Source organism: Candidatus Persebacteraceae bacterium Df01 (assembly GCA_030386295.1).
Classification (GTDB): Bacteria; Pseudomonadota; Gammaproteobacteria; order Tethybacterales; family Persebacteraceae; genus Doriopsillibacter; species Doriopsillibacter californiensis.
On record JANQAO010000003.1, the window covers coordinates 1 to 114,631 of the forward strand.

Genomic DNA, 114,631 nt, shown 5'->3' on the forward strand with positions numbered 1-114,631 from the left:
GGGAAGAGGTTAGTGCAGTAAACAGCCGTCCCTATACAGCGTTGGGGCAACGATTTTATCCACGGACGAAAATTGTGCCGTACTACGAAAAAGGCGTAGCGTCGTGGTATGGTAAGCGCTATCACGGGCGCAAAACATCATTAGGTGAAGTTTACGATATGCACAAAATGACGGCGGCACATCCGACTTTGCCGTTGCCGAGCTATGTCCGCGTTACTCGTGTAAGCGATGGACGTCGTGTGGTGGTGCGTGTTAACGACCGCGGTCCTTTTCTTGGTGGGCGATTGATTGATCTATCTTATGCGGCGGCGCGTCACCTTGGTATTGTCAATTCCGGTACCGCCGAAGTGGTGGTGGAAGCTATTGTAGTGTCTCCTGATGGTCGTATTCAATCACCTAATGACCTTGCAGGTAATTTGGCCGCTTCGCTGAAACATACTTCGGTGATAGCATCGGTAACAATTTCAACAGAAAACTCGGCGGTTTCTTCTATTGCCTTACCGACAAAGGATATCTTATCTTCAACAGCGCAGCCCTCGGTCACATCACCAAAAACGATTACGGTGTCTTTGCCGGAAACGCTTTCCGATTCGTCGTCAAAAGAAAAGCAGGTGATTTCTTCTACGCCACCAGGCACGTACATTCAAATGGGTTTTTTTTCAGTGTTAGCTAACGCAAATCGATTGATGAAAAATTTTATGACCGCTAATTTTTCTGGTTTGATGGGCAATGTTTTAATTAACAAAGAAAAGAAAGGACGGTATTTCGTTTGGGTAGGTCCTTATGATAGCTCACAAATTGCCAAACGTGACGAAAAAGCATTGTGTGAAGCCGGCTGGTGCGGATTTTTGGTGGAATTTCCGTGATGGTATCCGTGGGCGCAATAGAACGGCAAACAATGGTTTTTGACGAGCCGTTGGAACTGTCTTCTGGTATTAAGCTTCCGCACTGGCAACTGAGTTATGAAACTTATGGTGTTGCTAACTCACAAATGAGTAACGCTGTGTTGGTATGCCACGCGCTATCTGGTTCGCAGCATGCGGCGGGATGGTATGTGGACAATCCCAAAGACGTTGGTTGGTGGGACAATTTCATCGGTCCCGGTAAGCCGCTGGATACTGATCGATTTTTTGTTATTTCATCTAATAATCTTGGTGGTTGTCACGGTTCTACCGGACCTTTGAGTCCACATCCAGATGACGGTGAGCCTTATGGTGGGCGTTTCCCGGTGGTGACGGTGGAAGATTGGGTGCATTCTCAAAAACGATTGGCTGAACGGCTTGGAATTAACCGTTTTGCTGCGGTGGTAGGCGGTAGTTTAGGCGGAATGCAGGCGTTGCGTTGGGCGATGGATTATCCTGATTGCTTGCAAGCGGCAGTAATAATTGCGGCGGCGGCTAAGCTAACTGCACTTAATATCGGCTTTAACGATGTAGCGCGACAGGCGATCATGAGTGATCCTGATTTTTGCGAAGGTAATTACTATGCGTGTGAAAAACAACCGCAAGGTGGGCTGCGATTGGCGCGAATGCTAGCGCATTTGACCTATTTGTCGGATGCTCATATGGCAGCCCGCTTCGGTCGTGAGCGGCGAGAGGCGGAAACGGCGTACAACTACGATATTGAATTTCAAGTGGAATCTTATTTGCGTTATCAAGGGAGTAAATTTTCTGACTGCTTTGACGCTAATACTTATTTGTTAATGACGCGGGCATTGGATTATTTTGACCCTGCAGCCTCTCGTGATAATAATCTGACACACGCACTGGCACCCATAACAGCTAAGCTATTATTATTGTCATTTTCCAGCGATTGGCGCTTTTCTCCTAAATGTTCCGAAGAAATAACGCAGGCGTTGTTGCAGGCCAAAAAACGAGTGTCGTATATTGAAATTGAATCGCAAGAGGGACATGACTCTTTTTTGCTGGAAAATTCTGATTATCATCGCGCGGTGAGCGCATTCATGACGACGTTGGCATGACGAATTTGCGGTTGGATTTTCAGCGCATTGCTGCCGCAGTGCCACAAGGTGCATCGGTGTTGGATCTCGGCTGTGGTGAAGGCGATATGTTGGCTCATCTGCAACAGGCGCGCAATGTGCACGGTGTTGGCGCAGATATCGCGAGGGCTAATTTGATACGCTGTTTTGAGCGAGGAATAGAAGCCGTTTATTGCGATATTAATAAAGGGCTGTCCTTGTTTAGCGATAATGCATACGATGTAGTAATTTTGTCGCAAACATTGCAAAGTGTGCACATTGCGCCGCCGCTGCTGTTGCAAGAAATGTTGCGTATTGGGCGTTTGGCGATTGTTTCCTTTCCCAACTTTGGTTACTGGCGTATGCGGCTACAGTTGTTGGCTGGTGCCATGCCGCGAGATCGTCTATTGCCACATACTTGGGATAGCACGCCCAACGTGCGGTATTGCACTATCAAAGATTTTGAAGCACTGTGTATCCGCGAGTCGTTGCACATTGAACAAAAATTATTTTTGTTAGGAGAACAGCAAATTGAGCGCGCGCCTAATGGTCGTGCACAAATGGCTATTTATTGTCTGCGTCGAGCATCCGTAGCTGCTCGCGTGCTGTGATAACATTAATTTATGCGCCAATTGCTGGATTTTGAGCTTGAAATTGAGCCGTTTGAGGCTGAAATGGAAATGTTGCGGCGCTCCGAAGATACGGGCGAAGGTGATGACATTCTTAAACGGCTGCGGCAGCTAGAAAAAAAGAAAGAGACTTCACTTAAAACAATTTATAGTAAGCTGACCGATTGGCAAGCTTGCCAAGTGGCGCGGCATCCAGCACGACCGCAAATGATGGATTACATTTGCGGACTGTGCGCTGATTTTGTGGAGTTGCATGGTGACCGCTGTTTCGCCGATGACAAAGCTATTATTGCCGGACTGGCAAAATTTGAAGGACGTTCAGTGGCTGTTATCGGCCAGCAAAAAGGACACACCACCAGCGAACGATTGGAGCGCAATTTTGGAATGGCTGGACCTGAGGGTTATCGTAAAGCTTTGCGGGTGATGGGGTTGGCGGAAAAATTTAACTTGCCGCTACTTAATTTTGTAGATACTCCAGGAGCCTATCCGGGTATCGGTGCTGAAGAACGTGGACAATCGGGGGCGATTGGCATGTGTTTGCAGCGAGCTGCAACGTTGCGCACGCCAACTTTGGTCATTGTTATCGGTGAAGGTGGTTCTGGTGGTGCGTTGGCGATTGCTGTGGGCGATTATGTGGCAATGTTGCGCTACGCCGTATATTCTGTAATTTCACCAGAAGGGTGCGCTTCCATTCTTTGGAAAGACGCTTCTCGCACAGCAGAAGCTGCCGCTTTATTGGGTTTGACAGCAGCACAATTAAAAAAAATGAGCTTGATTGACGATATTATTGATGAGCCGGCTGGTGGTGCGCATCGCCATGCTGATGGCGTTATCGCCGCCACCGGCGTGACACTGAATACCGCCTTAGAGCGTCTGCATAATTTGGATATAGAAACGCTATTGGAGGCGCGCCGCCAGCGTTGGCGCAACTATGGGAAATACTTGGAGCGGCGGCAATAAACTAACCACCGTCGCGCGCGATTTGTTTGCAACCTGCTTACCATCGGGTGGCACTGTGGCGGTAGGGCTTTCCGGTGGTATGGATTCGGTGTCGCTATTGGATGCAGTATTGCCGTTGGCCTCTCACTGGTCAATTACTGCATGTCATGTCAATCACGGCCTTAGTCCCAATGCCGATTCGTGGGAGCGTTTTTGTGCGAGGTTATGTCGTGCTCACGGTATCAGGTTTTATACGCATCATGCGGCACTTCCCGCTGGTGCCGGTGAAGAATGGGCACGACAAGCACGTATGCGGGCATTTGCGCAGTTGCCTGTGCAGGCGGTTGTGGCGGCGCATCACGCTGATGACCAAGCTGAAACTGTGTTGTTTCGCGCTTTGCGTGGGACCGGGCCGCACGGTATGGGCGCAATGCGAGCTTGTGCGCCACTGCCGGGTGCAGCGCATATGTTGCTGCTTCGACCTTGGTTGATGTTGTCGCGTTCGGAAATTGCTGCTTATGCTAGCCACCGCCGATTGCGTTGGATTGAAGATGAGGATAATCGCAATATTTCACGGCGGCGTAATTTTTTGCGGCGACGGGCATTGCCGATACTGTATGAGCAATTTCCTGACTGTGGGAGAACTTTGGCTGCGGCGGCTGCGCGTTTTGCAGCGGGTGCCGAATTATTGGCAGTGCTGGCGGCAGATGATGAAAAAGCTGCCAGCACCGTAGATGGCGGTTTCAGTATTGCGCATTTTCATAATATTGGTGCGGCGCGCACTAAAAATTGGCTACACTCTTCGTTGCTCAAGAGTGGTGGGCGTTTTAGCGAACGTAGTATTGCCGAAGCGGTGCGACAAATTATGGCTAACGGTGGCAACCATCTGTCTTTTCGTTTTCGTAATATTACGTTGCGCGCTTGGCGTGGGCGGATTTATTGGGACAGATTGCCCTCAGTACCGAAAAATTTTCAAGTGTCGGTGCGGGCGGTGGATGGTCGCTGTGATTTGCCACAAATTGGGGGCACGTTGGTCATGCGGCAGCAGCGCGGCGGATTATCCGTAGCTAAAGCAGGCGACACGTTCACGGCTAAATTACGCCGCGGTGGCGAGCGACTGCAACTTTCTCCGACACGGGAACGCCCTGTATCGGATTTACTTCGGGAAGCAGGAGTCATGCCGTGGCGTCGTCAGCGCCTACCGTTGCTGTTTGCGGGAGACACGCTGGCGGCACTGCCTGGAATTGCTGTTTCTGAGATGTTTCGTGCATCTCCCGATGAGGAGGGGTTGGATTGTCGTTTTGAGTGGCGCTAACAGCCTGCTAGAAGCACCTAAAAATCGGTGACGGTGATAAAATGAATATCATGCCAGATTTTTTGTTTATTGTTTTTGGAGTATTCGCTACTATTTTGCTGGCTTCTTCTTTGGGAGTGATTTTTGCCCGCAATCCAGTTCATGCGTCACTATTTCTAGTGTTGGCGTTTGTGTCTTCTGCTGGGCTGTGGATGACATTACAGGCCGAATTTTTAGCGCTGGCTATTATTTTAGTTTATGTAGGTGCTGTGATGGTGCTATTTTTGTTTGTGATTATGATGTTAGATATCAATCTGGATGTGCTGCGTGAAGGGTTTTGGCGTTATCTACCGCTGGCTGCATGTGCCGCAGCACTGGTGGTAGGAGAGATTATTTTTGTGTTGTACAGCGAACCGTTTTTTGATACCGTTATGTATGCTGCGCCGTTGCCGCCGGAGGACAACACCAGAGCATTGGCAGCGCTACTGTACACCGACTATTTTTATCCCTTTGAGCTCGCCGCCGTGTTGTTACTGGTAGCTATTGTCGCGGCGATTGCGCTGACGCTTAGGCGGCGCAAAGGAACCAAATATGCTGCGCCTGATTTACAAGTGCAAGCCGGTAAGGCGGGGAGGGTACGACTTGTTTCTCTATCACCGGCTGACAGTATTGCCATCCCCGCAGGAAAACAAAAAGGAGAATAATTATGAATACATTTGAATTTTTTATACGCTTAGCGCTTTCTGTGATTGTGCTCTTCTTCATGGTATTGGGCTGGGCACTTGTCCCGTACATAAATGATGAGCCAATTAACACCGGTTTTATTTCGGTTTTCTTTGGAGCCGAATCGGTGAGCGGTTTTACACGTAATGTGCTGCTTTTATCTCGAGGATGTCTGGGGTTGACTGTACTGTCTTGGATTTTTGTGCCATCGTGGCAATTTTTTTACGATACTGATTTTTCACCACTGGCGCGGGCTTTTGTCATCATTTTTAGTTCATTGACGGTTATTGCGTTTTTTGGAGCGCTTCTGTACCACATTAGTTTTTCCCGCTAATTATTAATAATGGCGCCGCTTTTACCGCATTATTTGATTCTTGCTGCCGCGGTGTTTGTCATTGGGGTGGCTGGCGTCTTTCTCAACCGAAAAAATATTCTTATCATCCTCATGTCGGTGGAGTTAATATTGCTTGCGGTTAATCTCAATTTTATTGCTTTTTCGCGATATTTGGGCGATATTCATGGACAAATTTTTGTGTTTTTTATACTCACTGTGGCAGCAGCAGAATCAGCTATCGGGCTTGCCATTCTTATTGTCGCTTTTCGTAATCGACGTACCATTAACATAGACGACTGGAAGCAATTACGCGAATGAACGCGTTGGTTGTTTCTATCCCGTTGGCGCCGCTTTTTGGTGCACTTATTGCCGGATTATTTGGTGGACGTATTGGCAGGCGAGGAGCTCACAGTGCTGCTATTGCTGCCGTTGGCTGGGCTTTTATTGCTTCGGTGCTGGTTGCTCGTGAAGTTATAGGGCAGGGGGAAATTATTAATTTTGACTGGTATGTGTGGGCACAAGTGGGTGATGTGCGCCTGAGCCTTGGTTTTTTGATAGATAATCTTACGATATTAATGATGCTGGTAGTGACGTTTGTATCGCTTATGGTGCACATTTATACCATTGGTTACATGGCTGATGATCCAGGATATCAGCGTTTTTTCTCTTATATTGCGCTCTTCACGTTTGCCATGCTAATGCTGGTTATGTCCAACAACTTTTTGCAGTTATTTTTTGGTTGGGAAGCGGTGGGGTTGGTGTCTTATTTACTTATCGGTTTTTGGCATTCTCGGCCGGCAGCAATTTACGCCAATCTCAAAGCTTTCCTTGTCAATCGTGTTGGTGATTTGGGTTTTTTGTTAGGTATCGGGTTAGTTCTCGCGGTATTTGGAACGTTGGACTATTCCTCCGTATTTTCCCGCGCGCCGGAGGCAGCGAGCGCAGTATTATCCGCATTGCCTGAACAATGGAGCGCAATTACTGCCATGTGCTTGCTGCTGTTTGTTGGGGCGATGGGTAAGTCTGCACAATTTCCTTTGCACGTGTGGCTACCTGATTCAATGGAGGGACCTACGCCTATTTCAGCGCTGATTCATGCTGCGACTATGGTTACTGCTGGTATCTTTATGGTGGCGCGTATGTCACCGCTGTTTGAATTGTCTACAACGGCATTAACGGTGGTGTTGACGGTGGGAACACTTACGGCGTTTTTTATGGGTTTGTTGGGGTTGGTGCAAAACGACATTAAGCGCGTGGTGGCGTATTCTACTCTTTCGCAGTTGGGCTATATGACGGCTGCACTGGGTGCGTCGGCTTATTCTGCGGCAATTTTTCATTTATTTACACATGCTTTTTTCAAAGCTTTGCTATTTTTAGGCGCGGGCGCGGTTATTATCGCGATGCACCACAAGCAAGACATGCGCGAGATGGGTGGGTTGCGCCGTTATCTGCCGATTACTTACATTACCGGCTTGATTGGTTCATTGGCATTAGCAGGGGTACCGCCATTTTCAGGGTTTTATTCTAAAGATGTAATTATTGAAGCGGTTGGCGCATCAGCGTTGCCCGGTGCTATCGTTGCTTACTGGGCGTTAGTTGCGGGCGCTTTTATTACAGCGCTGTATTCTTTTCGTTTGTTAATACTTACCTTTCATGGTGCGCCTCGCATGGATGCACATGTCCGCGAACATTTACGTGAGCCGCCGTGGGTAGTGACCTTACCGCTTATTTTGTTGGCGGTGCCGTCATTGTTGGTCGGTTTTGTGTTGGTGGAGCCGATGTTACTTGGCGGTTTTTTTGACAGCGCGATTGTTGTCACTGATGGCAATGACACTACGGCGATGGCGCTGGACAAGATGGGTAGTAGCGCTATGGCAATGGCGTCGCACAGCGTGTATTCGCCGGTTTTTTATTGTGCGCTCGCCGGTATTGTCGCCGCTTGGTGGTTATATAGCGGTTGGCCGGCGCGAACTGAAAAATTTGCTCGCGGGACAATCTTTAATATCCTGCAGGCCAAATACGGTTTTGATGATTTTAACGATTGGTTTTTTGCTGGTGGTGCGCGGCGGTTGGGGCGGCTGTTTTGGCAGCGGATAGACATGGCGCTCATTGATGGCTTTTTTGTTAATGGAACGGCTAAGATTATCGGGACGACAGCGCGCATGGTACGGCATTTGCAAACCGGTGCTATTTATCATTACGCTTTTCTTATGCTGTTTGCGGTGGCATTGGCGTTACTGTGGCGACTATGGCTAACGCAATGACAAGGCATACAAATTTTCTGTTGTCGACAATAGCCGCTTTGCCGCATTCTTCTGGCGGTACTGACTGGCGAGTGGTACGTGGCGATTGTTTAGCGACGCTACCGCTGCTACCTAAAAAATCAGTTGATTTGATTTTTGCCGATCCACCGTACAATTTACAACTCAAAGGTGAGCTATATCGCCCCAACATGACGCGAGTCAATGGGGTGGATGATGACTGGGATAAATTTGAATCTTTTGAGGCGTACGATAAATTTTGCCTCCAATGGCTGACAGAATGCCGCCGCATTCTCAAAGACAGTGGCACAATGTGGGTGATTGGCACCTATCACAACATCGGACGGTTGGGGAGGCTGATGCAAGATGCAGGGTACTGGCTACTCAACGACGTAATTTGGCACAAAAGCAATCCAATGCCGAATTTTCGCGGAGTGCGATTTACCAATGCAACAGAAACGCTAATTTGGGCGAAAAAGTCAGAAAAATCTAAATATACTTTTAATCACCATTGCATGAAAACCGAAAACGGTGGCAAGCAAATGACGAATGTATGGAGCTTTTCACTGTGTGGTGGTAAGGAGCGACTTCGAGATGTAGAAGGAAATAAATTACATTCCACGCAAAAACCGGAGGCATTGTTACGGCGCGTCATATTATCTTCTAGTAAAGTTGGTGATGTGGTGTTGGACCCGTTTTTAGGCAGTGGTACAACGCTGGCAGTGGCTCGACAGTTGGGGCGTTTGGGCGTTGGGATTGAAAACAATAAATGTTATTTAGGTGCCGCCATAAAGCGTATTAAGTCAGTTAAGATAAATTTGGTTAATAACGAAATAGGACATAAAAAAATATTGCGTGTAGCTTTTAAAAAATTAATAGAAAAAGGCTATATCAAAAAAGGAAGAAAAGTTTATTGCAAAAAGGAAAAAACAACGGCAACAGTTTTGCAGAGTGGGAAATTGAAACTTAATGGAATTCATAATATATCGGGCTCAATTCATCAAATGGGAGCGAAAGCGGCTAATAGTGAAGAATGTAATGGCTGGAATTATTGGTATTTAAGAGAAGAAAAAAAACTTGTTAGCATAAATGAAATTAGAGAAAAATATAGAAATGCTTTTCCCGAAGAGGTAAGTGATGGCAGGTAAAAGCTTATCCGACTCAGAGGTATCCATGATTAAGGGAATTTTAAAAAATAAGCCTAAAGTAACAAATCAAGAAATTTGCAGAATGCTTTCTTTCCCGAAGCGTATTCTTAACCAAGGACGTATTAGTGAGATTCGCACTGAAAAAAAACACGCAAATATTAAGCCGTGCTCGAAAGAAGATGTTGATAAATTTATGTCAGGGAAAATAAAAAGCAGTGATTTAATGTATAAGCAGTTATGTTTGGGAATTATTCCGAATTGGTGTCAATACTTAGTATTAATAATATGAGAAAAATAAGATGAGGTATTTAATGAGTGAGGGTTTATTATCACTGCTCATCTGGTTACCCATTATCGGTGGTGTCGGCTTGTTGGCGTTGCCGTTGCTCAATCCCTGTCCGCATCGCGCAAAAATGTATGCACTCATCATTTCCGTAGTTGCTTTTTTGTTGTCGTTGCCATTATTTTTTGGTTTTGACAATACTACGGCTGCCATGCAATTTGTAGAAGATGTCCCGTGGATTGATCGTTACGGTATTCGCTATGGGCTCGGTGTAGACGGGCTTTCTGTATTAATGATACTGCTCAATACGTTTACCACGTTACTGGTGGTCGCTGCCGGTTGGGAAGTGATTAAGGAACGTGTTGCCGCTTACATGGGCGCTTTTCTCATCATGTCGGGTTTTACCAACGGCGTATTTGCTGCTACCGACAGCGTACTGTTTTATATGTTTTGGGAGGCGACACTGATCCCACTCTTTATTGTCATCGGCGTATGGGGCGGTGAACGGCGAGTTTATGCGGCGCTTAAGTTTTTCTTGTACACGCTACTCGGATCTTTACTTATGCTGGCGGCGATTTTATATTTATTTAATCAGGCAGATTCTTTTTCTATTGCCGCTTTTCATGAAGTGCCGCTTTCTATGACTGCACAAACGCTGTTGTTTTTTGCATTTCTTGCCGCTTTTGCGGTCAAAGTGCCAATGACACCGGTGCACACGTGGTTACCGGATGCGCACGTTGAAGCGCCAACCGGTGGCTCCATTGTGCTGGCAGCGGTGATGTTGAAACTTGGTGCTTACGGGTTTTTGCGTTTTTCGTTGCCGATAGCGCCTGATGCCAGTGTTGAATACGCATGGTTAATGATTGCTCTGTCGCTTATCGCTATTGTGTATATTGGCCTGGTTGCGCTGGTTCAAGAAGATATGAAAAAGCTTATTGCTTATTCGTCTATTGCTCACATGGGTTTTGTGACGCTGGGATTTTTTCTATTTGATGAGTGGGGGATTGTTGGCGGTATTGCGCAGATGGTATCGCACGGTTTTATATCGGGCGCGATGTTCTTTTGTGTTGGTGTGCTGTATGACCGGCTGCACACGCGCCGAATTGCCGATTATGGCGGCGTGGTTAATGCCATGCCAAAATATTCTGCTTTTTTAATGTTGTTTGCTATGGCTAATGCTGGGCTACCGGGTACTAGCGGCTTTGTCGGTGAATTTATCGTTATTTTAGCGGCGATTAATGCCAATTTTTGGGTAGGACTGGCGGCGGCTTTTACTCTCATTACTGGTGCGGCGTACAGCCTATGGATGTATAAGCGGGTGATTTTTGGCGCTGTGGTTAATGACCAAGTAAGCAATTTGCAAGATGTGAGTCGGCGCGAATTAATCATTCTCATCGCTTTTGCAGCTTTGGTGTTACTGATGGGCTTGTGGCCGCTGCCATTTTTGGATGTCGTGAGTGTATCAGCGGAACACTTGCTAGAACATGTGGAGAGGGGGAAATTATGAGTGTGAAAAAATCATCCAACCAAGGATTGTCAGTACATTTAGCTTATACAGCACTTAAAATATTGAACGACAATGATGGAAAAATGTTGCTGTCTAGATTGTTAGAGGAAATTTACAAGCAAAAAAGTGGAGATATTCCAGAAGCCGAAAAAAGTGTCTATGAAGGGGGTAGAGTTAAGTGGGCAATAAAAATGCAATTTCTCAGCGATATTTTTGTTAAGGCGGGATTTTTGAGGAAAGGAGGAGGTATATGGCGTCTTACTGCTGATGGGCGCAATGTGTTGTTGGAAGGAGAACAAGCTGTTATTGAAAAAGGGAAAAAAATATATGCTGATTTCCTTAAGGAGAGACAGAAAGTAAAAAAACTGGATAGTGCCTTGGCTGATGAAGATAAAACAGATAGTGAAGACGAATCAATTTTTGATGTTGAACAACATGAAAGCAATGCAATGGAAAGCATTCAGAAACATATTCGTTCAATGTTGCCCTATAGGTTTCAAGATTTATGTGCTGCTTTGATGAGAGGTATGAATTATTATGTGCGCGATATAGCGTCTCCGGGACCGGATGGCGGCATAGATATACTTGCTTATACCGACCAACTGGGAGGCAAGCCACCGCGCATTAAGGTTCAAGTCAAGCACGAATCTAAAAAATCAGGGCAGCCAGAGTTAAGGCAATTAGCGGGGATATTAACCGATGGCGATATCGGTGTTTTTATCTCATCCGCCGGTTTTGCTTCGGGTTGTCGCGATTTTGCTCGCAATAATTTAAAGCATTTGGAACTTATTGATATGGATATATTTGTAGATCTATGGCAAAAAAATTATGACAATCTGTCAGAAGAAGATAAATCATTATTGCCATTGCGATCAATTTATTTTTTAGATAAAAAGCGAGTGCAAGACGAATGAAAGCCTCTGATTTAATTATTTCCGCAGCTAGCGTGGAAATTTTTATTTTCATAGCCGCATGTTCAATATTGTGTGCAGATTTGTTTTTGCCTAAAGAGCGGCGTGCGCGGCTGCATTGGGCAGCGGTTGCTGGTTTGCTTATTGCAGCAGCGGCAACGGCAGGTGATTTCTCATCGCCACCGCAGAGTGCCATGAACGGTTTTTTTGTCGCGAGTCCGTTTACTGCTTTGTTGAAAACAACGATTTTGCTGGCAGCGGCAGGTTCATTAGCGTTTTCTCGCCACTATTTACAAAGCACCGGAATGTTGCGCGGAGAGTTTCATTGCTTGTCGCTTTTAGCGGTTTTGGGAATGCTCGTTATGGTGTCAGCTGGACACTTTTTATCTCTGTATATGGGATTGGAATTAATGTCTTTGTGCCTTTATGCTCTGATTGCCATGCGCCGTAATAGTGTGATGGCATCTGAAGCGGCAATAAAATATTTTGTGCTCGGAGCTTTGGCATCAGGGTTGTTTTTGTACGGTGTATCTATCATATACGGAACCACCGGGCAACTCTATATTCGTGATGTGGCGGAAGCGATTGTATCTGGTCATTTTGCTAGCCAAATGGCGCTGACTTTGGGGTTGGTGTTTATGTTGGCGGGATTGGCTTTTAAATTAGGAGCGGCGCCGTTTCATATGTGGTTACCGGATGTCTATCAAGGTGCACCAGCACCGGTGACATTATTTATCGCTGCGGCGCCCAAAGTGGCGGCAATGGCGATGCTTTTGCGGGTGTTGGTAGAGTCTTTGGGTGCGTTAAGTGGTGACTGGCGCGATATGCTCATCGTGCTAGCGGTGGCATCATTGGCTGTCGGTAATCTTACCGCTATTGCTCAAACCAATTTCAAGCGAATGCTGGCATATTCGGCCATTGCGCACAGCGGTTTTATGTTGCTGGGTGTGTTAGCGGGTGGTATTGGCGGAGTGGCGGCGGCGATGTTTTACATTATCGCTTATGCGCTGATGACGGTCGGCGGTTTTGGCGTATTAGTGCTGATGTCTGCTGATGGCGAGGAAAAATCCGAATTAGCCGACATTAAAGGCTTGGCTTCGCGTAACGGGCTGGCTGCCGGTGTATTGTTGTTGCTCATGTTTTCTATGGCCGGAATTCCGCCAGTAGTGGGATTTGCAGCCAAACTGGCGGTTCTGGAAGCTGCTGCTCACGCCGGTTTGATTTGGTTGGTAGTGTTGGCGGTACTGTTTTCTGTGGTGGGAGCGTTTTATTATTTGCGCGTGGTTAAACTAATGTTTTTTGATAAACCAGAAGTTGATGCGGCAACAGTGTCACTAACGCCGGCTGCATCTGTATTGCTGGCATTAATTGGCGTGTTGGTGCTGTTTCTGGGGTTGTTTCCAGGCGGTTTGTTGGCGCTTTGCGAGGCAGCAGCGTGGACATCATTGTGAGCGACAATCGCCCTGATTTTTCTGAAACGCGCCTTGACGGTAAAACCGTATTTTTAGGCAATGTGGTGCGAGTAGAAACTGCTCGAGTGGGCCTGCCCGATGGTGGAGAATCAGCACGAGAGGTGGTCTATCACCCTGGTGCGGCGGTGATTGTTCCTTTATTGGATAATGATACGGTGTTGCTGGAATGGCAGTTTAGATATGCTTTGGGGCGACACATTTGGGAATTTCCAGCGGGCAAGTTGGAGCCTGATGAAGAGCCACGTTTTGCAGCCGAACGCGAACTGCTGGAGGAAACTGGTTATCGTGCTAAACGCTGGGACACTATGCTGTCAATGGAAACCAGCCCCGGGTTTTGTAATGAAATTGCACATTTATTTTTAGCGAGAGGTTTGCATTATGAAGGCCATCCCGGCGAAAAAGACGAATTTGTTGAGGCAGTGCCGGTATCGTTGGAGAAGGCCTTTGCTATGGTACAAGAAAGCGTTATCACTGACGCCAAAACTATAGTTGGACTATACTGGCTGGCGCTCAACAAAGCAAGGCTGTGACTGAGTCGGAAAAAAATCAATCTTGGCATGAATGAAATTATTGCCGATTAACCTTTATTTTTAAATTAAATATTCATAGCGTCACAATTGATATCGGCGGTCGTTTCGGGTAAAACCGCTCAATGGCAAAGAAATATCTTTACCAAAGGCAATACACTTAAATAATTCTCCCATTTCGTGTGGCGCCAGCAATTTTTGTGCTCCCGCCGCAAGTTTTGTCCATGCTACCGCGTCAGTATTATCTGCGGCAGCAAGTAAATCGGTAATGCCGTTATTGATTAAAAAATTCGCTTGTGTGGTGTAACCGGCAAGCGTTGCGCCACCATCTAATCCTGCTTCGGCAATGGCAGTGAAATCCACATGCGTAGTAATGTCTTTTTCTCCGGGGCAGTGTAGCGGTTCGGTGTCGGAATGATGGGCGCGGTGGCACATCATGGTGCCGCGGGCACGTTGTGGATGATAGTATTCATTGCGACCAAATCCGTAATCAATAATAAATATCGCTCCCGCTTTTAGTGTTTGTGCTAGCGTTCTTACTAGTCCTTCGGCACGAGGATTAACTTCAGTTTCATAGTCATCAGGTAAGGCTAAATTTTGCAATCGTTGTCGAACAGCGTCATCATCAGCCGGACGGTTTTGCCAGTGTAAAGTGCTTTTTTTTATCGTTACACCACGTTCCAGCCACTTTCCACTGTGCTTGGCAAATAGGCGAAATGGCACGGCATCCAAGACTTCATTGGCGATGATAACTCCGCAAAATGACTCCGGTAATGATGAAAGCCATTGTACAGACGCCGGCAGTCGGGATGCTTGTCGCGCTCGTAAAGCCGCGCTAGTTTCTAAAATATGATAGCGGTGAGAGATACTTGCCGCCTGCAACATTGGCATGATGTCAATAGCTAGCTGCCCATCGCCAGCACCTAACTCCAGCACATCACCACCGACACAGCGCAACACTTCCGCTATTTGTTGGGCTAAAGATTGTCCAAATAGCGGTGATAAGACGGGAGCGGTGACAAAATCACCGGCGGTGCCAAAGCGAACTTTTCCTCCGCCATAATACCCTACTTGTGGGTGATGTAGTGCGATGTTAAGATATTCATCGAAGCGCAACCAGCCGTTAACATCGGTAATTGCGGTTTGTATAACGTCGGCAGCGGAAGCAGATTCGGGCATAAGGAAATAGTAAAAAGTGAGCAGCTAGGGTATTTTCTCATTGTTATAAGGTGCGGCTTATACCGGCGTTTGATAGAATGTTGCGTTATGGCCGATTTACGTAAGCAAGCGCACCAAGCAGGAATTTTGCAACAACGGTTGCGGCGGGAGATTAGCCGTGCTATTACTGATTATGCTATGGTTGAAGAGGGCGACCGCGTTATGGCGTGTTTGTCGGGTGGCAAAGATAGTCACGCCATGTTAGATGTTTTGCTAGCATTGCGCGCGCGTGCACCTGTGAATTTTGACATTGTAGCAGTGGTGGTAGATCAAGGGCATCCTGGTTTTGATTCCAGTCTGTTGGAGCGCTATTTTGAAAAAATAAAAGTACCTTTTCGTATTGTTTTTCAAGACACATACACGGTTGTTAAACGAGTTATTCCTGACGGTGCGACTACCTGCGGATTGTGTTCGCGATTACGGCGCGGAATTTTGTATCGTGTTGCCGGAGAGGAAGGTGCTACAAAAATTGCGCTTGGTCATCACGCCGATGATATTATGGAAACTTTTTTTATGAATTTGTTTTTTGGTGGTGTTCTTAAGGCTATGCCACCACGCCTGAGTAGCGATAAGGATCGGCACGTGGTGATTCGCCCGCTGGCGTATTGCCGTGAGCGCGATATTGCTGATTATGCAGCGCGGCGTGAATTTCCGATTATTCCGTGTAATTTATGCGGTGCAACTGGTGGCGGAGCCCGCGCTAGCACGAAAAAAATGTTAAATAAATGGGAATCTCAACATCCTGGACGAGTACAAAATATTTTTCGTGCTTTGCAAAACGTTACTCCATCACACTTATTGGATGGTCGGTTATTTGACTTTATCGGTGCCGGCAATGAAGCCGATGCCGTCCCATTGCCCCCCCTACAAGGAGAAATTATTCATGTCTTTTCTTGAACGCCGTAAGGCAGAGTTTGAAGTTTATATGCAGCGTGACCCGGTTGCGCGGAACTGGTGGGAAATCGCTTTTTGTTATCCTGGGTTGCATGCGGTATGGATACACAGGTTTAATCATTTTTTGTGGTCGCATAGCTGGTTTTGGCTGGCGCGTTTTTTCTCGCATATCGGGCGTTTCTTAACCGGTGTGGAAATTCATCCAGGTGCAATGTTGGGGCAGCGTATATTTATAGATCACGGTATGGGTATTGTCATTGGTGGTACTGCCGAAGTGGGAGATGATTGCTCTATTTATCAAGGAGTAACACTGGGTGGCACTACGCAAACATTTAAGGGAAAACGGCATCCGACATTAGAGGCAGGAGTTATCGTTGGTGCCGGTGCTAAAGTGCTGGGTCCGATTGTTATTGGTGAACAGTCGCGTGTTGGTTCTAATGCGGTAGTAGTTAATGAAGTACCGCCGCATCGTACGGTATTGGGCATTCCGGCACGTATTATTGGCGAGTCTGCTAGCGTTGAAGATAATCCGGATGAGAAAAAGCAATTTGCCGCTTATGCGGTTGATGAAGAGAGCAAGTCGTGCGAAGATATGATTGAAACGTTGACTGCACGGGTTCTCCAACTGGAAACGTCTATTGAGGAAATGAAAAAAAAGAAAAAAAGCTAGGCGCATCGGTTTGTGAGCATTTCTATATTTTCTTGCTTTGCCTCCTTCCGAAAAATTCTATGGAAGATAAAATTTATTTTTATAAACGATTGAGTGCTTTGCGACAATTTCAATTCTCGTTATTTTTATAAAATATTTTCACGCCCTTATTAATAAAATTATTCCCAATTTTTTGCGAGGCTGTTCATATAAGGCGTTTGTGATTTTGCGTCTGCTGATTTTTGAACGTCTGCCTAGCCGACTTTGTGGAATTGTCAGTGGTATATGAAATATAGTTTGACTCAAGGTTCGGCATCGCGCCATGTACGCCGGCTGGCTGTGCCGGCAGCGGCGGGGCTGTTTTGCAACACGTTATTTAACATCACCGATGCATTTTATGCCGGTTGGCTAGCTACTGAAGCGCAAGCGGCACTAGCGTTTTCGTTTCCATTATTTTTTATTTTGCTATCTTGTTGTGTGGGGCTTTCGCAGGCAATTACTGCTCGTATTGCCAAAGCGGTAGGTGCTAAACGGCTAATACGTGCGCGTTATCTAGCAGGACAGAGCTTAGTGCTAGGCGTGCTGGTGTGTGTGATGATATGGATTACGTTGCTACCGCTTGCTGATATATTGTTGCGATTAATGGGTGCTTCTGGACAAACTCACGCTTGGGGGCTTTCTTATTCTCTTGTTATTTTTGCAGGAGCACCGGCTTTTATCGGCGCGTTTGTATTCAATGGGATTTTGCATGCAGTGGGCAATACGCGAGCTTATCGCAATAGCATTGCCGTGGCGACGATGGTAAATATTATTCTCGACCCAGCACTCATGTTTGGCTGGTTTGGGTTACCTGCTTTGGGAGTGGCTGGCGTTGCTTGGGCGACAGTTATTGCCCAAGCCGGTTGTGCTTTGTATATGCTGTATACGCTGTCACGTACGATTATTGCAAAACGTTGGCATTGGATGTTTTTGATTCCACGTTGGCGTATCATCTCCGTTTTAGCTGGTCATGCGTCTGCGCCGACGACGAGAATGTTGTGTATTAATTCTGGTTTTTTTATTGTTACAGGGTTTTTAGGATATGTGAGTGATTCGGCAGTGGCTGCTTACGGTATTGCGTTACGTTTGGAGCAGTTGTTTTTATTGCCGACAATCGGTCTGGAAGTGGCGATGCTTACCTATGCAGGGCAAAATTTTGGCGCTGGACAATCGCGGCGAGTGCGTATTGCTTATCATTTTTGTATTAAATGTGGATGGGCTGTCAACATGCTGGGAGCAGTAACAATGGTGTTTTTGGGTGGGCAATTAATTGGATTATTCAATACGGATGCTTCGGTTGTTACTCACGGTCAGCACTATCTTTGGTTGGCTGCAGGACTGGGACCATTTTATGTGTTGATTAGCATAATAACGGCGCTACTATTGGCGGCGGCACATTATAAAGTGTTGCTAGTGATGAATGTGTTGCGGCAATTAATAGTGCCGGCAGCGTTGTTTTATTTGCTAGCGGTTGTGTTAAATATGGGGGTTGCTGGTATTTGGCTAAGTATGTTTATTTGTAATGTTGTTGCTGCAATAGTGATGTTCTGGTATTGCCAAAAAATTTTGGTACATGTGTCACGCTGAAAAGTATATTTCAAGCAGTGTTGGATAGATATTTCGTTGTTGATTGATGGGTTTATGAAGAAAAAGAATAGATATTTATTAGCTCATTTAACAATCCGCTAAATGATAAAAATAAAAGTATATTGCTAATGCCGATTTGATCGGTATATCTATAATGTTTTTGCTTGTTCGCGGAGTTCAAATTTTTTTATTTTTCCAGTGGCAGTTTTTGGAAGTTCAAAAAATATTACGTGCTGTGGGCACATATAGGAAGGTAATTGTTGTTTGCAAAAAGCCTTGATATCATCAACAGTAGGTGTCGCTTCGTCTAATTTTATTTCTACAAAAGCGCATGGTGTTTCTCCCCATTTTTCATCTGGCTTGGCTACTACTGCCGCCATTGCCACCGCAGAGTGTTTGCACAAAGCATTTTCCACGGCAATAGAAGAAATGTTTTCACCACCGGAAATAATAATATCTTTAAGGCGATCTTTAACTTGCAAGTAATCATCTTCGTGCCAGACACCCAAATCGCCAGTTTTGAACCAGCCGCCGGCAAAAACCTCATTGGTGGCGGATGTGTTTTTGAGATAACCGCTCATAAGCACGTTGCCGCGCATTACAATTTCTCCGATTGTCTTGCCGTCTTGGGCGACTGGATTGCGATTGTTGTCAAACACTGCCCAATCTTCTAGTATCGGCAACCCTACGCCTTGGCGAATCATTTTTTTCTCTTGCTCTTCTTGCGGCAGAGTATCCCACAAATCATTTTTCCAAGCACACATAGTGGTGTGACCATAGGTTTCAGTTAACCCATAGACGTGCATAACATTAAAGCCAAGTGCCTGTGCTGCTTGTAAAACGGATGCTGGCGGTGGTGCAGCTGCACTAATAAACTGGACTTTATGCGGCAGCGGTTGTCCTGCAGCAGCATTGACAATCGTGTTCAATACAATCGGTGCGCCTCCCATCAACTGTACTTCGTGTTTGGCAATTAATCGCAAAATATCAGCGCCGTCAATTTTCCGCATGCAAATGCTGACGCCAGCCAGTATAGCTTGCATCCAAGGATGACACCAGCCGTTACAATGAAACATCGGTACTGTACAAAGGTATCGGTTGTGTGCGGGCACATTCCAGCTGACGGCGGTACCCATAGCCATCAAATATGCACCACGATGATGATACACCACACCTTTAGGATTTCCGGTGGTGCCAGAAGTGTAATTGAGCGTTATCGGTGTCCACTCGTCTTTGGGCATGATAAACAGCTTTTTATTTTCCGCCTGTGCCATAAATTCTTCATAGTTACAGGTACCGATGCGCTCGCCCGGTACGGCGGGGTCAATAATGTCCACCAGCAGGGGCGGGTTTTTTATACCGGTGACGGCGGATTTGACAACGGACGCATATTCGCTGTCTACAAAGACGATTTTACTTTCGCCGTGTTCAAAAATATAGCGTAGTGTTGTTGCATCCAAACGCACGTTGCAAGCATTGAGTACTGCGCCAGACATGGGCACGGCAAAGTGTGCTTCAAATAATTCTGGTGTGTTGGCGGCGACAAAAGATACTACATCACCAGGTTCAATGCCGTTTTTTTGTAATGCAGCAGCTAATTGTTGACAGCGTTCACTTACTTCTTTCCAGCTGCGTTTTAAATTGTTGTAAATAAGCGCTGTGCGATGAGGGTAAACCCGAGCCGTGCGCTGTAATAAACTCAATGGCGTTAGAGGTACATAATTAGCTGCATTTTTTTCTAATCCTGTTGTGTCCATTATCGATTTTCCTGTTAAGGTTTTTTTGAAACGATAAAAGGTAGTTCGTGCGCCATTCCTTCGCGTGTGCTGCCGTGTTCGGTGAGCACGCTAAAAGAGCTGTTGGCCACGTCATGTGGTGCATCTAACATTGCCATGCCGATATTTTGCTGTAAAGACGGCGAATATACGGCACTGCGTACCTTGCCAATGCGTTTGCCAGAGGCAAGTACATCCCACCATCGAATTGACGGTGCCGACAATGGCTCGCCGGTCAATACTACACCGGTTAGGCGGCGGGACAGTGGTTTGTCGTACATCGCCAGCAATGCTGCCTTACCAATAAAATCAAAATCTCCATTTACTTGTGCTAGCCGCCCCAGCCCTAAATGAAAGGGCGTATCGTTCATGTCGGCGTCAGCGCCATATGAAAGTAAGCCGCCTTCTAACCGGCGAATAGCAGACGGTGCTGCTGGATGAATGCCATAAGGAGCTCCCAATTCCATGATGCGTTCCCATAGCCAGTCACCGCGCGAGCCATCACACAAGTAAATTTCAAAACCCAGTTCACCGCTCCAGCCTGTGCGAGAGATGACCAATGGCACTCCTTCATATTCAAAGGCCCGCAGATGAAAGTAACGCAAATCGCTGGTCCAATCACCAAATAAAGTGGCAGCGAGCGCAGGTGCGTTGGGACCTTGTAATTGTAGCGGCGAAACGTCAGGGCGCGTTAATTTGACATCAAACCCGCTATTGAGCGCTACGCCTTGACACCATAACAAAATGTCCGCATCCGCTGCCGACAGCCAAAAACGGTTCTCCTTCAGTCGTAACAATACAGGGTCGTTAATGACGCCACCGTGTTGGTTGGTCATCAGCACATAGCGGCATTTTCCCGGTGCGCAAGAAGACAAATCTCGTGGTGTTAAGTATTGCGTGAACGCAAAGGCGTCGGGGCCGCTGATTTCTACTTGTCGCTCACCGGCAACATCCCACAAAGTTACGCCGTTAGTAATGCGTGCATAATCGGCCTCGGCAGAATCGTACACTGTTGGCATCAGGGTGTGGTTATAGACGGTGAAAGCCTTTGCTCCCCAACGGCGTGTGGCTTCGTAGAACGGTGACGGCCGCAGGCGGCTACCTAGTGCGATGTATGGACGATTAGTCATCGCTTAGCCAAGAAACTGTGGCGTATTCGGCGCTCTGTCCAGAAAAATCCCATACGCGGCCAAACGCACGCACGCGGCTTTTGCTGCCAACGGCGACGGTCACATCGGGTGCCACCCAATATTGAGAATTGTGAATCACTACGTCTTCTCCTTCACGTTGACCGGGTAGACGATTGACAGCGCAATCTGATATTTTTCGGTTTGCACTGGTGGTCAGCATATGCCAGCCACCATCGGTGTCGGTAAAATTAATTTTGGCACGTTCAACTCCTAATATATTGGCGATGAGTAAGGACAAAATTCCCAGTGAGCCGCCAGCTTGTCCAGTAAAAATTTTCTGCAATCCGGAAAACGCTGTATTATTAGCTTTGTCGTCAATATATAGAGCAACGGTCCAACCGCCTTCTCCCATGCGACCAGGGACGTCTAGCAAAATACCGACACACAGGTCGTCCAGAGTTTCCTCACCGTAGCTGCCGTGTTTGATTCGCACCCCCCACCAGGAATGACAATAGCCGTGTGAAGGGCGAGCTTTGCCCAGCGATACCACGCACGGACAAAATACGTCGCAGTTGCAACTGAGGATAACATCTCCTCGAATGTGCCATTTCATCTCTGTCTCTCTCCGATTTTTGTTTTTAATTCTGGCAGAATTATGCCACGTTAATTTTTAAAAATATTAACGTGCTACTATATTTTTTAGCTTTCGCATAATATAATGTTAAATAATAGTGCGATAAAACAATGATTTAAAAATAAAAAATGAAATTTAACTTAGCTCAAAATAATTACAGAAAGATAACGGTTGAAGGAGAAAAAGAGGGTGCGGAAATCGGGATATAGGGGTTAATAGCGGGATATAGCGGTTAAAACAATTACTTAATCAATCAATCTGCCCAACTAAGCTTTGTGGAATTAATTACCTGTTAATCGCGTGTTAATCAGGGTTGAGCTATCCCGTAAATGGCGAATAAAATGCTCTAATATCAGTTTTTTTAACCGATTTCGCCGAAAAAAAGTGCTTGACGCGGCTGATTTTCATTTCGGTCGCGATCCCAAATGGGAGCCCCGCTACCGTAAGCGGGTGCCCCGCTCTCGCGGATAGGGATAGTTTGGTAGATATTGATAGCTCTTGAATGTTTCTTTTTTTGCGTGCTAGTGCACTCACGGCTGCGAGCTCTGCGGCATGACGGTTAACATAAACCGTAGCCATCATGTCGGGATTTTTATTGTCTCCGACAACGAGCTGCCGAACCGTCACTCGGTCGTCATCGTAATATTTTACGATGACAGATGACTGTTTGCGGGATGACACTACCCAGTCACAAGTGACGTTTGGGTCTGTTACATCTATATAACTTGCTGCCAAGCTAGAGCCCGACACACTATCCGCCACGTTTTGTGGTAAAAAATAAAAACCACTTTTTTTGATTATGAATTTAGCCCCCGCGGCTGCCGCGAGCCGCCTCAAAAAAGACAAGTCTGTCTCACCCCGCTGCAAAGCTTCGCCTGGAAGTAGTGAGCCGATAGCGTCATGAACCGATGATTTTACACCATATCGATTAGCGATAGTGGTGACTATCTCCCCGATAGCCACATCCTGATAGGACGCATCACGCGGGGTGCGCATATCACTATCACAATCGTATTCCGCGCAATCTATATACATTAATCCACTTGTGTTGCTGCTCGATATTTTATTGACGACAAACTGTCCACCGACAGCGACATGGTCATAATAGATATTAACCTTAACGCCTATTCTAGGTATAGGTATATTCTTATCGCCTACCAAGATAATAATCTCAGCGGTATCGGAATTATCCTCATCCACATCGGTGACGGTGAGTTGGTTTATATTAGAGGTAATAGTATCATTTCTTGTTCCATTAATTAATATATCTAATCCCATAAGGCTACACCTCTAACCGCCGTAGACGGAAAAGCGGGTAATTTTATTGTCACTCCTTTAGGAATAATGACGCCGAAATAAGCCAACCTAGGATTAGCGTCCAGCACAATTCTAAGAGCTGTATTTGCTTTTTCTACCCCATAATAAAACGCGACAATCGCGTCTAAATGTTCATCGGCGGTGGTATGATAATTAGCCATACTGAGAGATGGTCAAAGTAAATTCAATTTTTTTTGGGTTGGCATGCCCATCCAATATACTTTTATTTTCGGTGAAGCTATCTATCACCCAAGTGCCGAGATAATCCCCTGATACCCCGCCGTCCCCACCAATAAAAAAATCAAGCGGCTCACCCTCACGCGAGAGGGTGGCAGTATCACCTCCACCAAATTGATTTTTTAGTTGATTGAAACTTAATAAATGTTGCCTGCTCTCAATAATACTATATCCTCGCAGTGTTATTTTCTGCGGCATTTGCCCTAGGTATTGTCTTTCGGGGAGGGCGCCTAATTTATCCCGTGCCTCCCATCGCCCTTTATATTCATGCGTTATGGAATTAAATTCGGTATCCCCGACCACAAAAACAAAACCACCAATTTGTGCCTGTGCCATTTTTAATAATCGTGCCCTGTCGACAAACCATCATCACCGAGAAACGGACCTGTAGCCTCCTCGACCTGCCGTAACACCATGGTAGGACGACCATAAATTAACTCCCGTACTTCTTCTAGTAAGGTGGGCGTAGTAGCATTAATATGTATCCCCCCGACATTAATATTCTGCGTCTTGTTGTTGGCCATTTTTCTGTTCGCTTTTTCCTCTATCGCTTGCAAACTACCAAGAAGATTAAGCGTATACTGTGAACGTGCGCCTTTGACATCACCATTAGGCCACCCATGCCTAAAAACATCCGCAATCGCGTTCACTCCGCCTGCGGCGCTAGATATTAGACCGGTCTCAAAAAATAGCGCTCTCTTTAGATTGTCAAAGGCATCCCCGAGCTTATTAATATCTGCAGCGGTAGTCGCAGAAAACTCTTTTATTTGTTTTTCATTTGTGCCGATGGCAGTATTAAGTGCCGCTAATCCAGCAATCATACCGTTGTTTCTTTCTAACCACAAAGTGGTGCCATTAACTCCTTCGTCTCCAAAAACCTCAGCAAAAACCTGAGTTGCCGTTGTGAGCCCTTTGCTATCCTTAAGTTTTTGGTAGGCGTCGGCCATTTTTTTAAGGGTAGCTATAACATTAATGGCTTGATTATCGTAACGCACTAACTGATACCCTAATTTTTCCATTGTTTTTTCTTTCCCCATTTGCTGCAACATGGCAGAAAAAGCGGCTCCGCTCTGCTCAGCAAGCGAGGAGTTACTTAATTCACCCAGAATTGCGAGCATGTCTTTTAACGGGACTTTATACGTGCTGGCGGTTGCCGCCGCTGTCTTTAAATTTTGTCCGAGAGCTGTAAAGTCATTAATTTTATATTGAGAATGTGTTTTTGTGAGCAAGTCTGCGATTTGTTTTAGTTTGTCTTCTGCGGAGCCATTGAACTGTGTTCCAAAGTTTTTATAGGCGCTAGCTATTAGGTTTGCGATTTCGTCAGGATTACTGTTTGTGTTTTTTGCGACAATAGCCACGGTTTCTGCGCCCTTGAGCGCGAGACTCTGCTCAAGCCCTGCATAGAGCAGAGCATATTGGTTATCCAATAATTCGTAGATTTTAAAACCCCGAAAATCAGCAACCGCCCGTGCTTTAGCAAGCGACCCCTGCTGGAAAGCTTTACGGTCGTCTGTTCCGGGGTCGTAGCCACTAACGGTTCCAATCCGAAATAACGCTTGGTCTTCACGCGTCTTGGCGTCTATAACATTCTTAACAACCAAAGCGGCGGACTGAACGATGGCGGCTCCGCCGACCAACCTTCCGCCAATGGCTGAACCAAGTGGCCCCCATGCCCCATTATTAATGACAGAGGCCGAAGTTAACTTTTTGGAGTTGCCGGCGGCAACCGCAAGACTTTTGCCATAAGCGCGGGCACCGCTGCGAGCCTTACGCATTGAGTGAACGGTTTTTTCAAGCTGGGCACGTAGTTTTTTATCGCTACGCCCAGTGGCGTCATAAGCAGTCTTTAGTTTTTTGATTTGTCCGCGGTGGCCCTGAACTGCAAGCGCCGCTCGTTGCGACAAGCTTGGGTTGGTCATCTGCAGAAATGTGGAGCCAACCGACTTGCCCGCTTTATCCATCTTGCGCACAAAATCGCCGACTTGCGTTTTCAGCCGTATCTCAAAATCATGGATGGCCATCAGCCCTCCAATTCAGTAGTGATAGCATCAACCCACCCAACGAAGTTTTTAATAGTCATATTAAAAAACACATCTATCCCAGAAGTGGTGTATTTTGACAAACGCACTATGGTGCGGCGGAGTCGGTTGCCGCTATCTGGAGCGAGGAAAAAAAAACGCTAAACTCATTGATTATTTTTTGGTATTGTTTTATGGGGAGCTTTCCGATAAAAGCAGCCCCTTGCCCAGACAAAATCCCAATAAGATAAGCCTCTTGGGCGGCTGGTGAATTAGTTGCGTCAGCGGCCTCTATACTATCCTTAACCAGCGGTTCGCGAAGTGTGATATTGTTATATTCTTTCCCGTCTATAGTAACGGTAACATCAAATTCAATGGTTACAGAGGCGGGCATTACGCCTGCAGAGCGTTGCGTCGCGCGGCGTTAATATCAACCCCGTTAACCTCATGTATGTCCTGCTCTAGGTCAATTTTTCTGACGACACGACCATCTATAGTGTGCGCAAGTGTACGGATATTAATCAGGTAAGTCACTTGGATATTAGTGTCGCCAGCTCCGAGTGCTTCCCTGTTTTGTTCTCGCCACAGCCCACGAAAATCCCACCGCTCACGTCGATCTGCGCTGCCATCTGTATAGGTGGAGACGCAAGACACTTCTGTTCCCATAGAGTGAGGGTTCGCTGCCAGCGCCGCTAAAGCGGGGTGAGTGTCCATAATGCGCAATTCGGCGTCCATTTTTTCTAGTCGTCCTGTTGGAATGTCGAAGGCGCCACCGTGCCCTGGCATCGCGCTTTCTTCTACCGATGCGGCGATATTAGGCGGCGTCCACTCAGCGTTGCCGATGTAAGAAATGCCGCCGACATACACCGCAACACCCGATATTTTTTTTGGTAGCGCTCTAGGCATTATGCTGCACTCCGGCGTGAGGCTTCGGCGATAATTTGTTCATTGTAGATATCAGTCACTCTTTGTTGAATAATTATATGCTCAGCGACATTAGCTATGCCTAAGGCAACGCTAAAAGTTACTCTATTCGCCGCGAGCGAGTCGGCGGTGTTTTGAGCCGGGTCAAAGGTAGCTTCCCCCCCAGTCAAGTTGCCGCGCACGGTTTGGTCGCGCAAAAAATTATTAAATCGCGTCAACACAAAATCAATAAATGGAATATCAACATTCCTATCAATCCAGTCGGCGACATATTCCCCAAGCGCCTTGCCAATTATTCGCTCTACACGGCGGTGCGTGATTAATGTGCCATTAACTAATCTATTCCCCCACAAATACACTCCGCCATCACGCCGCACTACAGTGGTGATGTATTCTTGGTTGAGGATGTTGGCGGTAGAGTTTGGATTATTGATTTCAAAGTCTACCGGAGTGGTAGCGCTCAGCACATCGCTAATTGGTCTATTGCTGGGGCTGTTATGCCAGCCTTCATCCCCGTCAACACGGGCAATATGCCCGGCAACGAGTGCGGACGGGGGGCGAGCGACTACCTCCCCAGCATTAGCATCGTAAACATTGATACTAGGCCAGACCGCATAACAGGAGCCTAATCTACTACCATAACCAATCGCATCATTAAATGTAGCGCCAGAAACATCCACAATAGCAACCCCGCCCAAATCTTCGGCGGTGCTTTGTAGCGCGAAGGCTGCGGCTAGATTATCGGTGTGCCCGGTTGCGGCAATAATGGCAGGTGTTTTGCCGGTTTCGCTACTGGCGTCCAGCAGGGAATAAATCCCTGTGCGCGTAACCTTATCGCCGATAACATTGGCGAGCGTTGTCGCATCGTCCTCCCCGGCGTCAACACGAACGACTATGACGGTAGCGGCATTAAGTCCGCTGGTCCGCCACACATCCCCCACAGCCGCCGGCAAAGTGCCGATGTTACCGAGCGCGGCGGCAGCCGCAGAAGTGTTGATGATGACTGGTGTATTAATCGGATAAGGCTCGTCTCGCCCTCCCGCTAAACTAAAAACCGCAGTATCTCTAACCGTCCCAGTGCCATCCGAACCGGATGCTAAAGAAACAGTCAATAAGGCATTGGCCTCGTTATGTGCGGTGATGCCGGTAATGATTTCGGACGCTTTATTAGTTGGCGCGCCATCATTATCGGTGGAGAGAGTGATTGACACTAATCTGTCAACAACGGTAACGGATAGCGTTGTATTCGGCTTTCCGCCAATTAGGCGGACGCGGATAGAGTTCCCGGCGGCGCCACTGGTTGTGGCGGTATAAGTTAGTGCCGAGTTACCGCTGCCAGCGGTAGCGGCGGCAGGTAGAGCGCCGCCAACATTATTGGCGGTGCCGACCAATCCGATGACGGATGTGTCGGATACGGTGACAAAGTTTGTTCGAGAGCTGTAAAGTCATTAATTTTATATTGAGAATGTGTTTTTGTGAGCAAGTCTGCGATTTGTTTTAGTTTGTCTTCTGCGGAGCCATTGAACTGTGTTCCAAAGTTTTTATAGGCGCTAGCTATTAGGTTTGCGATTTCGTCAGGATTACTGTTTGTGTTTTTTGCGACAATAGCCACGGTTTCTGCGCCCTTGAGCGCGAGACTCTGCTCAAGCCCTGCATAGAGCAGAGCATATTGGTTATCCAATAATTCGTAGATTTTAAAACCCCGAAAATCAGCAACCGCCCGTGCTTTAGCAAGCGACCCCTGCTGGAAAGCTTTACGGTCGTCTGTTCCGGGGTCGTAGCCACTAACGGTTCCAATCCGAAATAACGCTTGGTCTTCACGCGTCTTGGCGTCTATAACATTCTTAACAACCAAAGCGGCGGACTGAACGATGGCGGCTCCGCCGACCAACCTTCCGCCAATGGCTGAACCAAGTGGCCCCCATGCCCCATTATTAATGACAGAGGCCGAAGTTAACTTTTTGGAGTTGCCGGCGGCAACCGCAAGACTTTTGCCATAAGCGCGGGCACCGCTGCGAGCCTTACGCATTGAGTGAACGGTTTTTTCAAGCTGGGCACGTAGTTTTTTATCGCTACGCCCAGTGGCGTCATAAGCAGTCTTTAGTTTTTTGATTTGTCCGCGGTGGCCCTGAACTGCAAGCGCCGCTCGTTGCGACAAGCTTGGGTTGGTCATCTGCAGAAATGTGGAGCCAACCGACTTGCCCGCTTTATCCATCTTGCGCACAAAATCGCCGACTTGCGTTTTCAGCCGTATCTCAAAATCATGGATGGCCATCAGCCCTCCAATTCAGTAGTGATAGCATCAACCCACCCAACGAAGTTTTTAATAGTCATATTAAAAAACACATCTATCCCAGAAGTGGTGTATTTTGACAAACGCACTATGGTGCGGCGGAGTCGGTTGCCGCTATCTGGAGCGAGGAAAAAAAAACGCTAAACTCATTGATTATTTTTTGGTATTGTTTTATGGGGAGCTTTCCGATAAAAGCAGCCCCTTGCCCAGACAAAATCCCAATAAGATAAGCCTCTTGGGCGGCTGGTGAATTAGTTGCGTCAGCGGCCTCTATACTATCCTTAACCAGCGGTTCGCGAAGTGTGATATTGTTATATTCTTTCCCGTCTATAGTAACGGTAACATCAAATTCAATGGTTACAGAGGCGGGCATTACGCCTGCAGAGCGTTGCGTCGCGCGGCGTTAATATCAACCCCGTTAACCTCATGTATGTCCTGCTCTAGGTCAATTTTTCTGACGACACGACCATCTATAGTGTGCGCAAGTGTACGGATATTAATCAGGTAAGTCACTTGGATATTAGTGTCGCCAGCTCCGAGTGCTTCCCTGTTTTGTTCTCGCCACAGCCCACGAAAATCCCACCGCTCACGTCGATCTGCGCTGCCATCTGTATAGGTGGAGACGCAAGACACTTCTGTTCCCATAGAGTGAGGGTTCGCTGCCAGCGCCGCTAAAGCGGGGTGAGTGTCCATAATGCGCAATTCGGCGTCCATTTTTTCTAGTCGTCCTGTTGGAATGTCGAAGGCGCCACCGTGCCCTGGCATCGCGCTTTCTTCTACCGATGCGGCGATATTAGGCGGCGTCCACTCAGCGTTGCCGATGTAAGAAATGCCGCCGACATACACCGCAACACCCGATATTTTTTTTGGTAGCGCTCTAGGCATTATGCTGCACTCCGGCGTGAGGCTTCGGCGATAATTTGTTCATTGTAGATATCAGTCACTCTTTGTTGAATAATTATATGCTCAGCGACATTAGCTATGCCTAAGGCAACGCTAAAAGTTACTCTATTCGCCGCGAGCGAGTCGGCGGTGTTTTGAGCCGGGTCAAAGGTAGCTTCCCCCCCCCAGTCAAGTTGCCGCGCACGGTTTGGTCGCGCAAAAAATTATTAAATCGCGTCAACACAAAATCAATAAATGGAATATCAACATTCCTATCAATCCAGTCGGCGACATATTCCCCAAGCGCCTTGCCAATTATTCGCTCTACACGGCGGTGCGTGATTAATGTGCCATTAACTAATCTATTCCCCCACAAATACACTCCGCCATCACGCCGCACTACAGTGGTGATGTATTCTTGGTTGAGGATGTTGGCGGTAGAGTTTGGATTATTGATTTCAAAGTCTACCGGAGTGGTAGCGCTCAGCACATCGCTAATTGGTCTATTGCTGGGGCTGTTATGCCAGCCTTCATCCCCGTCAACACGGGCAATATGCCCGGCAACGAGTGCGGACGGGGGGCGAGCGACTACCTCCCCAGCATTAGCATCGTAAACATTGATACTAGGCCAGACCGCATAACAGGAGCCTAATCTACTACCATAACCAATCGCATCATTAAATGTAGCGCCAGAAACATCCACAATAGCAACCCCGCCCAAATCTTCGGCGGTGCTTTGTAGCGCGAAGGCTGCGGCTAGATTATCGGTGTGCCCGGTTGCGGCAATAATGGCAGGTGTTTTGCCGGTTTCGCTACTGGCGTCCAGCAGGGAATAAATCCCTGTGCGCGTAACCTTATCGCCGATAACATTGGCGAGCGTTGTCGCATCGTCCTCCCCGGCGTCAACACGAACGACTATGACGGTAGCGGCATTAAGTCCGCTGGTCCGCCACACATCCCCCACAGCCGCCGGCAAAGTGCCGATGTTACCGAGCGCGGCGGCAGCCGCAGAAGTGTTGATGATGACTGGTGTATTAATCGGATAAGGCTCGTCTCGCCCTCCCGCTAAACTAAAAACCGCAGTATCTCTAACCGTCCCAGTGCCATCCGAACCGGATGCTAAAGAAACAGTCAATAAGGCATTGGCCTCGTTATGTGCGGTGATGCCGGTAATGATTTCGGACGCTTTATTAGTTGGCGCGCCATCATTATCGGTGGAGAGAGTGATTGACACTAATCTGTCAACAACGGTAACGGATAGCGTTGTATTCGGCTTTCCGCCAATTAGGCGGACGCGGATAGAGTTCCCGGCGGCGCCACTGGTTGTGGCGGTATAAGTTAGTGCCGAGTTACCGCTGCCAGCGGTAGCGGCGGCAGGTAGAGCGCCGCCAACATTATTGGCGGTGCCGACCAATCCGATGACGGATGTGTCGGATACGGTGACAGGAGTAGTTTGATTGGCGAGGTATTTAACTTCAACCCCATGTAGAGTGATTGACATGCACATATATTATTCCTACTCGCCAAAAAAACTTGCGGTAATTTTTGGTCGGTTTAAAACCGCACCTTGCTTTGCCCCCTCATCCTAACCTTCTCCCCAATGGGGAGAGGCGATTAAAAAAACATCCCCACAAAAGCGGAGTTGGACGGATATTTGCAACAGTAGAAATTAGATGTGTCTATTGCATTTTAGAATAAATTAATCGGTTGGCTCTTTTCCCGCTGCCAAAAATACGGCAGATGCGCTTGGTCGGGGGTTATTTCGAGGCGGGCGGCAATATCCGCACGTAAACTATCCTCATCAAGATACTCCTACCTCATCATAAAGCAGATATTGAGCGCGTAGCTCCCCACAAAATAACAACGGCAATATCTCTGTCAGTAATTTCTCCTCTATACGCATCAGCTTTTATCTTACCGTCTAGGTCATTTCGCCAAAAGGCGATATGGTCGCCATCGGTTTCTTGAGCGCTAGCTTCAAGTTTTGGGTTAACGCTAAGCGCTAACCACAAGATGGAGAGTAACCAATAATTTTTTAGGCAATTGCATCACTGGACATTACAACAAACAAGGTTATGAGGCTGGCCAAATCCTACATGACCAGACGACGCGCCCAATAATCTCCATTGACTTAATATCTAACCCCTTTATTTTTATCGGTGGATATCCTTTTTTTGAGCTGATAAGGTCTATACTGTGGTGGTGTAGATGGACATACTTGATATACATTGTCCCTCGATAAACGAGTGCGCACGGCACATCTGCGGATGGTTCAGTTTGTGAGGTGGTGTCCACCATTATGGCAGCGCCATCTTGTATATATGGCTCCATCGCGTCGCCTTGATTTTTTAACATCACCATATCATCAGGATTTAGGTGGTGTATATCCATAAAACTGCGAGGAAACACCCAAAAGCCATTTTCTTGTGGGTGATATTCTTTAATGTGACACCAGTGTTGGCTGCTTGTCTCTATACTAGGATGTTCTCCCCCCACTAACCAATCTAACGAAACCCCTGCGCCCTGAGCCAACTGGGCTGCACGGTCAACGCCCGGCATACCCCCGCTGATCCACTTCCGAAGTGATTCAGGCGGAACGTCCCATAATTTCGCCGCGCGATGAATACTCATTTCCCCCAATATGAATTTCAGTCGGTCTGTAAAATTTTCCTTATAATGTGTAAAATTATTGTTTTTATCATGTAAAATTGTTTTCATGGTTATTTCCTGTGAAAAAACAGCAAAAAATGGGAAGGCAGAAAAACCGTATTATAGCTATGAAGCGGCTAAAGAACGGTTGAAGAGCGCCGGCGTGACTTACGCTGCTGCAGCCAAAAAAATAGGTGTAGCTGAGCACATAATAAACGACCTGCTCAATGGACGGCTCGCAGGGAACCGTGGAAAATGCCACAAGGCTGCAGTAGCACTCGGCATTAAACGCCACATAAAAATAAATATCAGGAGCGTAGTGTGAGCTCTGACCTACCCATCCTACCCATCCACACGCTAAACCCCACTATAAACGGGCCAGAAAGCGCTAGCGCGGGCAAAACTACCCGCGCACCGACTCTCTCTAACCGGAGTCCGTTTTACGGGCTCCACTTTTTTGATTAACAAAAAAAGGATTGAAAATGACGCCTGACATAAATATAGAGCAACAATTAGACAATTTGGCTGACGTACATAACCTACGAGTTAACGAGCTGTGCGGAGCGTGGAACTCATACATCAACGAGAAAATCCAAGTCAGAGACCGACACGAAAAAAACATTAGAACAGCGCTTCACGCGGAAGCAAAGAGTAGAACTAATCTGTATAACGCGGTTTTGAAAAGTCCCCAACCTCCCCAAGCTTTGTGGGGAAAAGTGAAATCGCGAGTCAAAGACCTCATAAAATACGGGTGGCGCAAAAATCCTGGGCGAATTGTCTGTAAAGACCAAATCAAGGCTTGCGCAGTGCTATGGGAGGAATTGAGTGATGATGAGTACGAGCAAGCCGTACGCACCAAAACAACCCTGAATAAACAAGGGATTAAAGACCTACCCGCCAGGATTTTAGCCAAAGCTGGAATTGAACTCGAAGCCGATACGGACGAACCATTTGTTTCGGATGCAGGCGATGCACATAAGCTCCTCGCCGCGCTCCGCAAAGACGGATGGAAAGACGAATGACCCCCCGCGGCTATTACCTCCGAGAGGCCTTAAAAGAGACGCTTTGCGTTCTGTTTTTTTGTTTTTGGGTGATATCTATTTTTGTTGGTGTATTCTACGTTGGATTAGAAGGCACCGCACAGATGCGCTGCCAAAACGGCGCCACCGAATACTGTGCCCCTCCCCCAAACCCAAAAGGATGAACCAGCAATTCATCAGCAAGAGCGGACAAACGCTTGGCGGCTTATCCGAATTTGCAGCCAAACATAATTCGGTTTTTGTTGTGACAGTGTGCAACGGATTAGGGTTTTTATTATCATTAGGCGGCCTAACAGGCCGCCCTGCAGCCGAAACCATCAAGCTGTCAGCGGCAGCTTGGGTAAGGGCGATTAAAAAACACGGAGTGCCACAATATCCCAGTGGCGCAACACGCGCGTGGCATCCAACAGACGCGGCGAGGCTGCAAGAGGCCTTTGAGGCGGCTGGTGCGGACGCCGAAGGCCAATGGCCTTCACCCAAAAAAGTAATGAGCTACTGCAGTCCTTGCGCGGACTGGGACAACCCATTTATTAAAAAAGATGCGCCCCGCCTAGAGCAGAAAAAAGGCGAACCAGTCACATCAGAATTATGCGCGAAAATTTTGTTGACAGTTGTCCACAAAATTAAGGAACCAACACCGGAAGAAATTGCGGCCTTTATTCTAAAACAAAGATGGAAGCCAACACAATGATTAGCGAAGCAACGCAAAAAGCAATAATCGCCGACGCCTTAATTAAAGGTGAAAGGGTCACCCAAATTAGAGCTCTAAATATGTGCGGAAGCATAAGATTGGCTGCCCACATATTCACTCTAAAAAAAATAGTAGGGGCAAAAATAATTAGCCAAAGAAAAATGATACGACCGGGCTGTTACGTTGCTGAGTACTGGATAACCCAACCAAACAGACAACGAGCAAAAAGAGAATTCCAAGCCAGCGGAATTTTCGAACCCAAAAAGAGGACAACCCAATGACCAACAAACAAACATCTCTCCCTGCTGGGGAGAGTGAGAAGGGAAAAAACCTCCCCGCAACAGCGGCAATAACGCCGGACGCAATAATAAGGGCAATAAAGGCGGCAGTCACCGCCACCAAAAAAATGACGCCTGCCGCCGCTATCGGTGAATTACACAAAATAATACAGCTCAGCAACAGCGCCAACCAAATTTGTGTAGAGGCGAGATTACTTGTAGGGCAAAGGTTAGCGCAACTCAAAGAGGAATGTGAGCACGGCGAACTAATAGAGGCATACAAAAACAATGGATTTACACGACAAAGAGCGGCAGAACTAATTGGAATATACGAGACTTTTTCGCAAATGTCCGCTGCGCGGACATTTGCCACCGAAAACTCATGGCGAACATTATTAGAGTGCCAGAAACTCACCGAAAGCGAGATTAACAGCTTAGTTTCAGGCGGAAAGGTGAGAGGAATAACTAGAGATACGATAGGCGATTATTCATATAGACAGCTCCGCCTCACGTTTGCCGAGGGCGCTAGCCCAGAAGTTATAAAGCTCCAAAGCGAAAATCAAAAGCACAAGGAGGACAAGGGTGTTCTCCGCACTCAGCTCGATTTTGCGCGTCAACAAAACAAAGAGCTAGCCGCCAGCACCGCGGGCGAAAAGCACGCAGTTATAACGTGTGCGCAAGTGAGTAGCGCTATATCGCATTTAGAAACCACGCTATCACTGCTTCGCGACATGGCTTGGTCTATTGAGGAATACGGCACCGGCAACAGCCGACACAGTGGCGCCACCACCGAAGATTGTCATTATGCCCGCGCCAAGGCAAAAGAAAAATACACATTCTGGTGGCGTAAAAATAAAAACAGAATACTCGAAGAACTGAGGCATATCAGTAAGATGGCGGGTGATGAGACGTGAGTAAATTTTTGTCCGCAACGGATATCCAACGCACCGCAGCACTAGAGCGGGCTGCCTTAGCCGAAGCTGGCTGGCGTATTCGCGGCGACAAATTAAAACAAAAAACCCAGAGACTCGGCGCACTTGCCGCACGCCACGGAATAAAAAAGACAGCACTCTATAACTGGATGCAACGAGTGGCACAAGAGCCGCGCGAGCGCTGGGGCAAAGTGCTGGTCAACGCGCAAGCCGGCGGCGGCCAACGCACCGCTATACCGGTAGAAATTTGGACGGAATTTAAGGCACTCTATCTACGGTTAGAGCAGCCCACGCTGGCGGCGTGCTACCGCTCTATATCAGCGACCGCACGGCGAAAAAATATAAATATACCAACAAAGCAGACTTTCCACAATCGGTTAAAAGAAGAGGTATCAGCGCCGGTGACGACTATGTCGCGCAAAGGCGAAATAGCCGCGCTCGCCATGCTTGGCTCCCAGCAACGCGATGTGTCCACGCTCACATCAGCCGAAGCCCTCAATGGCGACGGCTACAAGCATAACGTTTTTGTTGTTGATGAGCGCGGCGAAATATATCGTCCGCATTCATGGTTTTGGCAATGTATCCGCAGCCGCCGAATTATGAGTTGGCGCACCGCCATCGCAGAAAATAAAGATACTCTGAGACTGTCCTTTTTAGATGTATGTAAGGAATGGGGAATACCCCGACACCTAGTGTTAGACAACACCCGCGCCGCCGCTAACAAGTGGTTGGCCGGCCAGCTGCCAGGGCGCAAGCGCTTCAAGAGCACAGATGAAGAGCTGCCAGGTGTCTGGGCGCAACTTGGTATTAAAGTGCATAACACCAGCATCAACCGTGCCGAGAACGGCAGAGCTCGCGGTCATGGCCAAGCCAAACCAATAGAGCGTGCCTTTCGCGATTTTGACGAGTTTGATCGGCAGTTTTCTGGCGCTTACACGGGCAGAAACACAACAAAAAAGCCGGCTAATTATGGCGCTCATACAGTACCTTTAGCGGCCTTTAATGAGGCGTTAAAGACCTATATATCGGAGTTTAATGCCAGAGTTAAACGGCGCACCCACACCGCTAACGGCGAGAGCTACGACCAAGTATTTGCTCAAAACTACGAGGCGGATAGGCTCGCCAAGCTAAGCGGTGCTGACGAGATGTTGATGTTGTTGGCAGCAGAAAGCCGCAAAGTGCGCCCCGATGCAACCATCACCATCGCCGCGGGCGCCGCAGCAGGTTGCCCCAAAAACATATACAGCGCGAGTTTCTTGTACAAACACATCGGCGAACGGCTGATTGTGCGTTTTGACCCGCAGGATTTGCACGGACCGCTGCAAGTTTTTGCGACAAACGGGAGGCACTTAGGCGCGGCTGAATGCGTTCACAAGATTGGCTTTTTTGACACGGATGCCGCTCGAGAATTACAGCGTTTTCGCCGGCGGCACTTGTCCGCACTGCGCGAGCAGATGCGAGCGCACCGCGGAGAAAGGCAAGTGCTCAGGCAGTTGTCTATACCACGCACCAAGTCAAGCGCTAAGCCAAACACTAAGGCAGATACTGCATCAAAGATTATTATCGCACCGCGAGCCGCGCCGCCCAGTGATTTAGGGGCGCAGCTCGCGGCACTTCACCAAAGCAAAAAAGAACGGAGAGACAATGAGCAGCACACAAACCATTAACATTGAAGTGACAACAACAAGAAAAAAAATAATATCAATCAGAGATAGAGAAGGCTTGAGTATTGCAGAAATCTCACGCCAATCAGGCGTCAACAGCGGCGCCTTATCGACATACCTCAACGAAAAATACACCGGAGACAACACGAAAATTGCAGAGAAATTAAAAAGTTGGCTCCGATTGCGCGAAGCAAAAGAAAAAGCGAAAAACATCAATCTGTCCCTTCATGTTGATGGTTTAGTCAATACGCAGCAATTATTGGGAGGATTAGAGTTAGCGCAAGTGTCGGCAGATATGGTTGCGTTTTATGGGGGCGCAGGTGGCGGCAAATCCCATGCCGCCCGCCAATATCAGCGCGACAATTCTAACGTATTTATTGTGACAGCAGAGCCCGCGCTGTGCTCTCTGTCATCGGTGATGCAGGCGCTGTGCCGCGCAGTCGGCGCCGATGAGGGTACTTGCGCGACAATGTCCCACAACATAGTAGAGGCGCTCAAAAACAGAAACGCATTATTAATAATAGACGAAGCCCATCACCTAACCCCCCGCATTCTTGACCAACTCCGCTGTATTTATGACAAGATAAATTTGGGGGGCAACGATTTTGGAGTTGCTTATTTAGGGAACGAGCCCTTACTCAAACAGCTAACATCAGGCTTAGCAATGAAGCAAATCCAGAGCCGTCTAGGCGTGTGCAGCGAACTGTTACCACCGCCGGCCGCAGACGGCCCATTATTATTGAGCGCGATTGTAGAGCGAAAGTTATCTATAGAAACTGAAATAAAAAGCTCTAACTGGGTAGCGGCGATAGGCGGCTACCGCGCCATAATCAAGCGAGTGCGCAGAGCAGCCGCACTCACGCGCAAGCAAATAAAAGACTTATCCGAAAAGGATATCTGCGATGCTAATAGTCACTAAACCAGCCACCGACCGCGCCTGCGGCAGCCACTACATAGCGGCGAACTTCCGTGGTGCATGGTCGTATGTAGCCCCTGAAGAAACAGGCGGTTATGTCCTGCGGGGCAGATACCCCAGCGCCCCCGCCGCGCTAGCCGCCGCCGCCATTCAAAACGCCACACACAAACAAGAGGCGACCAACAGATTAGACCGCACAAGCCAATACCTATGGCCACCGCATCCTCTCCGCCTTGGGGAGAGTGAGGGGGGCTTTATAAAGTTGCCTAAAAATTAACATCCAATGACTAACCCATCCAATCGCCGAAACCTCCTCGCTCGTCTCCATGTTCTAAAAAAAGAGTACGCCCTTGATGACGACACCTATAGAGCTAAGTTATACGTGGCAACCAAAAAAACAACCGCTGCAGACTGCACCAATCCAGAAATCAAAAAAGCAATAAACGCCTTTGATGCGCCTTCCCCACCGCCAGAATTTGACAACAAAAAAATAAAGAGTAAATGCTGGGCGCAAGCATTTGAACTGACCGGTGGCAATGGCACCATCGCCGCTAAGAATTATCTCCAGGGATTAGCCAAAAAAATGACAGCGGGTAAGGATTTTTTTACTGCAACCGGCGGCGAACTGCACGACATGGCCGCCGCCATGGCAATTAGACAAAATAAAAGGAGGTAAAAATGATAACCAAAAATAAAGCACTACAAATATACGAAGCCCCTCCCTTAGCCGAAGCGTTACTCAAACATTTGGCGACATGGAAGGGATCAGAGTTCTATTTAGGCACCAAAAATCTGAACCCAGTATCCATCCGCTTTATTAACGAGTTGGAGCGCGAGCTGCAAAAAGCGGGGGCCCCAAAAGGAGAAAGCAAGAAATTCTTGCTGGAATACGGTGGTGACAGGATATACATTTAACCCCTCATTAGGGAGAGACCGAGTGAGGGGGGCGTACCTTCTCTCTTGCGGGGAGAAGGTTTGTTTTTACCGCAACCGAAAAAAAACAAAAAAGGCACAATACTAAAATGGACTTTGACGCCAACGTTGCTTTCAAGTTTGTGCAAATGGGCAGCATTGCCGCCATCTCCGTATATTTATGGCTTCGCCGCCGCCACGATAGAAACGCCGAACGCATCGGCAGCCACGATCAAAAAATAACGCAACTGGAGACAGTAGTTGAGATTAATAGCCGCGCGGTTAAAAAGCTAGAGGCGGAGAGTATCTCTCACGCCAACAACGATAATAAGATGAACCAATTACTCCATGAGATGAAGGGGAGATTAGAAGGTATAGGAAACGCCGTCGACTTGGTGGTTAAACACTTGGTAGGGGATAAAAAGTGAACACATTCACGGATGTGCTCAACGCTGATCGGTTATTTTTGATTTTGAAATTCGCTTCCGAAGGCAATGGCGGTAGCAATAGCGGAGCAATAAAGGCAATGCTGACATCAATGCAGCACAACATCGCAGGCGACAAAATAAAAGCGGACCTCTCTAAATTAGAGAGAATAGGTTTAGTAGAGATAATTAATGAGGGCAAAATAACAACCTTCAGCATAACGAATCTAGGGGATGATGTAGCGAACGGTAGGGCTAGCGTCCCAGATGTGCGGGCGCCGCGTCCCAGCGAAAAGTGAGCCGTCGTGCCACGGCTCCACACACTCAAAAAAAAACCAAAGGCGGAGGCCATCGCCAATCGCGCGCTTGTCGCCGGCAAGACCATCGCCGAAGCCACCCAAGAAATCAATGAAGCAGGGCACCCAGTCAGCTCTAGTTCGGTAGGGCGTTACCGCCAAAACCACTTTAATAAATGGCTAGAAGCTAAGCGCCGAATAGACGCGCTTGCCGAGGCGTTAGTTAAAGAAGGCGGGGCAACTGAGCCCTCAAAAATGATGCTCATCGCGAGAAATGTCGGAATGAATTTATTGGTTCAAGCGGATGAAGGGGCGGTTAGCGCCGATGATGCGAATAAGCTTGTATCGGCGATGATGAATATAGAGAAAACCGAGGCACTAATTGACCGCCGCGTAGCTCGCGAGCTCGCGGCAACCCAAAAAGAAATGAAAGATGACGCCAGCGACGCTATCTCCGGTGAGAAGAAAAAACTAGAAGCCGCGATTAGTCGGCTATATGGTGGTGCCTAACTTACTCTCCCAAGCACTAGTAGGCCTATATGAATATCAACGTAGATGGTTGGCCGACCAATCACGCTTTAAGGTAGGTTATTTTTCCCGGCAGGCGGGGAAGACATTTCAGTTATCATTAGAAATAGCCATAGAAGCCGCCAAAAAAAGTTCGGCAAAAACCGAAGTAAGGGCGTGATGTTTAGCGTAGCGAGTAAGCTGGATATGGCGACTCGTGGCAAGCAGTTTTTTGATAAAAAAATATGCATCCCTGCCGGCGACACGGCACTGCGAGGCGACCTTCACAGTTTGCGCTGTATCCCCAGCATTGGTGGAGCGCCGCGCTTTGTGGTTGACGGTGACGGCGAGAGTCGCGCCGATAGAACGTGGGCTCTTTTTCTTGCACTTCGTGCGGCAGATTGTGGCCTCGCCACATACGCCCACCACGGCGTTCCGCGTCACCGGAATAATAATAATAAAGACAGACCCAACAATAGCGACGACCTAAAATTAAGCCGGCACACAAAAACGGGCATCAGAAGCGGGGAGGTTAGTTCACCCAGAGGAGTTTATAGGTGATAATACTTAACGGATTTAATGGCGGTTTTAACGGCACTACAAGCGATTTTATTGTTGGGAGTAGAGCCTAAATGTCTAGGATACTAGATCCTGATGGCGAGCCGCTCACCGCCGACCCCAAAAAGCTAACCGAGCAGCTCGCGCGAGCTCGCGCTTTCGGCGTCCGCAATCCATATAACCGAACCGAGCAACTAAGGTGGTTGAACCCATCTAGGTTGGGCAATATATATAGAGGAGTTAACGATAACGGCGACATGCAAGAATTTGCCGAACTCGCGGAAGAAATAGAGGAACACGATGCTCACTATAGAGTATTACTCCAGCAGCGAAAATTAGCAACATCCAGCCGAAGGTGGCAAATAGAACCAGCAGGAATAAGCGCAAGAGATACAGTAGTCGCCACAGTGGTAAGCGATGTATTGAACTCCCCCGAATTCTCAAAATGCGTTCTTGATTTGCTGGATGGGATTGCCAAGGGCTACTCAGTCGTAGAAATAGTGTGGGCAGTACAAGACGGCATTTTATTGCCGGTATCTTATGATTGGGTGGATGCTAGATTAATAGTATTCAGCAGAGAAGACGGCAAGACCCCACTAATAATAACGGACAACCCATCTCCCGCTGCCGAAGCGGGAATGGTCGGCCGCGCCGCGCTCCCCTTATCGCCGGCAAAATTCATTAGTCACACGCCCCAAACTAAATCAGGATTACCGGGCCGCGGCGGGATAGCAAAGCCCGCAATGATGCTGCAGATGTTGAAGGGTTATGCAGTTCGGGATTGGTGGGCGTTTATAGAAGTTTTTGGTCTGCCCACAAGAATCGGTAAATACGGTCCTGAGGCCAGCGATGATGATATAGATACTTTAGTCACAGCGGTATCTCAATTAGCCAGCGATGCAGGGTGTGTCATCCCCGCGAGTATGGAAATAGAATTCATTCAAACGGGAAAAAGCGCAAGCAGTAATGGCCACGCACTATTCGAGGCCAGCGCGAAGTGGTGCGACTCGCAGCTCAGTAAATTAGTACTGGGCGGCACAATGACCGCCGACGATGGCTCATCATTGAGCCAAGCGCAAATCCATTATGACGTGCGTGAAGATTTAGTGGAGGACGATGCGCAGCAGTTAGCGATGACGGTTTTAAAAGATTTAGTTCGCTGGATTGTGGGCTTGAATTTTGACGGCGCCGCCGCCCCCAAAATATCGCTTCCCGCAGACGACAACGAAGACGCATTGGCGATATTAGACCGTGTAGAACGCGCGACTAACCTAGGGCTGACAGTAAATAAGAGCTGGCTTCAATCCCTTATGGCGCTGCCGCTACCAAAAGATGATGATGACACGCTAATCGCCAAAACTGCGCCTCCAGAAACTAACGCCCTAAATGCCGATGAAGAGGAGAATGATGATTACGGCAACTGGATGGCGGTAGTCAATAACAGAGAAAAGAAAATAAGAGATGCACTAAAAGGCGCCGAATCCCCGAATGATTTTGTGGATCGCGGAATATCACAACCCCTAGACAAAACAACGGTAGATGAGCTCGCGCTCCAAAGATTTGCGCGGCGGTAGAAGGAGAGAACAAATGAATGAAAAGCCCAGCAAGATTGCGCGCTCAAGGTGACGGATGTTAGTTAATATAGTTGAGGCATCGCACCGCTGGGAAAAATCGCGCTGGCCAAATTTTTCGGTAGGGGAAATGTCCTGTCCCTGCTGCGGTGAAGTGTGGTGGGCACCAAGCGAGTTTGACCGCATCCAATTATTAAGAACAAACCTACAGCGACCGGTTGCACTCAATTCAACGCACCGTTGTCGCCGACATAACGCATTAGTCGGAGGCGCCCCCCTATCGGAGCACAAGAAAATCGCCTTTGATTTCTCGCTCTCACGCGGGCGCAACATCAGAAAAGATATGGAAGCGTTATCTGTGCTTCAATCTCACATGCTCAGAGTAGGCTTTGGCAGTTTCGGTCTATATGGAACATTTATTCATTGCGACTCGAGGGTGGGGCGCTTTTGGGTGACACCAGCAGGAAAGAACTGGAGCCAATATTTCCGCCGAGTTTCCTCTCTCTCTATTGGGGAGAGACCGAGTGAGGCAGCCTCAAAACAGGAGACAAAAAAATGATTCAATTAATAAAATTAATTTTAGTAGCGGCAGTACGCGACTTCTGGCAGTGCCACGGTTGGAAGGCAATCATCCTATTAATAGTAGGTGCAATCATATTTTCGTCAATAGGCAGAGCCGAAGCCGCGCCGGCATTAAGCGATGTAGTAGGCGCGGTAACCGGCGTAGCGTCAGGCGCAGCGAGCGGAGGTCTATTGGGATTGGCCGGTAGCGCGGTCGGTGGTGTCTTTAAGTGGCTTCGCGCAAAACAGGAGTTAGTCCAAAAAGAAAAGTTATGGGCACACGAATTAAAACTCCAAGAGTTAAATTTAAAGGCAAAATCAGAAGAAACCGAACAAGAGATATTGTTAGCAGACAGCCGTGGCAGCTGGCAATCGTTAGACGCGAGTATTAACGCAGATGCCGCAACATCAGCAACCGCTCCGCCGTGGGCGACTGGAATAAAAACTCTATTCCGTCCAGTGTTGACGCTACTACTGTTAGCGCTTAGTGGGATAATAATCTACTGGTTAATGCAGGGTAATCTCCCAGACATGATAGGCAGCCAAACCGCTGAGCGATTATTAATTTATGGTATAGAGGCCGTAGTATTCAGCACAAGCACGGCGATAGTGTGGTGGTTTGGCGACAGAAGCTTCGCTCCCCACCGCTTCAAGTGACCTCAAAAAAGTCCCTTCTCCCCATTGGCGAGAACTCCCCATTGGGGAGAAAGCTAGGATGAGGAGGCAAAGCAAGGTGCGGTTTTAAACCACCCCAAAATTACCGCAAGAAAAAAGCAAAAAAGGCAAGATAATAAGTGCATGAACTTATTAGAGTTGCCTATTGAGAATATCCAACCGCAAGGTGTTAGAGACCCATTAACAATAGAGCGCGTGAAAGTTCTGCCAGCCGCCAACAAAGCTGGCGCGATAAAAGGCAGAGATGGTCGAGTTTTTAATGTTGCTGATATGGGCGCTTTGGCAGCTGCCCTAAACAGACAAACCCCAGCAACCAGAGTGGATATAGACCATAAAACAGAAAAATCTGCATACTCCTGTACGGCATCTAAATTTTTCACAAAGCATGGCGCCGCGTCAACAGACGACAATGAGTTATTCCAACGCCTAGAAATCATAGACACCGATTGGTTGAGTGGTACGGACTTTTCATCAGGAACAATAAAATGATGAGATCTAAAAAGGCCGCCGCCATTAGCGTAAAAACATCAAACGGCATATCGGTATTTCACCGTGCAGGTCGAAAGTTCACCAGCGTAGCCCGCACCCTGTTAGCCCAAGAGTTAACAGAAGGCGACATAGCCGGACTAGAGAACGAGCCCAATTTAGTTGTTGAGGTTGTTTCTGCTGTAGCCGCAGAGCCGGCTAAGAAGCCCAAAACAGCTACGGCGACAGAACGTAAAACTACCCAACCCAAATAATGAATGGCATCCCAATTCATCACCGCCGCCGCCGCCAAACAATTAATCGGCGTAAATAATATAGCGCTTCTCGCACCGGACGAAGCCGTTGAAAGCGGTATAGATGAGGCGCGATTGAGCGCGGTTGTAGAAGACGTCAATTCAAGAATTGACAGTGAAATAAGCAAGCGATACGACATTCCGCTTCCGGACGAAGCGATACCGGGGTGGCTACAGACATCAGCCAGTTACTTAATTTTTTATCAACTGGCGCAGACAGATAGCGAAGTCACCGAGCTGATGAGCGACAGAAACAATCAGGCGTTAAAAGACATCCGCCGCATCGGTAGCGGCGAGATAAAACTAAAAATATCGGACACCGATAACACGGTCAATGCAGGCCGAACGAAGCAAGGCCGCGCGTTCTCCGTCAATGACGAAGGCGCCGGCGAAGCTGTCAACAAGAGAGTATTTAAGCGGTCTTTAACCGCAGGCATGACATGAGCGAGGCGATTATTACCATTGAAGCGCGGGAGCTCTTAAAGCTAGGAGATATTTTAATTCGCGCCGCAAAAAAACTTACGCGCGATGAATTGAGCGCATCAATCGCCGCAGCGGGCGAGTCGGTGACACAAGAAAGAATAGTCAGCGCAGGTAGCGGCAGCAGTGATTTAACAGGGCACGAGCCTCACGGCGAGACGTGGAGCGATAGCGGTGAGGCCTACGCCGCTTGGGCCTCCGCCCGCCCCTTTGTCGGTTCCGGGCCAAAAGAAAAACAAGTCATAACTGAAGAGCTCACTAGAGCTTTGGAGGAGATAGTCAGTGTCTATTAGTGACAGTTTAATTGCCATTCAAGCGGGCATCACAGCAATTTCAGAAATAAAGCAATGTGATTTTTATGATGGCACATTAGACAAAGATGAAAGCATAAAAAATATCAGCATAATACCCCCCGCAGTTTTAGTCACTTGCGTAAGAAGCAGTGTCACCGCGCAATCAACCAACGATTATGCAGAAGGCTCACTAGGTCCTGACACGAGGGAGTCTGACTACACTTTTATGGACACCGCGAGTTTTGCTGTTAGCCTGATTGTAAAGGACGAACCCCTATTCCCGAGAGCTCCACGAGCGTGGGAGTTGGCGACCAAAATCAACCGAGTATTAATACCCCGCGCCGCGCGAAATGTAGCGTGGAGAAACGCCTACAGCCAAGAGCTGTATGACAATGGGTTGTTTTTATTGTCGGCTACGTGGGACGAAAATATATTAAACAGTCCGCCCCCTCAAGACCGATACACCCCCGCAAAAATAACCGCAGATAATGGCGCCAGCAGTGACACAGTTTGGCCGCGAGAGCAGCAAGTGCAATGAACAACAGCGATACAATAAAGATGCTCCACCGCCGACTGGTGGCGGTAGAAAAACGAGTAGTCAGAATGATTACGCCCGGCGTAGTCGCCCAAGTTCAGGCAGAGCCTTACGCAGTGAAAGCCAACTTAGCTCCGCACGGTGAACCAGAACAATTAACTGATTGGTTACCGGTATCACAGCACCGCACTGCATCCGATATGCGAACTTTTATGCCGGTTGGTGTTGGCACTCACGGATTATTAATCGCGGCTAACGGCGAGATGAACGCCGGCTTTTTTGTTGCTGGATTTTGTGGTGCCACCACACCGCCAGCCGTAGACATAGAAAAAAGAACACACGTAGCCAAGATAGAAATGGATGGGGTGTACATGACGATAAATAAAAATGAGAACACTATCGATATAACAGCAGTAAAAGGGGTCACCATCACTGGTCCCCTAAGAGTGAACGGAAAAATAACCGCAGCCGATGACGTAGAAATTTTAGACGGCGTGACATTAAAAACACATAAGCACCCACAGAATAACGGTAATGATTTCGGTGGTGGCGCAATAACTGGGGTGGCGCAATGAGCCGCATCTCATCCAGAGATTTCGCCCGCACAATAACCGCTCGCGAGTCCCTTGAGCAGCGATTAGGAGACGCTCTCCGCTTTCGGCGAGGCACCGTTCCGGGCGCAAGAAATTACGGCAGTCATCTAATAGATGTAATAGACCGCAGCGCCGACAAAAATTTATTTTCGCTTATTTTTCGCGGGGTAGCCGAAGCGATAAGACACCCAGCCAACGGAGTCCAAGACCTTCGACTAACGCGCGTGAGTGTAGCGGCAATCGCCAACACCTACGAAGTGACAGTCCATTGTTTTTACAGGGGGGCGGCGGTAAGCCTACCGGTAATCATATGAGCATTCCTCTATCAAAACTAACTCCCCCGGCAATTAATGGCCTATTAAAAGACCCAGAAGAGATAATGGCGGAGATAGTAGCATGGTTTTCATTAAACAACTACGACCTAACCGCCGCACCATCCGACCCCGCCTACAGAGTTTTATTGGCAGCCGCGCAAAGAGAGAGTAATCTCCGAAGTGTTTATCATGATGCAATCCAAGGCCTGTCACTGGCCTACGCTTGGGGCGCAGAGTTAGACACCATAGGCGGCACCTATTATGGTGTAGAGCGATTAATCGGTGAAGAAGACGAAGCCTACAGACAGCGAATAGCAGACACCCCGGATCGATTTGCGATAGGTTTGTCTGGCGGTTGGTATGAACAAAATGCCATAGCGGTGCCTGGAGTCTTCGCGGCACAAATGGACAGCCCGACTCCCGGCGTTGTGAATGTATATATCCAAGCTGATGAGACCCTACTAGATAACAACGATAATATTATTTACGCTGATGGTGTACCGACTCAAGAATTATTAAATACAGTGACCGCAACAATCACGGCGCCGAACATAAGACAGCAAACCGATGATGTGAGAGTTCTCGCGGCAACGCCAATAGGTTATGAGGTAACGGTATCACTAACCCCGCGTTCCGGCCCCGATGCTAGCATCGTCCGCGCAGAAGCGGAGACCGCATTAACCCAAATCTTGATAGAGCGTGATAGATTGGGAGAAAAAATCAACAACGCAATAATCGCAGGCGCCGTCCACGTCCCAGGCGTGTATGAGGCATCGATAACGATAACAAGACTATCGGACAATGCAGTGGTGCCTGAATTGGTAGCAGCAACAGGCGAATTTCCTAGAAGCGCTGCCGTAACAGTAGGAGTTAACTAATGCCAATAATCAACGCCAGTAACAGAGGCAATTGTCGCGAGCGAACACAATGTTCTTGGCAGCTTAGACGGAGTTTGAGCCGCGTTCATTACCGAGAAATGATTTGACACTTAAAAAATGAAAAAAAATGAAAAAAAATGAAATATTAAAAAAATCGACAATGACAATCCGGGCACGAGTGAAAGAATTGACAAATGCAACGGGCGACCACGCATCGAATTTAAAGGAGGCAATAGAGCTTCACATAGACGAGCTGGACAACCGAATTGACGAAAAGACATGGCCGCACCTAGCGGGAACTTTAGCGGCAGGCATAGTAATCGGCGTAATAGCCGCAAAATTACTATGAACAAAAATACCCTTCTTCTCCTTAGGGAGAAGCTTAGGATGAGTGTGCAATCTTAAATGCCGACAATCCTCCCCACAACAAGCAGCGGCGCGGAGCGCCGGCTAGACGAGAGTACCGATAATAGGTTAGCAAAAATCCCCCGAGCAAGCGGCACCAACGGCCTAATCTCCTCACTATACAATCCGGACACAATCACCCCCGAACTCCTATCAGTCTTAGCTTACGCGCTAAGCGTAGACAGATGGGACGCAGAATGGTCGGACGACAGCAAGCGAGAAGTTCTCCGTGAAGCCGCAGAACTCCACAGGATAAAAGGGACAGACCAAGCGGTAATCGGCGCGCTAGCAACAGCTGGAATATACGTTCAAATCAGGCATTGGTATGAAGCCGACGGCGCGAGCTGGCCGACAGAGTTTCAGGCAAACGGTAACCCGTTACCGTTCACAATGGTAATAATAATTAACTCCATCGCCGCCGGTGCTCAAGCGCACCAAACGAAAAAAATAATAGAAAATAATAAACGCGCCAGCGTTCATTATCAAGTGATAACTCAAGCATCGAGCCAGGGCGACATATACGTAACCGTCGGCGGTGTTTGGGAGACACTAGGCCGCGCGCGAACTAGAGTCGCCAGCGACTGGACAATCGTAGTTTAGGTTTAAATAAAGAACAATTAAAGGAAAATTAAATGGCCATTAACCTCACCATATCCGCCGCCGCGAGAAGCTTACTAGTTGACCCCGCCAATACGGGCACTCGTGCAATTCGTATAACACACATCCAACTGGGAGAAGGCAGTAGAGTACCCGATGGCACCGAAGTAGGATTAGTTACAGCAGTAGCCACCGGTGATTTTGTCGGTGATGTCAACGCGCAAACGGGGGAGATAGCGGGCAGCGCTATATTTACCGGGGCCGCGGCTATAGACGCCAGTGAGGTAGCGATTATCGCGCAAATAGAAGACTCAGAGTTTGTTTTTGCTTACTGGTCAACTGCGGCGGGCGAGGTTGAATTTAGGAAATTAGCGGGTCAAGACGCCCGCCTAGCGCTCGCCGTCAGATTTGACACGACCCCGGCCGCCAGTATAACTTTTGGCCAAACAGCAGCGATCACATTCAATAATGAATTTGTCCGATTGGAGGACACGCCAAAGGAAATAGACCCCTGCATGGCAGTTGTGGGTAATCCGTCCGGTGATGGATTATTATTCACAGATAGCCTAGCGGCGAACACGTTATATTATTATGCGGCACTAACTACCCCCGTGGGCGCGGGTGGTAACACTCATGATATATTGGCTGTAATTTCGAGTGGCTCAGGGTTAGAGCCATTAACAGCTACCAATGCTATAGAACACCTGCAATCATTAACGCCGCAAATAGGTCTAATCCCGCGGCCGTCAGCGACCGCCATAAACGCCACTGATAAGTTGCGTGCGAAGTATATCGGCGTGATTAAAGCCCGCCTCTACGAGCCCAACGCCAGCCAAGATGGCTGGCAATTGTCAGCAACCTTACCGGTATCGTCATCATCCGCAGCACCGGTAGAATTGGTGAGTTCTTATGGTAATGTAGTTTTAAGTGTGTCGCCTCCGGCAACAGCGATAAGCCGTCAAGTCGGCAGGGTAGTAGGATATGAGGACAGAGCGCAGGCGATAGCTATCATCGCAATAGACTTACCCGCGAGTGTACCGCAGGCGACAGACAGCAAGCAAGGCGTGATGCGATTTGCTACAGACACAGAGGTTTCGTCCCGCGAGAATGTGGCGGCTGCGGTGAGACCTTCATCGATGCTGCTGCCAGAACCAATAACGTTATGGTCAGGATCTAGCTTATCGGCGGCGAATATGTCAATAAGCGAGGGGGAATGGTTAGATTATTTCATGTTGGGTGTTGTGGCGGACCCCAACACTGAAAATACAGACGCGGTAGGCGGGGCGTACGCCATGCCGGGGTCGTTATTTAACGCAGGCAATCGGTTCTATATCGGCGAACGCGAAGAGCATGGTTATATCGAACGGCAGACGTCCACGACGTTCAGTTACACTGCGGCGACACGTAACTTTGATATCCCCTACATAGTGCTTTTTTGGGGCATTAAAAAATAAGGAACAAGCCACATTTTTCCGCCACGCTTTTTTCTTTCCGTTTTATTGTTTGTTTTTATAATCAACACAGTGATATTTGTATATCTGTCGTTAAGCAAGAAGTTTACCAAATTGCTGTTACCACCGCCGATGTCAATAATGGCGGCGGTCTTATCCAAAGCCTTAGCAAATAGCAAATCGGTGCATGGTCTTTCCATTTGACGACGATACAAAACGAGTTGCTTGGCCAAATGCTCCGGTAAGCTCAGTTGCACGCAACGGGCTTCCGAAGGACGGTTTTCTATGGAGCAAATAAAATTATTCATACATTGTTGATTGCATCAACTAGCTCACAGGGCAACCAAAAAAATCTGGGGAGCTGTGCGTGGAGACGATGAGCTGAAATGTGAAGGTGAAAACAGGGAACTTAATTCCACTAAATTTTTTCGTTAAAAATCAATCTTTAGGAGTATTAATTATTGGGTGTCATTTTCTGGTGATCCCCGAACGGAAAAACGGCGGAGCTACATGATGACGGAGCATCATTTGGCAGCTAACTTTACGGTTGTTAATGGTAAGGCGACTTTTATTCCCATGTTTTACGGTGCTGATCCGGGAGTTATCGGAAATGGTGCTTATGCTGGGCATGATTTTTTATCTCACGAAGGCAATCGCGGTTTGGAATTGATTAACGCAATGAATAATGAACAGAAAAAAACAGCAATAGCTGCTGAAGAGGTTATGTTTAATAAATTTGGTGCTCTTGCGTTTCGTGGTCTGGGAACAAAAGATAAGCCGATTAAAGCGTAAGGAATCAGTGCAAAGAACTTGTTTGATGAACAGCAAAAATTACTTTGGATATTGATTGAAGAATACGTGCGTAATGCTGATTTTGATGTGGCCAAAGCTCAATTGGAAAAAATACAAAAGGGAGGTCTTGATAAATTAAGTTTTATGTGGATGGGGCCGACTGACGGCGTTGAAAATATTTTTTATCAGATTTACGAACCTGCAATTTTAATTAATTTCGTTAACCAGCATACTGGGTTTGACTGGAATACCCTCCCTCACATTATTATCCGTGACTCGTTTAACGATTATGGTGAGAATTGGCTTCAGAGGCATATTTTAGAAGAGCACTAATACATCGTATTTTCGCTGAACACTTTAAGGTTTTTGATGTAGATGTTGGGTAAAAGTAAGGTGCTGGTCGCCTAGACTTTCATTATTGTAGCTACCGTGTTTGATACATGCCTCCACCAAGAGTGGCAGTGGTCGTGTGGTGAGTTTAAAACAATTGTGCGATTCCCATGCCAATGAGCACAGTGCCAACCGCATAAGCCGTCATGCGTGGAGACAAGGGTGATGTTTTTTCAATTAAGGAAAAAAAGGTGAGTGCGATAATCCAGCGTAAATCCATCACGCCGCTAACAAATAAAAGTAGCATCAACGCCCAACAACAGCCGGTGCAAAAAAGACCGTTGTGTACGCCCATCAGGAATGCACCTCTCGTGCCGTGCCGCCAGTTCATCATCAAAAAGATAGCAGGATGTTGGCAGCGACGTAAACAGGAAAATTTCAGCGGTGTGAATTGGTATGCACCAGCAATGAAAAAAAATGTAGCACGAGGGATAGCACCAGCCAGCGCCATGGTATTGTTGTCAATCATTTCCATCCGCGCCGCCCACAGTTGCACAGTAGATGCGCCGGCACTAAACGCGAACCAAGGCAGTATATAGCCTAGCATTATCATTGTTGCCGGCACGAAAATTTTTTCTTCACGTACTTGGCAATAGCGACAAAATAAACTCATTAACGGAATCGCTGATGGTAGCATCATGGCTGCCATCATCACGCCCCACATGACGAACAGCAGACCCCAAGAAGCGTTTTGCCAATCGCCTCGTAGGTGTGGCAGTCGGTAAAAATCTAGCGACATGATGACGGTTATCCACCAGCAAATTGCTAACAGTGTTGCACAAACTAAAAATACGGAAATCGTCTTAACTTTTGCTTTCTTTCTCACGGTTGCATTATGTCATAGTGAAAACATGCCGGTGAACAAGGCGAAATATAATTTTGCTCGCGAGTTAAGAAAGGTTTAATTAATTTTTTGATGTGTGCAAATGAGAAAATTTTTCTTTCCATTTAATGCAGCGTTGTGCATCACGCTCTTCGTAGATACGGGTGGCAGAAGGAAGATCTAACGTTAACTCATTTTCTCGATTTTCACCCCAATCCGTTAATCGCATAGTGTACCAATTCGTTATCCCACCTGGAGGTGCAGACTCAAATTTTGGGAAATCAGGATTTCCCCCGGTTTCGGTCAACCAAGTTTCTGCCAGTCGTGGATTGAGAACCATAGCGCGTGCTAAACCTACCATATCAGCTGCGCCACTAGCTACTGCCTCTATTGCTTGCTCGCGTCTTTTGAATCCCCCAGTCACCATCAGTGGCACGCGAGTTATCTCTTTTGCGAGTTGGGCAAAATTAATAAAGTATGGTTCTTGGCTTGAGCTGTCAGAGCTTGCTTTTGCCATAGGGATATAAGTTCCTCCGCTAATATCAATCAGATCTATAGATGTTTGATCGAGCAGGCGTACTACTTTTAAAGCATCAGTTTCTGTCAAGCCTCCTTCTATTTTATCTGTCGAATTAATCCTAATTCCGATAGGAAACGACGGACCAACGGCATGCCGTACTTCGTCTATTATTTCGATTACTATACGGCATCGTGATTCGATTGAACCTCCGTAGCCATCATTCCGGTAATTAAACAGTGGACATAGAAATTGACTGAGTAGAAAACCATGTCCGGCATGTATTTGAACGCCGCTAAATCCGGCAGTCTGTGCATGTAATGCAGCTTTTGCATACATATCAGGTAATTTTTTTATTTCTTTAATTGACATGCCAGCACATTGAAGACCTTCAATATTAAGGGCGGATGGCCCCTTGGGACAACTAATGGGCAGGTGTGAAAGAGCTCCAGCATGACCGAGTTGTACCCAGAGATGAGCGCCCTCAATCACGCCTCTCTTGGTAAGTGACCGTATCATTTTTTGATCTGTCTCTGTACTGAGAACTAAATTTCCCGGTTTTTCAGGAAATCGAGGATCTACTTGGACTTCACCGATAAAAGAAACAGCGGCTCCGCCTTCTGCCCATCTTTCGTAAAGTCGAATCTGTGCTTTGGTGGGGTCACCCTCACCATTCCCAAGCGAATCCGACATGGCAGACTTGGCTAAGCGATTTTTAAAAATAGCGCCACAAGGAAGTTTTAGCAAACTTTGAAGAATATGAATGGAATTTGAGTTTTTCATAGAAAATTAAATTTTAAGTAGTTAACTTCTACAGAAAGAGAAATTTTATTAAAACATTAATCAGAACTTTCTTACGCTTGGATAGACATGATTTTTCAGTTGTGTTTGCTGCTGAGAGCATGCGTTCTGAATTAAGTTTTAGTTTGAATATTTCATATACCAATCGCAAAATTGTTTGCAGTGACGCTCGTCATCAGAAAAAACACCTGGGCGATAGTAATCAGAAAGAGCTCCTTGAGTCATTGATTTACAAAGATTTTCGTCTTCAGTGTTTGTTACTTTCCACACACTAGTCATATGCTTACGCTCAAAATCTTTTCCTTCTACTGCATCTTTATGCACAATCCAACTGGTATAAAGAACACACTTATATTCATTCAAAGGTAATATCCAATTAGTTGCAATATGGTCGCTGACAAAATGAATCCATCCGTTTGGATTGAACCAAAACGACAATGTTCCTTCGTACTCTTTGTGAGGACCTATCAACCTTGCGCTACACGGTTTTCCATCAAAACTAGTTGATTTATGGCCTTTCTTCATCGGATATCTGGCAATACGACAACTATCATGTGTATCAAACGCCTGTTCTTTCCACAGCAATCCTTTCGCCTCCCATTTTTTGGTTGCTTGGTTGAATATTTTTAAATATTCAAGGTCTTTGCTTCCATTAAAACTATTATCACTAAATAGCTTGAGTAGTCCCTTATTGTTAGCCTGACAATGACAGCATTCGCGATTGTTGAGCATTACACCAACCAATTAGCATCGATTTCTACACGCTCATGGTAGGCTAGTTTATATTCGTCTTTACCGAGGTGATAATGATGGATGTATGGATTAATCAGTTTTTGTACATTCGTCATGTCTTCTTTACATTGTTCATCATTTTCGAGACAAGCAAACAATAAACCTTCAACTTCTTGAAGTGGAACACTATCAAGTTTGCAGGATTTTCCTGCATCGGAATACATAAATTCTTTAGGCATTCTTGCTGCATGGCGTAGGCTACCATCATTTAGGTTATAAGACCATTGATGGTTAGGGCAGACAATTGATGGTTAGGGCAGACAATTGATGAAGAACATTTGCCAACATTTTTTGTCACCAATCGAGCGCTTTAATGGGCACAGCGATTTACATGCATCGAATTACGCCATCAGTACCGTGTATTAAAAAATGAGAATTTTCTAGTAATTCAAAAGATAAATAATTCATTTTTTCAGGTACATCTCCACGAGTTCCTACAAAAAACCATTTATTATGAAATAACTGTTTCATCCGGTTCGTATCAAACAACACTTCTTTAGGAAATGAATGTCCATAGCGGTATTCCTCTTTTTTTCAGTAATTAATTGTAATTAGCTATTAGGGAGATTTAATGAGGTTGTCTATATTGACTACGTTTTCGGCCATGCGGGCGGATTCGGCATCAATCACTTTTCCGTCTAGCTGTGCGGCACCGCGTCCTTCTGCTGCTGCGCTTTTTAGCGCTGCTAAAATCGCTTGGGCGCGGCAACTTCCGCCGGCGGTGGAGAAAATACCTCGTTGGCAAGTGAGATTTGTGAAGGATGAATCGCCCATTTACCTTCAATACCTAAAGACGCCGCACGGCGGGCAGCTAGCATGAAAGAATCTGAATCGTTAAAATCTCCAAAAGGACCGTCAATTGCGCGTAATCCATAGGCGCGGCAAGCGGCCGTCATACGTGACAGTGCAAAATGCCATTGGTCGCCCGGATAATCAGGATTAAGTTCGCCAATAACTACTGTGCGTGCACGACAACTAGCAGCATAATCGGTGACGCCAAAGTGTAACGCTTCCAGTCGCCGGCTGGATTGGGCAATGGCTTCAACGTTGGCCATTCCCAGCGCGGTTTCTATCAGTGCTTCCAAAACGATGCGGTGAGTGTATCCCATTGCCTGTTCAATTTGGTTGCAGAGCATGTCCACCGCATACAAATCAGCGGCAACGCCAACTTTGGGTACTAAAATTGTGTCTAAATGGGCCCCTGCCTGCTCTAACGTATCAACTACATCACGGTACATATAGTGTGTATCCAGACCATTAATGCGAATGGAAATAGTTTTTCCCTTTGCTTTCCAGTCAATATCATTGAGTGCCTGAATAATGTTGCTGCGCGCCTTTTCTTTGTCTGCCGGTGCTACGGCGTCTTCCATATCCAAAAACACATAATCGGCGGCACTGTCTGCTGCTTTTTGAATCATTGCTGGCATGGAGCCCGGCCGCTGCAGGCGGGTTTGTGCTGGTTGAAAAATTGTGTGACTCATTACATCTCCTTATAAAAAAAGATTGAGAAAATCAACGTGAATTTAATAAACAGTCGCTTTTAGAGCAAACAGCGTGGGAAAGCAAACGTAATTTATCGCCACACTGTCATACACTTGTGTTGGAAATGACGAAGGTACCACAATTGAAGATAGTTGTATTCACTTCTTCTAATTGTGGAATAAGTCATTGAAAATACGCGTTTGTGTAGGGTGCTGAAATTTTATAATTGAAATTGACACAAAGAAAAAACCGCTTACGCGGCTCTTCCTCTAATATTTGTGAGGTTAATATCGGTAATGTACTGGCTTAAACGGCCCTTCTTTTTTTACCCCAATATAAGCAGATTGTTTGTCACTCAACGTGGTGAGATTGGCGCCGACATGTGGCAGGTGTAATAACGCTACTCGTTCATCTAAATGTTTGGGTAGTACATGTACATCCACTGCATATTTGCTTGGATTGGTAAATAATTCAATCTGCGCCATGACTTGATTGGTGAAAGATGCCGACATGACAAAACTTGGGTGACCGGTAGCGCAGCTGAGATTTACCAGCCGTCCTTCGGCGAGCAAAATAATGCGCTTGCCATCAGCAAATACAACGTGGTCTACCAGTGGCTTGATATTTTCAAAGCGGCATTTCTTGCGCAGTTCGGCAACTTGAATTTCGGAATCAAAATGACCGATGTTGCACAAAATTGCGTTGTTTTTCATGCGTCGTGCATGTTCAACAGTAACAATATCCACATTGCCGGTGGCTGTAACAATAATGTCAGCTTGCTCACAGGCATCATCTACGGTTACCACGCGATATCCCTCCATCGCTGCCTGCAGCGCACAGATCGGGTCTATTTCGGCAATCCACACTGTAGCACCCAACCCACGCAGCGACTGTGCCGAACCTTTGCCAACGTCGCCATAGCCGCAAACAATGGCGATTTTTCCGGCTACCATTACATCAGTTGCCCGTTTAATGCCGTCTACCAAAGATTCTCGGCAGCCGTACAGATTGTCAAATTTGGATTTGGTCACCGAGTCATTGACGTTAAACGCCGGACACTTGAGGGTGTTTTTGTTGTGCATGTCGTAGAGTCGTTGAACACCGGTGGTCGTTTCTTCGGAAACGCCCAGCAATTTGTCGGCTAATTCGGGATGCTTTTCGTGTATAAAAAAAGTAGCATCACCGCCGTCGTCCAATATCATGTTCGGGCTCCAGCCGCCGGGACCAAAAAAAGTGCGTTCTAAGCATTCTTCATATTCCGCTTCGGTTTCACCTTTCCACGCAAAAACGGGAACGCCGGTGGCGGCAATAGCAGCGGCGGCGTGGTCTTGTGTGGAAAAAATATTGCACGATGACCAACGCACACTAGCGCCTAACGCAGTAAGCGTTTCAATCAATACGGCGGTTTGTACTGTCATGTGTAGACAACCAGTAATGCGAGCTCCGTCCAATGGTTTATCGGCGGTCATTTCGCGGCGTAATTGCATGAGGCCAGGCATTTCAGTTTCGGCAATGGTAATTTCGCGACGCCCCCAGTCGGCAAGCGAAATGTCGGCAACAGCGTAATCCTGTTCAATATTTGTGGCAGGCAAAGTCATTCGTGTATTCTCCCAGCGAAATTAGATAAAAGTTGATTTTAAAGCAAGTGCCGGAAAAATGATAGAGACGAGCTGCTGTCTCCGCCATTTTGACAACTAGGCAATGTGCGGTGCAGGCTTTGTGTCATCCTAACGTGCCGCTTTTGTAGATTATAAAGAAGTAGCAAAGTGATGAAAGTTCAACTGTTAGCAGCTGGATTTTTGAATCTCATTTTTCGTAAGAAAAACATAAGCTGACGGCGACAACGGCGTCAAAAAAGATTAACCAAAATAGAATAACTTTTGATATTCGTTGCTAATTATTATAATTAGGCTTTCCACTGTGGGCGCTTAGCTCAGCGGGAGAGCGTCGTCCTTACACGGCGAATGTCGGGGGTTCGAAACCCTCAGCGCCCACCACAGTTTTTGTGTTTTTATTTCCTCATCACACGGCAAATCCCGGCTCCACACCAAAACGATATTCGTGGTCGGAGGAAATAGATTGAAATGCCGCCGCTAGCGCAATCATGGCGGCATTATCTCCACAATGCATCGGCAGTGGCGAACACAGTTCTGTATTTTTTGCTGCGCACACTGCTTGCAACGTGTTTTGCACGTATTTATTTTGCGCAACTCCACCCACGATGGCTAATCGCTCAGCGCCAAGTTTTTCAATCGCCTGCGATACTTGACGCGCCAGTCCGCGCGCTACTGTTGCTTGAAACGAGGCAGCAATGTCGGCGCGTACGGCATCATCATCGCAGTCTTGTTTTGCCGCCAGTCGTCGCACAGCGGTTTTGAGGCCGCTGAAACTAAACTGGCAATTAGGCTGAGCCGGAGAGGGTAGAGAAAAACGTTCGGTGTTACCAGTTGCTGCAAGTTTTTCTAGCGCACCGCCGCCCGGATAACCCAAATCCAGTAATACTGCTGTTTTATCAAAAGCTTCGCCGGCGGCATCGTCCAGCGTTTCTCCCAGTAGTAGTAATGAGTCCGGAGATTTTACCTGCCACAGTTGTGTATGGCCGCCGGATACCAGCAATGCCAAATAGGGAAAAGCAAAATGTGGATTAGATAATAGTGGTGATAGTAAGTGTCCGGCTAGATGATTTACACCGACTAGTGGCAATCCCCAGGTGAAAGCTAGTCCACTCGCGACTGTGGCACCAGCCAGTAGCGCGCTGGCTAGTCCGGGACCGCGTGTGTAGGCGATTTTGGTTGGTCGGACGTTGGTAGTTTTTAACAAGTCATCAACTAGCGGTAACGCCCGCCGTAGGTGATCGCGCGAAGCCAGTTCCGGTACTACGCCGCCATAGGGGCGGTGTCTTCGCCATTGTGAATACACTCGTTCGCCAAGTAGTCCGCGTTGTTTTGAGTACAAAGCGCAGGCGGTTTCATCACACGATGTTTCAAATGCGAGAATGACTTTTTCCATAAATGCGCGGTAAAAATAAAAAAATAATGATGGCTGTAGGCGAAATAGCTATGCTATTAGGTTATAAAACGATTGTAGCGAAAGCGCAAATAATTCTAACTTAAATTACAGTTGTCAATTATGGGAAAATGGTAGGATGAACAATCTCCCCGCTTTTGAAAAACACGCCAAACAAGAACACAAATATACTACCTGCTACATGTGTGCCTGCCGTTGTGGGGTGCGAGTAACGCTTGAAGATGGCAAAATTCGTTTTGTCCAAGGCAATCCCAATCATCCTGTCAATCGCGGGGTGCTATGCGGCAAAGGCAATGCCGCCATAATGAAGCAATATTCACCTGCTAAATTGCGAGCTCCTCTCATGCGCAAGCCGGGCAGTGAGCGTGGTAGCGGTGAATTTGTGGAAGTGTCGTGGGAACAAGCGATGGATACACTGACTCAGCGATTAGCTACCATTCGTGCTGACGATCCTAACAAACTGGCATTTTTTACAGGGCGTGACCAAATGCAAGCGCTCACTGGGTTATGGGCGACGCAGTTTGGTACACTCAATTGGGCAGCGCATGGTGGGTTTTGTTCGGTTAACATGGCAGCTGCTGGGTTGCTCACTCACGGTTATTCGTTTTGGGAATTTGGCGAACCTGATTGGGAGCAAACCAAATATTTTATGCTTTGGGGAGTGGCCGAAGATCACGCTTCCAACCCCATCAAAATTGGATTGAAAAAACTTAAAGAGCGCGGTGTCAAAATCGTTGCGATTAATCCAGTGCGCACAGGGTACCAGGCAATTGCCGATGAATGGGTGCCAATTACTCCCGGCGGTGACGGTGCTTTGGCACTGGCATTTATCCACGTATTACTGAGCGAACGGCGTATTGATGAGGAATTTTTAATTAGATACACCAATCTATCATGGTTGGTAGATGACGAAGGTCTTTTTGTACGCGACAGCGATGGTCGCCCATTGGCGTGGTGTTTAGAAAATAATGTGGTGATGGATGCGCAAAAATGTGACATTTGTCCGGCATTAGTTGGAGAATACACTCTTGCTGACGGCAGGTCTGTGCGTACTGCCATGACTTTGGCAATGACACAATATTTAGATGAATCGAACTCGCCGGAAGCTATGACGGCGCACTGTGGTGTGCCGGCGGCAACTATTCGCCGCCTCGCGCGCGAGCTTGCCAATGTGGCTTTTTCACAGCCGGTGGTAGTGAATACGCCGTGGATAGATAGTGCCGGAAGGCAACACGAATCGTTTGTTGGGAGGCCAGTCTCTATGCACGCGATGCGTGGCGTGTCAGCGCATAGCAACGGCTTTCAAAGTTGTCGCGCTATTCACTTTTTGCAAGCGCTTTTGGGAAGTATGGATTGTCCGGGTGGGCACTTGGCTAAACCTCCGTATCCGAAGCATCCACCAGCGGTACCCAAACCAGCTAACCGCAGTGCGTCTGGACAACCACTGTCGGCACCACCGCTTGGTATTCCGCGTGGACCGGAAGATTTGGCGGTGGACGCCGCCGGTAAACCATTGCGGATTGATCACGCTTTTTCATGGGACGCGCCACTATCGGCACACGGTGCCATGCATATGGTTATTGCCAACGCGGCTCGTAAAAATCCGTACGCCATTGATACTTTAATGATTTTTATGGCGAATCTGGCGTGGAATTCTTCCATGAATACGGACGGTACTGTCGCCATGCTCACCGCCAAAGAAGACAACGGCGATTACACCATTCCATTTATTGTGGTGAGTGACGCTTTTCATTCCGAAATGGTGAATTATGCCGATTTGGTAATTCCTGACACTACTTATTTAGAGCGTCATGACACCATCTCTATGTTAGATCGTCCTATTTCCGAACCGCACGCTGCTTGTGACGCGATTCGCGCACCGGTGGTGGAGCCGCAATATAATACTCGTCCGTGGCAGGAGGTGTTGGTAGAGTTGGCAGGGCGATTGCAATTTCCAGTTTTTACCGGTGAAAATGGCGCGCCACGCTACGCTGATTACAAGGATTTTATTACTCGCTGGGAAAAAGCTCCTGGCATTGGTTTTTTGGCTGGTTGGCGGGGAGAAAACGGTGACGAACCTCTGCGGGGAGCGCCTAATCCTGACCAATGGCAGCGATATATTGATAATGAATGCTTTTTTCGGGAAGAGTTGCCACCATCAACGCGTTATTTTCGCTTTGCCAATCGTGATTATTTGCAATATGCCAAACGTGCCGGATGGACAGAAAGCGATGCTCCGATAGTGATTGAGCTATACAGCGAAACCCTGCGAAAATTTCAGCGCGCCGGAGAGGGAATGGGTGAACACGTTCCACCTGAAGAATACCAACGTCGCCGCTTGCGCGAGTATTGCCGACCGTTACCATTTTACTATCGTCCGTTAGAGCAAGCACGGCAGGATGGCGATAGTTATCCATTTTATGCCGTTACTCAACGACCTATGTTTATGTATCATTCGTGGGATTCTCAAAATGCGTGGTTGCGCCAAATTGCTGCTGACAACCATATTCACATTAATCGCACTCGTGCTGCTGAAATGGGTATTGCTGACGATGATTGGGTCTGGCTGTCGTCGCGCATTGGTAAAGTGGCGGCGCGCGCACGTTGTATGGACGGCGTAGCTGCTGATACGGTATGGACGTGGAATGCCATTGGTAAAGGTGCGGGTGCTTGGGGGCTGGCAGCAAACGCCAATGAGAGCGTGGAAGGATTTTTATTAAACAGCCTTATTGGTGAGTGGTTGCCGCCGGTAAACGATGAGTCACCGCTTAGTAACAGTGATCCAATTACCGGTCAAGCGGCGTGGTATGACTTGCGAATCAATATTACTAAAATGCGCGCCGAGGAAATTACCGCTTTATCGCACTCGTCGGCATTTGCTACACTACCCAATATGGCGCAAGAAAATGAGAAACCGTTGCGCTACATTGCGGGTTCTGCCGTTAATTTGCATCGCACATTTCTTGATACATTATTCCGTAAATAATCTACGATAAAAAATATTGATTTGCCAACAAAAGGAGAAAATAATATGGCTTATGTTGACGGGTACATTGCTGCCGTGCCTACAGCAAACAAAGATAGTTACAAAGAACACGCGGTTAAGGTAGCGGCAGTTTTTAAGGAGAACGGCGCGCTGAAAACTGTTCAGTGTTGGGGTGATGAAGTGCCAGAAGGAAAAAATACATCATTTCCAATGGCGGTTAAATGCAAAGAAGATGAGGCGGTTGTATTTGTATGAAAAAATCGATGGCCGATCCGCGTATGCATCCTCCCGGTAATCAGATGCTCTTTGATGGTAAGAGAATTATATTTGGCGGTTTTGAGGTAATTGCTGAGTAATAATAATTTGGTTTTATTTACGTTTGCGTGCTGAGAAAGTATCTAAGCACATACCGATTGAGCTCAATGCTAAGCAGCTTTTACTTCCTCATCACCGATATTCGAATTTTTCTTTTCGTCTGATTTTTCGTCTTCATCATCTTCTTCATCGTTATCTAGATCCGCCGGTGGCGTAGGAGGAGACTCCTGTGGCGGTTCTGGCGGGCGTCCTTCCATAATGGCGTTAATTTGCTTCTCATCTATGCTCTCCCAGTCCAATAATGCTTTTGTCATAACTTCTACTTTGTCACGATTATCTTCTAGCAGCTTTCGTGCGCGAGTATATTGATCGTCAATAATACGGCGAATCTCGGCGTCCACCTCGCGCATGGTAGTTTCAGATACTTGTCGCTGAGAAGAAATGGAACGTCCCAAAAATACTTCGCCTTCATCTTCACTGTACACCATAGTGCCCATATTTTTGCTCATGCCCCACTGTGTCACCATTCGTCTCGCCATTGTCGTGGCGCGTTCAAAGTCGTTAGAGGCGCCGGTAGTCATTTGACTCATAAACAGCTCTTCAGCTATACGTCCAGCCAGTAAAACACAAATATTGCCCAAGATTTGGGATTCAGTCATGTTGTAGCGATCTTCGGCTGGCAATTGCATAGTTACACCTAATGCTCGCCCTCGTGGAACGATAGTAACTTTGTGTACTGGATCGGTTTCAGGTAATAGTCGCGCGACAACGGCATGTCCTGACTCGTGATAGGCGGTGTTTTTTCGTTCTTTTTCTGGCATAACAATGGAACGACGTTCGGCACCCATGATAATTTTTTCTTTGGCGAACTCAAAATCAGTCATGCGTACGATTTTGCGTTTGCAGCGCCCAGCATACAGCGCTGCTTCGTTTACTAGATTGGCCAAGTCGGCGCCAGCAAAGCCCGGCGTACCACGAGCTACCACTTTGGCATCTACATCACGACCAATAGATACCTTGCGCATGTGCACGAGCAAGATTTCTTCACGCCCACGAATATCTGGCAGTGGCACTACCACTTGCCGGTCAAAGCGTCCGGGGCGCAATAATGCTGGATCCAATACATCAGGTCGGTTGGTGGCAGCAATAATGATGACGCCAGTGTTTTCTTCAAATCCATCCATCTCAACTAATAGCTGATTGAGTGTTTGCTCACGCTCATCATTACCACCACCAAGTCCGGTACCACGCTGGCGACCAACGGCGTCAAGTTCGTCTATAAAAACGATGCACGGCGCACTTTTTTTGGATTGTTCAAACATGTCGCGCACACGAGAAGCGCCGACCCCTACGAACATTTCCACAAAATCAGAACCGGAAATAGAAAAGAAAGGCACTTTTGCCTCGCCGGCAATCGCGCGTGCTAGCAACGTTTTTCCAGTTCCCGGGCTACCTACCATCAGCACGCCGCGCGGGATTTTGGCGCCCAGTTTGCGAAAACGTCCGGGCTTGCGCAAAAATTGAACTAATTCACTGACTTCGTTTTTTGCTTCTTCACAGCCGGCTACGTTTTCAAATGTCACACGATTTTCATTTTCGTCCATGACTCGAGCGCGACTTTTGCCAAATGAAAAAGCACCGCCACGTCCGCCACCTTGCATACGCTGCATAAAAAATATCCACACGCCGATAAGCAATAGCATGGGAAACCAAGAAACGAAAATAGTGAAAAGAAAAGATCTTTCTTCTTCTGGAGTGGCTTCCACTTCCACGCCTGCTTTGCGCAAGTCAGACGCCATAAACACATCGCTGGGCGCGTGGGCAGTGACAATTTCGTTGGTTTCTGTGCGCCCCTTTAATTCAGAGCCATCAATTTTGACGCGTACAAACAGCCCCTCTTCGGCGCGACGCATAAACTCAGAGTAGGGGATGCTGTCATCGCCAATATTGCCACGTAATTGGCCAAACAAAAAAACGACGCCCATGAAAAGCATCGTCCATATAATAAAGGTCCTGATTGCCGGATGCATGATTTTCTGATTCTACGCTTTTCGCACACCTCTGGCAAGAAAATACGCTTCTTTGCTGGCGGCACGGCTTGCTTGTAGATGCAATATTTTAACTGTCATAAATTGTTTTTTCATTTCTTCTAACAATAAGGGAAAATCATCTCCTTGAAATCCTTTGGACAAAAAGCGTCCCGTTGGCGGCAATACACGTAAGGCAAAATTCATCGCTGCTCGTACCAACTCTGCGGCTCGTGCTTGGTCAGCCGCGGCAATTCCGGATAAATTTGGCGCCATATCTGACAGCACCACATCGGCACGTCCGTCAAATAACTCTAATATTGTTGCGATGGTTTTTTCTTGTGTGAAGTCCGCTTGCAAAATATGTGCTCCTACTACTGGTTTTGTGGGAAGCAAATCTACGCCTACTACCTTCCCGTCGGTTTTTTGTGTGGCCACTTGCAGCCAGCCACCAGGGGAGCACCCCAAGTCGGCAATTTGGACATCTGAATGCAATAGTCGTTCGCGAGCATCAATTTCCAATAATTTAAATGCTGACCGTGAGCGGTACCCTTGTGCACGGGCAGCACGTACTTGCGTATCTTGTTCCTGCACGCGATGCCATTGCGCGGATTTGGATTGCCGTTTTTGGGACACAAGTGTATTGTATCTCGGCACAAAGATGACAATGCTAAAAAAACAATAGTAACGGATTAAAATCGGGCTTATGTCTCCTGTTGTCATTGTTAATAATGCGCCCATTGATGCGGGCGCTGAAAGCGGTCATATTCACGCTGCTACTGCTGGTGACGCCGGTGCGGTGCTGTGTTTTAGCGGAGCAGTTCGTGGTGGTGATGTGCTGGCGATGACGTTGGAACACTATCCAGACATGACGGAACTCGCTTTGCGAGATATTGCGGTGGCAGCAGAAAAACGTTGGGCACTGTTGGCGGTGCGGGTACGTCATCGTGTCGGGCGCATGATGCCGGGAGAAATTATTGTTTTTGTTGGTGTGGCTACTACGCATCGTGCTGATGCTTTTGCCGCTGGTTCCTACATCATGGACTATCTTAAAACACAGGCGCCATTTTGGAAAAAAGAAGAAACCACGGCCGGTTGTCGTTGGGTGGATGCTCGCGATACTGATGATGATGCCCGAAATCGTTGGGAATAGTGAGCCTCATCGCCGTCATTGCCGCCGCCGCATTAGCCGACAATATTATTTTGGCGAAAATGTTAGGTTTGTGTCCGTTCACTGGACTGTCCAAGCGGCTAGATGTGGCCGTTGGTGTTGGCGTGGCGACGGCTGCAGTACTCACGCTATCCGCTGCTGCTGCGTGGGTTGTCAACGCTACGTTATTGCAAAACATATCGTCATTACAGCCACTTATTTTTATCACATTAGCTGCGATAGTAGTGCAGGGAGCAGAATTAGCTATGCGCCTGTGGATGCCGCTCATGCACCGGATGCTGGGGTTATATTTGCCGCTTATTGCGACCAATTGTGCGGTGCTGGGGGTAATGTTGCTGGCGGTGCGCAAGTCACCAGATTCTTTTATTGAAGCGGTAGCGCGTGGTTTTGGCGGTGGGGTAGGCTTTTTGCTGGCAATGGTGTGCTTAGCCTTAGTGCGCGAGCGCATAACTGATTCGCAAGTGCCGGTAGCCATGCGCGGGGCACCGCTTACTATGATCACAATAGGCTGGATGGCGCTGGCGTTTTCAGGGTTGCACGGAATTTTTTAACAAATGCAATGACAACAGTGGCGTTAATCCTGCTGATGGCCGTAGCAGGCGGTTTATTGGGCTTTTTGTATCAACGTACGACTCTGCAAGATAGCACAGCACCTCTCACTGCTGCACTTAACGAGGCGCTGCCGCAATTGCAATGTGGTGACTGCGGTTACCCAGGTTGCCGACCTTACGCTGCCGCAATTGCTTGTGGCGAAGCGGAAATTAATCTATGCCCGCCCGGTGGCTCGGAAACCGTGCAGCAGTTAGCGCAATTGCTCAATGTTGAGCCGCCACTCATACCGCAGCAGCCGCAGCGGCTGGTAGCAGTTATTCGTGCAGAAGATTGTGTAGGCTGTGCGTTGTGCTTACCGGTATGCCCGACAGATGCAATTGTTGGTGCCACACGTCATCGCCACACTGTTATCACCGAACACTGCGTGGGCTGTCGTTTATGTTTGCCTCCTTGCCCAACAAATTGTATTGAAATGCATCCTGAATAAAGCGAGTTTATTTCTTCAAATTATTATTTTACGTCCGCATAAATGGAAATTAATTCAAAATTCGTTTTAGTAGGATAAAAGCTAAAACTTGGTACGCTCACTTTGCAGAATGTTCTTTTTTGGTTAAAATTTTTGGACAAAGTTTGCAGTCAAATTTCTTATTTTAATTATTGCGGTAATCGTGAATTTCCCATTAAAAAAGCGTCAACGGCATGGGCACACTGGCGTCCTTCTCTAATCGCCCAAACTACTAAAGACTGACCACGCCGCGTATCACCGGCAGCAAATATCTTAGGTAGTGAAGTTTGGTAGTCTCGTTCATTTGCCAGTACATTGCCTCGGTTATCTAGTTTTACTGCTAATTTATCCAGCAATCCGGTATGTACTGGGTGAATGTATCCCATAGCCAGTAAGGCTAATTGTGCAGGTAGCTCAAACTCAGAACCCGGTATTTCTTCCATTACAAACTTGCCATTGTCATCGTGCCAGCGTACTTGTGCGGCGCGTATTTGCTGCAACTGACCCTCGGAGTCGCCGATAAAGGCTTTGGTAATCACGCTCCACTCCCGTTTGCAACCTTCATCGTGTGATGAGGACGTGCGTAGTTTCATGGGCCAGTTGGGCCAAACAAGTTGTTTGTTTTCTTCTTCTGGTGGGCACGCCAATAATTCAAATTGCGTTACGCTTGCTGCAGTCTGTCGGTTGGAAGTACCGATGCAGTCAGATCCCGTATCGCCGCCGCCGATAACTACAACATCTTTTCCGGTAGCTAAAATATCCGCCGTATTAACTGGTAGTCCGGCAACGCGCCGGTTTTGTTGGGGGAGAAAGTCCATGGCGAAATGTACCCCTTTGAGTTTGTGTCCCGGTATGGGTAAATCACGCGGTTGTTCGCTGCCTGCCGCTAGCACCAGAGCGTGAAATTCCGCTAATAATTTATTTGCTGACGCGCCGTCGTCAATATGGGTATTGGTATGAAAAACAACTCCTTCTGCCTCCATTTGCGCAATGCGGCGGTCAATGAGATGTTTTTCCATCTTGAAGTCAGGAATGCCAAAGCGTAATAACCCTCCGACTTTTTCATTTTTTTCAAATATATGCGGTTCATGTCCGGCACGAGCTAACTGTTGAGCACAGGCTAGCCCCGCTGGTCCGGAACCCACGATAGCCACTCGTTTGCCGCTTTTATTGGCGGGTGGACAAGGAGATATCCACCCTTCTTCCCAGCCACAATCAACAATAGCGCGTTCTACGGATTTGATAGCAACTGCATCATCGTTAATGTTTAACGTGCAGGCAGCCTCACATGGTGCAGGACAGACGCGACCAGTAAACTCGGGGAAATTGTTGGTGGAATGTAATTTATTTAGAGCTTGTCGCCATTGTTTGCGATAAATGAGATCGTTCCAATCGGGGATGATGTTATGCACTGGGCAACCAGTCTGGCAAAATGGAATGCCACAATCCATGCACCGAGCTGCCTGCTGGCTGACGTCAGTTGCATCTGGATGAATGGTAAATTCTCGATAATGTTGTAGGCGTTCGGAAACCGGTGCATAGGCACCCGTTTCACGTTCTATTTCCAAAAAACCGGTAGTTTTTCCCATAACCGCTATTCTCCCGATTGTGATTTTTAGCAAAGCTCAAAATTATACTTGATGGGCGAGGCAGTGGTAGAAAACGCTTATTTTGTTGGCTGCCAGTATGTTTTGAGTGGGCTATTGTCGTTCACGGCAGAAAACAACCCCGGCAGGGGGTGGCGACTGTTATTATCAGTATTAGGTGAGCCACGATTTTGTTGCAAATCGTCCAAACACAGAGTACGAATTTCAATATTAAATCGCGTTAAGGAAGAGGTGTTGGGAATGGTGGCATGCAAGTGTGCTGCCGAAAAGCAAAATAACTGCCCCGGGCGCATAATCAGAGGAATGATTTTGTCATCCGGCACGACTAGGGCTTGTGGTGCTGACGGATATGCCGCTTTTCTGCCGTTTTTGGCTTGTTGGCGCGCTTTCAGATAATCTTTAAATGACCATTCAGCTGTGGTATTGGTCAGAGGTTGTCGCCAGTATCTGGGATAAAAGCCCATGGTGCGATTTTGCGCTAGCGGCCACAGCGGTGCCCACCAGTTAATTTGCGCTTGAAATCCTGCCCCCCACGTGTCGCGATGCACACCGACCGCTGAACGAAAGCCGCCGTGGTGAAAGTTGACCGGTGGTGCCACGCGCAGACCAAGTGTGTCCCAAAATAAGCCTTCTGTTGACAGACCAACATTGCGTAGCACGTCGGCAAACAGCTGTTTGCAATCGCTTGTGTTAACCTGCTGTTGTGCTGATTCGGCACAGCACAAAAAATTGTCTCGTTGATGTTGTTGGTGTGCTTGTGGCGGATAATTGGTAGCAAAGGCGTCGCGCACAATGTTGCGCACGGTGGTATTGAAACGGCGTATAGCAGGTAAATGCGAAAACAAGAGGTAATCGCCGTTAAAAATGCGTGGATTAAGTTTACGTGCAGGCAGTGGTGGAGAGGCGACGGTAACGGGAAGTGTGAGCATAAAACGATAAGGATTTTATACGTTTAACTGGTCAAAATTGAAAAATTATTAGTTGTTATCCGGCAACAAAAATTGCATATTCAGGGTGTGCCATCCATATTTTTCGGATGTTTGATATTCTGATTGATAGTGACATTTTATTGGTTTATTTTCGCATAAAAATTTAATCTGCGCGTCTATTATTTAATTTATATCACCACTCGTTTGGGCAATGATAGAATCTGTCCAATGAGAACTCATTTTTGCGGCGCCGTAAACACTCAAAATTTAGATGGAACGGTTACCGTTTGTGGTTGGGCGCACTCGCGTCGCGATCACGGTGGTGTGATTTTTATTGATTTACGAGATAAATCTGGTGTTTTACAGTTGGTGGCAGATCCGAGTGAAAACGCTGACGTTTTTGCTCAAGCTAATGGTGTGCGCAACGAATATGTATTACGTGCTACCGGCATAGTGCGGCGGCGACCCGAAGGAACTGACAATTCACGCCTGAGCAGTGGTGAGGTAGAAGTTAATTTATGTCGGTTGGAAGTTTTAAATACTGCTACGGCGTTGCCGTTTATGCCCGATGACGAAGGTGTGTCGGAAGAAGCGCGTCTACGTCACCGAGTTATTGATTTGCGCGGTACCGCAATGCAATCCAACTTACGTCGCCGCCATGCTATGCTTGCTGCCGTTCGCCAATGGTTTTGTGAGCGCGATTTTATTGATATAGAAACACCGCTACTTACTCGAACAACGCCTGAAGGTGCGCGTGATTTTCTCGTTCCGAGTCGCCTGCAGCCGGATGCTTTTTACGCGTTGCCGCAGTCACCGCAGTTATTTAAACAAATGTTGATGGCAGCGGGTTTTGAACGTTATTTTCAGATCGCACGATGTTTTCGTGATGAGGACTCCCGTTCTGATCGGCAACCAGAGTTTTCACAAATTGATGTAGAAATGTCGTTTGTGGAGGAAAATGATGTGATGACGATGATGGAAGAACTTGTCATTGCCGCTTTTGCTGCTGTTAACATTACGTTGCCGCAACCTTTCCCGCGTATGAACTGCACCGAAGCTGTACGTCGTTTTGGCATTGACCGCCCCGACTTGCGCAATCCGTTGGAGCTTACCGATTTGGGTGATTTGATGGCGGAGGTAGAATTTAAAGTGTTTCGCGAACCGGCACAGGCAGCTGATGGTCGTGTGGCGGCATTACGTTTGCCTGGTGGTGCTTCTTTGTCACGCAAACAGATTGATGAGCTGACTGCTTATGTGGCGCGTTATGGTGCTCGTGGGCTGGCTTATATCAAAGTAATTAATGTCACTGCCGGTGCTGACGGCTTGCAATCGCCGATTATTAAGTTTTTACCAGAAAATGTGTTGGCGCAATTAATTGAACGCACACAAGCGGTGGATGGTGACATCATCTTTTTTGGTGCAGGTCGTGAAGATATTGTTAACGCTTCTTTGGCGGCATTACGTGATCGATTAGGCGAAGACGGAAATTTGTTGAGTGACGGCTGGAAGCCACTGTGGATTACCGATTTTCCGCTGTTTGAGCGTGACTACGAACGTAAGCGATGGAATGCGCGGCATCATCCGTTTACCGCACCGCGAGAGGGAGACGAGCGCCATTTGCCGGAACACCCAGAGCGTGTTATGTCGCGTGCCTATGACATGACGCTAAATGGTGTTGAAATCGGTGGCGGCAGTATTCGCATTCATCGTGTTGAGACTCAGCTGGCAATGCTGGAAGCATTGGGAATTGATGAAACGGAAGCGCGCCGGCAATTTGGTTTTTTATTGCAGGCGTTGGAATCTGGCGCGCCACCGCATGGTGGTGTTGCTTTCGGGCTGGACCGCATGGCGGCTATGGCTTGTCAGGTGCAAAGTATTCGTGACGTTATCGCATTTCCTAAGACGCAGCGTGGGCAATGCTTGCTGACGAAAGCGCCTTCTTCGGCGACGAGTGAGCAGTTACAAGAATTGCACATTAAAGTTGCCAAGCGAGCTTCACCAGCGTCCGATTCTTTATAAGTAAACAGTGCGGCTTTTGTACACCAACACCCATAAAAGATTAAGATAAAATCTAGATAATAAGCCGCCATAGCTCAGCTGGTAGAGCAGCTGATTTGTAATCAGTTTGTCGGGAGTTCAAATCTCTCTGGCGGCACCAATTTTTTTGTGAGACACGTGTGAGCGAGGCAACTTTTATTAATCAAAAATGTCGCCTGCTCAACGAATTTATAAAATTAACCGTTGTTGAAATAACACCTGCGTTACTCCGCGGCTGAAGTGACTAAAAATTTCGTCAGTCCAATCTCGTGGTGTATAACTTATCGTATAGTCCACACCGATAACATCTCGCGCTACATAGCCGGTGTCGCCTAAGCCGTCGGCCAAGCCGAGTCTGACGTTGTGTTCACCGACAAAAATAGCCCCGGAAAAAATATCCGGGTGTGCTGTTAACCGATCGCCACGTCCCTGTCTTACCGCTTCCTGAAAATTATCGTGAATGACACTGACAATATTGTCAATGCGCGTTCGCTCTTCTTCACTTTGCGGCGAAAAAGGGTCAAACATGTTTTTGTTTTCTCCACCAGTTTGCACACGGCGAGAAACGCCTAGTTTTTCCATTGTCTCCACGAATCCGAAACTAGAAAAAATAACGCCGATAGAACCCACAAGGCTATTGTCATCCACATAAATTTCATCAGTGGCGGCGGCAATATAGTAGCCACCGGAAGCACAAAAATCACCAGCTACCGCATAAACTTTCTTTTGTGGATACTTGTTTCGTAACCTTAGCAATTCGCGGTAAATACGGTTAGATTCGACGGCACTGCCACCAGGGCTGTTAATGCGTAAGATAACGCCTTTTGCGGATTCTGCTTCAAAGGCATTACGCAATGCGGCATTGATGTTGACCGCACTATTGCTGCCGCTGGCCTCTATCACACCGTTAATGTCAATAACAGCAGCATGTGGGCCGTGATTTGAAATATTCGGCGTGTGCACAAAATAAGCAGCGGTTAGTGCTAGCACATAAATCAGCATGATAAATTTGAAAAAAGTGCCCCAGCGTCGCCGCGTTCTTTGCTCACGCAAAGACGATTCTGCTAGCCGTTCTACTAAATTTCGGTCGTGATTGTCAGTTGTCATAGTTTTTCTTTTCTCTAGTCCATGATAGCAATTTTTGAGGTAAAAAGCACGTTTCGCGTTGACGGGCAACGCCGGCAAAACGGTTATTAGCCGTTTGTAGCCGCACTAATTGCCCGCTTTCTTCATTTTCATCGGATGGCGGACATTCGCGCTGTCCCTGCGCCAGTGCCCATAAACGCGTATTGTCCACGGATTGAGCGGGTAGATGAGTTAGCGCCGTTTCAATAGATAATTGTTTTGCCGTAGCTGATGTGGTTAGTGAATCTAATACTTGTGCCTGGGCAATATCAAAGGGGGCACATTGCAATCGACGCAAGGCTGACAAATAAGCACCACAACCAACGCGAACACCTAAATCATGCGCTAGCGAACGTACATAAAAACCTCCGCCGCAACGGATGAAGAGCGTAATATTATCATTCTCACTTTTCTCTAGTGTAAGTTCATGTACCCGCACTTGTCGTCGTTTTTCCGGTACGGAGATATTTTTGCGAGCATAATGATATAGCGGCTTGCCTTTGTATTTGAGAGCACTGTGTTGTGGTGCGGTTTGCATTATCGTACCAATAAAATCGGGCAGTATATCGCGTACTCGTGTCACTAAATCTGCGGGCGGGTGCTGTTGTGTGCTGACATTTCCCCACGCGTCACCGGTGTCGGAAACGGCACCAAAGCTTACGGTAGCGCGATAGGCTTTATCGTCGGGCATAAAACGAATATATCCTGCTGCTTCTCCCAGTGCAATCGTTAACAGTCCGGTGGCCATTGGGTCCAACGTGCCGGTGTGTCCGGTTTTAACGCCATTAAATAAACGCCTTACAATAGCGACGGCTTGTGCTGAAGTAGCACCTTGATGTTTATCAATAAGCACAAATGTGCCAGCCATTACAGTTAACTCTCACTGAGAGGAACGTTATCTAAAAAGCGCCTAATATTGTCAGCGACTTGGCCTTCGGCATCTGGAGCAAAAACTAGTATTGGGGTGGCGCGCATATTAAGACTGTCGGCGAGTTGTTTGCGACACCGCGGAGCTTGGCTCGTAAGTGTTTCTTGTACCTCGGCGGCATTACCAGCAAGCATTGTGTAATATACAGTGGCAACGCTAAGATCGCCGTTAAGTGATATTCGCCGTACGGTAACCATGGCGCCACCGCAAATACCAGCGACTAGCGATGCCAGTTCACGCTGCATTAGTGAAGCAATACGGTGTTGGCGCGGGTAACTTTTGACGGCGCTGGTATTGCGCCGACCTTTCATAAGGTGGGTGCTGTTTCCAGCACCTCAATGGCTTCAATCACATCGCCGGCTTTGATATCGTTAAATCGATGGATTCCAATGCCACATTCCTCGCCCATACGCGCTTCTTTGGCGCTTTCTTTAAAGTGTCGCAACGAACTAATCGCACCTTCGTACACTACCGCACCATCGCGTAAGAGACGCGCCTGCGCGTCAGCACGAATATTTCCGTCTTGTACGCTGCAACCGGCAATATTTCCTATTTTGCTAATGGTAAACACTTTGAGCACTTTGGCAGTGCCAATGATTTTTTCTTCGCGCACCATATCAAGTAAGTTAAGTACCGCTTTTTCGGCGTTTTCCACAATCTCGTAAATCACATTGCCATGCATGATTTTGATACCGTATGATTGCGCGAGTTTTCTCGATTTAGTATCTGGGCGGACATTGAAAGCGACAATTAGTGCACCGCTGGCATGAGCTAAATTTATATCGGATTCGGTTACGGAACCGACGGCACTATGAATAACTTTAATTGCCGCTTTTTTGCCGTGGATAGCGCTAAGTGCTGCTAGCAATGCTTCACGAGAGCCGCCTACGTCAGCCTTGACAATTACATTGAGCTCTTTTTTCTCCGTCTCGTCACCCATTAACAAAGCTGTGGAAGGCCGTGCTACTGCGCGGGCATTCAAACGACGAGTCCGATCTTTTTCTTGCCGCAAGCTAGAAATGTCGCGCGCCTTGCGTTCATCGGGGACGACAAACAAATCTTCTCCTACTTCTGGCATGCCAGACAATCCTTGTATTTCTACCGGCATAGCAGGGGTTGCTTCTTTAACTGTTTTTTTGGAACTATCCCACATGGAGCGCACACGACCGCTTTCGGTGCCGCAGACAAAACAATCACCGTTTTTTAGTGTGCCGCTACGCACTACCAACGTTGCTACCACGCCATGACCTTTTTCCACGCGCGCTTCCACCACTGCTGCTTGCGCAGAACAATCACGCGTTGCTTTGATATCTAAAATGTCGCTTTGTGTGCGCAAGGAATCCAGTAACGTATCCACTCCGTTGCCGGTGAGTGCAGAGATTGGTACAAAAATGGAATCCCCCCCCCACTCTTCGGGCATAACTCCGCGTGCTGATAATTCGCTTTTGATGCGTTCTATATCTACACCGGGCTTATCCATTTTATTTATGGCAACAACAATGGGTACGTCTGCCGCTTGCGCATGAGAGATGGCTTCTTCGGTTTGTGGCTTAACGCCGTCGTCTCCGGCTACTACTAGCACTACAATATCAGTAATTTGTGCCCCACGTGCTCGCATTTCAGAAAATAATGCATGACCGGGAGTATCCAAAAATGTAATGGCACCAGTAGCCGTGCTGACTTGGTACGCACCAATATGCTGAGTGATGCCGCCGGCTTCGCCATTGGCCACACGTGTTTTGCGAATGTAGTCTAAAAGTGATGTTTTGCCGTGATCCACGTGTCCCATTACGGTAACCACGGGTGGACGTGGCTCTTGTGGTAAATCGGAGTCGTGCTGGCGCAAAGATTCTAAATCCGAGTCCTCTTTTTGCACTGCGGCTACCGGTTTATGACCTAATTCTTCTACTACAATCCACGCTGTATCTTTGTCTAGAGAAGTATTTGCATTGGCGGTCATGCCGTAATCCATCAATTTACGAATGATAATTCCGCTTTTGAGAGATATTTGTTCGGCAATGCGGCTGACAGAAATGGTCTCAGGAATTTCTATCTCACGTACCACTAGTCCCACCGGTTTTTGAAAGCCGTGCTGGTTGGCCAGCCGTTTGGGAGCGGTGGTTTTACGTTGTTGGCGGCGTTTTTGGCGTTCGCGTAATATTTTTTGATCAATCTTAATTGTGCCGCCGCGGCGAGATTTTTCTTCGGTCTTTTCGTTTTTGGTGGCAGTTTGTTGTTTTTCTCGCAATTCTTCTTGCCGTGCCACCTGTTTTTGATAAAGGTCTTCTAATGAATTTGGTGCCGGCGGCTTTGTGGGAGAGGGTGGAATATCGGTTGTCGTTACTACTGCTTTTTTTGATTTTTCTACTGTCGGTGACGGCGTGATTTCTTGCGGTGACTCAGTAGCTGCCGTTTTTTTTGCTGCAACAGGTTTAACTGCAGGAGATTTCTTTGAAGTAGGTGAGGTTTCTGTTTTCGGTGAAACTGCATTTTTTTTTGTTGGCGTTGCCGGTGTCTTGGTGGTAGTTGAAGCTTTTTGCGCGACGACTGGTTTTTGAACTTCAGGTGTTGGTGCTGGCTCTGGTTTTGCGGGAACTGGGCGGCGGATACGTCGTTGCCGTTTTTCTACTATTTGCGTACTTTCTATTTTGCGTTCGCGAGGGAGTTTTTTCTGTCCCGTTTTTTCTGAGGGTGTCGCTTTTTGCTGCCGCCAGAGAGCGTCCAATTTGGTTTCAAATTCGGGTTCTACTTTGGATGTTATGGCAATGCGTTTGTCGTAGCCGACGCTAGGTAGTGCTAGCTTGACTTCGGATTCGGTCTTGCCATATTTTTTTGCGATTTCTTTTATAGTGGCCATGCTTATACAGTCGTTTCTTCATCAAGATCGTTAATGTTGTAGGCTTGCTCACGAGCGAGCAAGACGCAGGCGGCGGCAGTTTCGTTTGGCATTTTATGAAACTCCTGTAATTCGTCGGCAGCCAAATCAGCCAAATCAGCGACTTTTAGAACATCGTTTTTCGCCAATTCCCGCAATATCTCTTCGCTGTCAGGAAAAAATTCGCTGACTAGTGTGACCAGAGCGGACTCTTGCTTTTCCATATTTGCCTGCAATTCGCTTTCTTCTTTTTCTACTTGTTCACGGGCGCGGGTTTGAATTTCGCGTACCACGTCAGGCTGAAAGCCTTGAATTTCGAGCAATTCCTCTTCTTCGGCAAATGCTACGTGTTCCAAGGTTTCAAAGCCTTCTTCAAACAAAATGCGTGCGGCATCTTCTTCCAGATTGAGCGCTTTACCTAAACGGGCACTATTTTGGGAGGTCTCTTCCTCTAGAGCTGCTTCATATTCTTCCATTGTTTTGAGATTAAGGCGCCAACCAGTTAATTCTGATGCTAGCCGCACATTAACACCATTTTTTCCGATAGCTTGTGCCAGTCGGTCAGGGTCTACTAAAACATCCATGCTACCTTTGTCGCGGTCAACGGATATTTTTGTTACTTCTGCCGGAGCTAACGCTAGCAACACGTATTTGGCATCATCGTCATCCCAAGGAATAATGTCAATGCGCTCACCGTTGAGTTCATTGGTTACGGACTGTACTCGTGAACCGCGAATGCCGACGCAAGTGCCTACTGGATCTACGCGGGCGTCGTTAGAGCGTACGGCAATTTTGGCACGGTTTCCCGGGTCACGTACCGCAGCAATGATTTCCAAAATGCCTTTTTCAATTTCTGGTACCACACGTTGAAATAGTAGCGTTAAAAAGCGTGGGCTAATGCGCGTAAGAATAACTGGTTGCCCTGTTGCCTCGTTGTTGATGTCTTTTATTAATGCTTGAACCCGGTCACCGGCCTTAAGCGTTTCGCGTGGAATCATCTGACTTTTAGGTAGTCGGCATTCCAGTCGCAAGACTTCTACAATTACGTCTCCGGTATCCCGTAGCACCCGTAATACTTGACCGTTAACCAATTCTTCATTGCGCGCCAACAAATCATTGAGTAGTCGTTGTTTTTCGGCTTCGCGTAGGCGAATGTTGAAATTTTGCTTAGCAGAATGTACGCAGGGACGGGTGTTAAATTTTTGATTTTCCAGCGATTTTTCTACCCATTCGCCGGCGACGACATCGGTCTTGATTTCCTGTGCTGATTCCAACATGATTTCAGCTTGTGGATTTTCCATTAATTCATCATCGGCTAGAACGCGCCATTTTCTAAAAGCGTCAACTTGGCCGCTGACAGAATCAATGTTCACTCGAAATTCAGCATCGTGTGTGTCGTTGGCACTGCGCCGCAGAGAATAGGCCAATGAATCAGAAAAAATATCTAGCACCTGATCAAACGGCAGGTCTTTCTCCCGAGAGATGGATTGAATGTACATTAACAAATCCGCACCGCCGATATCCATAATTTTTTTCCCTTTTTATATTAGTGATGAAATGAAGCGAGCAATACGCAACAAAAAAAGGGGGCGACGCCCCCAATTGTGCATTTAAAAGCCAACGCATTGCAAATGCCAAACCACTAATTCTACACTAGCATTACACAAAAACGATTATTACTTGGGATTGTGCGCTGGTTATGTCAAAAATTAATGAGCTTTCTTTTTTGCACGTGGATGAGCAAGGTCATACGTTTTTGCCAGATTTTGAAAATCTAAGCGCGTGTATATTTGTGTGGAAGTAATATCACGGTGGCCAAGTAGGTCTTGTGTGGCACGTAAATCACCGCTGGATTGCAAAAAATGTGAGGCGCAAGAATGCCGCAAAACATGCGGGCTAACTTGTCCAGCCATACCTAGACGAGCGGCGCGGGTGGATAGGCGTTGTTGTACTGTGCGAACGTTGAGACGACCACCGCGGCGATTAACAAACAACGCCGTTTCATTGTGATTTGCGGCACTTGCACGCGCCGTAAGCCAGCAGGATAAGGCTTTTTGAGCTACCGTGCCGGCGGGAACAACGCGACCTCGTCCTCCTTTTCCGCGCTGCACGTGAACCATGCCGGCGGATATGTCGCTCACATTTAAGGCAGTCATTTCTCCTACGCGTAAGCCGGTAGAGTACAGTAATTCAAACATAGCATCATCACGCCATTTGAGCCAACCACTGCCTGTATCGTCGTTTAGCAAAAAAGCTGTTTTGTCCGGTGTCAGTGCCCGCGGCAGGCGTCCCTGTTTTTTTGGGGCGCGTAGACTGTGTGCTGGATTGTTCCGAATGTCACCGGTTTTGAGTAAATAATTAAAAAATAAACGCCAAGTAGATAGCCGTCGCGCCGTGGATGCCGGACTCATGCCGTGTTGTGTGGCTAGCAGGTGGCGCATATTTTGCGGTGTGATGTCGGTGAGCGGCATGGGTAGCGCATTCTGTAATATCTCCAAGTCTCGGCGATATGCTTCTACCGTATGCACTGACAGTCGTCGCACAGCGGCTGTTTCGTGCACAAATGCAGCTGACGCTTCTTTTAGAGTATTCATATTACCGCCGCCAGCAATTGCGCTAATCGGCGGCAAAATGTGTCATCACCAGCCGAAAATTTTTTGCCGGAAAGGGTGGTAAGGATTACTAATCCCACTGCTTTCCTTCCGCGCTTAAGAGGCAAATGATAGTACCCCTCGGTTTTTGCCGCTGAGTTGTCCAATGGTAACTTATCGGCACGACCGCCAGCAGGTAAGCGCGCTGTTTTTGTTGCTAATGCTTTCATATCATTATTAAAAATCATAATACGACAACTGCCAGCTTTCATTCCTCGGCGTATCAGTGTTTCGGTTTTTTGTAACCATTCAGTATCGCGGCGAATGAGTAACAGCGACACGTCATGCATCATGGTAACAATGGCATCATTGTCAGCGGCAATATTTCGTGCGTCGGTTAACTGACGTTGCAGTAAGCGATTTTTCTCTCGTAGAGTGGTTATTTCTCTAGCGCGAATGTCAAGTGATTGTGCCATTACTTTATTGTATCGGGTCAGCAGGCTGAGGCAAAAAATAATTTTAGATTTTTGCAATTATCACAGCTATTAAAAATGTGATAGTGGTTCTTTCCTGACAATCGTAAAATGTCCAGAACGTTATTTGGTTTCAGGGAACATTGCAATCAAGGATATAATTATTTTCACTACTTACGGAGGATACAAAATGCAACATAAAAAATCAATTCTCACATGTCTGATGTTGGTATCTACATTGTTTGGTTCCGCCGGTGCGATGGCGGCGGAGTACGATATAGATGCTTCTCATTCTTTTGTGCAGTTTCGTACTAAACACTTGGGCTACAGTTGGCTTGTCGGGCGTTTTGACCGTCTGTCGGGGGTATTTGACTATGCTCCAGAACAAGGTGCGGCGGCACAGAGCATTTTTGTTGAAGTAGATGTGACCAGTGTTAATAGTAATCATGCTGAGCGTGACAAGCATTTGCGTAGTGATGATTTTTTAAATTCAGATGACTATCCAAATGCTACCTTTAAAAGTACAAGCTATGAAGGCGATGCAGATGGTGGCACAATGCATGGTGAATTGACACTACATGGTGTTACTAAGCCGCTCGCCATTGAAATAAAAAAAATCGGTGAAGGCAATGACCCATGGGGAGGTTATCGCGCTGGTTTTGAGGGTAAAGTCCAAATTACCCGAGCCGATTTTGGTATGGAGTACAACTTAGGTCCAGATGCTGTAGTTGTTGAACTGGATTTGTATATTGAAGGTGTTCGCCGTCAATAATGTCGCCTGTTGACCGCGGCGACAAATACGGTTTGGTTAGCCGGTTATTGCATTGGTCTTTGGCGTTGTTGATTTTTTCCATGGCCGCATTGGGCGCATGGATGGTAGAGGCAGGTTACTATGCACGTTGGTATCTGATGGCGTTGAACGCACACAAAACGTTGGGATTGATGTCGTTGGCCGTGGCGTTGTTGTTGATTACTTGGCGTATGATAGTTGCATCACCGGCACCATTGCACGGATTATCGGTTGCGGAGAGTAGGGCGGCGCGTTGGGTGCATCGGTTGTTGCTATTATTAGCAGTTATTGTTCCTTTTTGCGGTTATCTAATATCCACGGCACGGCAGAAAGGAGTGGACATTTTTGGACTGTTCATAGTGCCGCCGGTTGTTGCGCTTCCTGACAGTTGGCGCGACATTACTGTAGAAGTACACTATTGGCTGGGATATGGCGTTGTTATTGTTGCTTGTGGTCATGCATTGGCTGCTCTTAAACATCAATTATGGGATAAAAATGACAGCTTGCAGCGCATGCTATAGCCTCCAACTTTTGTTTATTAGTTGTAATCAACGAAAGTGAAAGTGCCATAGCACTATCTCTACGATAAGCTCATGTTGCCACTGAGTGCCATTGCTTTTTTGTCCGGAGTGTGTTTGCTGCAAGGTCAAGAGGAATTGCCATCGCTAAGTGGCATGTTGCTATTGTTGCCACCGGCTTTTGCGGCTTGGCGATTGAAAGGAAAGAGACGGACGGCGGCATTGTTGCTGTTCGTGTTTGGGTTTGGTTTTTACTGGGCTGCGTGTCGCGCCGAATGGCGGCTGGCGCAGACGCTACCACCGGAATTGGAATGGCGCGATATTATTGTGGAGGGAACGGTGCGTGGATTGCCTCAAACCAACGAACAGCGCACGCGGTTTGATTTTGATATTGAGCGCATAGTGTCACCGACTATGCCGTTGCGATTACGAGTGCGGTTGGCTGATTATCATCGCAGCGGTACACCGTTGGCGGAAATTTTCAATAACGCTCAGCTACGGTTGGTGGTTCGTATCCGTCCGCCATCGGCGCGTCTCAATCCGCATGGTTTTGATTATGCTGGCTATTTATTTGCCACCGGCGTGCGTGCAGTGGGCTATGTGCGTCATCGCGAACAAGTGGAGATAGTTCGCCCTGGTGGTGGTTGGCGTGAGGCTCTAAGACGGCAGGCATTAGCGCAACCGCAACAAGGCGATTTACTGGCAGCGTTTGTGGTGGGTGACCGCTCGGCTATTGATGAATCACAATGGCGAGTATTGCAGCGTACCGGCACAGCACATTTATTGAGCATTTCTGGCACTCACATTACATTGGCAGCAGGATTTGCTGCGTTGCTGGTCGGTTGGCTGTGGCGTCGCCAGCAGTGGCTGATGCGCATTATGCCAGCACAAAAGGCGGCTATTGTTGCTGCCGTGCCGGTGGCACTGGCTTATGCTTTGCTTGCCGGATTTGGCGTTCCGGTGCGGCGTAGTTTCCTAATGTTTTTTGCGGTAGCAGTAGCATTGCTCAGTGGCGGTATTTCGTCGGCAAGTCAAGTGATGGCGCTCGCTGCCCTTGTCGTTGTCGTAGTTGATCCGTGGGCGGTGTCATCTGCTGGTTTTTGGTTATCATTTATGCTTGCCGGTGCCGTAGTATTGGTGCTCGGTAGTACAGGCGGACGAAATTGGTGGCATTTGTTGCGAGTGCAGTGTCTAATATCATTTTTTGCTATGCCATTCACACTATGGTTTTTTAATCAAGCTTCTTTATTGTCACCGCTGGCTAATGTTGTTGCTGTGCCGGTTGTTGGTTTTTTTATTTTACCTTTGGTTTTGTTGGATGTGTTGTTACCCGGAAATGCGTTGTGGACCGTCGCTAGTTGGGGGTTATCCACTTTATGGGCGTTTTTAGATTACCTGTCGGCTTTGCCATTCGCCGCTTGGCAACCGGCAGCGGCACCGTGGTGGCTATTTATATTGGCTTGTGCTGGCGGCATTTGGCTTATTATGCCCGCCGGTATGCCGGCTCGCTGGACAGGTATGTTTCCGGTATTGGCAATGTTGTTGTGGCAGCCGTCACCATTACCAGTGGGAACTTTTCATATGACTGTGCTGGATATTGGACAAGGCACTAGCGTGGTAATTAAGACCACTAATCACACTTTAGTATATGACGCCGGTCGGTCGTATGCTGCTAAGGAAATTGACAGCTATTTGCGTGGCGAAGGGCGCCGAAATCTTGACATGTTGATTGTCAGCCACGATGATATCGATCACAGTGGTGGTGCGGCGGAATTGATGCACCTAAAGTCGCCAGTAAAATTATTGTCATCATTGCCGGATTCGCATCCGGCGGTTATTGCTGCCACTCACCATCAACCCTGTGAGGCAGGGCAAATGTGGACATGGGACGGCGTAACATTTGAAATATTGCATCCACAGAGAGAAACATTAACCGTGCTGTCGGATAATGCTTCTAGCTGCGTGTTAAAAATATTTGGGGCTGGTGGCTCGGCGTTACTGACCGGAGATATTTCAGAAAAAATTGAACAAGCTCTTGTCGCATCAGGTAAATCACTAAAAACGGATGTATTGCTGGCACCTCATCACGGCAGTAGGCATTCCTCCTCCTCAGCTTTTTTGCATGCAGTGTCGCCGCATACTGTGATATTTAGCGTCGGTGCTAATAATCCTTACGGTCATCCGCACTCAACGGTTTTAGCACGATCTACTGCTGTCGGCGCAGGGCTCTATCGCACTGATACAGACGGCGCAGTTATAGTAGAGGTTGGTCCTAGTGATGTTCGGGTACAGCGGTGGGGACCTGAAAGAAAACGTTACTGGCAAAATACAGTAGCATCGTACGGAAGATCTGATTAAATTCATGAAATAAAGAGTAGTAATATTGAGCGTACGAATAGATAGCCTTATGTTTATGAAAAAAAGCGGACGAATTCAATAACCATCGCTTAGATAAGTATGTTTGTGACCGCGATTACGGGTAACAAATTTGTCGCGTTTTTTGAAAATTTTGTTTTTTACTTTATTTTAAATAGTGTGGTATAAATGGTAAGTAAGTGTATTAGATGCATTTGTGGTGTTGTGTCTAGTAATATTTTGTGGTATCGCAATAAAAAGAAGGAGAGAGCAAATGGCAATATCCGTTTCCTTGGCAGTTAACGGTAAGCAAGTAGAAGGCGAGGTAAGTCCTAATACTTTGTTAGTAGAATATTTACGTGAACATGCGCGATTGACGGGCACTCATATAGGATGCGATACTAGCCAATGTGGTGCCTGTGTAGTACATGTCAATGGGCAATCAATTAAATCTTGTACCATGTTAGCAGTTCAAGCTAACGGCACTGTAATAACTACTATTGAAGGACTTGCCGATGGCGATACACTCCATGCAGTGCAGGCGGCGTTTAAAGAATGTCACGGATTGCAGTGCGGTTTTTGCACTGCCGGTATGGTGATGAGTACCGCTGATTTACTGAATAAAAACCCCAATCCATCTGATGAAGAAATTCGCAATTGGCTAGAGGGCAATATCTGTCGTTGTACCGGCTATCAAAATATTGTTAAAGCGGTACGCCATGCGGCTGCGCAGCTAAGAGGATGAGCGGAAATTTTGTCGTATCCAAAAATTAAAATAATACATTCCTGCAGAGGAGGACGTAAATGAGCACACAAGGCATCGGGGCTTCAGTCAAACGAAGCGAAGACATGCGATTCTTAACTGGGCGTGGCAATTACACGGATGATATCGTTCGACCACATCAGGCATATGCGTATATTTTACGATCGCCTCATGCGAGTGCAAAAATTCGTGGTATTGACACGGTAGCCGCCAAGTCTGCTGCTGGCGTTATTGCTGTTTATACAGGAGTAGACCTGCAATGTGGTTCCATTCCCTGTGGTTGGTTAGTTAATAATGCCGATGGTTCACCAATGAAGGAGCCGGCACATCCGCCGTTGGCACAAGGTGCAGTGCGGCACGTGGGCGACCAAGTGGCTGTGATTATTGCTGAAACATTGGCACAGGCTAAAGCCGCTTCCGAGTTAATTGAAGTAGATTATGACGTGTTGCCTGCCGTAGTGGATATGGAAAAAGCTGTTGCTGGTGGTCAAGCTGTACACGAAGAAGCGCCAGATAATTTATGTTACGATTGGGTGTTAGGTGATGATGTTGCCAGTGTAGACGCCGTAATCGCCGCGTCTACACACCAAGTATCTTTGCGGTTGACTAACAATCGTCTTGTTCCTAACGCCATGGAGCCACGCGCTGCTATTGGTGAGTACGATTTGTCGGCGGATTCGTATACGCTTTATACCACTAGCCAAAATCCACATGTAATTCGTCTGCTTATGGGTGCTTTTGTATTACAAATTCCCGAACACAAATTGCGTGTTGTGTCACCGGATGTAGGTGGTGGATTTGGATCCAAAATTTATCATTATGCTGAAGAAGCCATTGTTACTTGGGCTGCTAAGCAAGTGCGGCGGCCGGTCAAATGGACGGCGGATCGATCTGATTCTTTTGTTAGTGATGCTCATGGCCGCGATCACATCACTAATGTAACGTTAGGCGTTGACTCCGACGGAAAATTTACAGCGCTTAAGGTAGAAACTAAGGCCAATCTCGGTGCCTACTTGTCTACTTTTTCTACCTGTGTACCGACGTATTTGTATGCAACGTTGCTGGCAGGCGTGTACACCACACCAAAAATTTATTGCAACGTTAAAGCGGTTTTCACCAATACCGTACCGGTTGATGCTTATCGTGGTGCTGGGCGCCCAGAAGCCACTTATTTAATTGAGCGTATTGTTGACAAAGCAGCACGACAAATCGGTATAGACAGAGTGGAGTTGCGGCGTAAAAATTTTATTCCCAAAGAAGCCTTTCCTTATCAAACACCAGTAGCTTTGCAATACGACTCAGGGGATTATCATGCTTCTTTGGAGCAGGCACTCAAAGAAGCTGATTGGAATGGTTTTGCTGCACGTAAAGCAGAATCCGCTCAAAACGGCAAATTGCGCGGTATTGGTGTGTCTACTTATGTTGAAGCATGTGGTATTGCGCCATCGGCGGTAGTCGGTTCGCTAGGCGCTCGTGCTGGGCTATTTGAAGCGGCTAATGTGCGGGTTAATCCTACGGGCTCGGTATCGGTGTTTACTGGCAGTCACAGTCATGGGCAAGGGCACGAAACTACCTTTGCACAAATTGTTTCTGACAAATTGGGAATTCCCTTTGAGAATGTAAATATTGTGCACGGTGATACCGCTAGTGTGCCTTTTGGTATGGGGACGTATGGCTCGCGTTCGCTGGCGGTAGGTGGAGAGGCTATCATGCGTGCGCTCAATAAAATTACTGAAAAAGCCGGAAAAATTGCTGCACATATTATGGAAGCAGATGCCGGTGACGTTGAGTTTGCTGACGGTAATTTTACTGTCAAAGGTACCGATAAGTCGATGGCTTTTGGTGAAGTTTCGCTAGCCGCTTATGTGCCGCATAACTTTCCACACAAATCATCGCACGATGACTCCAACGGTTTGGAGCCGGGTCTAGAAGAGCAAGCATTTTATGACCCACTCAATTTCACTTATCCTGGTGGTTGCCATATTTGCGAAGTAGAAGTAGATCCCGATACCGGCAAGGTCAAGGTAGTGAACTTTACTGCTGTAGATGATGTAGGGCAGGTAATTAATCCGATGATTGTGGAAGGTCAAATACAAGGTGGTGTGGCACAGGGTATTGGTCAAGCACTTTTGGAGCAAGCGGTGTACGATGAAAACGGCCAATTACTGACCGGTTCGTACATGGATTACACCATGCCACGCGCCGATGACGTGCCTAATATCCAAGTATCTAATACGGTTACGTTGTGTACACACAATTCGTTAGGAGTTAAGGGGTGCGGAGAAGTCGGTGCTATCGGTTCACCACCAGCGGTTATTAACGCAGTACTGGATGCACTGGAAGAAAAAGGTGTGAAAGATATTTCTATGCCTGCCACGTCTTATCGGGTTTGGCAGGCGATGCAAGATGCAAAAGTTAATTAACAGGAGGATATCATCATGAATAATTTTGACTATCATAAGCCTTCAACAGTTGAAGAAGCGGTGCATCTGCTGACCGATGGCGCAAAAGCATTGGCCGGTGGTATGACTTTGTTACCGACGATAAAGCAAGGGTTGGCTGCACCTGATGCGTTGGTCGATTTGTCGACTATTGAAGCGTTGGTCGGCATTCGTGAACATCACGATAAGGGAGTGGTGATTGGTGCTATGACAACGCATGCGACAGTATCTAGTTCTGATTTGGTGCGTGAAAAAATTCCATCGTTAGCATCGTTAGCTAGTGGAATCGGTGATGCACAAGTTCGACATCGCGGCACCATTGGTGGCTCGCTGGCTAACAATGATCCTGCGGCGGATTATCCGGCGGCATTGTTGGGATTAGGCGGCTCGGTGCATACTAATAAGCGTACTATTGCCGCTGATGATTTTTTTGACGGGTTGTTTTCAACAGCATTGGAAGATGATGAAGTTATCGCTCACGTACATCTTCCAATACCGCAATACGCCGTTTATGTAAAATTTCCACAACCGGCATCACGTTATGCACTGGTTGGTGTTTTTATTGCCCAAATTAATGGTGGCGTGCGAGTGGCAGTAACTGGTGCTGGTTCAGATGGTGTGTTTCGTGCCCAATCATTGGAAACGGCATTGAACCAAAATTTTTCTGCTGCTGCTTTATCGGGAGTGCAGGAAAATGCAGCAGAACTGATGAGTGATTTGCACGGCTCTGCTGCTTATCGCGCCCACTTAATAACAATTTTGGCTCAACGGGCATTGAATTAACTGCGGTTACAGATACTGGTGATTGTGTAACTGTAGCGTTGTTAATTTTAAGAAGACGTCTTTGGATTGCGACTAAGCATTATTTTTTCTAGTGTCGTATCTGGTAAGCGCTTGATTAATTGCGCAAAAAACAGCATTAGTACAAAAGAAAAAATAATGCGACCAAAAAATACGCCAGAGATATGCGCGCCTACTAACATTACCAATAGAGTATCTTCTATAACGGCATGGCACAAACTCAGTAGTGTTAATGCACACAGCATGTCACGTCGGCTGATGTCGCCTTTTTTACTTTCGTTAATGAGCAAAGCGCCACCGTACGAAATGCCTAACGTCATGCCAACCATAGTGATAGTAACTGCTTTTTTTCCTACACCCATGGTGCGCAGTATTGGAGCGAGTAAAAAAATCAATAGTCGTTCAGTATTCGTGATTTTGAGCAAACGCACAAAGGCTACCAGCGTAACGATAATTAAATAAATGAATGCCCAGTTTTTTGCCTGTCCCAAAAACCATGGCCCCCAACCGCTTTGCATTGGCGGTGGCGACAATAACAAATGAGCTGGAGCTTGCAGCCAGCCGCCAGCATTGTAAATAGTGTGAATAAGCCAGCCCATTGCTAGTGCGCCACTAATACGCACCCATAGCATGGCAAAAAAGCGCACACCGGCTTTTTGCGTAATGCGTAGTTCTATCGGTAGCGCATGTGCTACCAATACGATTAACATGAGAGTAGTTACTTGAGCACTGTTGAGTTCTAATTGTGTCCACAGTGAGATGAGCACTAGCAGTGCAGAATAGATATTTAACAGCATTGCGGTGGCCCACACAATTCCAGCTTGACCGGGCAGGCCGACTAGATCCATTATTGGCGCTAGCAAATCTCCAACAACAGCGACGATGCCAAAGTGTTCATCTAGCAATCGAATAGCAACAAGTAGCGGTAGCGAAATACGCAGGACTACCCAATAAATATAAGCGCTTTCTTTAAATAATTCACGCAATGCCGTTAACGGTGCGCGCATATTATTTAATTGTCTTTAATGAGTGTTGCCGCGGTTTTTTGTAATGCTAATACAAGCATTGCGCCGAGCGATGCTAATGCTAATGCCGCCCAAATTTGCGGATCACTCTCATAGACGGTGGGCAGTACATTTGGTTGTAAAATAATTTTCATGCCATCAGCATGGGCTTTCCATGGCCAAAGCTTGGGCAGTGCGCCAAGCATGACGCCGATAAGCAGTGATACGATTGCGTCATGCCAGCGATGCAATAAATATGAAAGTAATCTGGAAAACAGCAACAGCCCGCAGCCGCAACCTATTGCAAATATCAACAAAGCAATGATTTCTCTTTCATGAATGGCATTGATAACTGCACCATAGAGGCCAGCAATCAACAAAATATAACTACCGGAAATGCCGGGTAATAACATGGCGCAGATAGCGACAGCGCCACCGATAAAAAGTGTTGGCAAAGTGGGTGTCATGCTGCCGGCAGGAAGTTGTGTGATTGTCATCAAAGTAAATACTGCTCCGACAATTCCTATTGCCCAGTGTCGTGCGGTAGGTGCGTGCAATTCACGGGCGACAAGCTTTGCAGAAGCTAGTACCAAGCCGCAAAAAAATGCCAACAATAAATGTGTATGTTCGCTTAGTAAATAGTGTAGTAAGCGATTAAACAATACGACCGCACTTAGGATACCGGCGCCAAGTGCTAATAAGAATTTGCCGTCAGCTAACTGCCAAGTGCCAGAGATATTAAAACGGAGAAGTTCGCGCCACAACGCCGCCGAAGAAAAAGCGCTAATGGCGGCAAGTAGGCGTTGATAAATTCCAGTGATAAAAGCGACAGTGCCGCCTGACACGCCAGGCACTAAATCCGCTGCGCCCATACATATCCCGCGCAAAAAAATACCAATATAAGGTTTAACGGTTTTCATATTTCGGCGAGAACCAAAAAAGCAAAAAAGGCATAAACGCATTATACGGCGTTATTTTGTTCTGTACGGATGAAAATGAAGTAAACAGTTATAAAATAATTTTTATGATGAATGAGAAAGACATGGACTTGGTGCGGACCTATTTGTTTTCTTTGCAGGAGACTCTCACAGAGGCGCTGGCGGCGATTGACGGTAGAGAGTTTGTTGTTGATACATGGCGTAGCAAACTTGGTAGCGGGCGGAGTATGTCATTGGAAAGCGGTGCGGTATTTGACCGAGCGGGTGTTAATTTCTCTAATGTCGCTGGCGATAGCTTGCCAAAAGCGGCGAGTAGTCGCCGACCAAATATTGCCGGTAAGTCTTACGAGGCAGCGGGCGTGTCATTGGTGGCGCATCCAAAAAATCCACATTGCCCAACCGTACACATGAATGTGCGTGTTTTTACTGTTGGTGATGTTTGGTGGTTTGGTGGCGGTATGGATCTTACTCCATATTATGGCTACGAAGATGATTGTCGGCATTTTCATCTTACCTGTAAAGAAGCTTTGGATGCCCACGACACGGCGTTGTATCCGCAATTTAAGCAGCGGTGCGATGAATATTTTTACATTCCTCATCGTCAAGAGCAGCGTGGTATTGGCGGCGTGTTTTTTGATGATTTTGACGAAGAATCATATTCTCATGCTTTCGCTGTTGTCCGAGCGGTGGGAGATGCTTTTTTACCGGCATACCTACCGATTGTGAAACGTCGTCATAATATGCCGTATAGCGAGTGCGAGCTTTTGTGGCAACAATATCGGCGTGGGCGTTACGTGGAATTTAATTTGGTGTGCGACCGTGGTACTTTGTTTGGTTTACAGTCGGGCGGGCGCACTGAGGCAATTTTGATGTCATTGCCGCCGCTAGCACGCTGGCACCAAGCCAAACCGCAAGGAGATTTGGAGATGCGGCTGGAAAAAGAATTTTTGCTTCCACGTGATTGGGCGAAATGAGTAAAGGTATCTGAAAAATCGTCCGTGATTATTATAGAAATATAAAAAACACGCTACTAAATTGGTATCAACTTTTAAAGATATTGATTAATCCGCTGTTGCGCGCAATAATTCATTAATGCTGGTTTTGCGACGAGTTTTTTCATCTACTGTTTTGACAATCACAGCGCAATTTAAAGAATACGTGCCGTCTTTGGAGGGCAGGCTGCCTGGCACTACTACGCTTCCTGGTGGCACTTTGCCATAAAAAATTTCTCCGCTAGCGCGGTCGTAAATGCGTGTGCTTTGACCGATAAAAACGCCCATAGAAAGCACAGAACCACGTCCCACGACTACACCTTCCACCACTTCGGAACGAGCGCCGATAAAGCAACTGTCTTCAATAATTGTGGGCGCTGCCTGTAACGGCTCCAGAACTCCACCGATTCCAACACCGCCAGATAAGTGGACGTTTTTTCCGATTTGCGCGCAGGAGCCAACCGTAGCCCAAGTGTCTACCATTGTGCCTGAGTCTACATAAGCGCCAATGTTGACGTATGAAGGCATCAGTACCACATTGTCGGCGATGTAAGCGCCGTGTCGCACCGTTGCTGGTGGTACTACGCGAGTACCGCTATTTTTGAAAAAATCTTCATCAGCCGCAGCGTATTTGAGTGCTACTTTGTCATAGTAACGAGTAAAACCGCCGACCATTACGGCATTGTCCGTCAGCCGGAATGATAACAACACGGCTTTTTTTAGCCACTGGTGGACTTCCCATGTATCTGTTTCGGAGGGAGACGCCACTCGTCGTCGACCGCTATCCAAATCGTTTAGCACTGTTTCTACCGCTGTACGCACGGCGTGCGGGGCATTTTGCGGCGTTAATGAGGCACGCGCTTCATAAGCATTATTAATTATTTCTAATTCATTCATCATTTTAGACCTTTTGCATAATTTGATATTTGAAAGTATGCTTTATAGAAAAACGGCATAATCATACACTATCTGCAGGGGCTTGTCCGGATAATGGTGCATTGCGCAAGCGAATACGTAGCTGGCGATGCGAATCGGCATCCATGCTATCTGTAGCGGCGAGAATACTAAATCGCTGCTGACCACTGCGCACAACAAAAATCGTTAGTATCGGCGATACAAAGCGGCTTGTTAACTGTCCGCATTGCGTACTATTATTGATAAAAAGTTCAATATTGCCGTTTGGCAGAAAATGGAAGCTGCGCACTACATTTTTTCCTTCAAGTAATGCATGGCGGCGAAAGTGCACAGTGAATATTATCGCCACAGCTAAAATTACCAAAATTCGTAGTGGGTATGAGATTGCTATAATGCTTCCTGCACCAATGGTAGCAACAGTACCTACCAATATCAGCGATATGGCAATAATACGCGATGAGGACAATACAAAACGAGATTCCACGATGAACGAGAGTAACACATTTGCGCCACTGAACTTTTTGCGCGCCGTACGTTTTGCTGGCGATGATGCAGCAACATTTTTGCAAGGGCAATTGACGGCGGATACACTAGCATTACCATCCTCGCGATGGGTGCGTGCGGCTTATTGTTCTCTCAAAGGGCGAGTTATTGCCAGTATGCTTCTTGGTCGCAGTAATGATGCTTATATTGCCATTTTATGTGCGGACATTGCTGATGATTTTGCCACCCGATTGGCACGCTTCGTGTTGCGTGCCAAAGTGAAAATCACCGTTTTTCCTTCGGGTTGTGTCACCGTGGCGAAAAATACCAATAAAGTAGATAGTGGAACCATGAAAACCGAGGAGGAGGCGCAATTTTTTAATGATGACGGCTGGCTGTTGCGGGTAACAGAAAATGAAGAACCAGTCACAGCGGTGGATTTATCCACCGATTCGTCGTGGCAGCAGGAACAAATTTTTCGCGGCATTCCATGGGTGGGTAGGGAGGCTAGCGAACTGTTTATTCCGCAACATATAAATTTTGAATTGTTGGATGGTGTGAATTTCAAAAAAGGCTGTTACGTAGGGCAGGAGATTATTGCCCGCTTGCATTATTTAGGAAAAATCAAGCGTCGCGGCTATGTGGTGTCCGGTGAAGGCGCGCCACCACCGGTAGGCGAAAAAATAAACGGTGGTGAAGTAGTGAACGCTGCCGATGATGGGAAAGGTGGTTTTGTTGTTTTTATTTCGGCACCGTGTGCGGCGGCGGAATCGTGGGAATGGGGAGACCTACATTTGCAATTATTACCCGTACCTTATTCTCTACAAGAGTAGATAGCTATGATACAATCTAGGGCTTACCAGAAAAAATTATGACTGAACATACCACTGCAACATTTAAAACTGGGGGGAAACAATACCGCGTAAAAGCAGGTGATACTATCATCGTAGAATCATTGTCGGCGGTAGCCGGTGAGGCTAAGGCATTTGATAGTGTTCTCTTAATAGAAAAAAACGATGGTGCTACAGTGGGTTCTCCTTTTGTGTCGTCAGCGTCGGTGCAAGCAACTGTTGTTGAACAATTTCGTGGCGATAAAATTCGGATTTTTAAAATGCGTCGACGTAAGAAAAGCCGCCGCACGCAAGGGCACCGGCAGGCGCTAACAAAGTTGCGCATTGACAGTATTAACATTTAACGGCGAGGGCAGCTAACAATGGCACAAAAAAAGGCTGGCGGCTCAACAAAAAATGGGCGCGATTCAAATCCAAAATATTTGGGAGTTAAGTGCTTTGGTGGCGAAAAAGTCCGCCCCGGTAGCATTATCGTGCGTCAGCGCGGTACAAAATTTCATCCCGGCGACAATGTCGGTATGGGGCGCGACCACACTCTCTTTAGCAAAACCGATGGTGTCGTTCTTTTTCGTCGCCACGGGCGCGGTAGTCGGCACTATGTCAACGTTGTCGCTGCTGTTTCGGACGTCAAGTCCGCTTAATCGTTACACCGTCGCATATCGCACTATGTGCCGCACCGGCAGGCGGCAATGAAACGAGGATTTATTGATGAAACTGTAATTTCCGTTACAGGTGGTGATGGTGGTAACGGTATTGTGAGTTTTTTACGCGAACGTGCTCGACCACATGGTGGTCCAAATGGAGGCAATGGTGGACGTGGCGGAAATGTATTGGTTGTTGCCGACCGGCACGTTAAAACGCTGTTGGAATTATCTCGGCGGCGACGCATTGTCGCAGTTAATGGCAAACATGGTGAGGGTAGCGACCGTCATGGTGCTGGCGGCGTTGATACTCGTATTTTAGTGCCGGTAGGAACTCGGGTGTTAGACGCCGATACGGGTTATTTGCACGCTGATTTATTATGTGACCAAGATAACACATTGCTTGCTGCCGGCGGGCATGGCGGTTTTGGGAATGCTCACTTTAAATCTTCTGTTAATCAGGCGCCGCGTCGTTGTACTGCTGGGGAAACCGGTGAAGAACGTCGTTTTCGTTTGGAGTTGCGTCTTTTGGCTAATGTTGGCTTCTTAGGATTGCCAAATGCTGGCAAGTCGTCATTGTTGCGGGCGCTATCGGCGGCTAAGCCTAAAGTTGCCGCTTATCCTTTCACGACTCTGTCACCACAGTTGGGAGTTATAGACGGCGGTGACGGTAGCACGATTACTATCGCCGATGTGCCCGGACTCATTGAAGGTGCAGCTCAAGGAGCGGGGCTTGGTAATCGTTTTCTCAAGCATCTCATGCGAACGGCACTGTTGTGTCATGTGGTAGACATGACAACAGAATCGCCAGAATCGGATTGTCGTTTGGTGGAGAATGAATTACAAAATACTGATTTGCCACTTATTCAAAAACCGCGCTGGCTGGTGCTGAACAAAGCTGATATGCTTTCGGAAAGTGCTCGCGAGGCATGCCGAAAGACCATGTCTCAGCGTTTTCCAGAATTTTCGCAAACGCATGTACTATCAGCTCTCACCGGTGAAGGTGTGCGTGAATTTTCCATTATGCTACTCAAACATCATGCGAACGTTACTATCTAAGGCGCGCCGGATTGTTGTTAAGGTTGGCAGCAGTTTGCTGACTGCTGACGGCACTCAATTAGATTTGAATTATATTAGGCAGTTATCTGCACAGGTTGCCGCGGCGCGATTGGAAGGTAAAGAAATTGTAATTGTTTCTTCTGGCGCAGTTGCCGCAGGCGTTCAGCGCTTGGGATGGGAAAAACGCCCAATCCTGCGTGCTGATATACAAGTTGCTGCTGCTGTTGGGCAAATGCGATTGAGCGACGCTTATGAAGACGCTTTTTCGCGTCATGGATTGCATGCAGGCCAAGCCCTTTTGACCGCCGAAGACATGGCACACCGAACTTTGTATTTGAATGCTCGTACGGCGTTGCGGCGAATGTTAGATTGCCGCGTGATACCGGTAGTTAACGAAAATGATGTTATCGCTACCGATGCGGTAAATTTTGATGACAATGATCGGTTGGCGGCACAAATTGTGAATTTGCTGGAAGCTGATGTACTGTTGATGCTTACCGACATTGACGGCTTGCGTACTGATGGTGGCAAGGGAGACGTTGTGCGGCAGGCGGCGGCGGCGGATGAAACTTTGCTGCGTTATGTAGTGCCACGAGTTGGCGGTGTAGGGTCCGGTGGTATGTCGACTAAATTACAAGCGGCTCGAGTTGCCGCCCGTAGCGGTGCTCATTCGTTGATTGCTAACGGCCGTGCCGATGATTGCTTACATCGCGCACTAAGCGGTGATGTAGGGATTGGCACGTTGCTTGTTGCTGATACCCCACGATTGTCTGCGCGCAAGCAATGGCTAGCGAGTGGATTGCGTGTGTGTGGCGGAATGGTTTTGGACGCGGGTGCGGTGCGGGCGGTGGTGCGAGATAAAAAAAGCTTACTGCCGGCGGGAGTGAGCAAAGTTCACGGTGATTTTGTTCGCGGCGATTCAATTGTCTTAGAAAACGAAAGTGGTGGAATAGTTGGCTATGCACTAGTCAATTATGACTCGGCAGCGGCGTGTCGCCTCTGCGGTATTAATAGCCGCGATATTGCGCAAATTATCGGCTATGTTCACGAAGAAGAAATGGCGCACCGCGATAACATGTCTATCATAGAATAGCGACTGTGAAACAAAACAAAAGTGACTTAGCCGGAGAGTTGGCGAAATACGACGGTGATTTGCGCCGTATGTTTAAGAGAGGGCGGGCGCTAGTAAAGTCTGAAGTATCGTTAGCAGAAATCATTAGCCGGAGACAATTATCTGGAGGCAAGCGTTTGCGGGCAGTGGTGGCGTTACTGAGTGGCAGATTGTGTGGCTTACCTGATGCCATGAGTGACAAAACTGCGGTGGCTATTGAGTTTATCCATACTGCAACGTTGCTGCATGACGATGTCGTAGATGAAGCAGTATTGCGCCGCCGTCAATCTACGGCTAATCATGTTTATGGTAATTCGGCGGCGGTGTTGGCCGGTGATTTTTTGTATTCACGAGCGTCACAAATTTTGGCGGATATTGGTTGTATGCCGTTATTAGTTTGGATTGCTGATGCGACTAACAGCTTAGCAGAAGGTGAAATTATGCAGTTGGAGCAGCGTGGTTGCATAATGACGAAGGATATTTATTTCAATATTATCCGTCGCAAGACTGCAAATTTATTTGAAGCAGCAACAGCAGCGGCGGTGTTGATTGCCGACCGTCCTGCCGTTTTGGCGGCGATGACCGCCTATGGAAGACACTTGGGTATGGCTTTTCAGTTGATTGATGACTGTTTAGATTATGTTGGTTCTGATGCAGAAATGGGAAAAAAAATTGGCGCCGATTTCGCCGAAGGGAAAATGACATTGCCCGCTATTTTAGCGTTAGAAAAAACCAATGGTACGACTCGCCGTCGCTTGCTGACTGGGTGGAAAAAAAATGATGATGTTTCGTTTGCCGACACCCTACGGCTGGCACGTGAGACCGGCGCGTTGGATGAAGTGCACAGGTTGGCTGCCAAAGAATCTGAACTTGCCATCGCGGCTTTGGATGAACTGTCCCCTAGTTTGGCACGTGATTCGCTGACAACTTTGGCAAAAGTTTCGGTAAATCGACGTTGCTAATTGACGGCTAATAGCAATCACCATTGCGAGAAGATTATCTAACTCTCTCTTGATAGTATGCGGTTATCAGCTTATGCTTCTACCGTGATATGATTCCACTACTGATGTTAAATTCCCCAGAAAAAAAATCACCAGAGCAATTGCGAGAACGTTTGACTGATTTGCAATATCGTGTTACACAGAAAAAAGGTACGGAACCAGCTTTTACTGGTGAATATCACGATTGCAAAACATCTGGAACATACATTTGTATTTGTTGCGATCGAGAGTTATTTGATTCTGATACCAAATATGATTCCGGTACTGGCTGGCCGTCGTTTTATGCTCCCAAAAATGCTGACAGTGTGGCAGAAAAAAAAGACAATTCATTTTTTATACGGCGCACCGAGGTGGTTTGCGGCAATTGTGACGCTCATTTAGGGCATGTTTTCAATGACGGTCCTCAGCCGACGGGAATGCGCTACTGCATGAATTCTGCCGCCTTGCGACTCAATCCTAAAAATGATTAAGCAAAATGCGCCACTGGATTAACATTACGCCGGCAATTGTTTTTTTTGGTGTTTTCATAATGACCAAACAAGATTTTCGCACTGCCACAATGGCACTGATGGTTGCCGTTGTTCTGCAAATTTTGGCACTCAAACTGTGTAAATTGCCAATTAAGGCTATGGAATGGACAATACTTAGTCTCGTTTTAGTATTTGGTTGTATTACCTTATTGTTGCGCGAAAATTTTTATCTGCAAATCAAAACTACCGTTATTAATTGGTTATTTGCGCTGGTATTGGTGATTGCTGAATTCGGATTCAAAAAAAATCTTATGAAGGGAGTTCTCAGCGAATTTATTACCGCACCAGATGCGGTATGGCGACGAGCGTTGCTTATGCTGTCGATAATGTTTGGCATTATCGGTGCCGCCAATCTAATAATTATTTTTAATTTTTCCGAATCCGCTTGGGTATATGTTAAAACATTTGGTTATCCCGCTTTTAGTTTTTTGTCGCTCCTTACCATTATTACTTATCTGATGCGTCATGCCGCTACTCGTGATGAGCGATAGCAGTCTTACAGAGCAGTTGCGTACCCGTTTGCGGGCGCTATCGCCACGGCAATTGAACCTGACTAATGAGAGCCATCTGCACGTTGGTCATCAAGAAGCCGGTAATGGTGCGCACTTTAGGCTGCATATTGTTTCTGACTGTTTTGTTGGATTATCTATTTTGGCACGTCATCGTTTGATATACGACACGGTTGGCGCTCTTATGGAACAAGGTATACATGCGTTATCTATCGCCGCTTTTACGTTTGAAGAACATTCCCATAGAAAGGACTCTCGCTCATGAAAAAAAACTATTATCTATTATTACTCGCTGCTTTTTTTGTCACTGGCTGTAGTAATGCTAATGATGAAACTACTGGTACCAGCAGTGATACCGAAAAACCAGCCGTTACAGCTAGCGAAGATACTATTGTCACAATTGATGGTGATGCTATCCCTGTTGTACGATTGGAGGCCTACATGCGCCCGGGGAGTAATGAAACTCGTGAGCAAGTATTGGAAAATGTTATTGCCAGCGAAATCATCAGCCGTGCCGCTCGTGCTGCGGGGCTTCACGAAAAAGCGGATATTGCTCAACAATTAGTAATTCAAGAACAAACTGTATTGGGGCGCGCATATACACAACAATTTTTAGAAGAAAATCAGGTAACGGAAGAGCAAATTACCTTGCGTTATGAAGAATTAAAAAATGAATTTGCTAATCGAAAAGAGTATTCAGCGGCACACATTTTGACTAAAGATGAAGAAAAGGCCAAGACTATTTACAAACAAGTTAGCGAAAATCCTGAAAAATTTGCAGAACTGGCAAAGGAACATTCAGAAGATCCTGGTTCGGCGCAAAATGGTGGTAGTTTGGGCTGGGTGGAATCTCGGGTATTTGTTCCCGAATTTGCTGCTGCTCTTGAGATGACCGATGCCGGTGAATTAGCTTCGGGGCCAGTGCAAAGCCAATTTGGTTGGCACATCATTTTAGTGGAAGACACTCGCCCGTTGTCGGTACCACCGTTCAATGACGAAATGCGGGAACGGCTGAGGCAGGCAGTCCGAATTGAACTGTTCACGGAACATTTGGACGGATTGCGCGCAAAAGCAAACATCGTTATTAACGAACAACAGTAATATCGTGCCTCCGCGTGTTATTGCGGGGTGGCAAATGCTGGTTTTTGGCGGTGCATACGGTAATCTGTCAGCATTGCAGGCGTTGTTGAGAGTAGTTGGTAGCGAGCAATCGTTGAATATTGTATGTACCGGCGATCTCGTTGCTTATTGTGCTGATGGTGCGGCGGTTTGTGAATTGGTGCGTGACAAAATCCCGGATGCTACCTTTGTCCGCGGTAATTGCGAACGTGCGGTGGGAAATGATGAGGAAGATTGTGGTTGCGGTTTTGACACCGATAGTACCTGCGCGCTGTTGTCTGTTTCATGGCATCGCCATGCTCGTATCAATATTTCCGCTACTACTAAAGTATGGATGAAGAAACTGCCCATGCGAACAGATATCGTCTTCGGTGGGCGGAAATTGGCCGTTGTTCATGCCGATGGCGTGAGTGATAACCGTTTTATTTTTCCATCTACACCGGAATCAAACAAACAAGCAGTTTTAAGTGCTATGGGGGTGGACGGCGTTATTGCTGGTCACAGCGGCATTCCTTTTACGCAGATGTTGAACAATGGCGGAATTTGGCACAATAGTGGTGCGCTGGGTATGCCAGCCAATGATGGGACTAATCGTGTTTGGTACGCGCTATGGACGGTGGAAGCGGATGGTATTCACATTACTCATCATGCATTGAATTATGATATTGCTGTAACTGCGTCGACCATGAAAGCTGCCGGATTGCCGCCCGATTATCGGCTTACATTGGATTCTGGGATTTGGCCTAGCGATAGTGTTTTGCCGGAAATAGAACGACGACAACAGGGTCAACAGCTCAATCCTCCACCAGTTTTTTGGCCTTCTTCAACGATAGTTATTAAGAAGACGAGCAGCGTGCCGCGCTAACTACCGTGCTGTAGCCACGCGGCACAGTGTTGTTCAACGGAGTCAAAATCAGGCAGGACGAAATTACGAGTTCCAAATGGCAATGTGATAAGTGTGTCAACAATATTTGCACTGAGTAATGGTTTATTTTTATTTTCGCCTCTCAGCACAGTAGTTTCACGCTACTTTCAATAAATAGCGTAATGTACTTGCGCGTTTGGCTTAATTGCCTTCTATATGCACTTGCCATGGACTTTTACTGTCGCCAGAAAAATAAAAACGCACTGCAGGAGGATGCTGTTGTGCTCGGCGGATGGCAAACTCAATAAGATCGCGTGCTGTGCCGCTGGATTGGGCTCCGCCGTGCACTACGGTCTGCGGAGTAAAAACATCACCAATGTGGCGTAAATGTCGGTTGTAACCTTGCTGCCGTTGCGTATAAGCAGAATCAAAAAATGGAGCTTTCCACTAAGAGCTGCCGTGTACCAAGTTGTCCCAATAATCAACATGCAATTCTAATGCTGCCACGTTATCGCGGCGGGAGAAATTTTTTAAAAATAACTGTTCTGCTGGTGAGCAGGAATAGCACCCCTGTGAGGTGAACGGTTCTACCAAAATCTCACAGACGGCGCTGCAGCCCCTTCTGTAACTGCCGACAGTGGCGTCAGAACTATCAACTAAACGATAATATTTTTCATTGTGTCATTTCCTTCTAACTTGTATAATGAGTACACGTGTTTTTTTATTTTAGTCAAGAGAGGGAAAGTTATGCCGCAGCGTAAACCAACTTATGATAGCACTAATGTAGAGCGGTTTATGACAGGGCTTATTCGTCGTGCTCCACACGAACCCGAATTTCACCAATCCGTGCGCGAAGTGGCCGAAGTTATTATTCCCCATATTCGAAAAAATGATCGCATTACCAACGCTATTGTTTTTGAGCGCATGACTGAACCGGAGAGGGTGTTTATGTTTCGCATTATTTGGGAAGATGATAACGGTAATGTGCGCCTGAATCGTGGCTATCGAGTGCAATTTAACAACGCGCTCGGTCCTTACAAAGGCGGTTTGCGCTTTCATCCTTCGGTCAATATTAGTATTTTAAAATTTTTAGGGTTTGAACAGACTTTCAAGAATGCGCTTACTGGTCTGCCGCTGGGTGCAGCAAAAGGTGGTTCTGATTTCAACCCCCGAGGGAAATCCGACAAGGAAGTGTTACGTTTTTGTAAATCGTTTATGTTGGAATTATTTCGCCACATTGGGCCCAATTTGGACGTGCCAGCTGGTGACATCGGTGTGGGTGAACGTGAAATTGGTTATTTATTCGGACAGTATAAGCGGATTACCGGTGAATTTGCCTCCGGTGTGCTTACCGGCAAAGGTCTGACTTTTGGTGGTAGTCTAATTCGCCGTGAGGCTACTGGTTACGGTGCTGCTTACTTTGCCGAGGAAATGCTTAACGCTGTTAACGATGGATTAAAAGATAAAACCTGCGCTGTTTCCGGTAGTGGTAATGTTGCCCTGTATTGCGCACAAAAAATCATTCAGCTTGGTGGACGCGTGGTCACTATGTCTGACTCCGATGGTTTTATCTATGATAAAGAAGGCATTGACGAGAAAAAATTAGCGCGCATTATTGAACTCAAAAGCGCGCGGATGCGTATTCGTGAGTACGTCAAACACTATAAGAAAGCTAGCTACCATGCAGGTAAGCGTCCGTGGGGAGCCCCTGCTTTTGCCGCTTTTCCTTGTGCGACACAAAATGAAATTGATATTGAAGATGCTAAACGATTGCTTAAAAATAAATGTCGACTAGTAGTGGAAGGCGCAAACATGCCTACTACTATTGGCGCTTACAAATTATTACGCGACAAAGTTATTTTTGCTCCCGCCAAAGCGGCTAATGCCGGAGGTGTAGCAATTTCCGGTTTGGAAATGAGCCAAAACAGTCTCCGTCTTTCATGGTCGGAAGACGAAATGGAGGAACGCTTGCGTGATATTATGATCAGTATTCATAAGCAATGCGTAACACACGGTAAGCAGGGTAAAAAGCCGGTAGATTATGTAGTCGGGGCTAATATTGCTGGTTTTCTACGTGTTTCTGATGCTATGTTGGCACATGGTGTTTAATCATTAGGAAATGTCTAGTTATCCTCTAATTTTTGGTGCCTCTGGCCTAACTGGAACGGAAACAGCGCGATTGCTGTCGTTGGCAAAAGTGCCATTACGAGTTTCATATCGAGAGCAGGCTGATCTTAATGTTTTGCGTAATTATGCTGTTGAACCTGTTTATGCCGATTATGCCGATGTGAACACTATTAAAAAAGCGATGCAGGATGTTAGTAGCGCGTTATTGATACTTCCTATTCATGAGCAAATGGCGGAGTGGGGAAAGCGGGTTATCGATTGTGCAAAAAAAACTAAGTTGCCTCGGTTGGTTTTACTTTCCAATTTGGGGGCAAATGAACAATCAGCGAACGATATTCCCCGCATGCATGGTGAAATAATCGCCTCTCTCAAGGAAAGCGGCATTCCTTATGACATTGTTAAATCTGCGCCGTATTTTCAAAACCTATTTTGGAATGTTATTACCATCGTACGCAACCGCCAGTTTTCTCTTCCCTTGGACAACATAGAGATACCTTATATTGACGTACAAGATTTATCTATCGTTTTTGCTAAATTGCTGTACGAAACGCGTGAGGGAAACAATGAATATTATCTTACTGGACCGCAGCCATTGAGTATGTTCAGATTTTCGCGACAGCTAAGTTTAGCATTGGGGAAGAGTATTCGTTATGTCCCTTCGCCACCGCAGGCAGGAGCACAGACCTTTCGCGACATGGGTTTGACTCGTTGGTTATCACAGGCTATTGCCGACATGTACAAAGATTACGCCACCGGTAATTATAGTCAGATAACTAAGGATTTTGAGAAAATTATGGGGCGTAAGCCGACGGGCATTAGCAGTTTTCTTGAGCGCAATATTTCCGTTTTTACGGATCCGACTGTTCCTGCCGGTTTTTTGGAAAGTTAAACGGGCTCCCTGTTGAGGCGCCGTGTTTTTATATCATTGTTAATGTTGCCTGCCGCTTTTATCGGTGGGCGGGAATTGTGGCAGCAAAACGAAAGAAAAAAATGGAAAGCGCTGTTTTCTCGAACGTGGTCGGTGGATGCTAGTGTTCGTATTCCGTCCGGAGCGACTTTGCGTGACATTGCTGTTTTAAGTGTTGCTGTTGGCGCGCCGGTTAGCGAAACTGAATTTATAGACTTAGCGACTCGCCAACAGGTTTCGACTAAATTACGCTCCGGACGTTATCGTTTTGCCGCTGGTGATAATATGGAAAAAACACTTGCGGATATGGTGGTGGGTAACGTTATTGCCGAACGTTTTACTATTGTGGAAGGAACAACTATCGCGCAAGTGAGAAAAAAATTGGCTGCTGACGAGCGATTGCAAAACGACATTAAAAACATGAATGATAACGACATTCATCAAGCATTAGATATTAACCAGTCGTTTCTGGAAGGATTATTTTTGCCTGAAACTTATTTTTTTGAAGAAGATGACAAGGCGCTTAACATCTTGCGGCGATCACATCGCAACATGAAAAAAACATTGAATTCGTTGTGGGCAAAACGAAATGATAATAATTTGCTCTCCACTCCAGAAGATGCGTTAATACTGGCTTCTATTGTGGAAAAAGAAACTGGTGTAGCGGAAGAGCGGCCGCTGATCGCATCAGTATTTGTCAATCGGTTGCGGCGAGGCATTCCGTTACAAGCTGATCCTACGGTTATTTATGGTTTGGGAGAAAGTTTTAACGGCAATCTCACTCGCAAGCATTTGCGTGATAAATCTAATTCCTACAATACTTACGCCCATCGAGGCCTACCGCCAACGCCCATTGCTTTGCCCGGAAAGGCAGCAATAGAGTCGGTGCTTAATCCGCCTGACACGGCGTACTATTATTTTGTTGCCACCGGTGATGGAAGGCATGTTTTTTCTGAAACGTTGCGCGCGCATAATAATGCGGTGAATAAGTATCAACGGCGACAAAAACGTTGAAACACGGTAATTTCATCACTTTTGAAGGATTGGATGGTGCAGGAAAAACGACTCAGGCAGCATTGTTGGCGGCTACTTTGCGACAATCAGGCAAGGAAGTCATTGAAACACGTGAGCCGGGAGGCACTGAAATAGGTGAATCTCTTCGTTCTTTGGCTCTCAAAACAGAGGGGTTGGACGCCGTAACCGAAACTTTATTAATGCTGGCCGCACGCCGTGAACACATACATCATCTTATTAATCCAGCGTTGGCGCGAGGAGCTTGGGTCATTTGTGACCGTTTTAGTGACTCGACCTACGCTTATCAAGGTGGTGGGCGGGGTGTTTGTCAAAAATGGCTGCATGCTTGTCTCAGCGAAGTAGAAAACAGTTTGCAGCCGGCGGTTAGCTTTTATTTAGATGTGCCGCCGACATTTAGTGCACATCTGTCATCCAAAGATGTTTTTGAAACGGCGGGAGACAGTTTTTATAGCAGTGTTAAAAAGGCTTACCAAAAAATAATAATCGACAACCCTAAACGTGTTGTTTCTATTTCTTGGGAAAAAAACGGTGTCCGGCGGACAAGAGAAAGTATTGCTGAAGAAATTGCCGCTGTCGTTCGAGAGCGTTTTTTTAAATGACGACAGTGTTGCCTTGGCATCAGTATTTGGTGAACACAATTTCGTTCGCATCGGCAACGCTGATTACGGGACATCCCGGTGCAGGTAGTGAATCTTTGGCTTTAACGCTGGCTACAGTATTTGCGGATACGACAAGCGAGGCTGCTGATGCGGACATTATCGTTATTCGCCCAGAAAAAAATACCATTACTGTGGATGCGGTTCGTCAGGTAGTTGAGTTTTGCGCGTTAGCACCGCTTGTGGCACGGAGAAGGGTGGCTGTTTTTATTGATTCGGAGCGCATGAATATTGCTGCCGCTAATGCACTACTCAAAACGCTAGAAGAACCGAGTGCTGATAAAGCGCTTATTCTATCTGTTCATTCTCCCAGCTTACTGCCGCCGACTGTTACTAGCCGTTGTCGTATCTTGTTTGCTCCGTTGCCAACGGAAGCTGAAGCGGCAACGTGGTTACAAGCAAATGGTGGTGACGGAGAGTCTCTTTCCTTTTCTGGTGGTCTACCATTGGCGGCACTCAATACAGACATGCAAGCGGTGCGCACCGCAAAAGACTTGTTTAGTCAGGGAAATGACATTAACACTGCTGCTGCGGTTAAGACTTTGGTTTCCATTGACCTCTGGTTAGATTGTCTGCAAAAATGGACGGCAGACGGTGTACGAGCTGCAATGGGGCTTACCGCACGCTATTTTCCTGGTTCCGAATCGATACTCAGTGCATTGTGCGCCGACCCTCGTCGCTGGTTGGACGGTCATGCTCGCTTGTTAGATCAACGTCGCCTTGCTGCGCATCCGCTGGCACAAGATTTATTTATTTATAATGCACTGAATGAATACCGCCTCATTTTCACTCATTGACTCTCATTGCCATCCGCACTTTCCGCCGTTAGGAGATGACAGACAAGCTGTGCTTACGACAATGCGAGAACATGAAGTCAGCGCCGCCTTAGCCGTAGCGACAACGCATATGGAAATGGAGGCAGTCAGGGGGCTGGCAAAACAGTATCCGGGAATTTTTTATGCTGCTTGCGGTGTACATCCACTCAGTAACGATACCGAAGACGACAGTGAAGCGGCGCTTGTGCAGGCTTGTGGAGGGGACGTTTTAGCTGTAGGTGAAACGGGCTTAGATTTTTTTCGTGGGCAGGAAACGGAAGCCATGCAACGACGACGTTTTGCTGCTCACATTGCCGCCGCTCGAAAATTACAAAAACCATTAATTATTCACACTCGTGATTCGCAAGATGCGGTATTGGATATGTTGCGCGCCGAAAATGCTCGTGACGTTGGTGGTGTATTGCATTGCTTCACCGGGGATGCTAAACAGGCGAGGGCAGGGCTGGATATTAATTTCGTGGTGTCATTTTCCGGCATTGTGACATTCAAAAAATCTATCGCTATGCGTGATGTTGCGCGACTGATGCCAGCCGATGGTTATTTAGTTGAAACTGATTCACCTTATCTTGCTCCTGTTCCCTACCGAGGTAAAACTAACACGCCGGCTTATGTGCGTTATGTTGCCGAAACAATTGCCACTGTTCGTGGTCAAACATTAGCGCAAACAGCGGCAGAAACTTCCGCCACATTTAACCGGATATTTAAAAAATCAGTTGATTAGTTGTTTTATAGATTTCGTTTATTAATCTTTTGGTAAGCAATTAGTTGCGGACTGCGTCATGCAGTAATTTTATTTTGTTAACCCCAGTACTTCTTCCCAGAGTGCTCGCGGCAAGGTAATGCCGTGTCGTGTGGCAAATTCTCGAGTGGTGCGACTATTTTCACCGGGTAGGCGGGTGTTGGGCGCTGCTTCTGCGATGCGACAAAAAAGCCGCTCCATCTGTGCGTGAAAATTTTCCTGCTGCGGAGCAATTGCAATAAGAAGTTGACCGATGTATGGCGGCGTACCACTATCGTCAAAAAATGATGAGGCGTCAAAAGCTAGATTACCACCGGCCAGCGGCGCACACAGTATTTCTACCATCAGCGCGAGTGCGGAGCCTTTGGCCTCTCCCATTGGCAGCAGAGCGCCTGCAAGAGCTGCTGTTGCATCGGTGGTAGGTTGCCCAGTTGCGTCTACCGCCAAGCCCTGAGCGATGGATTCGCCTCGCTGTTTGGACGCCATGACTTTGCCTCGCGCTATTTTGGATAGCGATAAATCGACAAATAATGGTGGGGCGTTTTTGCGTGGCGCGGCAAAAGCAATAGGATTAGTACCATAAACGGCAGCGCCAACAGGCCACGGCGCCATGGCTTTGGGAGAATTGCTAAACGCCAATGCCAGTAGTCCAGCGGCAGCTAGTTGTTCTGCCCAATACCCCATGCGCCCACTGTGATGTGAATGATTCACGGCGGCACAAGCAATGCCAGCAGCGGGTGCAGTTTCTATTAATTTACGAACAGCCAATTCTAGTGCAGGATAAGCAAAGCCGGAAGCAGCGTCTATTTGCACGTAACCCGTTTTTAATTGTGTGGCAGTAGGTATGGCATTACCGCAAATCTTGCCAGTACGTACCTGTGCCACATAAGCCTGTAGCCGTCGTAGACCATGTCCTTGCTGACCGCATGCATCGGCGTCGGCAAGAGCCATTGCGGTTGATTTTGCCGCAACGTCGCTAACGCCGGCAGTAGTAAGCACGTTTTGTATTGTGACGGTTAACTCAGTTACTGAAACGATAATGTTATCGTCACTCATTTATTTATGGTGCAATTTATGGAATTAGTACAATTTTAGGCGCTGCAACATTGCCGGCCAATAAGTCAGCAAAAGCTCGCGCACCGTCACTTAGCGGGCGCGTTTCAAACCAATCTAGTGCCCCAAGTTTACCTTTGCCCATCCATTCTACTGTTTCTTTGAATTCGGTCATGGTGTACGTATAAGAACCAACTAAAACAATTTCTTGTAGCGTGAGGCGACGCATATCAAAACCACCATCAGCTGACGCCAAGCCAATATGCACGACCACGCCGCCTGGTGCGGTTATGGTAGATGCCTGCCGTCGTGTTTGTTCATGTCCAACGGCATCAATCACCACGTCCATCGCTGTTGGCAGAGCTTCGGGAGTAACAATATGGAAGTTTCCCGTTTTTTCTAGGGCTTTTCGCCTTCGTGGATTATTGTCAGCAATCCATACTTCTTTGGCACCACGTGCAGTTAGTGACAAGGCTGACGCCAAACCAATGGCGCCGCCGCCCAACACTGCTGTTTGACACTCGGCTAGCGAGCGACGGCTATGCACCACGCCTAAACCGGCAGTATGATGACCGCAAGCAAGTGGTTCTGCTAGCGACCCTTGCTGTAAAGATAATGAATTCGGTAGTGGTACGATATTTTGTGGCGGTATGGCTAGTTGCTCAGCAAATGCACCGGCGCGTGGTGGCATTGAAATAATTTGCCGTTGAAGGCATAGATTGGAACGTCCAGCGCGGCAATAATCACAAGTTTCACATACTACTAGCGGATTAACGGTAACACGAGCGCCACTGGGAAGCATTCCCGCCGCTTCGTGTCCTAGAATAAGTGGTGGTGGGCGGCGCTCGTCGTGTCCCAAATAAGCATGCATGTCTGAACCGCAAATGCCGACGGCATTAACATCAATAAGGGTATTGTCGTTATCTGCAATGGAATTAGGTTGTTCACAAAAACGAAGATTTTGTGAAGATTCATACAGAAGTGCTTTCATGGTGCGCTCTTTTTGGATATAGACAGGCTCATTTTTTTGTCAAGGAAGAATTTAATGTTAACAGGAAAAACTTTAATCCTATACGGGCGATGTTAATAATTGTATCGGAATTATTTTATTATTTTTGTAAAAATATGTTGGTATTAGTTAATTTAAATAAAAGAAGTTACTTTGCCAAAAAACCACCGTCTACAGGTAATAACAGCCCGGTCAAATATGCCGCAGCTGAGGAAGCTAAAAATACCGCGGCACCATCCATATCAGAAAGTGCCCCATTGCGTCCCAATAGGGTTGATGCCGCCAATTTTTCTATTAATTCTTTATCTTCAAAGACAATGTCAGTCATTTCACTGGGGAAAAACCCGGGAATGAGCGCATTGACGGTAATGCCGCGCTCGCCCCACGCTCGTGCTAGTAGCCGCGTAAGTTGCGCTACACCGCCTTTGGAAGCGCCATAGGCAGCATCTCCTAGTCCTGCGCGCAGCGATTGCAAAGAACCGACATTGATGATAGCACCGCCTTTATCCATACCGGTTGCTAATTCTCGTGATAAAAAAAATGGGGCGCCTAAATTAACAGCCAACGTTTTTTCCCAATTATCTAGGGTGATTGCTGATGTGGATTCGGCAGGGTCAGATGAAGATCGCAAATTAACGCCGGCGGCGTTTACTAAAATAGACGGTGCGCCAAAACACGCTGCTGCTTCCACCGCCGTTTGCGGAATGCTTCTAGTATCAGACAAATCTGCCGTAACTACTGCAGCTTGGTTGCCTCCACAAACATTAATAATTTCAGCCGCTGCATCATCAAGCTTGTTTTTACGCCGTCCAATGAGTACTGTGCGAGCTCCAGCTTGTGCCAGTGCCAGACCGATACGTCGCCCAATGCCAGTGCCGCCGCCGGTGATAACTGCCACCCGTCCGTGAAGACCGAATAGGTTATTAATGAAATTGTTCATAGCGGCTGCTTTCAGTTAGCTGTTATCGGACAAGTTTTCTGATTGTAGAATAAATTTTTCATCGGGAAACCATTTCGCCAAGCGCAAATCCGCAGTGCGGGCGTGTCCTTCCATGCCTTCTAATCGCGAAATACGTGCCGTAGCGGCACCAATATCGCGATTGGCTTCGCGCGTCATGCGTTGCCAAGTAACGGTTTTCATGAATTTTGCGACTGATAGACCACCAGTGTAACGTCCCGCGCCTTTTGTAGGCAAAATATGATTGGGTCCAGACACTTTGTCACCGTAAGCCACAGTGGTTTCTTCACCCAAAAAGAGAGAACCGTAATTTATAAGACGAGATTGCCACCAATCCAAGTTAGCGCAGTGTACTTCTAGATGTTCAGCCGCATAACGGTCAGATAGCACTGCCGCGTCTTCTTGCGAATCGGCTACAGCCACTTCACCATATTCTTGCCACGATTGCATGGCGTGAGAGCGGTTAGGTTCTGGTAATGCTTCTATCATCTGTGGTACCAATTGCATAACCTTATTTGCTAATGAAGATGACAATGATATAAGCCACGCTGGTGAGTTGGGGCCGTGTTCTGCCTGACCTACCAAGTCGCAGGCGACGATTTCAGCATCTGCCGTATCGTCTGCAATAACAAGAATTTCTGTCGGACCAGCAAACATGTCAATGCCGGTAAATCCATACAATAACCGTTTGGCCTCGGCTACATATTGGTTGCCAGGACCGGCCAGCACATCAGCAGAGTGACCAGAAAACAAGCCAAAGGCCATAGCCGCAATGCCTTGCACACCACCTAAATTCAAGATATGATCAGCGCCGCATAAATCTAACGTGTATAAAATTGCCGGATGCATACCGCCGTGCGCATTGCTAGGTGGTGAGCAGGCGATTATGTTTTTTACACCTGCTTCTTTGGCTGTGCCCACGCTCATAATCGCCGATGCTACATGTGCGTAGCGGCCACCCGGGACATAACAACCGGCGGTTTGTACGGGCACATGACGATGACCGGCGGTTACTCCCGGGTGTAATTCGGTTTGTGCATTGGGTAACCATGATTTTTGGGCGCGGGCAAAAGTGCACACTTGCTCACGGGCAAAAGCGATATCATTACGAATTGATTGCGGTACCCGCTTAGCAGCGGCAGCCCGAGCTTCAGGAGAAACGAGAATGTCACCATCCCAGCCGTCAAAATTACTGGTATAACGTCGTGCAGCTTCTTCGCCACCGCTTTCAATATCGTCTAGCATAGCGCGTACTTTGTCTCGCACATCACTTTCGCCGCTAGAAGCAGATTTTGGAGCTTTTTTTAAGAATTCAATAGACATATATTTCCCTTTCTACTTTAATTATTGTTGTTACTTGTACCGTAAATGTACTCTGGTAGCCATAGCGCAATTTGCGGGAAAATGATAATCAGAGCTAAGCCGATTAGCTGGATAATCATAAATTGAATCATGCCATAGTAAATATCTTTTAAAGGCCATTCCGGTACGACGCCTTTTAAGAAGTATGCTGATAGGGCTACCGGTGGTGACAGCCACGCAGTTTGTAGATTAACGGCAACCAAAATACCAAACCATAGCAAGTTAATGTCTAATTGTTCAACGAGTGGTATCAAAATTGGCACGATAATCAACACAATTGGAACCCACTCCAGTGGCCAGCCCAGTAAAAATATTAATGCCATTATGAGCATCAATGTTCCCATTTGGGACAACTCCAAACTGAGTAATAATTCGGTCAGCATTATTGGTGTTCCCAAACGAGAAAATACCGCACCAAAAAAATTGGATGCTGCCACCAATAATAAGATTAGTGCTGAAATTTCCAAAGTCTTAATCAGCGCATCGTTCATTTTTTTCCAGGTTAATCGGCGGTATGCTAGCCCTAGTAATAAAGCGCCAAAGGCACCACAGCCAGCTCCCTCGGTTGGCGTGGCAAAACCTAACAAAATACTACCCAACGCGGAGAACACCAGTAACGATGGTGGCACTAGGCCAAGAAAAAATTCACGCCAAATTTCTCCCATGTTTTCAGCTCGTTCAGCTACTGGCATAGCAGGACCTAACTTGGGATTAATAATACAGCGACCAACTGCATATAAGGCATATAGTACCGCCATCATGATTCCAGGAATAATGGCGGCAGCAAACAAATCAGTTACTGGTACTTCAAGTACAGGACCCATTACTACCAGCATGATGGATGGTGGAATAAGAATGCCTAGCGTTCCGCCTGCGGTAATAGTGCCAGCTGTTAACCGTATATCGTAGTTGGCACGATTCATTGTTTTTGCTGCCATGATGCCTAAAATCGTCACCGAAGCACCAACAATACCAGTAGCGGCGGCGAAAATAGTAGAGACAAATAATACAGCTAGGTAGAGTGCACCTCGAACTCTAGACAGCATTAGCCGTACGGCCTCAAATAGCCGTTCCATAAGTCCGGCCTGTTCCATTAGGATACCCATAAACACAAATAGCGGTACTGCGGCTAATGTCTGTTCCAACATGACGCTGTTAAACTGCAGAGTCATTAAATAAAAAACGACTTTACCGAATCCGAGATAACCAAAAACAAAACCTAAAAAGAGCAGAGTAAAAGAAATTGGAAAGCCGATAAAAATTGCAAAGAGCATTACTCCTAGCATAACGAGACCGAGTATTTCTGGGCTCATGGCCAAATCCCTCTTGTCATCGCATAATAACTTTTAAGGGCTTCTGATACGCCCTGAATGAGCAACAGCAAGACCCCAATAGGCATGGCGCTACGTGCTGGTGCGAGGTAAGGCATCCACGCCGAATCCATGCCACGTTCTCCGCTTTTCCACGCATCAAAAGCATAATCTGAGCATACCCATAAAAAGATAAGCATGCCGGGAAAGTACAACATAAAATAAAGAAAAAAGTCTACTGTCCCCTGCGTGCGTGGAGACCATAGACGGTATAAAAAGTCGGCGCGAATATGCACTCCACGCATTAGCGCATAGCCCGAGCCCAACATAAACATAGCACCATAAATCATGCGACTAAGGTCGTATGCCCACATGGTAGGAGCAATGAAAACGTAGCGGACAAATACCTCATACACCATGGCGGTGAATAACGGTACTGTCATCCAGCAAACAATTTTCCCCACGCGCAAGCTAAATTTGTCAATGCTGACAATGAGGCGTGCAGCTAGCGGCGACATATCATCGGGAAGACCAGTAGATGAGTCTCGCCGTTCGGCGATTAGTTCATCAACTAAATCAATTTCTGGTTCATCAGTTTTTTGATTCATGACTCACACTCTCTCTTGTGACAAAAAAAATACCCGCCGCAAAAAAGACGGCGGGTAAATAAAGAAAATATTGTTTCTTTATTATTTTTTGCTTTCCACGTAGGCATTGCCAAGATTGGCATTGGTGGTTTGTGCACCAGCCCAAAATGGAACTGCTACATCGGCAAAGTCACGCATAGATGTCCATACTTTGAGGAAGAATGGATTTTCTTTCTTGTGCTTGTCAAAAATGTTACTTACCGCATTCATGTACTCCGGAAAATAATCTTTGGGAGTATCATGCAACACCACTCCGTGATTTTCGGTGAGGTCTTTGAGGGCCTTGCCGTTTTCGTAAATACGATACGCCATGGCACGCATCAGAGAAGCATCAGCAGCAACTTCCATTGCCCGTTGGTTTTCCGGAGAGATGCTGTTCCACACATCTTTATTGATGTACATGTCAGCATTTACGACCACTTGGTGTAGACCTTGCAGATAATAATTTTTGAGGATTTTTTGAAAGCCAAAAACACTATCCGGTTTGGGGCAGCACCACTCAGCAGCGTCAATCGTACCTTTTTCAAGAGCTGGTAAGATGTCACCACCACCCATGGCTACGGCTGCTACGCCGATATCGTTATACGCTTGCCCTGGAATTCCTGGAGGAGCACGAAAACGATACTTACGAAAATCATCCATGCTGTTAATTGGCTCTTTGAACCAGCCTAGTGCTTCAGGACCAACCGGCTGCAACATTATTCCTTTAACATTGACGCCCATTTCGTCCCACAGTTCGTTGTACAGCTCTTTGCCGCCACCAAACATGTACCACGACACCCAAGCAATGTTGTCAATGCCCAAGCCGGCACCTGCCGCTGGTGAACCAAACAACATTGTTGCCGGATGTTTGCCTGACCAGTAATGCGTCCAAGCAAAGCCGCCTTCAACCAACCCTTTGTCTACAGCGTCAAGCGTTTCTTTGACGCCAACGATTGCGCCAGCTGGCAAAATTTCAATTTCAACTTCGCCGTTGGTGAGAGCTTTGACATTGTCCGCATAATCGCGTAGCATCGTAACTTCATCCGCTTTAGCAGAAATTACCGATTGAACTCGGATTTTTGTTTTTGCCGCTGCCGTTAAAGGCATGGCAACTGCTGCTACCGCAAGCGCGACAGTAACACTTTTCATTAAAGAATGATTCATGGGTTCTCTTCTCCTTGTAAGTTATGAATATCAAATCTCCCCAAATAGGAGATTTTTCTTATTGTAGCCTATTTGAAACAAACTAGAAGCAAATTAGCACAATAAATGGGCTGCGTAATAGTTTAAATCAATATGAATTGATAAATTTAAGGAGCAACACGGAGAAAAATTAGCGGCTTCAAATAGCTAAATCGCAACTTTCTAAATAAATTAATTCCATCATGTTTTACTATTATTCTGTAGCGCAAATTTATTTGTGTGTGATTGTGGAATGATTAAATATTCAATTTCAAAAGTAAAATTAGTTTTTGCCATCTCGCTTGCCACGATGGTTAGTGGTTGTGATCAGTTATCACAATTTATTTTAACGTGTTGAATGCGCAAGAAACGGTTAGCCGCTTGCTATAAGTGGTGGCAAGAAAATGACCACTGTGCGATACTGAAGCATTATTGGTAAGAAACACGATAAGGATTTATATTTTTAATGGTGTTTGCAAACCTATTTATTGACAAGTGATTTGTAGTGAGGTATTTAATATTTTGGGCTGTTCCGTCAAATAAATCGGATGGAATGTAAAGCCGACTATTTTAACTTCCGAAGTTTTTTCAATCATCTTATTATTTATTTGTTCGGTTAATTCGTGTTGCGTTGTTCAAGCCAGTGAGCAAAGCCCGCCACGGTTAAAGAAATGTCGTGATGATGACGGGATATATCATTGTCAAATCCTTTTTTTGCAGCCACTTCGGCAAACCATGTATTTAATTGCGTTCGAAATGTGGTGACAAATCCGTTTTCATTCGCAATTGGTTCGGCTAGTGCAATCCATTCATACATACTTTCAATTTGCAATTCTGCAATTGTTGCAGTATTGGGAATTACTCCATAATGCGCTAATGCCGCCCATTTAGTGTTTAGTGCTTGCAGTTTTCGCAACGAGGTTTCCATTGCTGTCGGATCAAACTGTGTGGGCGGCATTACCGGAAAAATAAGTGCGTTATTTCCTTGTTGATAATATGACACGCCGTAGGCGTCGCCGGCATAAAAAGTATCGCGCGTCGCATCGTACACACTTAAATGGTGCCAAGCGTGGCCCGGTGTGTACAACGCGGTAAGTTGGCGTTTAGCGTCTAACATAACGCTTTCTCCGTCTGCTAAAATGCGGGTTCGGGTGGCGTTTATGGGTAACAATTCGCCGTATTGTTCATCAAACCATTTTTTCCCGTATAGCTTTGTTACGCCGGGGACCAGTTTTTTATGAGGATTAATGAGGTGTTTGATAGCGCTTGGATGACCGGCTAAAGTGGCATTGGGAAATAATTGCATTAGCTGAGCGGCAGCGCCAGCATGGTCCAAATGAGCGTGTGTCACAATAATCCATTGCACTTGTTCAGGAGCAATTTGTTGCGCTGCCAACGTGTCCATAATAGTGGCGATACCATTTTTTGCACCGCAATCCACTAGGGCGGAGGCACCTTTTTCCACAATTAAATAACAACAGCTATATTGTGGGGCAGGGTGAGAAACATCAATACGCCATACGCCGGGCAAAGATTCTTGATAGAGCAAAGACATTAATCCCAAAGAGAAACTAAAATACGACCGCTCAATTCACCAGCTAGTACCTTTTCTCCCCCCGCTATCACACCATCCAAGCCAACAACACAATTTTGGACACGGGTGTAATCGTTAGCTGTTAGTGTGTCCGCCAAAAGTTGCCATGCTTTGGCGCGCAATTGTTGCGGGATCATTACCGAATCAACACCATCCAACCTTACACCGCGAAGAATAAAGGGCGCAACAGTTGTGTTGAGTGACATGCCGCCGGCTAAGCCGCAAGCCGCAACAACGCCACCATAGTTGGTTTCAGCAAGCAAGCGCGCTAACACTTTTCCGCCAACGGTATCTACAGCACCGTCCCAGCGAGATTTTTCTAATGGTTTAGCGTCGGCACTCATTTCTTCACGAGTGATAACATTAGTTGCTCCCATTTCATAAAGATAATCGGCGGCAGCAAGACGACTAACGGCAGTGACGGTATAGCCCAGTCGCGCCAGTAGGCGAACAGCAAAGCTGCCAACGCCTCCGGAAGCACCGCTCACGGCAATTTGTCCGCCTGCTGGCACGTGGCCACTATCGCGCAGTGCAATGACGCATAGAGCAGCAGTGAGTCCGGCGGTACCGCAAGTCATTGCTTTGCGAGCATCTATACCTGCCGGCAAAGATGACAACCAGCCTGCTTGCGCACGAGCATACTGGGCAAAGCCGCCACTGTGTTTTTCCCCAACGCCGAAACCAGTCAGTAATACGTTGTCGCCGACAGCAAAATTTGGAGAGTCTGAAGCGGCAACTTCACCGGCATAATCTATGCCCGGCACAATGGGGGAAGATCGCAAAATTTTTCCTTTGCCGGTGACGGCGAGTGCATCTTTGTAATTAATACCTGACCAAGCGACGCGCACTAATACATCGCCGTCGGCAAGCACGGCGCTGTCGGTATCTTCTATTGTGAGAACATGTTTCTTGTCAGCTTCGCGTGCTACAAGTGCTTTAAATTGGGAGTTGAGGGTTATGTTAGTCATGCTTTAAATTTTAGCATGCTGAAAATAAAACGTTCATATTTTTGCTACAAAATTAGAATTTGATAAAAATCAAGTATTTGTACCGTGCTGATATTCTAATTAAGGTCAGAGGTAGATATTTCTATAATTAAAACCGTATGATGAAAAATAATGAAATTAATTGTTATGTTATTAGGATAGGTTTTTCTTTTAGTAGCAAAGGTATGTCATTCAAAAAGTTTATGCTTGTCAA

At 47.0% G+C, this 114,631-nt stretch carries 123 protein-coding genes, 2 tRNA genes and 5 pseudogenes; 79 read left to right on the top strand and 51 right to left on the bottom strand.

Annotation, left to right across the window (positions count from 1 at the left end; all coding sequences use genetic code 11):
• The 16 genes and pseudogenes from NQX30_04540 to NQX30_04615 all read left to right on the top strand — a co-directional run bounded on the left by NQX30_04540 (position 1) and on the right by NQX30_04615 (position 14,009).
• Positions 1–380 (top strand): annotated as a pseudogene (locus NQX30_04540) (septal ring lytic transglycosylase RlpA family protein).
• Between the two features lie 306 nt (positions 381–686).
• Positions 687–866 carry a hypothetical protein gene (locus NQX30_04545; protein ID MDM5147638.1) on the top strand — a complete coding sequence of 60 codons (180 nt, stop codon included), beginning with the start codon at positions 687–689 and terminating at the stop codon, positions 864–866.
• On the top strand, positions 866–1,981 hold the full coding sequence (locus tag NQX30_04550; protein MDM5147639.1) for a homoserine O-acetyltransferase: 1,116 nt from the start codon (positions 866–868) through the stop codon (positions 1,979–1,981). Before NQX30_04545 ends, NQX30_04550 begins: the two co-directional genes overlap by 1 nt.
• Positions 1,978–2,589 (top strand): methionine biosynthesis protein MetW, encoded by a 612-nt coding sequence (metW, locus tag NQX30_04555; protein ID MDM5147640.1) that lies wholly within the window; start codon positions 1,978–1,980, stop codon positions 2,587–2,589. Before NQX30_04550 ends, metW begins: the two co-directional genes overlap by 4 nt.
• 12 nt (positions 2,590–2,601) lie before the next feature.
• Positions 2,602–3,567, top strand: coding sequence for an acetyl-CoA carboxylase carboxyltransferase subunit alpha (locus tag NQX30_04560; GenBank protein MDM5147641.1), 966 nt, complete (start codon positions 2,602–2,604; stop codon positions 3,565–3,567).
• On the top strand, positions 3,539–4,861 hold the full coding sequence (gene tilS, locus NQX30_04565; GenBank protein ID MDM5147642.1) for a tRNA lysidine(34) synthetase TilS: 1,323 nt from the start codon (positions 3,539–3,541) through the stop codon (positions 4,859–4,861). Before NQX30_04560 ends, tilS begins: the two co-directional genes overlap by 29 nt.
• Positions 4,862–4,911: 50 nt before the next feature.
• Positions 4,912–5,544: an NADH-quinone oxidoreductase subunit J gene (locus NQX30_04570; protein ID MDM5147643.1), complete on the top strand. Its 633-nt coding sequence runs from the start codon at positions 4,912–4,914 to the stop codon at positions 5,542–5,544.
• Between the two features lie 2 nt (positions 5,545–5,546).
• Positions 5,547–5,897, top strand: coding sequence for a hypothetical protein (locus NQX30_04575; protein ID MDM5147644.1), 351 nt, complete (start codon positions 5,547–5,549; stop codon positions 5,895–5,897).
• 9 nt (positions 5,898–5,906) lie between these two features.
• Positions 5,907–6,215, top strand: coding sequence for an NADH-quinone oxidoreductase subunit NuoK (nuoK, locus tag NQX30_04580; GenBank protein ID MDM5147645.1), 309 nt, complete (start codon positions 5,907–5,909; stop codon positions 6,213–6,215).
• Positions 6,212–8,161, top strand: coding sequence for an NADH-quinone oxidoreductase subunit L (gene nuoL, locus NQX30_04585; protein ID MDM5147646.1), 1,950 nt, complete (start codon positions 6,212–6,214; stop codon positions 8,159–8,161). Before nuoK ends, nuoL begins: the two co-directional genes overlap by 4 nt.
• Positions 8,158–9,306, top strand: coding sequence for a DNA methyltransferase (locus tag NQX30_04590; protein MDM5147647.1), 1,149 nt, complete (start codon positions 8,158–8,160; stop codon positions 9,304–9,306). Before nuoL ends, NQX30_04590 begins: the two co-directional genes overlap by 4 nt.
• Entirely contained in the window at positions 9,296–9,595 is a 300-nt protein-coding gene (locus NQX30_04595; protein MDM5147648.1) for a hypothetical protein, read from the top strand. The genes NQX30_04590 and NQX30_04595 overlap by 11 nt, the downstream gene beginning before the upstream one ends.
• Positions 9,596–9,617: 22 nt before the next feature.
• Positions 9,618–11,096 (top strand): NADH-quinone oxidoreductase subunit M, encoded by a 1,479-nt coding sequence (locus NQX30_04600; GenBank protein ID MDM5147649.1) that lies wholly within the window; start codon positions 9,618–9,620, stop codon positions 11,094–11,096.
• On the top strand, positions 11,093–12,010 hold the full coding sequence (locus NQX30_04605; GenBank protein MDM5147650.1) for a restriction endonuclease: 918 nt from the start codon (positions 11,093–11,095) through the stop codon (positions 12,008–12,010). The genes NQX30_04600 and NQX30_04605 overlap by 4 nt, the downstream gene beginning before the upstream one ends.
• Positions 12,007–13,458, top strand: coding sequence for an NADH-quinone oxidoreductase subunit NuoN (gene nuoN, locus NQX30_04610; GenBank protein MDM5147651.1), 1,452 nt, complete (start codon positions 12,007–12,009; stop codon positions 13,456–13,458). Before NQX30_04605 ends, nuoN begins: the two co-directional genes overlap by 4 nt.
• Positions 13,455–14,009, top strand: coding sequence for an NUDIX hydrolase (locus tag NQX30_04615; GenBank protein ID MDM5147652.1), 555 nt, complete (start codon positions 13,455–13,457; stop codon positions 14,007–14,009). Before nuoN ends, NQX30_04615 begins: the two co-directional genes overlap by 4 nt.
• A gap of 81 nt (positions 14,010–14,090) precedes the next feature.
• Here the strand turns inward: NQX30_04615 and NQX30_04620 are convergent, their stop codons facing one another.
• Positions 14,091–15,185, bottom strand: coding sequence for an SAM-dependent methyltransferase (locus NQX30_04620; protein MDM5147653.1), 1,095 nt, complete (start codon positions 15,183–15,185; stop codon positions 14,091–14,093).
• 87 nt (positions 15,186–15,272) lie between these two features.
• On the opposite strand from NQX30_04620, the gene ttcA reads away from it, so the two are divergent.
• From ttcA to NQX30_04635, 3 genes are all read left to right on the top strand, one after another.
• On the top strand, positions 15,273–16,121 hold the full coding sequence (gene ttcA, locus NQX30_04625) for a tRNA 2-thiocytidine(32) synthetase TtcA (GenBank protein ID MDM5147654.1): 849 nt from the start codon (positions 15,273–15,275) through the stop codon (positions 16,119–16,121).
• Positions 16,108–16,788 (top strand): serine O-acetyltransferase, encoded by a 681-nt coding sequence (gene cysE / locus NQX30_04630; GenBank protein MDM5147655.1) that lies wholly within the window; start codon positions 16,108–16,110, stop codon positions 16,786–16,788. Before ttcA ends, cysE begins: the two co-directional genes overlap by 14 nt.
• Before the next feature lie 264 nt (positions 16,789–17,052).
• Entirely contained in the window at positions 17,053–18,393 is a 1,341-nt protein-coding gene (locus NQX30_04635) for an MATE family efflux transporter (GenBank protein MDM5147656.1), read from the top strand.
• Between the two features lie 149 nt (positions 18,394–18,542).
• Here NQX30_04635 and NQX30_04640 read toward each other — a convergent pair whose 3' ends face one another.
• From NQX30_04640 to NQX30_04715, 16 genes are all read right to left on the bottom strand, one after another.
• Positions 18,543–20,150 (bottom strand): AMP-binding protein, encoded by a 1,608-nt coding sequence (locus NQX30_04640; protein ID MDM5147657.1) that lies wholly within the window; start codon positions 20,148–20,150, stop codon positions 18,543–18,545.
• 14 nt (positions 20,151–20,164) lie between these two features.
• Positions 20,165–21,298, bottom strand: coding sequence for a glycine cleavage system protein T (locus NQX30_04645; GenBank protein ID MDM5147658.1), 1,134 nt, complete (start codon positions 21,296–21,298; stop codon positions 20,165–20,167).
• Positions 21,291–21,911, bottom strand: a complete 621-nt coding sequence (locus NQX30_04650) for a DUF1326 domain-containing protein (protein ID MDM5147659.1) — start codon at positions 21,909–21,911, stop codon at positions 21,291–21,293. Before NQX30_04650 ends, NQX30_04645 begins: the two co-directional genes overlap by 8 nt.
• 339 nt (positions 21,912–22,250) lie before the next feature.
• Complete coding sequence (locus NQX30_04655) at positions 22,251–23,210, bottom strand: hypothetical protein (GenBank protein MDM5147660.1); 960 nt, start codon at positions 23,208–23,210, stop codon at positions 22,251–22,253.
• A complete protein-coding gene (locus tag NQX30_04660) occupies positions 23,201–23,410 on the bottom strand; it encodes a tail protein X (GenBank protein ID MDM5147661.1) in 210 nt (69 codons plus the stop codon). The genes NQX30_04655 and NQX30_04660 overlap by 10 nt, the downstream gene beginning before the upstream one ends.
• Positions 23,403–23,822 carry a phage tail protein gene (locus tag NQX30_04665; protein MDM5147662.1) on the bottom strand — a complete coding sequence of 140 codons (420 nt, stop codon included), beginning with the start codon at positions 23,820–23,822 and terminating at the stop codon, positions 23,403–23,405. The genes NQX30_04660 and NQX30_04665 overlap by 8 nt, the downstream gene beginning before the upstream one ends.
• Before the next feature lie 2 nt (positions 23,823–23,824).
• On the bottom strand, positions 23,825–25,447 hold the full coding sequence (locus NQX30_04670; GenBank protein MDM5147663.1) for a phage tail tape measure protein: 1,623 nt from the start codon (positions 25,445–25,447) through the stop codon (positions 23,825–23,827).
• Between the two features lie 166 nt (positions 25,448–25,613).
• On the bottom strand, positions 25,614–25,898 hold the full coding sequence (locus tag NQX30_04675) for a phage tail assembly protein (protein MDM5147664.1): 285 nt from the start codon (positions 25,896–25,898) through the stop codon (positions 25,614–25,616).
• Positions 25,898–26,410, bottom strand: a complete 513-nt coding sequence (locus tag NQX30_04680) for a phage major tail tube protein (protein ID MDM5147665.1) — start codon at positions 26,408–26,410, stop codon at positions 25,898–25,900. The genes NQX30_04675 and NQX30_04680 overlap by 1 nt, the downstream gene beginning before the upstream one ends.
• Positions 26,410–27,819 (bottom strand): phage tail sheath subtilisin-like domain-containing protein, encoded by a 1,410-nt coding sequence (locus tag NQX30_04685; GenBank protein ID MDM5147666.1) that lies wholly within the window; start codon positions 27,817–27,819, stop codon positions 26,410–26,412. The genes NQX30_04680 and NQX30_04685 overlap by 1 nt, the downstream gene beginning before the upstream one ends.
• Positions 27,744–28,703 (bottom strand): hypothetical protein, encoded by a 960-nt coding sequence (locus NQX30_04690; protein ID MDM5147667.1) that lies wholly within the window; start codon positions 28,701–28,703, stop codon positions 27,744–27,746. Before NQX30_04690 ends, NQX30_04685 begins: the two co-directional genes overlap by 76 nt.
• A gap of 106 nt (positions 28,704–28,809) precedes the next feature.
• The gene (locus NQX30_04695; protein ID MDM5147668.1) at positions 28,810–29,094 is read right to left on the bottom strand and encodes a phage tail assembly protein; all 285 of its coding nucleotides are present in this window, start codon (positions 29,092–29,094) and stop codon (positions 28,810–28,812) included.
• Entirely contained in the window at positions 29,094–29,606 is a 513-nt protein-coding gene (locus NQX30_04700) for a phage major tail tube protein (GenBank protein ID MDM5147669.1), read from the bottom strand. Before NQX30_04700 ends, NQX30_04695 begins: the two co-directional genes overlap by 1 nt.
• Before the next feature lie 118 nt (positions 29,607–29,724).
• Positions 29,725–31,104, bottom strand: coding sequence for a phage tail sheath subtilisin-like domain-containing protein (locus NQX30_04705; GenBank protein MDM5147670.1), 1,380 nt, complete (start codon positions 31,102–31,104; stop codon positions 29,725–29,727).
• 319 nt (positions 31,105–31,423) lie between these two features.
• Positions 31,424–31,615, bottom strand: a complete 192-nt coding sequence (locus NQX30_04710) for a hypothetical protein (protein MDM5147671.1) — start codon at positions 31,613–31,615, stop codon at positions 31,424–31,426.
• Positions 31,616–31,676: 61 nt separating this feature from the next.
• A complete protein-coding gene (locus NQX30_04715; protein ID MDM5147672.1) occupies positions 31,677–32,234 on the bottom strand; it encodes a hypothetical protein in 558 nt (185 codons plus the stop codon).
• An 85-nt stretch (positions 32,235–32,319) separates the two neighbouring features.
• Here NQX30_04715 and NQX30_04720 point away from each other — a divergent pair, with 85 nt between their 5' ends.
• The 12 genes from NQX30_04720 to NQX30_04775 all read left to right on the top strand — a co-directional run bounded on the left by NQX30_04720 (position 32,320) and on the right by NQX30_04775 (position 39,916).
• A complete protein-coding gene (locus tag NQX30_04720; GenBank protein ID MDM5147673.1) occupies positions 32,320–32,577 on the top strand; it encodes a DNA-binding protein in 258 nt (85 codons plus the stop codon).
• A 157-nt stretch (positions 32,578–32,734) separates the two neighbouring features.
• Positions 32,735–33,274, top strand: coding sequence for a host-nuclease inhibitor Gam family protein (locus tag NQX30_04725; protein MDM5147674.1), 540 nt, complete (start codon positions 32,735–32,737; stop codon positions 33,272–33,274).
• Between the two features lie 178 nt (positions 33,275–33,452).
• On the top strand, positions 33,453–33,983 hold the full coding sequence (locus NQX30_04730) for a hypothetical protein (GenBank protein ID MDM5147675.1): 531 nt from the start codon (positions 33,453–33,455) through the stop codon (positions 33,981–33,983).
• Positions 33,984–34,260: 277 nt separating this feature from the next.
• Positions 34,261–35,175 (top strand): hypothetical protein, encoded by a 915-nt coding sequence (locus tag NQX30_04735; GenBank protein ID MDM5147676.1) that lies wholly within the window; start codon positions 34,261–34,263, stop codon positions 35,173–35,175.
• The gene (locus NQX30_04740; GenBank protein ID MDM5147677.1) at positions 35,172–36,860 is read left to right on the top strand and encodes a Mu transposase C-terminal domain-containing protein; all 1,689 of its coding nucleotides are present in this window, start codon (positions 35,172–35,174) and stop codon (positions 36,858–36,860) included. The genes NQX30_04735 and NQX30_04740 overlap by 4 nt, the downstream gene beginning before the upstream one ends.
• Complete coding sequence (locus NQX30_04745) at positions 36,838–37,776, top strand: AAA family ATPase (GenBank protein MDM5147678.1); 939 nt, start codon at positions 36,838–36,840, stop codon at positions 37,774–37,776. Before NQX30_04740 ends, NQX30_04745 begins: the two co-directional genes overlap by 23 nt.
• A complete protein-coding gene (locus tag NQX30_04750; protein MDM5147679.1) occupies positions 37,760–38,050 on the top strand; it encodes a hypothetical protein in 291 nt (96 codons plus the stop codon). Before NQX30_04745 ends, NQX30_04750 begins: the two co-directional genes overlap by 17 nt.
• A 6-nt stretch (positions 38,051–38,056) precedes the next feature.
• On the top strand, positions 38,057–38,449 hold the full coding sequence (locus NQX30_04755; protein MDM5147680.1) for a regulatory protein GemA: 393 nt from the start codon (positions 38,057–38,059) through the stop codon (positions 38,447–38,449).
• Between the two features lie 2 nt (positions 38,450–38,451).
• Complete coding sequence (locus tag NQX30_04760) at positions 38,452–38,688, top strand: hypothetical protein (GenBank protein MDM5147681.1); 237 nt, start codon at positions 38,452–38,454, stop codon at positions 38,686–38,688.
• A gap of 107 nt (positions 38,689–38,795) precedes the next feature.
• On the top strand, positions 38,796–39,113 hold the full coding sequence (locus NQX30_04765) for a hypothetical protein (GenBank protein MDM5147682.1): 318 nt from the start codon (positions 38,796–38,798) through the stop codon (positions 39,111–39,113).
• The gene (locus tag NQX30_04770) at positions 39,110–39,409 is read left to right on the top strand and encodes a hypothetical protein (GenBank protein MDM5147683.1); all 300 of its coding nucleotides are present in this window, start codon (positions 39,110–39,112) and stop codon (positions 39,407–39,409) included. The genes NQX30_04765 and NQX30_04770 overlap by 4 nt, the downstream gene beginning before the upstream one ends.
• 6 nt (positions 39,410–39,415) lie before the next feature.
• The gene (locus NQX30_04775; protein MDM5147684.1) at positions 39,416–39,916 is read left to right on the top strand and encodes a DUF3486 family protein; all 501 of its coding nucleotides are present in this window, start codon (positions 39,416–39,418) and stop codon (positions 39,914–39,916) included.
• A 108-nt stretch (positions 39,917–40,024) separates the two neighbouring features.
• On the opposite strand, the gene NQX30_04780 is transcribed toward NQX30_04775, so the two are convergent.
• The gene (locus NQX30_04780) at positions 40,025–40,357 is read right to left on the bottom strand and encodes a hypothetical protein (GenBank protein ID MDM5147685.1); all 333 of its coding nucleotides are present in this window, start codon (positions 40,355–40,357) and stop codon (positions 40,025–40,027) included.
• Between the two features lie 188 nt (positions 40,358–40,545).
• On the opposite strand from NQX30_04780, the gene NQX30_04785 reads away from it, so the two are divergent.
• From NQX30_04785 to NQX30_04850, 14 genes are all read left to right on the top strand, one after another.
• Complete coding sequence (locus tag NQX30_04785) at positions 40,546–42,045, top strand: DUF935 domain-containing protein (GenBank protein ID MDM5147686.1); 1,500 nt, start codon at positions 40,546–40,548, stop codon at positions 42,043–42,045.
• 55 nt (positions 42,046–42,100) lie between these two features.
• On the top strand, positions 42,101–42,601 hold the full coding sequence (locus NQX30_04790; protein ID MDM5147687.1) for a D-Ala-D-Ala carboxypeptidase family metallohydrolase: 501 nt from the start codon (positions 42,101–42,103) through the stop codon (positions 42,599–42,601).
• Positions 42,598–43,260 carry a hypothetical protein gene (locus tag NQX30_04795; protein ID MDM5147688.1) on the top strand — a complete coding sequence of 221 codons (663 nt, stop codon included), beginning with the start codon at positions 42,598–42,600 and terminating at the stop codon, positions 43,258–43,260. The genes NQX30_04790 and NQX30_04795 overlap by 4 nt, the downstream gene beginning before the upstream one ends.
• A gap of 141 nt (positions 43,261–43,401) precedes the next feature.
• On the top strand, positions 43,402–43,767 hold the full coding sequence (locus NQX30_04800) for a hypothetical protein (GenBank protein ID MDM5147689.1): 366 nt from the start codon (positions 43,402–43,404) through the stop codon (positions 43,765–43,767).
• Positions 43,764–44,018 (top strand): hypothetical protein, encoded by a 255-nt coding sequence (locus NQX30_04805; GenBank protein ID MDM5147690.1) that lies wholly within the window; start codon positions 43,764–43,766, stop codon positions 44,016–44,018. The genes NQX30_04800 and NQX30_04805 overlap by 4 nt, the downstream gene beginning before the upstream one ends.
• Before the next feature lie 3 nt (positions 44,019–44,021).
• The gene (locus NQX30_04810) at positions 44,022–44,501 is read left to right on the top strand and encodes a DUF1320 domain-containing protein (GenBank protein ID MDM5147691.1); all 480 of its coding nucleotides are present in this window, start codon (positions 44,022–44,024) and stop codon (positions 44,499–44,501) included.
• Complete coding sequence (locus NQX30_04815) at positions 44,498–44,830, top strand: hypothetical protein (GenBank protein MDM5147692.1); 333 nt, start codon at positions 44,498–44,500, stop codon at positions 44,828–44,830. Before NQX30_04810 ends, NQX30_04815 begins: the two co-directional genes overlap by 4 nt.
• Positions 44,820–45,368 (top strand): hypothetical protein, encoded by a 549-nt coding sequence (locus NQX30_04820; protein MDM5147693.1) that lies wholly within the window; start codon positions 44,820–44,822, stop codon positions 45,366–45,368. The genes NQX30_04815 and NQX30_04820 overlap by 11 nt, the downstream gene beginning before the upstream one ends.
• Positions 45,365–45,940 (top strand): hypothetical protein, encoded by a 576-nt coding sequence (locus tag NQX30_04825; protein MDM5147694.1) that lies wholly within the window; start codon positions 45,365–45,367, stop codon positions 45,938–45,940. Before NQX30_04820 ends, NQX30_04825 begins: the two co-directional genes overlap by 4 nt.
• Positions 45,937–46,272: a hypothetical protein gene (locus NQX30_04830; GenBank protein MDM5147695.1), complete on the top strand. Its 336-nt coding sequence runs from the start codon at positions 45,937–45,939 to the stop codon at positions 46,270–46,272. Before NQX30_04825 ends, NQX30_04830 begins: the two co-directional genes overlap by 4 nt.
• The gene (locus NQX30_04835) at positions 46,269–47,150 is read left to right on the top strand and encodes a baseplate J/gp47 family protein (protein MDM5147696.1); all 882 of its coding nucleotides are present in this window, start codon (positions 46,269–46,271) and stop codon (positions 47,148–47,150) included. Before NQX30_04830 ends, NQX30_04835 begins: the two co-directional genes overlap by 4 nt.
• 160 nt (positions 47,151–47,310) lie before the next feature.
• Positions 47,311–47,499: a hypothetical protein gene (locus tag NQX30_04840; protein MDM5147697.1), complete on the top strand. Its 189-nt coding sequence runs from the start codon at positions 47,311–47,313 to the stop codon at positions 47,497–47,499.
• Between the two features lie 56 nt (positions 47,500–47,555).
• Positions 47,556–48,155, top strand: coding sequence for a phage tail protein I (locus NQX30_04845; GenBank protein ID MDM5147698.1), 600 nt, complete (start codon positions 47,556–47,558; stop codon positions 48,153–48,155).
• A gap of 32 nt (positions 48,156–48,187) precedes the next feature.
• The gene (locus tag NQX30_04850) at positions 48,188–49,606 is read left to right on the top strand and encodes a hypothetical protein (GenBank protein MDM5147699.1); all 1,419 of its coding nucleotides are present in this window, start codon (positions 48,188–48,190) and stop codon (positions 49,604–49,606) included.
• Here the strand turns inward: NQX30_04850 and NQX30_04855 are convergent.
• Positions 49,573–49,911, bottom strand: a complete 339-nt coding sequence (locus NQX30_04855; protein ID MDM5147700.1) for a hypothetical protein — start codon at positions 49,909–49,911, stop codon at positions 49,573–49,575. The genes NQX30_04850 and NQX30_04855 overlap by 34 nt on opposite strands.
• A 157-nt stretch (positions 49,912–50,068) precedes the next feature.
• On the opposite strand from NQX30_04855, the pseudogene NQX30_04860 reads away from it, so the two are divergent.
• Positions 50,069–50,728: pseudogene (locus tag NQX30_04860) on the top strand (DUF3500 domain-containing protein).
• Positions 50,729–50,873: 145 nt separating this feature from the next.
• Here the strand turns inward: NQX30_04860 and NQX30_04865 are convergent.
• Positions 50,874–51,524, bottom strand: coding sequence for a DUF2182 domain-containing protein (locus NQX30_04865; protein ID MDM5147701.1), 651 nt, complete (start codon positions 51,522–51,524; stop codon positions 50,874–50,876).
• Between NQX30_04865 and NQX30_04870 the strand changes: the two genes are divergently transcribed.
• Positions 51,523–51,690, top strand: coding sequence for a hypothetical protein (locus NQX30_04870; protein ID MDM5147702.1), 168 nt, complete (start codon positions 51,523–51,525; stop codon positions 51,688–51,690). The genes NQX30_04865 and NQX30_04870 overlap by 2 nt on opposite strands.
• Here NQX30_04870 and NQX30_04875 read toward each other — a convergent pair whose 3' ends face one another.
• The 5 genes and pseudogenes from NQX30_04875 to ahcY all read right to left on the bottom strand — a co-directional run bounded on the left by NQX30_04875 (position 51,691) and on the right by ahcY (position 56,798).
• Positions 51,691–52,908 carry an NADH:flavin oxidoreductase/NADH oxidase family protein gene (locus tag NQX30_04875; protein MDM5147703.1) on the bottom strand — a complete coding sequence of 406 codons (1,218 nt, stop codon included), beginning with the start codon at positions 52,906–52,908 and terminating at the stop codon, positions 51,691–51,693.
• 138 nt (positions 52,909–53,046) lie between these two features.
• Positions 53,047–53,658 (bottom strand): hypothetical protein, encoded by a 612-nt coding sequence (locus tag NQX30_04880; protein MDM5147704.1) that lies wholly within the window; start codon positions 53,656–53,658, stop codon positions 53,047–53,049.
• On the bottom strand, positions 53,658–53,897 hold the full coding sequence (locus NQX30_04885; GenBank protein MDM5147705.1) for a hypothetical protein: 240 nt from the start codon (positions 53,895–53,897) through the stop codon (positions 53,658–53,660). The genes NQX30_04880 and NQX30_04885 overlap by 1 nt, the downstream gene beginning before the upstream one ends.
• Positions 53,898–54,276: 379 nt before the next feature.
• A pseudogene (locus tag NQX30_04890) lies at positions 54,277–55,199 on the bottom strand (CoA ester lyase).
• Between the two features lie 285 nt (positions 55,200–55,484).
• Positions 55,485–56,798, bottom strand: coding sequence for an adenosylhomocysteinase (gene ahcY, locus NQX30_04895; GenBank protein MDM5147706.1), 1,314 nt, complete (start codon positions 56,796–56,798; stop codon positions 55,485–55,487).
• Positions 56,799–57,122: 324 nt separating this feature from the next.
• Between ahcY and NQX30_04900 the strand changes: the two genes are divergently transcribed.
• A tRNA-Val gene (locus tag NQX30_04900) sits at positions 57,123–57,197 on the top strand.
• A gap of 25 nt (positions 57,198–57,222) precedes the next feature.
• Here NQX30_04900 and tsaD read toward each other — a convergent pair.
• On the bottom strand, positions 57,223–58,209 hold the full coding sequence (gene tsaD / locus NQX30_04905) for a tRNA (adenosine(37)-N6)-threonylcarbamoyltransferase complex transferase subunit TsaD (GenBank protein MDM5147707.1): 987 nt from the start codon (positions 58,207–58,209) through the stop codon (positions 57,223–57,225).
• A gap of 136 nt (positions 58,210–58,345) precedes the next feature.
• Here tsaD and NQX30_04910 point away from each other — a divergent pair, with 136 nt between their 5' ends.
• Both NQX30_04910 and NQX30_04915 read left to right on the top strand, forming a co-directional pair.
• Complete coding sequence (locus NQX30_04910; GenBank protein MDM5147708.1) at positions 58,346–61,213, top strand: molybdopterin-dependent oxidoreductase; 2,868 nt, start codon at positions 58,346–58,348, stop codon at positions 61,211–61,213.
• A 45-nt stretch (positions 61,214–61,258) separates the two neighbouring features.
• Positions 61,259–61,569, top strand: a pseudogene (locus tag NQX30_04915) (DUF1428 domain-containing protein).
• A gap of 69 nt (positions 61,570–61,638) precedes the next feature.
• On the opposite strand, the gene ftsH reads toward NQX30_04915, so the two are convergent.
• Both ftsH and NQX30_04925 read right to left on the bottom strand, forming a co-directional pair.
• Entirely contained in the window at positions 61,639–63,513 is a 1,875-nt protein-coding gene (gene ftsH / locus NQX30_04920; GenBank protein ID MDM5147709.1) for an ATP-dependent zinc metalloprotease FtsH, read from the bottom strand.
• Positions 63,514–63,570: 57 nt separating this feature from the next.
• Positions 63,571–64,191, bottom strand: coding sequence for an RlmE family RNA methyltransferase (locus tag NQX30_04925; protein MDM5147710.1), 621 nt, complete (start codon positions 64,189–64,191; stop codon positions 63,571–63,573).
• A gap of 70 nt (positions 64,192–64,261) precedes the next feature.
• On the opposite strand from NQX30_04925, the gene NQX30_04930 reads away from it, so the two are divergent.
• Genes NQX30_04930 through NQX30_04940 form a run of 3 tightly spaced genes read left to right on the top strand, consistent with a single transcriptional unit; the run spans position 64,262 to position 65,765 of the window.
• Entirely contained in the window at positions 64,262–64,708 is a 447-nt protein-coding gene (locus NQX30_04930) for a molybdenum cofactor biosynthesis protein MoaE (protein MDM5147711.1), read from the top strand.
• Entirely contained in the window at positions 64,708–65,277 is a 570-nt protein-coding gene (locus NQX30_04935; protein MDM5147712.1) for an electron transport complex subunit RsxA, read from the top strand. Before NQX30_04930 ends, NQX30_04935 begins: the two co-directional genes overlap by 1 nt.
• A 17-nt stretch (positions 65,278–65,294) precedes the next feature.
• A complete protein-coding gene (locus NQX30_04940) occupies positions 65,295–65,765 on the top strand; it encodes an RnfABCDGE type electron transport complex subunit B (protein ID MDM5147713.1) in 471 nt (156 codons plus the stop codon).
• Between the two features lie 167 nt (positions 65,766–65,932).
• Here NQX30_04940 and NQX30_04945 read toward each other — a convergent pair whose 3' ends face one another.
• Positions 65,933–67,372, bottom strand: coding sequence for a glutamate synthase subunit beta (locus NQX30_04945; GenBank protein MDM5147714.1), 1,440 nt, complete (start codon positions 67,370–67,372; stop codon positions 65,933–65,935).
• Between the two features lie 77 nt (positions 67,373–67,449).
• Positions 67,450–68,319, bottom strand: coding sequence for a hypothetical protein (locus tag NQX30_04950; protein MDM5147715.1), 870 nt, complete (start codon positions 68,317–68,319; stop codon positions 67,450–67,452).
• Between the two features lie 228 nt (positions 68,320–68,547).
• On the opposite strand from NQX30_04950, the gene aspS reads away from it, so the two are divergent.
• Complete coding sequence (gene aspS / locus NQX30_04955; GenBank protein MDM5147716.1) at positions 68,548–70,338, top strand: aspartate--tRNA ligase; 1,791 nt, start codon at positions 68,548–68,550, stop codon at positions 70,336–70,338.
• Positions 70,339–70,401: 63 nt separating this feature from the next.
• Positions 70,402–70,477, top strand: a tRNA-Thr gene (locus tag NQX30_04960).
• 68 nt (positions 70,478–70,545) lie between these two features.
• Here the strand turns inward: NQX30_04960 and NQX30_04965 are convergent.
• The 7 genes from NQX30_04965 to NQX30_04995 all read right to left on the bottom strand — a co-directional run bounded on the left by NQX30_04965 (position 70,546) and on the right by NQX30_04995 (position 78,351).
• On the bottom strand, positions 70,546–71,463 hold the full coding sequence (locus tag NQX30_04965) for a S49 family peptidase (protein MDM5147717.1): 918 nt from the start codon (positions 71,461–71,463) through the stop codon (positions 70,546–70,548).
• Positions 71,453–72,349 carry a tRNA pseudouridine(55) synthase TruB gene (gene truB / locus NQX30_04970; protein ID MDM5147718.1) on the bottom strand — a complete coding sequence of 299 codons (897 nt, stop codon included), beginning with the start codon at positions 72,347–72,349 and terminating at the stop codon, positions 71,453–71,455. The genes NQX30_04965 and truB overlap by 11 nt, the downstream gene beginning before the upstream one ends.
• 5 nt (positions 72,350–72,354) lie before the next feature.
• Positions 72,355–72,720 carry a ribosome-binding factor A gene (locus tag NQX30_04975; protein MDM5147719.1) on the bottom strand — a complete coding sequence of 122 codons (366 nt, stop codon included), beginning with the start codon at positions 72,718–72,720 and terminating at the stop codon, positions 72,355–72,357.
• Positions 72,717–75,266: a translation initiation factor IF-2 gene (gene infB / locus NQX30_04980; GenBank protein MDM5147720.1), complete on the bottom strand. Its 2,550-nt coding sequence runs from the start codon at positions 75,264–75,266 to the stop codon at positions 72,717–72,719. The genes NQX30_04975 and infB overlap by 4 nt, the downstream gene beginning before the upstream one ends.
• A gap of 2 nt (positions 75,267–75,268) precedes the next feature.
• On the bottom strand, positions 75,269–76,810 hold the full coding sequence (gene nusA / locus NQX30_04985; protein MDM5147721.1) for a transcription termination factor NusA: 1,542 nt from the start codon (positions 76,808–76,810) through the stop codon (positions 75,269–75,271).
• Positions 76,811–76,993: 183 nt separating this feature from the next.
• The gene (locus tag NQX30_04990; protein MDM5147722.1) at positions 76,994–77,878 is read right to left on the bottom strand and encodes a tyrosine-type recombinase/integrase; all 885 of its coding nucleotides are present in this window, start codon (positions 77,876–77,878) and stop codon (positions 76,994–76,996) included.
• Positions 77,875–78,351 carry a hypothetical protein gene (locus tag NQX30_04995; protein MDM5147723.1) on the bottom strand — a complete coding sequence of 159 codons (477 nt, stop codon included), beginning with the start codon at positions 78,349–78,351 and terminating at the stop codon, positions 77,875–77,877. The genes NQX30_04990 and NQX30_04995 overlap by 4 nt, the downstream gene beginning before the upstream one ends.
• A 187-nt stretch (positions 78,352–78,538) precedes the next feature.
• On the opposite strand from NQX30_04995, the gene NQX30_05000 reads away from it, so the two are divergent.
• From NQX30_05000 to NQX30_05025, 6 genes are all read left to right on the top strand, one after another.
• Positions 78,539–79,120, top strand: a complete 582-nt coding sequence (locus NQX30_05000) for a YceI family protein (GenBank protein MDM5147724.1) — start codon at positions 78,539–78,541, stop codon at positions 79,118–79,120.
• Positions 79,120–79,659 (top strand): cytochrome b, encoded by a 540-nt coding sequence (locus tag NQX30_05005; protein ID MDM5147725.1) that lies wholly within the window; start codon positions 79,120–79,122, stop codon positions 79,657–79,659. Before NQX30_05000 ends, NQX30_05005 begins: the two co-directional genes overlap by 1 nt.
• Positions 79,660–79,731: 72 nt before the next feature.
• Entirely contained in the window at positions 79,732–82,014 is a 2,283-nt protein-coding gene (locus NQX30_05010; GenBank protein ID MDM5147726.1) for a DNA internalization-related competence protein ComEC/Rec2, read from the top strand.
• 271 nt (positions 82,015–82,285) lie between these two features.
• Positions 82,286–82,756, top strand: a complete 471-nt coding sequence (locus NQX30_05015) for a (2Fe-2S)-binding protein (GenBank protein MDM5147727.1) — start codon at positions 82,286–82,288, stop codon at positions 82,754–82,756.
• Between the two features lie 59 nt (positions 82,757–82,815).
• Positions 82,816–85,197 (top strand): xanthine dehydrogenase family protein molybdopterin-binding subunit, encoded by a 2,382-nt coding sequence (locus NQX30_05020; protein ID MDM5147728.1) that lies wholly within the window; start codon positions 82,816–82,818, stop codon positions 85,195–85,197.
• Positions 85,198–85,212: 15 nt separating this feature from the next.
• A complete protein-coding gene (locus NQX30_05025) occupies positions 85,213–85,998 on the top strand; it encodes a xanthine dehydrogenase family protein subunit M (GenBank protein ID MDM5147729.1) in 786 nt (261 codons plus the stop codon).
• A 47-nt stretch (positions 85,999–86,045) separates the two neighbouring features.
• Here the strand turns inward: NQX30_05025 and NQX30_05030 are convergent, their stop codons facing one another.
• Positions 86,046–87,023: a hypothetical protein gene (locus tag NQX30_05030; GenBank protein ID MDM5147730.1), complete on the bottom strand. Its 978-nt coding sequence runs from the start codon at positions 87,021–87,023 to the stop codon at positions 86,046–86,048.
• A gap of 5 nt (positions 87,024–87,028) precedes the next feature.
• On the bottom strand, positions 87,029–87,940 hold the full coding sequence (locus NQX30_05035) for a DUF368 domain-containing protein (GenBank protein ID MDM5147731.1): 912 nt from the start codon (positions 87,938–87,940) through the stop codon (positions 87,029–87,031).
• A gap of 107 nt (positions 87,941–88,047) precedes the next feature.
• On the opposite strand from NQX30_05035, the gene hemF reads away from it, so the two are divergent.
• The gene (gene hemF, locus NQX30_05040; protein MDM5147732.1) at positions 88,048–88,932 is read left to right on the top strand and encodes an oxygen-dependent coproporphyrinogen oxidase; all 885 of its coding nucleotides are present in this window, start codon (positions 88,048–88,050) and stop codon (positions 88,930–88,932) included.
• Positions 88,933–89,019: 87 nt separating this feature from the next.
• On the opposite strand, the gene dapD is transcribed toward hemF, so the two are convergent.
• Both dapD and NQX30_05050 read right to left on the bottom strand, forming a co-directional pair.
• On the bottom strand, positions 89,020–89,850 hold the full coding sequence (gene dapD, locus NQX30_05045; GenBank protein ID MDM5147733.1) for a 2,3,4,5-tetrahydropyridine-2,6-dicarboxylate N-succinyltransferase: 831 nt from the start codon (positions 89,848–89,850) through the stop codon (positions 89,020–89,022).
• Between the two features lie 58 nt (positions 89,851–89,908).
• Entirely contained in the window at positions 89,909–90,367 is a 459-nt protein-coding gene (locus NQX30_05050; GenBank protein ID MDM5147734.1) for a hypothetical protein, read from the bottom strand.
• On the opposite strand from NQX30_05050, the gene NQX30_05055 reads away from it, so the two are divergent.
• The 11 genes from NQX30_05055 (at position 90,351) to NQX30_05105 (ending at position 98,034) form a co-directional block, all read left to right on the top strand.
• Positions 90,351–91,181 (top strand): hypothetical protein, encoded by an 831-nt coding sequence (locus tag NQX30_05055; GenBank protein MDM5147735.1) that lies wholly within the window; start codon positions 90,351–90,353, stop codon positions 91,179–91,181. The two genes, NQX30_05050 and NQX30_05055, sit on opposite strands and share 17 nt — an antisense overlap.
• A 38-nt stretch (positions 91,182–91,219) precedes the next feature.
• Positions 91,220–91,543, top strand: a complete 324-nt coding sequence (rplU, locus tag NQX30_05060; protein MDM5147736.1) for a 50S ribosomal protein L21 — start codon at positions 91,220–91,222, stop codon at positions 91,541–91,543.
• A gap of 18 nt (positions 91,544–91,561) precedes the next feature.
• Positions 91,562–91,840, top strand: coding sequence for a 50S ribosomal protein L27 (gene rpmA / locus NQX30_05065; GenBank protein ID MDM5147737.1), 279 nt, complete (start codon positions 91,562–91,564; stop codon positions 91,838–91,840).
• Between the two features lie 48 nt (positions 91,841–91,888).
• Positions 91,889–92,899, top strand: a complete 1,011-nt coding sequence (obgE, locus tag NQX30_05070; GenBank protein ID MDM5147738.1) for a GTPase ObgE — start codon at positions 91,889–91,891, stop codon at positions 92,897–92,899.
• The gene (gene proB / locus NQX30_05075) at positions 92,880–93,992 is read left to right on the top strand and encodes a glutamate 5-kinase (GenBank protein ID MDM5147739.1); all 1,113 of its coding nucleotides are present in this window, start codon (positions 92,880–92,882) and stop codon (positions 93,990–93,992) included. Before obgE ends, proB begins: the two co-directional genes overlap by 20 nt.
• 5 nt (positions 93,993–93,997) lie before the next feature.
• A complete protein-coding gene (locus tag NQX30_05080; protein MDM5147740.1) occupies positions 93,998–94,972 on the top strand; it encodes a polyprenyl synthetase family protein in 975 nt (324 codons plus the stop codon).
• An 89-nt stretch (positions 94,973–95,061) separates the two neighbouring features.
• Positions 95,062–95,481, top strand: a complete 420-nt coding sequence (msrB, locus tag NQX30_05085; protein ID MDM5147741.1) for a peptide-methionine (R)-S-oxide reductase MsrB — start codon at positions 95,062–95,064, stop codon at positions 95,479–95,481.
• Positions 95,482–95,540: 59 nt separating this feature from the next.
• Complete coding sequence (locus tag NQX30_05090; protein ID MDM5147742.1) at positions 95,541–96,032, top strand: septation protein IspZ; 492 nt, start codon at positions 95,541–95,543, stop codon at positions 96,030–96,032.
• Complete coding sequence (locus tag NQX30_05095; GenBank protein ID MDM5147743.1) at positions 96,007–96,315, top strand: BolA family transcriptional regulator; 309 nt, start codon at positions 96,007–96,009, stop codon at positions 96,313–96,315. Before NQX30_05090 ends, NQX30_05095 begins: the two co-directional genes overlap by 26 nt.
• Positions 96,312–97,151, top strand: coding sequence for a peptidylprolyl isomerase (locus NQX30_05100; GenBank protein MDM5147744.1), 840 nt, complete (start codon positions 96,312–96,314; stop codon positions 97,149–97,151). The genes NQX30_05095 and NQX30_05100 overlap by 4 nt, the downstream gene beginning before the upstream one ends.
• Positions 97,152–97,155: 4 nt before the next feature.
• Positions 97,156–98,034, top strand: a complete 879-nt coding sequence (locus NQX30_05105) for a metallophosphoesterase family protein (protein MDM5147745.1) — start codon at positions 97,156–97,158, stop codon at positions 98,032–98,034.
• A 201-nt stretch (positions 98,035–98,235) separates the two neighbouring features.
• Here the strand turns inward: NQX30_05105 and NQX30_05110 are convergent.
• A pseudogene (locus NQX30_05110) lies at positions 98,236–98,628 on the bottom strand (DUF1223 domain-containing protein).
• A 153-nt stretch (positions 98,629–98,781) separates the two neighbouring features.
• On the opposite strand from NQX30_05110, the gene gdhA reads away from it, so the two are divergent.
• From gdhA to NQX30_05140, 6 genes are read left to right on the top strand one after another with little or no spacing between them, the layout of a single operon-like run.
• Positions 98,782–100,143 (top strand): NADP-specific glutamate dehydrogenase, encoded by a 1,362-nt coding sequence (gdhA, locus tag NQX30_05115; protein MDM5147746.1) that lies wholly within the window; start codon positions 98,782–98,784, stop codon positions 100,141–100,143.
• A gap of 10 nt (positions 100,144–100,153) precedes the next feature.
• Positions 100,154–101,050, top strand: a complete 897-nt coding sequence (locus tag NQX30_05120; GenBank protein ID MDM5147747.1) for an NAD(P)H-binding protein — start codon at positions 100,154–100,156, stop codon at positions 101,048–101,050.
• Positions 101,051–101,086: 36 nt separating this feature from the next.
• Positions 101,087–102,082, top strand: coding sequence for an endolytic transglycosylase MltG (mltG, locus tag NQX30_05125; protein MDM5147748.1), 996 nt, complete (start codon positions 101,087–101,089; stop codon positions 102,080–102,082).
• Positions 102,079–102,702: a dTMP kinase gene (tmk, locus tag NQX30_05130; GenBank protein MDM5147749.1), complete on the top strand. Its 624-nt coding sequence runs from the start codon at positions 102,079–102,081 to the stop codon at positions 102,700–102,702. The genes mltG and tmk overlap by 4 nt, the downstream gene beginning before the upstream one ends.
• 29 nt (positions 102,703–102,731) lie before the next feature.
• Positions 102,732–103,556, top strand: a complete 825-nt coding sequence (locus NQX30_05135) for a hypothetical protein (GenBank protein ID MDM5147750.1) — start codon at positions 102,732–102,734, stop codon at positions 103,554–103,556.
• Positions 103,528–104,316 carry a TatD family hydrolase gene (locus NQX30_05140; GenBank protein MDM5147751.1) on the top strand — a complete coding sequence of 263 codons (789 nt, stop codon included), beginning with the start codon at positions 103,528–103,530 and terminating at the stop codon, positions 104,314–104,316. The genes NQX30_05135 and NQX30_05140 overlap by 29 nt, the downstream gene beginning before the upstream one ends.
• A gap of 69 nt (positions 104,317–104,385) precedes the next feature.
• Here NQX30_05140 and NQX30_05145 read toward each other — a convergent pair whose 3' ends face one another.
• From NQX30_05145 to NQX30_05185, 9 genes are all read right to left on the bottom strand, one after another.
• On the bottom strand, positions 104,386–105,390 hold the full coding sequence (locus NQX30_05145; GenBank protein ID MDM5147752.1) for an Ldh family oxidoreductase: 1,005 nt from the start codon (positions 105,388–105,390) through the stop codon (positions 104,386–104,388).
• A gap of 16 nt (positions 105,391–105,406) precedes the next feature.
• On the bottom strand, positions 105,407–106,378 hold the full coding sequence (locus tag NQX30_05150) for an alcohol dehydrogenase catalytic domain-containing protein (protein ID MDM5147753.1): 972 nt from the start codon (positions 106,376–106,378) through the stop codon (positions 105,407–105,409).
• Between the two features lie 166 nt (positions 106,379–106,544).
• Positions 106,545–107,336: an SDR family oxidoreductase gene (locus tag NQX30_05155; GenBank protein MDM5147754.1), complete on the bottom strand. Its 792-nt coding sequence runs from the start codon at positions 107,334–107,336 to the stop codon at positions 106,545–106,547.
• A 15-nt stretch (positions 107,337–107,351) separates the two neighbouring features.
• Positions 107,352–108,677: a histidinol dehydrogenase gene (hisD, locus tag NQX30_05160; protein MDM5147755.1), complete on the bottom strand. Its 1,326-nt coding sequence runs from the start codon at positions 108,675–108,677 to the stop codon at positions 107,352–107,354.
• A 17-nt stretch (positions 108,678–108,694) separates the two neighbouring features.
• Entirely contained in the window at positions 108,695–110,029 is a 1,335-nt protein-coding gene (locus tag NQX30_05165; GenBank protein ID MDM5147756.1) for a TRAP transporter large permease subunit, read from the bottom strand.
• Complete coding sequence (locus NQX30_05170) at positions 110,026–110,634, bottom strand: TRAP transporter small permease subunit (protein ID MDM5147757.1); 609 nt, start codon at positions 110,632–110,634, stop codon at positions 110,026–110,028. The genes NQX30_05165 and NQX30_05170 overlap by 4 nt, the downstream gene beginning before the upstream one ends.
• 81 nt (positions 110,635–110,715) lie before the next feature.
• The gene (locus NQX30_05175) at positions 110,716–111,804 is read right to left on the bottom strand and encodes a TRAP transporter substrate-binding protein (GenBank protein ID MDM5147758.1); all 1,089 of its coding nucleotides are present in this window, start codon (positions 111,802–111,804) and stop codon (positions 110,716–110,718) included.
• Positions 111,805–112,453: 649 nt separating this feature from the next.
• Complete coding sequence (locus tag NQX30_05180) at positions 112,454–113,392, bottom strand: MBL fold metallo-hydrolase (GenBank protein MDM5147759.1); 939 nt, start codon at positions 113,390–113,392, stop codon at positions 112,454–112,456.
• On the bottom strand, positions 113,392–114,399 hold the full coding sequence (locus NQX30_05185) for an oxidoreductase (protein MDM5147760.1): 1,008 nt from the start codon (positions 114,397–114,399) through the stop codon (positions 113,392–113,394). Before NQX30_05185 ends, NQX30_05180 begins: the two co-directional genes overlap by 1 nt.
• Positions 114,400–114,631 lie beyond the last annotated feature (232 nt).

Coding starts and splice junctions, on each gene's coding strand:
- NQX30_04545 (MDM5147638.1), top strand. CDS start 687: ATGAAAAATTTTATGACCGCTAATTTTTCTGGTTTGATGGGCAATGTT.
- NQX30_04550 (MDM5147639.1), top strand. CDS start 866: ATGGTATCCGTGGGCGCAATAGAACGGCAAACAATGGTTTTTGACGAG.
- metW (MDM5147640.1), top strand. CDS start 1,978: ATGACGAATTTGCGGTTGGATTTTCAGCGCATTGCTGCCGCAGTGCCA.
- NQX30_04560 (MDM5147641.1), top strand. CDS start 2,602: ATGCGCCAATTGCTGGATTTTGAGCTTGAAATTGAGCCGTTTGAGGCT.
- tilS (MDM5147642.1), top strand. CDS start 3,539: ATGGGAAATACTTGGAGCGGCGGCAATAAACTAACCACCGTCGCGCGC.
- NQX30_04570 (MDM5147643.1), top strand. CDS start 4,912: ATGCCAGATTTTTTGTTTATTGTTTTTGGAGTATTCGCTACTATTTTG.
- NQX30_04575 (MDM5147644.1), top strand. CDS start 5,547: ATGAATACATTTGAATTTTTTATACGCTTAGCGCTTTCTGTGATTGTG.
- nuoK (MDM5147645.1), top strand. CDS start 5,907: ATGGCGCCGCTTTTACCGCATTATTTGATTCTTGCTGCCGCGGTGTTT.
- nuoL (MDM5147646.1), top strand. CDS start 6,212: ATGAACGCGTTGGTTGTTTCTATCCCGTTGGCGCCGCTTTTTGGTGCA.
- NQX30_04590 (MDM5147647.1), top strand. CDS start 8,158: ATGACAAGGCATACAAATTTTCTGTTGTCGACAATAGCCGCTTTGCCG.
- NQX30_04595 (MDM5147648.1), top strand. CDS start 9,296: ATGGCAGGTAAAAGCTTATCCGACTCAGAGGTATCCATGATTAAGGGA.
- NQX30_04600 (MDM5147649.1), top strand. CDS start 9,618: ATGAGTGAGGGTTTATTATCACTGCTCATCTGGTTACCCATTATCGGT.
- NQX30_04605 (MDM5147650.1), top strand. CDS start 11,093: ATGAGTGTGAAAAAATCATCCAACCAAGGATTGTCAGTACATTTAGCT.
- nuoN (MDM5147651.1), top strand. CDS start 12,007: ATGAAAGCCTCTGATTTAATTATTTCCGCAGCTAGCGTGGAAATTTTT.
- NQX30_04620 (MDM5147653.1), bottom strand. CDS start 15,185: ATGCCCGAATCTGCTTCCGCTGCCGACGTTATACAAACCGCAATTACC.
- ttcA (MDM5147654.1), top strand. CDS start 15,273: ATGGCCGATTTACGTAAGCAAGCGCACCAAGCAGGAATTTTGCAACAA.
- cysE (MDM5147655.1), top strand. CDS start 16,108: ATGTCTTTTCTTGAACGCCGTAAGGCAGAGTTTGAAGTTTATATGCAG.
- NQX30_04635 (MDM5147656.1), top strand. CDS start 17,053: ATGAAATATAGTTTGACTCAAGGTTCGGCATCGCGCCATGTACGCCGG.
- NQX30_04640 (MDM5147657.1), bottom strand. CDS start 20,150: ATGGACACAACAGGATTAGAAAAAAATGCAGCTAATTATGTACCTCTA.
- NQX30_04645 (MDM5147658.1), bottom strand. CDS start 21,298: ATGACTAATCGTCCATACATCGCACTAGGTAGCCGCCTGCGGCCGTCA.
- NQX30_04650 (MDM5147659.1), bottom strand. CDS start 21,911: ATGAAATGGCACATTCGAGGAGATGTTATCCTCAGTTGCAACTGCGAC.
- NQX30_04655 (MDM5147660.1), bottom strand. CDS start 23,210: ATGGGATTAGATATATTAATTAATGGAACAAGAAATGATACTATTACC.
- NQX30_04660 (MDM5147661.1), bottom strand. CDS start 23,410: ATGGCTAATTATCATACCACCGCCGATGAACATTTAGACGCGATTGTC.
- NQX30_04665 (MDM5147662.1), bottom strand. CDS start 23,822: ATGGCACAGGCACAAATTGGTGGTTTTGTTTTTGTGGTCGGGGATACC.
- NQX30_04670 (MDM5147663.1), bottom strand. CDS start 25,447: ATGGATAAAGCGGGCAAGTCGGTTGGCTCCACATTTCTGCAGATGACC.
- NQX30_04675 (MDM5147664.1), bottom strand. CDS start 25,898: ATGCCCGCCTCTGTAACCATTGAATTTGATGTTACCGTTACTATAGAC.
- NQX30_04680 (MDM5147665.1), bottom strand. CDS start 26,410: ATGCCTAGAGCGCTACCAAAAAAAATATCGGGTGTTGCGGTGTATGTC.
- NQX30_04690 (MDM5147667.1), bottom strand. CDS start 28,703: ATGGCCATCCATGATTTTGAGATACGGCTGAAAACGCAAGTCGGCGAT.
- NQX30_04695 (MDM5147668.1), bottom strand. CDS start 29,094: ATGCCCGCCTCTGTAACCATTGAATTTGATGTTACCGTTACTATAGAC.
- NQX30_04700 (MDM5147669.1), bottom strand. CDS start 29,606: ATGCCTAGAGCGCTACCAAAAAAAATATCGGGTGTTGCGGTGTATGTC.
- NQX30_04705 (MDM5147670.1), bottom strand. CDS start 31,104: ATGTCAATCACTCTACATGGGGTTGAAGTTAAATACCTCGCCAATCAA.
- NQX30_04715 (MDM5147672.1), bottom strand. CDS start 32,234: ATGAGTATTCATCGCGCGGCGAAATTATGGGACGTTCCGCCTGAATCA.
- NQX30_04720 (MDM5147673.1), top strand. CDS start 32,320: ATGGTTATTTCCTGTGAAAAAACAGCAAAAAATGGGAAGGCAGAAAAA.
- NQX30_04725 (MDM5147674.1), top strand. CDS start 32,735: ATGACGCCTGACATAAATATAGAGCAACAATTAGACAATTTGGCTGAC.
- NQX30_04730 (MDM5147675.1), top strand. CDS start 33,453: ATGAACCAGCAATTCATCAGCAAGAGCGGACAAACGCTTGGCGGCTTA.
- NQX30_04735 (MDM5147676.1), top strand. CDS start 34,261: ATGACCAACAAACAAACATCTCTCCCTGCTGGGGAGAGTGAGAAGGGA.
- NQX30_04745 (MDM5147678.1), top strand. CDS start 36,838: ATGAGCAGCACACAAACCATTAACATTGAAGTGACAACAACAAGAAAA.
- NQX30_04750 (MDM5147679.1), top strand. CDS start 37,760: ATGCTAATAGTCACTAAACCAGCCACCGACCGCGCCTGCGGCAGCCAC.
- NQX30_04755 (MDM5147680.1), top strand. CDS start 38,057: ATGACTAACCCATCCAATCGCCGAAACCTCCTCGCTCGTCTCCATGTT.
- NQX30_04760 (MDM5147681.1), top strand. CDS start 38,452: ATGATAACCAAAAATAAAGCACTACAAATATACGAAGCCCCTCCCTTA.
- NQX30_04765 (MDM5147682.1), top strand. CDS start 38,796: ATGGACTTTGACGCCAACGTTGCTTTCAAGTTTGTGCAAATGGGCAGC.
- NQX30_04785 (MDM5147686.1), top strand. CDS start 40,546: ATGTCTAGGATACTAGATCCTGATGGCGAGCCGCTCACCGCCGACCCC.
- NQX30_04790 (MDM5147687.1), top strand. CDS start 42,101: ATGTTAGTTAATATAGTTGAGGCATCGCACCGCTGGGAAAAATCGCGC.
- NQX30_04795 (MDM5147688.1), top strand. CDS start 42,598: ATGATTCAATTAATAAAATTAATTTTAGTAGCGGCAGTACGCGACTTC.
- NQX30_04800 (MDM5147689.1), top strand. CDS start 43,402: ATGAACTTATTAGAGTTGCCTATTGAGAATATCCAACCGCAAGGTGTT.
- NQX30_04805 (MDM5147690.1), top strand. CDS start 43,764: ATGATGAGATCTAAAAAGGCCGCCGCCATTAGCGTAAAAACATCAAAC.
- NQX30_04810 (MDM5147691.1), top strand. CDS start 44,022: ATGGCATCCCAATTCATCACCGCCGCCGCCGCCAAACAATTAATCGGC.
- NQX30_04815 (MDM5147692.1), top strand. CDS start 44,498: ATGAGCGAGGCGATTATTACCATTGAAGCGCGGGAGCTCTTAAAGCTA.
- NQX30_04825 (MDM5147694.1), top strand. CDS start 45,365: ATGAACAACAGCGATACAATAAAGATGCTCCACCGCCGACTGGTGGCG.
- NQX30_04830 (MDM5147695.1), top strand. CDS start 45,937: ATGAGCCGCATCTCATCCAGAGATTTCGCCCGCACAATAACCGCTCGC.
- NQX30_04835 (MDM5147696.1), top strand. CDS start 46,269: ATGAGCATTCCTCTATCAAAACTAACTCCCCCGGCAATTAATGGCCTA.
- NQX30_04840 (MDM5147697.1), top strand. CDS start 47,311: ATGACAATCCGGGCACGAGTGAAAGAATTGACAAATGCAACGGGCGAC.
- NQX30_04845 (MDM5147698.1), top strand. CDS start 47,556: ATGCCGACAATCCTCCCCACAACAAGCAGCGGCGCGGAGCGCCGGCTA.
- NQX30_04850 (MDM5147699.1), top strand. CDS start 48,188: ATGGCCATTAACCTCACCATATCCGCCGCCGCGAGAAGCTTACTAGTT.
- NQX30_04855 (MDM5147700.1), bottom strand. CDS start 49,911: ATGAATAATTTTATTTGCTCCATAGAAAACCGTCCTTCGGAAGCCCGT.
- NQX30_04870 (MDM5147702.1), top strand. CDS start 51,523: ATGATGACGGTTATCCACCAGCAAATTGCTAACAGTGTTGCACAAACT.
- NQX30_04865 (MDM5147701.1), bottom strand. CDS start 51,524: ATGTCGCTAGATTTTTACCGACTGCCACACCTACGAGGCGATTGGCAA.
- NQX30_04875 (MDM5147703.1), bottom strand. CDS start 52,908: ATGAAAAACTCAAATTCCATTCATATTCTTCAAAGTTTGCTAAAACTT.
- NQX30_04880 (MDM5147704.1), bottom strand. CDS start 53,658: ATGCTCAACAATCGCGAATGCTGTCATTGTCAGGCTAACAATAAGGGA.
- NQX30_04885 (MDM5147705.1), bottom strand. CDS start 53,897: ATGCCTAAAGAATTTATGTATTCCGATGCAGGAAAATCCTGCAAACTT.
- ahcY (MDM5147706.1), bottom strand. CDS start 56,798: ATGACTTTGCCTGCCACAAATATTGAACAGGATTACGCTGTTGCCGAC.
- tsaD (MDM5147707.1), bottom strand. CDS start 58,209: ATGGAAAAAGTCATTCTCGCATTTGAAACATCGTGTGATGAAACCGCC.
- NQX30_04910 (MDM5147708.1), top strand. CDS start 58,346: ATGAACAATCTCCCCGCTTTTGAAAAACACGCCAAACAAGAACACAAA.
- ftsH (MDM5147709.1), bottom strand. CDS start 63,513: ATGGGCGTCGTTTTTTTGTTTGGCCAATTACGTGGCAATATTGGCGAT.
- NQX30_04930 (MDM5147711.1), top strand. CDS start 64,262: ATGTCTCCTGTTGTCATTGTTAATAATGCGCCCATTGATGCGGGCGCT.
- NQX30_04945 (MDM5147714.1), bottom strand. CDS start 67,372: ATGGGAAAAACTACCGGTTTTTTGGAAATAGAACGTGAAACGGGTGCC.
- NQX30_04950 (MDM5147715.1), bottom strand. CDS start 68,319: ATGCTCACACTTCCCGTTACCGTCGCCTCTCCACCACTGCCTGCACGT.
- aspS (MDM5147716.1), top strand. CDS start 68,548: ATGAGAACTCATTTTTGCGGCGCCGTAAACACTCAAAATTTAGATGGA.
- NQX30_04965 (MDM5147717.1), bottom strand. CDS start 71,463: ATGACAACTGACAATCACGACCGAAATTTAGTAGAACGGCTAGCAGAA.
- truB (MDM5147718.1), bottom strand. CDS start 72,349: ATGGCTGGCACATTTGTGCTTATTGATAAACATCAAGGTGCTACTTCA.
- NQX30_04975 (MDM5147719.1), bottom strand. CDS start 72,720: ATGAAAGGTCGGCGCAATACCAGCGCCGTCAAAAGTTACCCGCGCCAA.
- infB (MDM5147720.1), bottom strand. CDS start 75,266: ATGGCCACTATAAAAGAAATCGCAAAAAAATATGGCAAGACCGAATCC.
- nusA (MDM5147721.1), bottom strand. CDS start 76,810: ATGGATATCGGCGGTGCGGATTTGTTAATGTACATTCAATCCATCTCT.
- NQX30_04990 (MDM5147722.1), bottom strand. CDS start 77,878: ATGAATACTCTAAAAGAAGCGTCAGCTGCATTTGTGCACGAAACAGCC.
- NQX30_04995 (MDM5147723.1), bottom strand. CDS start 78,351: ATGGCACAATCACTTGACATTCGCGCTAGAGAAATAACCACTCTACGA.
- NQX30_05000 (MDM5147724.1), top strand. CDS start 78,539: ATGCAACATAAAAAATCAATTCTCACATGTCTGATGTTGGTATCTACA.
- NQX30_05005 (MDM5147725.1), top strand. CDS start 79,120: ATGTCGCCTGTTGACCGCGGCGACAAATACGGTTTGGTTAGCCGGTTA.
- NQX30_05010 (MDM5147726.1), top strand. CDS start 79,732: ATGTTGCCACTGAGTGCCATTGCTTTTTTGTCCGGAGTGTGTTTGCTG.
- NQX30_05015 (MDM5147727.1), top strand. CDS start 82,286: ATGGCAATATCCGTTTCCTTGGCAGTTAACGGTAAGCAAGTAGAAGGC.
- NQX30_05020 (MDM5147728.1), top strand. CDS start 82,816: ATGAGCACACAAGGCATCGGGGCTTCAGTCAAACGAAGCGAAGACATG.
- NQX30_05025 (MDM5147729.1), top strand. CDS start 85,213: ATGAATAATTTTGACTATCATAAGCCTTCAACAGTTGAAGAAGCGGTG.
- NQX30_05030 (MDM5147730.1), bottom strand. CDS start 87,023: ATGCGCGCACCGTTAACGGCATTGCGTGAATTATTTAAAGAAAGCGCT.
- NQX30_05035 (MDM5147731.1), bottom strand. CDS start 87,940: ATGAAAACCGTTAAACCTTATATTGGTATTTTTTTGCGCGGGATATGT.
- hemF (MDM5147732.1), top strand. CDS start 88,048: ATGAATGAGAAAGACATGGACTTGGTGCGGACCTATTTGTTTTCTTTG.
- dapD (MDM5147733.1), bottom strand. CDS start 89,850: ATGATGAATGAATTAGAAATAATTAATAATGCTTATGAAGCGCGTGCC.
- NQX30_05055 (MDM5147735.1), top strand. CDS start 90,351: ATGAACGAGAGTAACACATTTGCGCCACTGAACTTTTTGCGCGCCGTA.
- rplU (MDM5147736.1), top strand. CDS start 91,220: ATGACTGAACATACCACTGCAACATTTAAAACTGGGGGGAAACAATAC.
- rpmA (MDM5147737.1), top strand. CDS start 91,562: ATGGCACAAAAAAAGGCTGGCGGCTCAACAAAAAATGGGCGCGATTCA.
- obgE (MDM5147738.1), top strand. CDS start 91,889: ATGAAACGAGGATTTATTGATGAAACTGTAATTTCCGTTACAGGTGGT.
- proB (MDM5147739.1), top strand. CDS start 92,880: ATGCGAACGTTACTATCTAAGGCGCGCCGGATTGTTGTTAAGGTTGGC.
- msrB (MDM5147741.1), top strand. CDS start 95,062: ATGATTCCACTACTGATGTTAAATTCCCCAGAAAAAAAATCACCAGAG.
- NQX30_05090 (MDM5147742.1), top strand. CDS start 95,541: ATGACCAAACAAGATTTTCGCACTGCCACAATGGCACTGATGGTTGCC.
- NQX30_05095 (MDM5147743.1), top strand. CDS start 96,007: ATGCCGCTACTCGTGATGAGCGATAGCAGTCTTACAGAGCAGTTGCGT.
- NQX30_05100 (MDM5147744.1), top strand. CDS start 96,312: ATGAAAAAAAACTATTATCTATTATTACTCGCTGCTTTTTTTGTCACT.
- gdhA (MDM5147746.1), top strand. CDS start 98,782: ATGCCGCAGCGTAAACCAACTTATGATAGCACTAATGTAGAGCGGTTT.
- NQX30_05120 (MDM5147747.1), top strand. CDS start 100,154: ATGTCTAGTTATCCTCTAATTTTTGGTGCCTCTGGCCTAACTGGAACG.
- NQX30_05140 (MDM5147751.1), top strand. CDS start 103,528: ATGAATACCGCCTCATTTTCACTCATTGACTCTCATTGCCATCCGCAC.
- NQX30_05145 (MDM5147752.1), bottom strand. CDS start 105,390: ATGAGTGACGATAACATTATCGTTTCAGTAACTGAGTTAACCGTCACA.
- NQX30_05150 (MDM5147753.1), bottom strand. CDS start 106,378: ATGAAAGCACTTCTGTATGAATCTTCACAAAATCTTCGTTTTTGTGAA.
- NQX30_05155 (MDM5147754.1), bottom strand. CDS start 107,336: ATGAACAATTTCATTAATAACCTATTCGGTCTTCACGGACGGGTGGCA.
- hisD (MDM5147755.1), bottom strand. CDS start 108,677: ATGTCTATTGAATTCTTAAAAAAAGCTCCAAAATCTGCTTCTAGCGGC.
- NQX30_05165 (MDM5147756.1), bottom strand. CDS start 110,029: ATGAGCCCAGAAATACTCGGTCTCGTTATGCTAGGAGTAATGCTCTTT.
- NQX30_05170 (MDM5147757.1), bottom strand. CDS start 110,634: ATGAATCAAAAAACTGATGAACCAGAAATTGATTTAGTTGATGAACTA.
- NQX30_05175 (MDM5147758.1), bottom strand. CDS start 111,804: ATGAAAAGTGTTACTGTCGCGCTTGCGGTAGCAGCAGTTGCCATGCCT.
- NQX30_05180 (MDM5147759.1), bottom strand. CDS start 113,392: ATGTCTTTGCTCTATCAAGAATCTTTGCCCGGCGTATGGCGTATTGAT.
- NQX30_05185 (MDM5147760.1), bottom strand. CDS start 114,399: ATGACTAACATAACCCTCAACTCCCAATTTAAAGCACTTGTAGCACGC.